At 63.5% G+C, this 115,343-nt stretch carries 80 protein-coding genes (1 of these 80 running past the window's edge); 38 read left to right on the plus strand and 42 right to left on the minus strand.

The annotated features are described in order from the left end of the window. Window positions 1-441: 441 nt before the first annotated feature. The 3 genes from VOI18_RS00005 to VOI18_RS00015 are packed head-to-tail and all read left to right on the plus strand — an operon-like array spanning window position 442 to window position 3,522. A complete protein-coding gene (locus VOI18_RS00005) occupies window positions 442-1,434 on the plus strand; it encodes a hypothetical protein (RefSeq protein ID WP_323760368.1) in 993 nt (330 codons plus the stop codon). Then, window positions 1,431-2,369, plus strand: a complete 939-nt coding sequence (metX, locus tag VOI18_RS00010; RefSeq protein WP_323760369.1) for a homoserine O-succinyltransferase MetX — start codon at window positions 1,431-1,433, stop codon at window positions 2,367-2,369. The genes VOI18_RS00005 and metX overlap by 4 nt, the downstream gene beginning before the upstream one ends. A 1-nt stretch (window position 2,370) precedes the next feature. Continuing rightward, entirely contained in the window at window positions 2,371-3,522 is a 1,152-nt protein-coding gene (locus VOI18_RS00015) for a trans-sulfuration enzyme family protein (protein ID WP_323760370.1), read from the plus strand. On the opposite strand, the gene glpK is transcribed toward VOI18_RS00015, so the two are convergent. Beyond that, a complete protein-coding gene (gene glpK / locus VOI18_RS00020) occupies window positions 3,519-5,015 on the minus strand; it encodes a glycerol kinase GlpK (protein ID WP_323760371.1) in 1,497 nt (498 codons plus the stop codon). The two genes, VOI18_RS00015 and glpK, sit on opposite strands and share 4 nt — an antisense overlap. Before the next feature lie 100 nt (window positions 5,016-5,115). Here glpK and VOI18_RS00025 point away from each other — a divergent pair, with 100 nt between their 5' ends. From VOI18_RS00025 to VOI18_RS00040, 4 genes are all read left to right on the plus strand, one after another. Continuing rightward, entirely contained in the window at window positions 5,116-6,054 is a 939-nt protein-coding gene (locus VOI18_RS00025) for an alpha/beta hydrolase (RefSeq protein ID WP_323760372.1), read from the plus strand. A gap of 3 nt (window positions 6,055-6,057) precedes the next feature. Continuing rightward, the gene (locus VOI18_RS00030; protein ID WP_323760373.1) at window positions 6,058-7,239 is read left to right on the plus strand and encodes an NAD(P)/FAD-dependent oxidoreductase; all 1,182 of its coding nucleotides are present in this window, start codon (window positions 6,058-6,060) and stop codon (window positions 7,237-7,239) included. Between the two features lie 146 nt (window positions 7,240-7,385). Beyond that, window positions 7,386-8,459 (plus strand): efflux RND transporter periplasmic adaptor subunit, encoded by a 1,074-nt coding sequence (locus VOI18_RS00035; protein WP_323760374.1) that lies wholly within the window; start codon window positions 7,386-7,388, stop codon window positions 8,457-8,459. Further along, window positions 8,456-11,653 (plus strand): efflux RND transporter permease subunit, encoded by a 3,198-nt coding sequence (locus VOI18_RS00040; protein ID WP_323760375.1) that lies wholly within the window; start codon window positions 8,456-8,458, stop codon window positions 11,651-11,653. The genes VOI18_RS00035 and VOI18_RS00040 overlap by 4 nt, the downstream gene beginning before the upstream one ends. On the opposite strand, the gene VOI18_RS00045 is transcribed toward VOI18_RS00040, so the two are convergent. Beyond that, window positions 11,654-12,763 (minus strand): PQQ-dependent sugar dehydrogenase, encoded by a 1,110-nt coding sequence (locus VOI18_RS00045; RefSeq protein ID WP_323760376.1) that lies wholly within the window; start codon window positions 12,761-12,763, stop codon window positions 11,654-11,656. 80 nt (window positions 12,764-12,843) lie between these two features. Here VOI18_RS00045 and VOI18_RS00050 point away from each other — a divergent pair, with 80 nt between their 5' ends. Together VOI18_RS00050 and VOI18_RS00055 are read left to right on the plus strand one after the other, a co-directional pair. Then, window positions 12,844-13,302 carry a hypothetical protein gene (locus VOI18_RS00050; protein WP_323760377.1) on the plus strand — a complete coding sequence of 153 codons (459 nt, stop codon included), beginning with the start codon at window positions 12,844-12,846 and terminating at the stop codon, window positions 13,300-13,302. A 111-nt stretch (window positions 13,303-13,413) separates the two neighbouring features. Continuing rightward, the gene (locus VOI18_RS00055; RefSeq protein ID WP_323760378.1) at window positions 13,414-14,544 is read left to right on the plus strand and encodes a hypothetical protein; all 1,131 of its coding nucleotides are present in this window, start codon (window positions 13,414-13,416) and stop codon (window positions 14,542-14,544) included. Window positions 14,545-14,626: 82 nt separating this feature from the next. On the opposite strand, the gene VOI18_RS00060 is transcribed toward VOI18_RS00055, so the two are convergent. Continuing rightward, complete coding sequence (locus VOI18_RS00060; RefSeq protein WP_323760379.1) at window positions 14,627-18,214, minus strand: ABC transporter permease/M1 family aminopeptidase; 3,588 nt, start codon at window positions 18,212-18,214, stop codon at window positions 14,627-14,629. 28 nt (window positions 18,215-18,242) lie between these two features. Next, complete coding sequence (locus VOI18_RS00065) at window positions 18,243-19,130, minus strand: ABC transporter ATP-binding protein (protein WP_323760380.1); 888 nt, start codon at window positions 19,128-19,130, stop codon at window positions 18,243-18,245. Between the two features lie 207 nt (window positions 19,131-19,337). Between VOI18_RS00065 and VOI18_RS00070 the strand changes: the two genes are divergently transcribed. After that, window positions 19,338-21,146 (plus strand): ABC-F family ATP-binding cassette domain-containing protein, encoded by a 1,809-nt coding sequence (locus tag VOI18_RS00070; protein ID WP_323760381.1) that lies wholly within the window; start codon window positions 19,338-19,340, stop codon window positions 21,144-21,146. An 18-nt stretch (window positions 21,147-21,164) separates the two neighbouring features. Here the strand turns inward: VOI18_RS00070 and VOI18_RS00075 are convergent, their stop codons facing one another. After that, window positions 21,165-23,828 carry a M14 family metallopeptidase gene (locus VOI18_RS00075; protein WP_323760382.1) on the minus strand — a complete coding sequence of 888 codons (2,664 nt, stop codon included), beginning with the start codon at window positions 23,826-23,828 and terminating at the stop codon, window positions 21,165-21,167. A 75-nt stretch (window positions 23,829-23,903) separates the two neighbouring features. Further along, complete coding sequence (locus VOI18_RS00080; protein ID WP_323760383.1) at window positions 23,904-25,883, minus strand: alkyl/aryl-sulfatase; 1,980 nt, start codon at window positions 25,881-25,883, stop codon at window positions 23,904-23,906. Window positions 25,884-26,062: 179 nt separating this feature from the next. Between VOI18_RS00080 and VOI18_RS00085 the strand changes: the two genes are divergently transcribed. Beyond that, the gene (locus VOI18_RS00085; protein ID WP_323760384.1) at window positions 26,063-26,749 is read left to right on the plus strand and encodes a Crp/Fnr family transcriptional regulator; all 687 of its coding nucleotides are present in this window, start codon (window positions 26,063-26,065) and stop codon (window positions 26,747-26,749) included. Here the strand turns inward: VOI18_RS00085 and VOI18_RS00090 are convergent. The 7 genes from VOI18_RS00090 to zwf all read right to left on the minus strand — a co-directional run bounded on the left by VOI18_RS00090 (window position 26,732) and on the right by zwf (window position 36,704). Further along, the gene (locus VOI18_RS00090; protein WP_323760385.1) at window positions 26,732-28,558 is read right to left on the minus strand and encodes an adenylate/guanylate cyclase domain-containing protein; all 1,827 of its coding nucleotides are present in this window, start codon (window positions 28,556-28,558) and stop codon (window positions 26,732-26,734) included. The genes VOI18_RS00085 and VOI18_RS00090 overlap by 18 nt on opposite strands. Before the next feature lie 47 nt (window positions 28,559-28,605). Continuing rightward, window positions 28,606-29,214: a hypothetical protein gene (locus VOI18_RS00095; RefSeq protein ID WP_323760386.1), complete on the minus strand. Its 609-nt coding sequence runs from the start codon at window positions 29,212-29,214 to the stop codon at window positions 28,606-28,608. A 55-nt stretch (window positions 29,215-29,269) separates the two neighbouring features. Continuing rightward, complete coding sequence (locus VOI18_RS00100) at window positions 29,270-31,315, minus strand: toll/interleukin-1 receptor domain-containing protein (protein WP_323760387.1); 2,046 nt, start codon at window positions 31,313-31,315, stop codon at window positions 29,270-29,272. 402 nt (window positions 31,316-31,717) lie between these two features. Then, window positions 31,718-32,566, minus strand: a complete 849-nt coding sequence (locus VOI18_RS00105; protein WP_323760388.1) for a DUF3108 domain-containing protein — start codon at window positions 32,564-32,566, stop codon at window positions 31,718-31,720. Between the two features lie 65 nt (window positions 32,567-32,631). Continuing rightward, window positions 32,632-34,491: a phosphogluconate dehydratase gene (gene edd / locus VOI18_RS00110; RefSeq protein ID WP_323760389.1), complete on the minus strand. Its 1,860-nt coding sequence runs from the start codon at window positions 34,489-34,491 to the stop codon at window positions 32,632-32,634. 25 nt (window positions 34,492-34,516) lie between these two features. Further along, on the minus strand, window positions 34,517-35,245 hold the full coding sequence (pgl, locus tag VOI18_RS00115) for a 6-phosphogluconolactonase (protein WP_323760390.1): 729 nt from the start codon (window positions 35,243-35,245) through the stop codon (window positions 34,517-34,519). Beyond that, window positions 35,229-36,704, minus strand: coding sequence for a glucose-6-phosphate dehydrogenase (gene zwf / locus VOI18_RS00120; protein ID WP_323760391.1), 1,476 nt, complete (start codon window positions 36,702-36,704; stop codon window positions 35,229-35,231). Before zwf ends, pgl begins: the two co-directional genes overlap by 17 nt. A 224-nt stretch (window positions 36,705-36,928) precedes the next feature. Between zwf and hemN the strand changes: the two genes are divergently transcribed. The 5 genes from hemN to VOI18_RS00145 all read left to right on the plus strand — a co-directional run bounded on the left by hemN (window position 36,929) and on the right by VOI18_RS00145 (window position 46,173). Beyond that, on the plus strand, window positions 36,929-38,254 hold the full coding sequence (hemN, locus tag VOI18_RS00125; protein WP_323760392.1) for an oxygen-independent coproporphyrinogen III oxidase: 1,326 nt from the start codon (window positions 36,929-36,931) through the stop codon (window positions 38,252-38,254). A gap of 72 nt (window positions 38,255-38,326) precedes the next feature. After that, window positions 38,327-40,042 carry an autotransporter assembly complex protein TamA gene (locus VOI18_RS00130; RefSeq protein WP_323760393.1) on the plus strand — a complete coding sequence of 572 codons (1,716 nt, stop codon included), beginning with the start codon at window positions 38,327-38,329 and terminating at the stop codon, window positions 40,040-40,042. Window positions 40,043-40,044: 2 nt separating this feature from the next. Further along, the gene (locus VOI18_RS00135) at window positions 40,045-44,133 is read left to right on the plus strand and encodes a translocation/assembly module TamB domain-containing protein (RefSeq protein ID WP_323760394.1); all 4,089 of its coding nucleotides are present in this window, start codon (window positions 40,045-40,047) and stop codon (window positions 44,131-44,133) included. Between the two features lie 92 nt (window positions 44,134-44,225). Then, complete coding sequence (locus tag VOI18_RS00140; protein WP_323760395.1) at window positions 44,226-45,194, plus strand: mechanosensitive ion channel family protein; 969 nt, start codon at window positions 44,226-44,228, stop codon at window positions 45,192-45,194. Window position 45,195: 1 nt separating this feature from the next. After that, entirely contained in the window at window positions 45,196-46,173 is a 978-nt protein-coding gene (locus tag VOI18_RS00145) for a zinc transporter ZntB (RefSeq protein WP_323760396.1), read from the plus strand. Window positions 46,174-46,195: 22 nt separating this feature from the next. Here VOI18_RS00145 and VOI18_RS00150 read toward each other — a convergent pair whose 3' ends face one another. From VOI18_RS00150 to VOI18_RS00160, 3 genes are all read right to left on the minus strand, one after another. Beyond that, window positions 46,196-47,800, minus strand: coding sequence for a BCCT family transporter (locus VOI18_RS00150; RefSeq protein ID WP_323760397.1), 1,605 nt, complete (start codon window positions 47,798-47,800; stop codon window positions 46,196-46,198). Further along, window positions 47,797-49,806: a tetratricopeptide repeat-containing sulfotransferase family protein gene (locus tag VOI18_RS00155; RefSeq protein ID WP_323760398.1), complete on the minus strand. Its 2,010-nt coding sequence runs from the start codon at window positions 49,804-49,806 to the stop codon at window positions 47,797-47,799. The genes VOI18_RS00150 and VOI18_RS00155 overlap by 4 nt, the downstream gene beginning before the upstream one ends. 92 nt (window positions 49,807-49,898) lie before the next feature. After that, window positions 49,899-52,439: a TonB-dependent receptor gene (locus VOI18_RS00160; protein WP_323760399.1), complete on the minus strand. Its 2,541-nt coding sequence runs from the start codon at window positions 52,437-52,439 to the stop codon at window positions 49,899-49,901. Window positions 52,440-52,781: 342 nt separating this feature from the next. Here VOI18_RS00160 and VOI18_RS00165 point away from each other — a divergent pair, with 342 nt between their 5' ends. Then, window positions 52,782-53,252, plus strand: coding sequence for a MarR family transcriptional regulator (locus VOI18_RS00165; RefSeq protein WP_323760400.1), 471 nt, complete (start codon window positions 52,782-52,784; stop codon window positions 53,250-53,252). Further along, entirely contained in the window at window positions 53,249-54,421 is a 1,173-nt protein-coding gene (locus tag VOI18_RS00170; RefSeq protein ID WP_323760401.1) for a CaiB/BaiF CoA-transferase family protein, read from the plus strand. Before VOI18_RS00165 ends, VOI18_RS00170 begins: the two co-directional genes overlap by 4 nt. Window positions 54,422-54,467: 46 nt before the next feature. Here VOI18_RS00170 and VOI18_RS00175 read toward each other — a convergent pair whose 3' ends face one another. The 4 genes from VOI18_RS00175 to VOI18_RS00190 form a co-directional block, all read right to left on the minus strand. Further along, entirely contained in the window at window positions 54,468-56,507 is a 2,040-nt protein-coding gene (locus tag VOI18_RS00175; protein WP_323760402.1) for a 3-hydroxyacyl-CoA dehydrogenase NAD-binding domain-containing protein, read from the minus strand. Window positions 56,508-56,793: 286 nt separating this feature from the next. Continuing rightward, window positions 56,794-57,576, minus strand: coding sequence for a thioesterase family protein (locus tag VOI18_RS00180; protein WP_323760403.1), 783 nt, complete (start codon window positions 57,574-57,576; stop codon window positions 56,794-56,796). Further along, window positions 57,576-58,400 carry an SDR family NAD(P)-dependent oxidoreductase gene (locus VOI18_RS00185; protein WP_416374846.1) on the minus strand — a complete coding sequence of 275 codons (825 nt, stop codon included), beginning with the start codon at window positions 58,398-58,400 and terminating at the stop codon, window positions 57,576-57,578. The genes VOI18_RS00180 and VOI18_RS00185 overlap by 1 nt, the downstream gene beginning before the upstream one ends. Window positions 58,401-58,451: 51 nt before the next feature. Beyond that, on the minus strand, window positions 58,452-59,498 hold the full coding sequence (locus VOI18_RS00190; protein WP_323760405.1) for a phosphotransferase family protein: 1,047 nt from the start codon (window positions 59,496-59,498) through the stop codon (window positions 58,452-58,454). Window positions 59,499-59,758: 260 nt separating this feature from the next. Between VOI18_RS00190 and VOI18_RS00195 the strand changes: the two genes are divergently transcribed. Then, window positions 59,759-61,015 (plus strand): TetR/AcrR family transcriptional regulator, encoded by a 1,257-nt coding sequence (locus tag VOI18_RS00195; protein ID WP_323760406.1) that lies wholly within the window; start codon window positions 59,759-59,761, stop codon window positions 61,013-61,015. On the opposite strand, the gene VOI18_RS00200 is transcribed toward VOI18_RS00195, so the two are convergent. Genes VOI18_RS00200 through VOI18_RS00210 form a run of 3 tightly spaced genes read right to left on the minus strand, consistent with a single transcriptional unit; the run spans window position 60,986 to window position 64,065 of the window. Next, window positions 60,986-61,417 carry a Zn-ribbon domain-containing OB-fold protein gene (locus VOI18_RS00200; protein ID WP_323760407.1) on the minus strand — a complete coding sequence of 144 codons (432 nt, stop codon included), beginning with the start codon at window positions 61,415-61,417 and terminating at the stop codon, window positions 60,986-60,988. The genes VOI18_RS00195 and VOI18_RS00200 overlap by 30 nt on opposite strands. Then, window positions 61,414-62,571 (minus strand): thiolase domain-containing protein, encoded by a 1,158-nt coding sequence (locus VOI18_RS00205; protein ID WP_323760408.1) that lies wholly within the window; start codon window positions 62,569-62,571, stop codon window positions 61,414-61,416. Before VOI18_RS00205 ends, VOI18_RS00200 begins: the two co-directional genes overlap by 4 nt. A gap of 27 nt (window positions 62,572-62,598) precedes the next feature. After that, a complete protein-coding gene (locus tag VOI18_RS00210; protein WP_323760409.1) occupies window positions 62,599-64,065 on the minus strand; it encodes an MFS transporter in 1,467 nt (488 codons plus the stop codon). A 460-nt stretch (window positions 64,066-64,525) separates the two neighbouring features. Here VOI18_RS00210 and VOI18_RS00215 point away from each other — a divergent pair, with 460 nt between their 5' ends. Further along, on the plus strand, window positions 64,526-65,698 hold the full coding sequence (locus tag VOI18_RS00215) for an acetyl-CoA C-acyltransferase (protein ID WP_323760410.1): 1,173 nt from the start codon (window positions 64,526-64,528) through the stop codon (window positions 65,696-65,698). A gap of 92 nt (window positions 65,699-65,790) precedes the next feature. Here the strand turns inward: VOI18_RS00215 and VOI18_RS00220 are convergent, their stop codons facing one another. Beyond that, entirely contained in the window at window positions 65,791-66,708 is a 918-nt protein-coding gene (locus VOI18_RS00220; RefSeq protein ID WP_323760411.1) for an acyl-CoA thioesterase II, read from the minus strand. A 94-nt stretch (window positions 66,709-66,802) separates the two neighbouring features. After that, complete coding sequence (gene proB / locus VOI18_RS00225; protein ID WP_323760412.1) at window positions 66,803-67,960, minus strand: glutamate 5-kinase; 1,158 nt, start codon at window positions 67,958-67,960, stop codon at window positions 66,803-66,805. Between the two features lie 321 nt (window positions 67,961-68,281). Here proB and VOI18_RS00230 point away from each other — a divergent pair, with 321 nt between their 5' ends. The 3 genes from VOI18_RS00230 (at window position 68,282) to VOI18_RS00240 (ending at window position 72,072) form a co-directional block, all read left to right on the plus strand. Further along, window positions 68,282-69,061 (plus strand): pyrroline-5-carboxylate reductase, encoded by a 780-nt coding sequence (locus tag VOI18_RS00230; protein WP_323760413.1) that lies wholly within the window; start codon window positions 68,282-68,284, stop codon window positions 69,059-69,061. Window positions 69,062-69,106: 45 nt separating this feature from the next. Further along, window positions 69,107-70,363, plus strand: a complete 1,257-nt coding sequence (locus VOI18_RS00235; protein WP_323760414.1) for a glutamate-5-semialdehyde dehydrogenase — start codon at window positions 69,107-69,109, stop codon at window positions 70,361-70,363. Between the two features lie 83 nt (window positions 70,364-70,446). Then, window positions 70,447-72,072: a sodium:solute symporter family transporter gene (locus VOI18_RS00240; protein ID WP_323760415.1), complete on the plus strand. Its 1,626-nt coding sequence runs from the start codon at window positions 70,447-70,449 to the stop codon at window positions 72,070-72,072. Between the two features lie 80 nt (window positions 72,073-72,152). Here VOI18_RS00240 and eda read toward each other — a convergent pair whose 3' ends face one another. Beyond that, complete coding sequence (eda, locus tag VOI18_RS00245; protein ID WP_323760416.1) at window positions 72,153-72,782, minus strand: bifunctional 4-hydroxy-2-oxoglutarate aldolase/2-dehydro-3-deoxy-phosphogluconate aldolase; 630 nt, start codon at window positions 72,780-72,782, stop codon at window positions 72,153-72,155. A 267-nt stretch (window positions 72,783-73,049) separates the two neighbouring features. Here eda and VOI18_RS00250 point away from each other — a divergent pair, with 267 nt between their 5' ends. Beyond that, window positions 73,050-73,811 carry an SDR family NAD(P)-dependent oxidoreductase gene (locus tag VOI18_RS00250; protein ID WP_323760417.1) on the plus strand — a complete coding sequence of 254 codons (762 nt, stop codon included), beginning with the start codon at window positions 73,050-73,052 and terminating at the stop codon, window positions 73,809-73,811. 21 nt (window positions 73,812-73,832) lie between these two features. Here VOI18_RS00250 and VOI18_RS00255 read toward each other — a convergent pair whose 3' ends face one another. Then, window positions 73,833-75,911: an amidohydrolase family protein gene (locus VOI18_RS00255; protein ID WP_323760418.1), complete on the minus strand. Its 2,079-nt coding sequence runs from the start codon at window positions 75,909-75,911 to the stop codon at window positions 73,833-73,835. A 209-nt stretch (window positions 75,912-76,120) separates the two neighbouring features. On the opposite strand from VOI18_RS00255, the gene VOI18_RS00260 reads away from it, so the two are divergent. The 5 genes from VOI18_RS00260 to katG all read left to right on the plus strand — a co-directional run bounded on the left by VOI18_RS00260 (window position 76,121) and on the right by katG (window position 84,122). Next, window positions 76,121-76,612, plus strand: a complete 492-nt coding sequence (locus VOI18_RS00260; protein WP_323760419.1) for an NAD(P)H-dependent oxidoreductase subunit E — start codon at window positions 76,121-76,123, stop codon at window positions 76,610-76,612. Further along, the gene (locus VOI18_RS00265) at window positions 76,609-78,147 is read left to right on the plus strand and encodes an NADH-ubiquinone oxidoreductase-F iron-sulfur binding region domain-containing protein (protein WP_323760420.1); all 1,539 of its coding nucleotides are present in this window, start codon (window positions 76,609-76,611) and stop codon (window positions 78,145-78,147) included. The genes VOI18_RS00260 and VOI18_RS00265 overlap by 4 nt, the downstream gene beginning before the upstream one ends. 9 nt (window positions 78,148-78,156) lie before the next feature. Beyond that, window positions 78,157-81,012 carry a formate dehydrogenase subunit alpha gene (gene fdhF, locus VOI18_RS00270; protein WP_323760421.1) on the plus strand — a complete coding sequence of 952 codons (2,856 nt, stop codon included), beginning with the start codon at window positions 78,157-78,159 and terminating at the stop codon, window positions 81,010-81,012. Next, entirely contained in the window at window positions 80,993-81,802 is an 810-nt protein-coding gene (fdhD, locus tag VOI18_RS00275) for a formate dehydrogenase accessory sulfurtransferase FdhD (RefSeq protein WP_323760422.1), read from the plus strand. Before fdhF ends, fdhD begins: the two co-directional genes overlap by 20 nt. Before the next feature lie 145 nt (window positions 81,803-81,947). Next, entirely contained in the window at window positions 81,948-84,122 is a 2,175-nt protein-coding gene (katG, locus tag VOI18_RS00280) for a catalase/peroxidase HPI (RefSeq protein WP_323760423.1), read from the plus strand. Between the two features lie 80 nt (window positions 84,123-84,202). Here katG and VOI18_RS00285 read toward each other — a convergent pair whose 3' ends face one another. From VOI18_RS00285 to VOI18_RS00330, 10 genes are all read right to left on the minus strand, one after another. After that, window positions 84,203-86,437, minus strand: coding sequence for a hypothetical protein (locus VOI18_RS00285; protein WP_323760424.1), 2,235 nt, complete (start codon window positions 86,435-86,437; stop codon window positions 84,203-84,205). A gap of 120 nt (window positions 86,438-86,557) precedes the next feature. Beyond that, window positions 86,558-88,165 carry an AMP-binding protein gene (locus tag VOI18_RS00290; RefSeq protein ID WP_323760425.1) on the minus strand — a complete coding sequence of 536 codons (1,608 nt, stop codon included), beginning with the start codon at window positions 88,163-88,165 and terminating at the stop codon, window positions 86,558-86,560. A 62-nt stretch (window positions 88,166-88,227) separates the two neighbouring features. After that, entirely contained in the window at window positions 88,228-88,620 is a 393-nt protein-coding gene (locus VOI18_RS00295; protein ID WP_323760426.1) for a RidA family protein, read from the minus strand. Then, on the minus strand, window positions 88,620-89,033 hold the full coding sequence (locus VOI18_RS00300; protein ID WP_323760427.1) for a thioesterase family protein: 414 nt from the start codon (window positions 89,031-89,033) through the stop codon (window positions 88,620-88,622). The genes VOI18_RS00295 and VOI18_RS00300 overlap by 1 nt, the downstream gene beginning before the upstream one ends. Next, window positions 89,030-90,205 (minus strand): acyl-CoA dehydrogenase family protein, encoded by a 1,176-nt coding sequence (locus VOI18_RS00305; RefSeq protein WP_323760428.1) that lies wholly within the window; start codon window positions 90,203-90,205, stop codon window positions 89,030-89,032. Before VOI18_RS00305 ends, VOI18_RS00300 begins: the two co-directional genes overlap by 4 nt. Then, window positions 90,206-91,018, minus strand: a complete 813-nt coding sequence (locus VOI18_RS00310; RefSeq protein WP_323760429.1) for an enoyl-CoA hydratase family protein — start codon at window positions 91,016-91,018, stop codon at window positions 90,206-90,208. A gap of 3 nt (window positions 91,019-91,021) precedes the next feature. Further along, on the minus strand, window positions 91,022-91,495 hold the full coding sequence (locus VOI18_RS00315; RefSeq protein ID WP_323760430.1) for a MarR family winged helix-turn-helix transcriptional regulator: 474 nt from the start codon (window positions 91,493-91,495) through the stop codon (window positions 91,022-91,024). Between the two features lies 1 nt (window position 91,496). After that, window positions 91,497-92,246, minus strand: a complete 750-nt coding sequence (locus VOI18_RS00320) for an SDR family oxidoreductase (RefSeq protein WP_323760431.1) — start codon at window positions 92,244-92,246, stop codon at window positions 91,497-91,499. Continuing rightward, window positions 92,243-94,528 (minus strand): bifunctional salicylyl-CoA 5-hydroxylase/oxidoreductase, encoded by a 2,286-nt coding sequence (locus VOI18_RS00325; protein WP_323760432.1) that lies wholly within the window; start codon window positions 94,526-94,528, stop codon window positions 92,243-92,245. Before VOI18_RS00325 ends, VOI18_RS00320 begins: the two co-directional genes overlap by 4 nt. 178 nt (window positions 94,529-94,706) lie before the next feature. Beyond that, on the minus strand, window positions 94,707-101,501 hold the full coding sequence (locus tag VOI18_RS00330; protein ID WP_323760433.1) for an Ig-like domain-containing protein: 6,795 nt from the start codon (window positions 101,499-101,501) through the stop codon (window positions 94,707-94,709). 321 nt (window positions 101,502-101,822) lie between these two features. Here VOI18_RS00330 and VOI18_RS00335 point away from each other — a divergent pair, with 321 nt between their 5' ends. Beyond that, window positions 101,823-103,220: an MFS transporter gene (locus VOI18_RS00335; protein WP_323760434.1), complete on the plus strand. Its 1,398-nt coding sequence runs from the start codon at window positions 101,823-101,825 to the stop codon at window positions 103,218-103,220. Window positions 103,221-103,319: 99 nt separating this feature from the next. Next, window positions 103,320-105,107 (plus strand): hybrid sensor histidine kinase/response regulator, encoded by a 1,788-nt coding sequence (locus VOI18_RS00340; protein ID WP_323760435.1) that lies wholly within the window; start codon window positions 103,320-103,322, stop codon window positions 105,105-105,107. On the opposite strand, the gene VOI18_RS00345 is transcribed toward VOI18_RS00340, so the two are convergent. Next, window positions 105,104-105,748, minus strand: coding sequence for a response regulator transcription factor (locus tag VOI18_RS00345; protein WP_323760436.1), 645 nt, complete (start codon window positions 105,746-105,748; stop codon window positions 105,104-105,106). The genes VOI18_RS00340 and VOI18_RS00345 overlap by 4 nt on opposite strands. Before the next feature lie 275 nt (window positions 105,749-106,023). Here VOI18_RS00345 and moaA point away from each other — a divergent pair, with 275 nt between their 5' ends. From moaA to VOI18_RS00380, 7 genes are read left to right on the plus strand one after another with little or no spacing between them, the layout of a single operon-like run. Beyond that, window positions 106,024-107,043: a GTP 3',8-cyclase MoaA gene (gene moaA, locus VOI18_RS00350; RefSeq protein ID WP_323760437.1), complete on the plus strand. Its 1,020-nt coding sequence runs from the start codon at window positions 106,024-106,026 to the stop codon at window positions 107,041-107,043. A 5-nt stretch (window positions 107,044-107,048) separates the two neighbouring features. Continuing rightward, window positions 107,049-107,306 (plus strand): MoaD/ThiS family protein, encoded by a 258-nt coding sequence (locus VOI18_RS00355; protein WP_323760438.1) that lies wholly within the window; start codon window positions 107,049-107,051, stop codon window positions 107,304-107,306. A 2-nt stretch (window positions 107,307-107,308) separates the two neighbouring features. Beyond that, window positions 107,309-107,764 (plus strand): molybdenum cofactor biosynthesis protein MoaE, encoded by a 456-nt coding sequence (locus tag VOI18_RS00360; RefSeq protein WP_323760439.1) that lies wholly within the window; start codon window positions 107,309-107,311, stop codon window positions 107,762-107,764. Continuing rightward, complete coding sequence (moaB, locus tag VOI18_RS00365) at window positions 107,761-108,276, plus strand: molybdenum cofactor biosynthesis protein B (RefSeq protein ID WP_323760440.1); 516 nt, start codon at window positions 107,761-107,763, stop codon at window positions 108,274-108,276. Before VOI18_RS00360 ends, moaB begins: the two co-directional genes overlap by 4 nt. A gap of 1 nt (window position 108,277) precedes the next feature. Further along, window positions 108,278-108,769 (plus strand): cyclic pyranopterin monophosphate synthase MoaC, encoded by a 492-nt coding sequence (gene moaC, locus VOI18_RS00370; RefSeq protein WP_323760441.1) that lies wholly within the window; start codon window positions 108,278-108,280, stop codon window positions 108,767-108,769. Then, window positions 108,766-109,956: a gephyrin-like molybdotransferase Glp gene (gene glp / locus VOI18_RS00375; protein WP_323760442.1), complete on the plus strand. Its 1,191-nt coding sequence runs from the start codon at window positions 108,766-108,768 to the stop codon at window positions 109,954-109,956. The genes moaC and glp overlap by 4 nt, the downstream gene beginning before the upstream one ends. Further along, on the plus strand, window positions 109,953-110,711 hold the full coding sequence (locus VOI18_RS00380; RefSeq protein ID WP_323760443.1) for a sulfite exporter TauE/SafE family protein: 759 nt from the start codon (window positions 109,953-109,955) through the stop codon (window positions 110,709-110,711). The genes glp and VOI18_RS00380 overlap by 4 nt, the downstream gene beginning before the upstream one ends. Before the next feature lie 70 nt (window positions 110,712-110,781). On the opposite strand, the gene gabT is transcribed toward VOI18_RS00380, so the two are convergent. The 4 genes from gabT to VOI18_RS00400 all read right to left on the minus strand — a co-directional run. Beyond that, window positions 110,782-112,053: a 4-aminobutyrate--2-oxoglutarate transaminase gene (gene gabT, locus VOI18_RS00385; protein ID WP_323760444.1), complete on the minus strand. Its 1,272-nt coding sequence runs from the start codon at window positions 112,051-112,053 to the stop codon at window positions 110,782-110,784. Window positions 112,054-112,072: 19 nt separating this feature from the next. Next, complete coding sequence (locus tag VOI18_RS00390; RefSeq protein ID WP_323760445.1) at window positions 112,073-113,530, minus strand: NAD-dependent succinate-semialdehyde dehydrogenase; 1,458 nt, start codon at window positions 113,528-113,530, stop codon at window positions 112,073-112,075. A gap of 68 nt (window positions 113,531-113,598) precedes the next feature. Beyond that, window positions 113,599-114,804, minus strand: coding sequence for a hypothetical protein (locus VOI18_RS00395; protein ID WP_323760446.1), 1,206 nt, complete (start codon window positions 114,802-114,804; stop codon window positions 113,599-113,601). Then, window positions 114,801-115,343, minus strand: the 3' portion of a protein-coding gene (locus VOI18_RS00400) for a serine hydrolase domain-containing protein (RefSeq protein WP_323760447.1). It continues 1,587 nt past the right edge of the window; 543 of the gene's 2,130 nt are visible here — the last part of the coding sequence; its start codon lies beyond the right edge, outside the window — the gene reads right to left on this strand; its stop codon occupies window positions 114,801-114,803. Before VOI18_RS00400 ends, VOI18_RS00395 begins: the two co-directional genes overlap by 4 nt.

The following is a 115,343-nucleotide window of genomic DNA, read 5'->3' on the forward strand; positions in this document are numbered from 1 at the left end:
GGCAGGGCGTGCGACCAGGTCGCGGGGCACTAAACGACCGACCCCATCTACCTGACGCATTGGAATCGGGGTGGAGACAGCCCGGGAAATCTCCCACCTTTTTTTCAACAAAGATTTGGCGGGATGCTTGTCGAAGCCTACCGTTATCAAATGAGCGCTTTATCGGCTCCGGCCGACATCCCGCTCCCTCCTATCCCTCCGGCGCGAAAGCGTGCGGAGCCGGCCGCGTGTCTTGCACAGCGCCGGACTCTATCGCTTGACACATATAAACATATCTTTATATGTGAAGTCGCGCCGATTTGAGATCTAGCTTGCGGGCGCGGAAAAAGTGCGGCTAAAGCGGATTGATCGAGGCTCCCGGCAATCGCCACGCATTCCTTGGCCTCATCAGCATCCCGCATTCGGCGTGTCGCGCTTTCCGCAAAGACGGAATGTGGAACGATGTCCCTGGTTGCGGCGCTTGATTATCCCCTTGATACGGTCCCGACGGCGGCTTTGACGCCGCGTCTGCGGGTCGTCCTGCTGGGCTGCGGCACGGTGAATGCCGGAGTCCTGGCGGGTCTGGAAGCCATGCCGGCCCAGGTCGAGATCGCCGCCATAGTCACCCGCAAACCACGGCGCAAGCCCGACGACCGATACGCTTGGTTGACCGATCTCAATGCCGCTTTCGACACCGGGCCGGACCTGGTCATCGACGCCCTGCCCGACTGTGCAGCTGCGGAAAAGGCTCTGGCGCTGGCGGTCGAGCGCGGCGTTCATGTGATCTCGGCCAACAAGGCTGTCATCGCCCGGCGTCCGGATCTGGAAGCCCGTGCCCGCCGGGCCGGCACCGGCTTCGCCTATTCGGCCGCCGTTGGTGGCGGCGTTCCGGTGCTGGAAACGGTGGCCCGGCTCAAAGCGTCCGGCGAGACCATCACCCGGGTGCGCGGCGTGCTCAACGGCACCTCGAACTTCGTGTTAGGCCTGCTGGAAAACGGGGTCAGCTTTGACAAGGCCATCACCGCCGCACAGGCCGCCGGCTTCGCCGAAGAGGACCCCAGCGCCGATCTCGACGGGCTGGACGCCGCGTTCAAGCTGGCCCTGATTGCTCGCGCCGCCTTCGATATCGCCCCCGACCCCTACGGCATACCCGCCGACAGCCTGTTCGACCGGTCGGTCGGCCAGATCCTGGGTGCCCGGGAGAACGGCTTGCGCTACCGGCAGGTCGCCGAGCTGTCAGCCGGCGCAGACGGTGTGCTGGCCTCGGTCAGACTGCAGGCGCTGCCGGAAGATCACGCCCTGGCCCGGGTCGAGAATGAGGACAATGCGATCGAGATCATCTGTGCCAGTGGCACAACCCTCACTCTCCACGGCAAGGGTGCCGGCCAAGCCCCGACCGCCGGGTCGGTATTGTCGGATGTGCGGGCCCTGCTTGCCAAGGGTAGCGTCCGATGAGCGTCACCCTGCAGCATCCGCCCGCCCTTCGATGTCGCGACATCTCGACAATCACCCTGACGGCGACCGGCTCTCCGGTGACCGTGACAGGCCGCATCGCCGGACCGGAGGGCGCGCCCGCCATTCTCGTGCTTGGGGGCATTTCCTTTGGTCGCGACGTGACCGACACGGTCGACGGCAAGGGCTGGTGGCGCCAGCAGGCGGGACCGGGCAAGGCCCTCGACACCAACCGGCACCGCATCCTGTCGTTTGATTTCATTGGCGCTGACATCCATCCTTTTCCGACAACACAGGACCAGGCTCGCGCCATTCTTGCTCTGGCCGACGCCGCCGACATCCGCGACCTGGCCATTGTCGGCTCCTCCTATGGCGGCATGATCGGATTGGCCCTGGCCGCCCTGGCGCCGGAGCGAGTGCGCCAGCTGGTGATCATTTCCGCCGCCGACCGGGCCAGCGAGATGGCGCGGGCCTGGCGTTCCATTCAGCGGGACACGGTCGAGCTGGCCTTGCGCCTGGGCGACGGGAGGGCCGGACTCGACCTGGCCCGACGACTGGCCCTGACCACCTATCGCACGCCGGCCGAATTCGAAGCCCGCTTTGCCGACCCGGACCCGGACAGTCGCGATGCCGGCGGTGTGACCGGTTACCTCACGGAGAACGGCCAGCGCTATGCCGACCGGACCGACCCGCGTCGTTTCCTGGCGCTGTCGCGGTCAATGGACGAGCACCGCGTCGATGTCGCCACCATTCCCTGCCCGGTCAGCTGGGTGGCGGTGCTCGAGGACCGTCTCGTCCCGGTCGAGCAAATTGCCGACGCCGCGTCGCGGACCCCGGACGGTCGTCTGACCACCATAAGTTCGCTGTTCGGCCACGATGCCTTCCTCAAGGAGGACGCCGTCATCTCCAACACTCTGGACGGGATTTTCGGGAGCTGACATGTCAAGCGATCAACGCACCAAGGCCATCCGGGCCGGACTGAACACCGACCGCAGCTGGAACGCCGTCATCCCGCCCTTGTCGCTGTCGACCGCCTACCGGCGCGAGGATCCGGCCATCCAGCCGGCCTTTGACTATGCCCGTACCGGCAATCCGGGCCGGTCGCTGCTGGCCGACGCCATCGCTGAACTGGAAAACGCCGCCGGGGCCATCGTCACCGGCTCCGGCATGTCGGCGATCGATCTCTTGCTGCACGGCATTCCGCACGGCGCCCGGGTGCTGTGCTCGCACGATGCCTATGGCGGCACACGGCGGCTGCTTGATGCCCGGGGCCGCGGTGGCCGGTTGATCCCGGTCTATGTCGACACCACTGATCTTGGCAAAGTCGCCGACGCGCTCAATGAAGACGCGGCCCTGATCATCGCCGAGACCCCGTCCAATCCGCGCCTGAGAATCTCCGATATCAGGGGCCTCGCCCGCCTTGCCAAGGACGCCGGTACCGAGCTGGCCATAGACAACACGGTGATGTCACCGGTCCTGCAACGACCGCTCGATTGGGGGGCGGACTATTCCGTCCAGTCGGTCACCAAACTCCTCAACGGACATTCCGACATGGTCGGCGGCGTGGCCTGCTGCGCCGATCCGGAACGGGTCGCCGAGCTCACCTGGTGGGCCAATTGCGTCGGTGTCGGCGCTGCCGCCTTCGACAGCTATCTCGCCCTGCGTGGCCTGCGCACCCTGCCCCTGCGGGCCAAGGCCCAGTGCGAGAGCGCGCTGGAAGTGGCCCGGTGGCTGGAGGCCGATCCGCGTGTGGCCCGGGTCGACTATCCGGGCCTTGAAAGCCATCCCGGCCATCAACTCGCCGCGCGACAGCAGGACGGGTTCGGTCAGCTGATCAGCCTGGAGCTGGCCGGGACCGCACCGCCGCCACGAGATGTGGTGTCGGTGCTGGAGATCTTCACCCTGGCGCAATCGCTGGGCGGCGTGGAAAGCCTGTGCTGCATTCCGGCCCTGATGACCCATGCCTCGATGTCCCCGGACGCCCGGGCCGAGGCCGGTATCGCCGACAGCCTGATCCGGCTCTCGATCGGACTGGAAAGCGCAAGCGACCAGATCGCCGATCTCGATCGGGCCCTGTCAGCAAGTGCTTAGACGGCGTCCGAACGGACCCGCGCCACAGCGTCGTGCCAGCCTTTGCGGTCAGTCTCGCGCCGTTCCGCGTCGGCCATTGGCGCAAAGCTGCGATCGGCGACCCAGAGCGCGCGACCGTCTTCGAGGCTCTTGAACATCCCGCAGCCCAGGCCCGCGAGAAAGGCCGCGCCCCAGGCGGTCGCCTCGATACTGACCGGGCGCACGACCTCGATCCCGGTCAGGTCGGCCAGACGCTGCAGGAAGGCATCATTGGCAGCCATGCCGCCATCGACCCGAAGGCTCAGGGCTTTAACCCCGTCGGCGGCCATCGCGTCCAGCAGGTCACAGGTCTGGTGAACCGAACTGTCGAGCGCGGCCCGGGCGATCTCGGCCCGGCCGGCGCCGCGGGTCAGGCCGACCAACGCACCGCGTGCCTCGGCATCCCAATAGGGTGCGCCAAGACCGGTGAAAGCGGGCACGAGATAGACCCCGCTGTCGGGATCGGCGCTATTGGCCAGGGCCTCGATCTCCGACGCCTTGGCGATCAGGCCGAGCCCGTCGCGCAGCCACTGCACGGTCGCTCCAGCCGACAGCACCGAGCCTTCCAGCGCGTAGGTCGTCACCCCGTCAATCCGGTAAGCGATGGTGGCGAGCAGCTTCTTGCTCGAGCGGACCGGCCTGTCGCCGGTATTGATCAGGACGAAGGCGCCGGTGCCATAGGTCGATTTCATCTCGCCGGGCGCCAGGCAGACCTGGCCGATGGCCGCGGCCTGCTGGTCGCCGGCGACACCGGTGATCGGAATTTCGCGGCCCAGGACCGACTTGTCGGCAACGCCGAAATCGCCGGCACTGTCGCGCACCTCGGGCAGCAGGGCCGCAGGCACGCCGAACAGGTCTAGCAGGGCTTCATCCCAGCGATTGGTGGTGATGTCGTAGAGCGCCGTGCGGCTGGCATTGGTCGCGTCAGTGGCATGGACGGCGCCGCCGGTCAGCTTCCAGATCAGCCAGGTATCAACCGTTCCAAAGGCCAGCTCGCCCGCTTCGGCCCGAGCCCTGGCGCCGTCCACATGGTCGAGTATCCAGGCGATCTTGGTGGCCGAGAAATAGGGATCGAGCACAAGGCCGGTCTTGTCCGTGACCATCGCTTCATGGCCTTCAGCCCGCAGCGTGGCACATCGCTCGGCAGTGCGGCGGTCCTGCCAGACGATGGCATTGTGGATCGCCTCGCCGGTGGCGCGATCCCAGACCAGCGTCGTCTCGCGCTGATTGGTGATGCCGATCGCCTCGGCTCGCCAACCGCCCTTCTCGGCGGTCGCCAGGGCTTCCCGGGCCGTGGCCCGGACGGTCGCCCAGATCACATCGGGATCATGCTCGACCCAGCCCGGCTGGGGATAGATCTGCTGGAATTCGCGCTGGGCGGAGGCAACCAGATCATCATCGGGCTTGAAAACCACTGCCCGCGAGCTGGTCGTGCCCTGGTCAATCGCCAGCAGCGCCTTGCGTTTGGAAAACATCGCCATCCTCCCCGATCACGGGCCGTCCCGCCCGGTGTGTGACTATAGCCATGACGGCGGATGAGAAAACGCGTTAGGTTCAGCGCAAACGGGAGGATGCATGAGCGACGCGACATTCAGGCTTGAGCGCCTGGCAAGCCCCAGCGGTGCCGATCTGGCGATCTATACCCAGGACGCCAACGACACGCCGCGCGGCATCATCCACATCAATCACGGCCTCGCCGAACATGCCGGTCGCTATGCCCGCATGGCGGCCCAACTGGCGGGGCGCGGCTATCATGTCATTGCCCACGACCATCGCGGTCACGGAGCCACAGAAGCCGCCGACGGCGGTCCACGGCGCTTTGCCGACCAGGGTGGCTGGGACAAGCTGATGCAGGATGTCGCCGCGGTTCACGCCGAGGCTCGCCGCCGCTGGCCCGGACTGCCGCTGGTGATTTTCGGCCATTCGATGGGCTCGGTCATCGCCTTCAACCATATCCTGCGCGCTCCGGACAGCGTCACGGCGGCGGCGATCTGGAACGGAAACATGGCCCTGGGCGGACTGAAGGGGGTGATGCGTTTCGTGCTCTTCTTCGAAGCCCTGTTCGGTGGCGGCAAGCTGGCGACCAGCCACACACTCGACACTCTCACCTTCAAGGCCTGGAACAAGCGTTTCCCGGAAGGCCGCAGCGATGCCGACTGGCTGTCGCGCGATACCGATGAGGTCGATGCCTATGTCAATGATCCGGTCTGCGGCTGGCCATCGACCGTTTCGCTCTGGCGCGACTTCCTGTCCGGTGTCGCCTATGCCGAGGAGGACGGCCACCTCGCCGCCCTGCCCAAGGCGTTGCCGATGCATCTGATCGCCGGATCGAAAGACCCGGCGACCGAGGGCGGCAAGTCGATGCAGGCCTTGGCCAAGCGCCTGAAGAAAGCGGGTCTCACCGATGTCCGTCTGGAAGTGCTCAAGGACTTCCGCCACGAGACCATGAACGAGATCGGCCGTGATGCGCAGATCGAGGCCTTTGCCGACTGGCTCGACCGGGTCACCGGCTGAGCCATGGCCCAGCGCGATGTCGTCATCATCGGCGCCGGCGCCGCTGGCCTGATGTGTGCCATCGAGGCGGCGAGGCGCGGGCGTTCGGTCACGCTGATCGAGCACGGCAAGGCACCGGGCGAGAAGATCCGCATCTCCGGCGGGGGGCGCTGCAACTTTACCAACATGCACACGACGGCCGAGAATTTCCTGTCCGGCAACCGCCATTTCGCCAAGTCGGCACTGAAGCGCTACACCCAGTGGGACTTCGTCGACTGGATCAATGGCCACTCCATTCCCTGGCACGAAAAGACGCTGGGACAGCTGTTCTGCGACCACTCGGCCAAGGACATCATCGCCGCACTCCTGTCGGACCTGAAAACCGCTGGTGGCGAGCTGCGCCTGTCCACCTCCGTCACGAAAGTCGCCCGCGAGGGAGATGGTTTCCGTCTCACGCTTTCTGACGGTTCGACACTGGGCTGCCAGTCCCTGGTCATCGCCTCGGGCGGAAAGTCGATCCCGAAAATGGGTGCGACCGGCTTTGGCTATGACGTCGCCCGCCAGTTCGGCCTCGACATTGTCGAGACCCGGCCCGGCCTGGTGCCGCTGACCTTTGACCCCGACACGCTGACCCGCTTCAAGCCGCTCGCCGGCGTCGCCGTTGACGGCGTCGCCTGTCATGGCAAGGCCCGGTTTGCCGAGGCCATGCTGTTCACCCATCGCGGTCTGTCCGGGCCGGCCATCCTGCAGATCTCGTCCTACTGGCGGGAGGGCGAGACGCTGCAGGTCCACATCCGGCCCGATCTCGATGTGTTCGAAGTTCTGCGCGCCGCGCGGCAAGCGAATGGCCGTCAGGCGGTGCAGACCGCCCTCGGCGAACACCTTCCCAAACGACTGGCCGCGATGCTGGTCGAGGAGTTCGGACTGAACGGCAATCTGGCCGACCAGTCGGACAAGAAGCTGCGCGCTTTCGCCGACCATCTCGCGGCCTGGCCGATCACCCCGACAGGATCGGAAGGATACCGCACCGCCGAAGTCACACTCGGCGGTGTCGACACGGACGGGCTGGACAGCCGGACCATGCAGGCGCGAGCGGTGCCCGGGCTGTTTTTCATTGGAGAAGTTGTTGACGTAACGGGTTGGCTTGGCGGATACAACTTTCAATGGGCCTGGTCGTCCGGCTGGTGTGCCGGACAGGTCGCCTGACAAAAAACGAGACCGGGACAGGCGCGACAAATCGGGTCGCGGATTGTTCTCGCCACGAAACGGTATGGGGGGTATCTCTGAGGGAATGAACGGCGTTCGCCGGGCTGGCGAGACGTCGATTGCAGACCGACGAGAGCAGTTTGGCCATGAAGTTGAATACGTCATACCTGTCCGCGGCCGGCATCTTTGTCGCGGTCGTTCTGCTCTTCACCCTCGGCACCGTGTTTCGCAGCGATGCCGGTGTTCAGCCCGACACGCAGAGCTCCGAGCACGCGCTGTTTGAAGTCGTCACCCGGACCGTGACAGCCTCGCCCCGTCCCGCCGAACTGCGACTGCGCGGCCGGACCGAAGCGATCCGGGCCGTTACTGTCCGCGCCGAGACCGGTGGTCGCGTTGTTGAAGCGCCCGTCCTGGAAGGCTCGCCGGTATCGACCGGCGAGGTGATCTGTCGACTGGAAGTGGATGCCCGCGCCGCCGCGGTCGACCAGGCCGAAGCCGACCTGCGCTCCCGCCAGCTCGAGTTTGAGGCCGCCGCCGAGCTACAGGCCCGGGGGCACCGGTCAGCCAACAGCGTTGCCGCCCTCGAGGCCGCCCGGGATGGTGCCCGCGCACAGCTGCGCGCCGCCCGCGAAGAACTGGCCAATATCGATCTGCGTGTCCCGTTCGACGGATACTTCGACGGACGCGATGCCGAGATCGGCGACTTTCTGCGCACCGGCGACCCGTGCGGCACAGTGCTCCAGCTGGACCCGATCCTGGTTGTCGCCGAAGTGGCCGAGCGCGATGTCGGCTCCCTGCAGCCCGGCATGCCCGGCGAGGCCCGCCTGCTGAGCGGTGAGCGCGTCGATGGCAGCATCCGCTTTGTCGAACGGCGCGCCAATCCGGCAACCCGCACCTTCCGCGTCGAGCTGGAAGTCCCCAACCCCGATGGCATGATCCGGTCCGGGCTGACGGCCGAGATACGGCTCAACCTGCCGCCGGAACCGGCCCATCGCGTCCCGGCGTCGATTCTGGCCCTCGATTCCAACGGCGAGCTGGGTGTGCGCATCATCGAACAGGGCGACACGGTCCGCTTCCTGCCGATTCAATTGCTGAGTGATGATGGCGAACAGGTCTGGGTCAGCGGCCTGCCGGAAACGGCGGAAGTGATCGTTCTCGGACAGGATTTCGTCTCTGACGGCACCCGGGTCGAGGTCCGCCCGGAGGGAGCCAGCCGTTGACCGGCATCGTCGACTTTGCCATCGGCCGGGCCCGGATGATCCTGGCCATTTTCGTGTGTGCGCTGATCGCCGGCCTGATCGCTTTCGCGACCCTTCCGCGCGAGGCCGATCCGGACATCCCCTTCCCCTTCGTGATCGTCGTGGTGCCACTGGACGGCATCTCGCCGGAAGACGCCGAACGCCTGATCGTGCGGCCGACCGAAACCGAAATGCGGGCGATCGAGGGGCTGGAAGAGCTGAACGGTACGGCCTCACTCGGCGCCGGAACGCTGGTCGCGGAATTCGACGTGCCGTTTGACGCCGACCAGTCGGTCCTGGATGTTCGCGAAGCCGTCGACATGGCCCGGCGCGAATATCCCGAACACGTTCGCGAACCAGTAATCCAGGAATTCAACTCGGCACTGGCCCCGACGATCGCCGTGCAGATCTATGGTGAAGCCCCCGAACGCGCTCTGTTCCGCACTGCCCGCGCGCTGGAAGACGAGCTGGAAGCCCTGCCGCAAATCCTGCAGGTCGACATTCAGGGGCTGCGCGAGGAAGTGCTGGAAATCGTTATCGATCCGGCCCGGCTGGAGACGTATGGCGTCACCTACGCCCAGCTGTTCAACGCCGTACAATCCAACAACCGGCTGATCGCCGCCGGCTCGCTCGACAGCGGCGAAGCGCGCTTTCAGGTCAAGGTGCCCGGCCTGTTCGAAGAAGCCGATGACGCGCTGAACCTGCCGCTGACCCGCTCGGGTGACACGGTCGTCACCCTGCAGGACGTCGCCTCCGTGCGCCGCACTTTCAAGGATGCCGACAGCTTCGCCCGCTATAATGGCGCGCCCGCCTATACGCTGCAGGTCGTCCGTCGCTCCGGCGAGAACATCATGGAGACCGCGGCGGCTGTGCGGGCCGTGACCAATGCGGTCGCGGCCAACTGGCCGGAAACCATCCGTCACGACTTCTCGCTCGACCTGTCGACCTATGTCCGCGACAGCCTGCAAAGCCTGACCTCATCGATCATGCTGGCGATCATCCTGGTGTTGATCATCGTGGTCGCAGCGCTGGGTCTGCGCTCGGCCCTTTTGGTCGGCATCGCCATCCCGTCGAGCTTCCTGTTCTCTTTCCTGTTGCTCGACCTGTACGGGCTGACCGTCAACTTCATGGTGATGTTCGCCATGGTCCTGGCGGTCGGGCTGCTGGTCGATGGCGCCATCGTGGTGGTCGAGTATGCCGACCGCAAACTGGCCGAAGGCGAGACCCGCAAGCAGGCCTATGCCAGCGCCGGCAAGCGGATGTTCTGGCCGATCGTCTCCTCGACCGGCACCACGCTGGCGGCCTTCATACCTTTCCTGTTCTGGAACTCCATTCCGGGCCAGTACATGGCCTTTCTGCCGCTGACCCTGATTTTCGTGCTGACCTCGGCCCTGGTCATGGCGCTGATCTTCCTGCCGACACTGGGATCGGTCTTCGGGCGCAAGGGCGGCGTCGTCGACACCAACAGCGCGGTCGCTCATCTCAACGCCCAGGAAGACAGCGACCCGACCGACCTGCCGGGTCTGACGGGCATCTATGCCCGCACCATCGCCCGCCTTGTGAAACGGCCGGTCATGGTGTCGCTGGGCGCCCTCGTCATCGTGGTCGGCGTGGTGTTCAGCTTTGGTGCCACCGCCTCGAACATGCGCACCGAATTCTTCCTCGATGCCGAGCCGGAGCAGCTCTACGTCTTCGTCCGGGCACGCGGCAACATGTCACCGGCCGAGCAGTACGGATTGGCGCTGGAAGCGGAAACCCGGCTGCAGGGCATCGATGGCATCAAGGGATATTACACCGTCGCCGGCACGCCGCCCGGGCGCTCACCCTTCGACGGCGTTGGCGCCGCTCCGGCGGACACGGTCGCGCGCATCTTCGTCGAGTTCGAACCCTTCGGGCAGCGCCCCAATGGCCGTCTCATCGAGCGTGAAATCCGCGAGGCCATGGTTGGCATTCCCGGCGTTATCATCGAGGTCCGCCCCTTCCAGCAGGGTCCGCCCGTTGGCAAGGACATCCAGGTCGAATTACGCTCGGACGATGCCACGGCACTGGAAGCGGCAACGCGACTGGTGCGTGGTTTCATCGACCAGATGGACGGCGTCACCGACATTGACGACACCCTGCCCCTGCCCGGCGTCGAATGGCGTCTCGATGTTGATCGCGAGGAAGCCGGTCGCTACGGCGCCGATGTCACCCAGCTGGGAGCGGCCGTACAACTGGTGACCACCGGCACGCTGGTGGGTCGCTACCGCCCCGACGATGCCGAGGAAGAAGTCGACATCCGGGTCCGGTTCCCGGCCGCCGACCGTGATATTTCCCGCCTCGACGATCTGCGGGTGAACACCTCCACCGGCGCGGTTCCGATCTCCAATTTCGTCACCCGCGAAGCCCGTCAGCGGGTCGACTCGATCAGCCGCCGCGACGGCAAGCGTGTCCTGATCGTCCGCGCCAATGCCGATGAGGGATATGCCGGCAATCTGCTGCTGACCGAGTTGCGAGACTGGATCGACGCGCGGGTCGCTGACGGCACCCTCCCGCGCAGTGTCGAAATCAACTATCTCGGCGCCGACGAGGAGAACGCCGAGGCGGGCGCCTTCTTTGGCGGTGCCATGCTCGCCTCGCTTTTCATGATGGCGGTGATCCTGCTCTGGCAGTTCAACAATTTCTGGCATGTCGTGCTGACCCTGCAGGCCGTGGTCCTGTCCGTGGTCGGCGTCCTTTTGGGCGTGATGCTGACCTTTCCCTACATCTCCATCCTCTTCCTCGGGACAGGCGTGGTGACGCTGGCAGGGATCGTGGTGAACAATAATATCGTCCTGATCGACACCTTCCAGCGCCTGCGCGGGTTGGGCATGCCGGTCGACGAAGCCATCGTCCGCACAGCTTCCCAGCGATTGCGGCCGGTCATGCTGACCACGATCACCACGATTTTCGGCCTGCTGCCGATGGTCTTCCAGCTCAATGCCGACTTCGCCCACGGCACCCTGTCGATCGGCGGACCGGCCAGCGAATGGTGGGTGCAATTGTCGGCGGCGGTGGTCTGGGGTCTGGGCTTCTCGACCCTGTTGACCCTGCTCTTGACGCCGGTCCTGCTGGGGGCGCCGTCGAGACTGGCCGGGCTGGTGCGACGCCTGATCGGTCGGCCAAAACAGGCCGACGCCGCCCTGCCCGCCGAGTGATCAGTCGCGACTGATCCGGATCAACCGGCCCTCGGCCTCATCGGTCAGCAACCAGACGGCCCCGTCCGGCCCGACCCGGACATCGCGAATGCGGGCACCGATCTCGCCGAACAGGATCTCCTCGCCGACGACCCGGCCGTCTTCCAGGTCAACCCGGCGGACATGCCCGGAGGGGACATCGGCATCGCCCGGAATAAGAGCCGCGACCAACAGGTCCCCCTCCCATTCGGGAAACATCCCGCCGCGATAGAGCGCCATCCCGGACGGCGCGATCGAGGGGACCCAGACATGCAAGGGCTCGGTCATGCCGTCATAGGTCTGGAACGGTGTCACCAGGGCACCGGTATAGTCGATGCCATGACTGGTGATCGGCCAGCCGTAATTCTGCCCCGCCACCAGGACATTGATCTCGTCACCGCCGCGGGGGCCGTGCTCATGGGCATAGAGCGTACCGGTTTGATGATCGTGGACGACCGCCTGCGGGTTGCGATGCCCGATTGTCGTTACGCCGGGCGCGGCCTCTGCCATGACTGACCGGGCCGGCTGCCCGTCCGGCAGGAGATGGACAAAACTGCCGAAATGACTGTCCGGGTTCTGCGCTTCCTCCCGATAGTCGAAGCCGTCACCAACGCCCAGGTGCAAGCTGGCCGGCACACCGGGTTCGGCCGGGATCAAGGCGATGCGGCCGCCGTAATGGACATCAGTCTGACGGTGAGGCATGGCCTCGAACAGGACGCTGAAGTCGACAAGTCTGTCGCCCTGCAGCCGCCCGCGACCCAGGTAGAGGGTGTTGTCAGCCGTGCTGCCCGCACTCCAGCTCAGATAAATCAGCCGGTCGGTCTGAAAATCGGGCGACACCGCCACATCCAGCAAACCGCCCTGGCCGGAATACAGCACGTCCGGGACACCGCTGACGGGCATTCCGATGAGGCCGGTTTCATCAATAATCCTGAGACGTCCCGGCTTTTCGGTCACCAGCATCCGGCCGTCGGGCAGGAAGGCCAGGCTCCACGGATACTCGAGACCGGTGACGCGTGTTTCGACGGCCTGTGCCGATGCCGGTGCCGAAAGGAGCAAACCCGCCAAAACCAGAACCGTGATCGCCCGCATCTTCCACTCCCGAATTGTCGTTGTGGCCGCCACCCTATAGGCTCTCGCCCGACCTGTAGAGTACCAGCGAGGCATCCCCGATGACGACAGTGCGAACAGTGGCGGTCTTTCTCTTCGCGGTCGCTGTCGGGACGATGCTGGTCAGCTTGGCCAATACCCATGTCGACCTTCAGGCGCTTGCCCGGATCGGCGCGGAGATACCACTCGCCGTGCGCATCGACGCCAGCTGGCGCGACCTTCAGGGCTTCGCCCCGACGCTGCTGGTCCTGAACCTGATCGGTTTCACGATCGCCTTCCCGGTCGCCGGTTGGGTCGCCCGCTGGCTGGGTCCGAACTGGCGGCTGCCCGGATTCGCACTGGCCGGCGGCTTGGCCGTGACCGTCATGATCACCAGCATCACCCTGGTCTATCGCGAGCTGCTCGGCTCGACGATCACGCCCGTTGCTGCCAGCCGTGAACTGTCAGGACTTTTGGCCCTGGCCTTGGGCGGCGTGATCGCCGGTCTGGTATTTGCCCGACTCAAGCCGTCCGCTGATTGAAAGCCTGCAGGGCCGGGCAGTGGTGCATAACAAATAACCGGCGAAGCCGGAAAAGATTACCAATCCTACAGGTTTGCCCTTCATCCTACCCGCCTGAGGGCGAGTAGGGTCATGGATTCCAATCTGAAGCGCATTGTCCAAGGCGGGACGACCACACGCATCTTTGACCTGTACTCGATCACCCGCGCCCATGCGGATGATCTGGAGTTCGAGCGCGGCCCTGTGTTCCAGAACCGCAAACTGAACCATGCCTTTCTCATCAAGCACACGGTCAGGCCCCACGAACGGGCGATGCTGACGGTCGATGCGGCGGTTGTGACCAAGGTCATCATTCCTGTCAGCATTGATGATCTGGGCATGGGCGGGCACACACTCTTCGTGGAAGAGCGGCGGGGGCTCGCCAAGTTGCGACGCTTTCTCGACGTCACCGTCGACGGTGGCGAGAACCTGGATGACGACCTCGCCCGGCTTCGCGAACTGTCCAAGCTGCCATCCTTCGACCCCTTCCTGCTCTCCGACCGTTTCTTGCGCCATGAACGGCCGATTGATGCCCGGTATTTCCAGATCGCGCCGAAAGAGCGCAAGGCCATGCAAGCCTATGTGGCCAAGCAGATCGCCGGCGTGGTGGCCCTTGCCTTCGGGCACGAGAACCTGGCCGATGACGACGCCCGAGCCCTCAAATTCGCGGTCGAGATCATCGAGGGCGAGGACACGCCAAAAATGAACGCCCTGCGGCAGACCCTCGGCATGACCAAGGAGGAGTTTGTTGACGGCATGTTCGGCTGGAAGGGCGTGCTCTACTATCGCTGGAAGCTGAACGAAGCGACCGAGCGCCTGCGACGCTTCGTCATCGAGATGGATGATGTGATCATCCGCGGCGTCACCGCCCAGGAACGCAACCAGATCAACGAAATCCGCAAGCTGATCCTCAAGGAAACCCGGCAACGCTGGGCTGCGCTGGTCTCGGTTCTCGACGGGTTCCAGGAAGAGTTCGAGCGTTTCTGCCGCAGCGGCGACCCGGTCACCATCCGCAATTTCTTGCTCAAGGCCGACGGGTATTTCTACCATTTCGGGAGCGACCTCTCGGCCCTGACCCATGTCACATCCTATTGGGAATACTGGTGGCGCGGGCGCGAACTCGGCTCGCTTTCGGCGCGTGACGCGATGGAGGTCTTTCCGGCCTTCCTGCGCAGCCTCATCCGCGACAAGGGGCAAGGCGTGCCCAAGGCGCTGATCGGCTGATTGCCGCTTCGCCGGTCACAAGAAAGCCGGACCCGAAGGCCCGGCTTTCCCGTCAGACTGTGACAGCCCTATTCGATCGTGCCTACTCGATTGTGACCGGCATCAGATTGTCATCCGAATTGCGGTCGATCAGCTTGTTGTAGGGGTCGATGCCGGCATACAGCGGCTCTTCATCCACAATCAGCTCGATCCGCATCGTGGTCTCGTTGATGCGGTGCTTGTCCATGTAGAGCACATGGTCCGAGCCCTCATAGGCATCGTCGAGATTTTCCGTGAAGACGCCGATATCGATCATGTAGTCGATGGCCTCCTCGGTCTGCTCGCCGGCCCCGTCGGCCTCGAACTTGTGGGCCTCGATTTCCAGCACCAGATCCCAGCGACCATCGTCACGTTCGCTCGCCGTGGCCGAGGTCACATTGAGATCGAACAGGACGATGCGCTCGAAGAAGTCATGGATCATGGCCTCATGCTCTGGCCCGGCCTCCTCGCGCAGCAGGCGCAGGAAGTCGAGCGTCGTCGCATAGGGCTCGGACGAAAAGCCCCGCTCGGCGATCAGGCGCTGCATGGCCCGGTTCACCACGTCCTCACCGACATAGTCCTGCAGCGCATACATGATCACCGCGCCCTTGCGGTAATGGATGTATTGCTGGTTTTCGACCCGGTAGAGCGGCTGCTCCTCGATCGCTTCCGAACCCCGACCCGACAGATAGCTGTCGAGTTCGTACTTCAGGAAGCGACGCATGTGATCCTCGCCATACTCCTGGCGCATGATCATCAGGGCCGAGTACTGGGCGAAGGTCTCGACCAGCATCGTGCTGCCCTGGACATTCGCCGCCATGACCTGGTGCGCCCACCATTGGTGAGCCGCTTCGTGGGCGGTCACGTAGTAGACATAGTCAATGTCGGACGGGTCCGAGAGATCGGCAATGAAACCGATCGCTTCCGAATACGGAATGGTGTTCGGAAAGGACTGGGCGAAACTCGCATAGGCCGGGAATTCCAGGATGCGATACTGGCGATACTGGTAGGGCGAGAGATGTTCGGAGAAATATCCGATCGAGTCTTCACCCGCCTCCAGCATGCGCTCCACATTCCAGGCATGATCCGGATGATGGAAGACCTGGTAGAGCACACCATCGGTCTCCCGCTCCGCCACCTCATACTCGGCCGAGAGCCAGGAGTAGAAGTTCAGGATCGGCCGATCCATGACGTATTCAAAATGCGGGCGACCGTCCTCTTCCCACTCCCGCGCCAGATAACCCGGCGCGACAGCGATCTGGCCCGGAGCCGTCGAGACGGTCGTCCGGAAGGTCACATAGTCCGCATTGGTGATCCCGTTCTCATACCAGCGGCTTTCATCCTCGAGCGGATAGGCCCGCTCGATCGGATCCAGACCTTCGCGGCGACGTTGTTGCCGGTCGGTCAGGCGCCAATTGCTGTTGAAGCCGATATTGGGCATCGACTCCGAATTGTTGAAGAAGGTGCCGTTGTGATTGACGGTCCCGACATTGCCGGAATTGCGGAAGCCCGGATTGTTGCGCTCAACCGTGAAGTCGAAACGCCGGGTTTCACCGGGCTCGAGCGGCGTGCCGAGATCGAAGGAGTAGAAGTAGAAGCCTTCATCCGAGGTCGCCAGTGAACCGCCTTCGATCTCCTGCGAGACGATGGTCGTTCCCTGACCGTAGGAAATCCACAGCGTGTCGATCGCCGTGTCTTCCTTGTTCTCCAGCACATAGTGACCGGTCGCCGCATAGCGGCGGTCTTGCGGATAGATGTCGACGTCATAGGCCGTCTCGATGATGGTCGGCTGCGGCAGGTCCTGCAGGTGCAGATACTGACGCTCATACTCCGCCGCCAGGCCCCGCTGGTCGGGCCCCGAGATATAGGTGTTGAGGATGTTGGTATTGTAGAAAATCCAGCCACCCGTCGCACCGGCGCCGATGACAGCGATGAGGGCGACCATGCCGGTTGCGGGCGAGTAACCCGACACCATCCGGCCAATCCGCTGACGGATCGGGCTGAGCGAACCACGGCTCCACAACTGATAGGCCAGAACCATCAGCAGCAGGGCCCAGAACGCCCAATAGGCAGTGTACCAGAGCGATATCCCGAGGAAGTGGCCATAGCCATTCATGTCGGAATAGGGCGCACCCGGTCCGCCGCCATACTGGTAGAGATTGTGATCGAAACCGATCTGGCTCATCACCAGCGTGGCGATGAAATAGACGAGCATCGCCGCCATGCCGAGCCAGCGATTGTTGAACACAACCTGGAAGAAAATCGCCAGCGCCGCGAGGATGACGAAGGGAACAATGAGTTCCATCACGCCGCGGATCAGATACTGGTCAATCTCAAGCCCGCCAAAGCCCAACGCGAGCTGTGACAGCATGCCGGCGATGATCGCAACAGCCGCAAGCGCGGTGATAACCACACCCATCGCCACAAACTTCGCGGTGATGAAGACCCAGCTCTCGGTTGGCGTGGAGTCGGTGATCTCGTTGAAGCCGAAGCGGCGCTCGCGCCACATCAGTTCAGCGGCATAATAGATCACGATGACCAGCGGGATGATCGAATAGGCCCCGTTGATCGTGTTCATGATCACGCGCGTGACCGGGAAGTTGTCGGTCCCGTAGATCCCGTTGGCAAAGAAGAAGCCCGGAATTGTGTTGAACAGGCCCAGCGCCAGGATGATCCAGAAGGCGATGTTGAACACCACGCCCTTGACCTCGAAGCCAACGCGGGCCGCGAACTGCTGGCGCGAAGCTGCGCCATCAAGCGTCGGCGTCGCGCGCGGCAGCTCGATATCGGTGATCGCGTGCTTGGCACCCGCGGTTGCGACGGCGGATTTGCGCTTGGCACCGCCACCCGCATTGCCCTGCCGGAACCGGAAGGTCACCAGATTGACCACAAGCAGCGCGGCACCGATCCCGATCCACATCAAGCGGTTGATCAACAGCGTGCCTTCGAAGGGAACCACCTGGCTGTTCTGCTCGAACGCCGTCCAGTACCGCGTGGCCTCACCAAAGGTGTTAAAGCCGAACGGGTCGATCAGGGCGAGCGTCTCGCGCAAGGCCGGCTCTTGGCCGGCAATGGCGGAACCGATGAAGTAGAGCACCAGCAAACCAACAAAACCGGCCCAGACCATCATGGTCGAGCGGGTGAAGTTGGCGACGGTGAAGAGGATGGTTCCCACAACCCACATATTGACCAGGCCGAACGCCAGATAGACGTATAGGTACCAGTCCAACCGGGTCGGTCCGATCAATTCCTGGTCGAGCCAGGGCATGACCGAACCAATCAGGAAGGCCAGCGGAACCGTTGCGAAACACAGGGCTGTGGCCACAAAGCCGCCGATGAAGCGACCGAGAACAAAGTCCATTTCCCGGATCGGACGCGAGAAGAACAGTTCCTCCGTCTTGAAACTGCGGTCGCGGATGACACCGGACGACAGGAAGGCGACCGGGATCAAGCCGCCGAACAGCGAGAAGATCAGCGTGTTGACGGTCAGCGCGTTCGGCGAATTGATATTGGTCGCGCCGCCGCCGCCGACCTGGATCTGGTCAATGGTGACCCCGCCGAAGACGAGGAGGAAGAAGATCGCGAAAACCGCGATGAAAACGGGTGAGAAGATCTGATATCGGATCTCGAACCCTGCGATCTTGGAGAGCATGATGTGCTCCTTTCTGCCGGGTTGAGACTTAAGCCGCAGCCGCGTCGGACTGGCCGCCGCGGATGGTCGAGAAATACACGTCTTCCAGATCGGCGGCCGCCGACACGAAATCATCGCCCGGCTGACTGTCGGCCAGGACGCGGATCATCACCTGGCCCATGGTCAGGCGTTCCGAGATCACGTTGTGACGGGTGCGCAGTTCGGCCAGGTCGGTCTTGGCGGCCGTCTTCGACCACACCTTGCCGTCCAGCGCCTTGACCAGATTGGCCGGCACGCCCTGGGCGACAATCTTGCCCTGGTTCATGATCGCCATCTTCGGGCACAGGTCGGAGACATCCTCGACGATATGGGTCGACAGGATGACGACGACATTCTCGCCGATCTCGGACAGGAGGTTGTGGAAGCGGTTGCGCTCTTCCGGGTCGAGGCCGGCGGTCGGCTCGTCGACGATGATCAGCTGCGGATCGCCCAGCAATGCCTGGGCAATGCCGAAACGCTGGCGCATGCCGCCGGAATAGGAGGCAACGGATTTCTTGGCGTGCTGGGTCAGATTGGTCTGCTCCAGCAGGGCTTCGACGACCTGCTTGCGTTCCTTGGCATTGGTCAGGCCCTTGAGGACCGCGAGATGGTCCAGCATGGCCCGCGCCGACATGCGCGGATAGACACCGAAATCCTGGGGCAGATAGCCCAGCGTGGCGCGCAGCGCCTTGGGGTCCTTGACGATATTGATCTCACCGAAGATCGCCTCACCACTGTCCGGCGCCTGCAAGGTCGCCAAGGTGCGCATCAGCGTCGACTTCCCGGCACCGTTCGGGCCGAGCAGGCCGAACATGCCCTTGGGGATGTCCAGCGTGACCCCGTCCATGGCGCGCACGCCATTGCCATAGGTTTTCGTGAGATTCTTGATCGTCAGCATGATTGTAACACGCCGGCCCTCGCCCGCGTCCCTCTCCTGTCCCTGGGCGCCAACCTAGGCCGCGCCCCATTATGGCGCAAATGAGGCTTTGTTCAGGATTGGCGCCAGAGGGACGCGCGACCCCCATTGTCCCCCCCAAGCGCTTTCCGGCGTGCTTTCTGCCGGAACAGGGTGACCGAAGGCCCGCACAATTGTATGCGATGGCACATGGCTCCACCCCTCCTCACCCTCCAGAACATCCACCTCACCTTCGGCGTCACGCCACTGCTCGCGGGCGCCGACCTGCAGGTCGATGAGGGTGAACGCCTGTGTCTGGTCGGACGCAATGGGTCGGGCAAGTCGACCCTGCTCAAAGTCGCCGCCGGCCTGGTCGAATACGATGAGGGTGACCGTTTCGTCCACCCGTCGGCCACGGTGCGCTATCTGGAACAGGATCCGGACCTGTCGGCCCACGCCACGATCCGCGACTATGTGATGTCGGGCCTCGCGCCCGGCGATGCCGACTACCGGGCCGACTATCTGCTCGAACGCCTCGGCCTGACCGGCGACGAGACCCCGGCGCAGGTTTCCGGTGGTGAGGCCCGACGCGCCGCGCTGGTCCGCGCCCTGGCGCCGGACCCCGACATCCTGCTGCTCGACGAACCGACCAACCATCTCGACCTGCCGGCGATTGAATGGCTGGAAGAGGAGCTGCGCCATTGCCGCTCGGCCCTGGTCCTGATCAGCCATGACCGTCGCTTCCTGGAAAACCTGACCCGCAAGACCGTCTGGCTGGATCGCGGCCAGACCCGACAGCTCGACCAGGGCTTTGGCGGATTCGAGGCCTGGCGCGACACGGTGCTGGAACAGGAGCAGGACGAGCTGCACAAGCTCGACCGCAAGATCGTGCGCGAGGAAGACTGGCTGCGCTATGGCGTCACCGCCCGGCGCAAGCGCAATGTCCGCCGCCTGGGTGATCTGCACGCCCTCAAGCAACAACGCCGCGACCATCGCGGACCGCAAGGGCAGGTCAAGCTGGAAGTCTCCGAGGCCAATGAAAGCGGCAAGCTGGTCGCCGAGGCCAAGGGCGTCTCGCTGAGCTATGGCGAGCGCGCCATTGTCAGCGATTTCTCGACCAAGATCGCCCGCAATGCCCGCATTGGCCTGGTCGGCCCCAACGGTGCCGGCAAGACCACCTTGCTCAACATCCTGACCGGACAGCTGGCGCCGGACAGCGGCACGGTCCGCCTCGGCACCAAGCTGGAGATCGCCTCGCTCGACCAGAAGCGCGTTGCCCTGAAGGACGACTGGACACTGTCGGAAGCCCTGACCCAGGGCAGCGGCAACCAGGTCGAGGTCGGCGGCAAGACCAAGCATGTCGTCGCCTACATGAAGGACTTCCTCTTCCCGCCCGAGCAGGCCAACACCCCGGTCTATGTATTGTCGGGCGGCGAGCGGGCGCGGATCATGCTGGCCCGCGCCCTGGCCCTGCCGTCCAACCTGCTGGTGCTGGACGAGCCAACCAATGATCTCGACCTGGAAACGCTCGACCTGTTGCAGGGCCTGATCGCGGATTATGCCGGCACCGTCTTCCTGGTCTCGCACGACCGCGACTTCCTCGACCGTTGCTGCACCTCGGTGATCATCGCCGAGGGCGACGGCATCTGGCAGGAATATGCCGGCGGCTATGCCGACATGGTCGCCCAGCGCGGCGCCGGCGTCAGTGCCCTCGACAAGTCAGTCGGCAAGTCCGGCAAGCCCGCCGACAAGCCGGCCGCCAGCGCCGAGGTGAAGCCGGAACGCCGCCGCATGGCCAACAAGGACCGCTACGCCCTCAAACTCCTGCCCGACGAGATCGAAAAACTCAGCCAGGAAATCACCCGCCTGGAAGCCGACATGGCCGACCCCAAGCTGTTCGCCGACAGCGCCCGCTTCGCCGCCGTCTCCAAACGCCTCGGCGAAGCCATGCAGGACCGCGCCGACAAGGAAGACCGCTGGCTCGAACTGGAAGCCCTGCGCGAGGAGATTGAGGGTTAGTTCCTCGCCCCGCTCTCCCTACCGCAGCGCCCGCGAATGGGCCGGGCCAAGCAGGACAGCGTTCAGGAGCAAGAGGTCGAGGCCTTCCAGATAGGCGCGTGTGGTCGGCGACTGGGTGATGGCGACGACCTGTCCGGCGCCCTGACGGGTCGACAGGACGAAGGGCTTCAGGGCCAGTTGGTCGGCATATTCCTCCCACAGATACCCGCCGGCGAGGAGCGTATCGCGGGCCTCGAAACGCAGGGCCGTCGTCGCATCATCCATCGCCACGGGGGCGTAGATGTCGGATCCGGTGACCAGCGCCGCAGCGCCGCTGCTGTATCCGGCGGCCATCCAGGCATTGGGATTGGCGACCACATTGACCAGCGCCCCCGGCGAGGATTCCGGCAGGGATCCGGCCGCGGCTTCCAGGACCCGAAGCTCGGCCTCATTGGCCAGGACTGTGCCGTCAATGACCTGGCCCGAAGCCGAAACGCCGTCACGCGGCGTATCGGCGGCGCGCTCGCGCTGGGCCGGGATCAGGCCGACATCGGCGGAGGCCAACCAACGTGTGGCGTCGCCAAGCCCGACAAGAATGCCGCCTTCGCGCACAAATTCACTGATCGCGCTCGCCCCTGAGGAACCCAGGGCCGAAGACAATCCGCCATACCCCTGCTCGGGCAGGATCAGCACGTCGTAATCACCCAGCTGGGCCCGGCCGGCCGAACCGGCCCGGATCACCGACACCGGAATGTCATAGCGGCGCTCCAGCACATAGCGGGTGGCGCCAGCCGAAGTCGGATCGGTGCCGGCATCCCACAGCATCGCAACCCGCGGCGCGCGCATCGCCAGGAAATTGGAGCTGCCCGGATTGGGGCCCTCATCGACCCAGCTGGTCGCCATGCCCTCGAAACGGGCCCCGCTCTCTGCCGCGAGGCGGTTCATCAGTGCGTCCAGATCGTCGGGCGCGCCGTGGCGCGGCACGACCACCGAGCCGCGCGGGAAACGACGCTCACCGATACGGAAGGGCACGTCGGTCGTGCGCATCGGCACGCCGGCGCGTGCCAAGGCGGCGACGAAGCGCGCCTGACCGGCATCGGTCCACCCAATCACATAGCCCCACTCGGCACTGTGCTGCGTGGTGACGCGTTCGATCGGCACTTCCGGGTCCACCGCCTCGGTCGCCAGGCTCGGCGAGCGTCGGCAGGTGGTGGCTTCGACATTGTTCATCAAAGGCAGCGACCAGGCCGTCACGTCGTAAAGCTCGTGACCCAGGCCGTCGGCCCGGCGGCGTTCCTGCTCGACCATGAAGTCGGCGGGAAGGTCAGTAGTGTCTTCCAGCAAGGTCCGGGCGAGCCGGCCCGCCGGCTGGTCAAAACGAACCAGAAAGCCGCCATCGTCCAGCCGCGTGCCGCATGCAGACGTGCCCGGCGCGACGCGCCCGACCTCAATACCCTGGGCCGCAAGGTTGCGGGCTGTTCGCTCGGCGCCCCAGCGATTGCCCGACAACGACAACAGCATGGCCTGGGGATCGTCGGCACTGGTCGAGGAGGTGGCGCGGAATTCGACGAAATCGGTCAGGAAACGTTCGCGGTTCTCGGCCACGACCTGAGCGGTCGACAGAGAGGCGACGAAATGGTGATTGACGCCATCGGCATAGGTCAGGGTCGACCCGTCACGACGGCGCCAGGCCAGGCCTCGGGCCGAGGCCTGCTCATAGGTCATGGCGACCGAGCCCTGCAGCGTCGGCCACATGTCGCCATAGCCCGGATAGAAGGCGTCATAGACTTCACGCGTGAAGAAGGCATAGCCGAGGCGGTCGAACCAGGTCCCGTGATTGCGACCGATCAGGGCCTGGGCATCACGCTGCGACTGAACGATCTCGGGATTGAAGGGTTCCGCCGACGGGGCGAAGAAATAGGTGCTGTCGCCGCTCATTTCATGGGCATCAACCACAACGACCGGGCGCCATTCCAGGATGGCGTCGGTGCGACCGCGCGTTTCCGGCTGGGTGCGGGCAAACCAGTCACGGTTCAGGTCGAAAAGATAGTGGTTGTAGCGTCCGCCCGGCCATGGCTCGTCGTGCTCGGCGGTGTAACGGTCGCCGCTGAATTCAAGACCACGCGCCGAGCGGAAAGACTGGAGGAAGCGGTTGCGACCGTCCGGATTCTGGGTCGGATCGACCACGACAATGGTGTTTTCAAAGATGGAGTCGACGACCGGGTCGTCCTGCGCGGCAAGCAGATGATAGGCTGTGCGCAAGCCTGCATCGGTCGAGGAGATTTCATTGCCGTGCACGCCATAGGATAGCCAGACCACAGCCGGCAGATCGGCAATCAGCGCCGCCCGGCTGGCGGCATCAAGGCCGCGCGGATCGGCCAGGCTGGCCAATCCGGCGCGGATATCATCAAGACGGGTCATCACATCGGGGTTGGCAATCACCGCATAGGCCAGTGGCCTGCCTTCCCAGCTGCGCGCGTATTCGACCACATCAACCCGGTCAGGTGCCGCGGCTTCAAGCGTGTAGAGATAGTCGATGGCGTCCTCGGGCGGGGTAATTTCCTCACCGAAGGCATAGCCAAAGGTCGCCCGTGCATCGGGGATGGCCGGATCGTAGCGCGCCTCGAAAGGCGATGGCTGGGCCAAGGCACCTCCGGCACCGGAGATCAGGACAGCACTGGCAGCAAGGATGGCGCGAAACATGGAAACCCCCGGGGACGATTGAACACCCACTAAACCAGCTTTTGCCTCGCGTGGAAAAGCCCCCAGTCCAGCGTCCTACGGCGTGACGATCGGAAAGCCGGCTTGGGGCTGCTCCAACATGGCGAAAAACCCGAGCAGGGCGAGACGGTCACCCTCGATCGCGAAGTCTTCCGAGCCGATCATGTCCACCAGGCCCGCCTCCTGTTGCAACAGGCGCAACCAGAAGCTCCGGGTCAGCGTGACCGTCGCGTCGGCATCGTCCACCGAAGGGGCCTGGCGATGATGCATGACGCCATTGGACAGGCTGACGACATGGGTCTCACCCACGTCTGAAAAGATGAAGTTGAAGCTTCGGTCCCGACCCTCTGCCCGGGCGCTGTCCAGGCGCGTCGCCATCGCCGCGAAAAACATGTCGAGCGGGATTTCGCTGAGGATCGCGGACCCGGCCGCGGTGGCGTCCAGGGCCGCAACACCATTGCGAAGCTCATGGGCACCGGTCAGGTAGACGTCGCGCCAGGGTGCCGACTCCGCGACATATCCCAATTGCTCATAGGCCCGGGCAAGGATGTCGCGCGCCGCGGCGTCATCCGGCGCCGCAAAGACGGCGTGCTGTGCCAGCTCGGCAGCCCAGCGGTCATCGCCCTGCCCGTGCGCCTCAAGGGCCATGCCCACAACAGCATCGACGCCGCCCATCGCCTCGACATAGCGCTGCGCTGCAACGGTGCGCGGCAGCGGGTCCAGATGCGCGGGAACAGCATCATACCAGCCGAAATAGCGTTGATAGACGGCCCGCGCATTGTGCTTGAGCGTGCCGTAATAGCCCTGGACCGCGAACACGTCCTCCAGACCCGCGGGCAGGGCAATCGTCTCGGCAATCTCGTCCGGACCCAGGCCCTGCGCGGCCAGCCGAAGCGTCTGGTCGTGGATGAATTTGTAGACGTCACGCTGGGCAATCAGGAAATCCGCTGCCTCGTCCTGTCCCCATACGGGCCAGTGGTGGGAGTTGAAGATGACCTGCGTGCGCGGCCCGAAACGACGCCGCGCATCGTCGATCGCCGCCGACCAGGCCAGCGCGTCACGCACCTGGGCACCGCGCAGGGTGTAGAGATTGTGCATCGTGCGCGACACGAGCTCGGCGCCGCACCAGGCCTGCAGATCAGGAAAAAAAACCGTCAGCTCCGCCGGTGCTTCCGTGTCCGGGGCGTATTGGAACTCCATCCGCACACCATCGATCTCCAGGGTCTGACCGGTCGCATCGATCACATGGGTGGGGCGGGCAATGGTATGCGTACCGAGCGCCGGATGCTTGCCCAGCCCCGATCCGACATGGCCCCGGGGCGAGCGGGGCAACTGCGTGCCATACATGTAGCCCGCGCGTCGCCCCATCACGATACCTGCCATGACATTCTCGCTGACCGATGCATCCAGGAAGCCGGCCGGGGCAATGACCGGCGTATCCGGCCCCGCCACGGCTCCGACGCCGCCGAAATGATCAATGTGAGAGTGGGTCAGGATGACAGCGCTGACCGGTCGCTCGCCCAGTTCGCGATTGACCAGCTCCATGGCCGCTTGCGCCGTTTCCACCGAGGTCAGAGGATCGATGATGATGCGACCCGTTTCGCCTTCGATCACGGACATGTTGGCGAGGTCGTATCCACGCACCTGATAGATGCCCGGGACCACCTCGAACAAGCCATGATGCGTGTTCAGGCGGGCCTGCCGCCACAGGCCCGGATGCACGCTCGCCGCCGGCGCCTCCGACAGGAAATGATAATCGGCGGCGCGCCAGATGATGGCGCCCTCCGCGTCACGAATGGCGAGGTTTTCATCCCGACCGACAAACCCCCTTGTGACCAGGGCGTCATCGTTCGACGGGAGACCATGGATACGCGCCGCATGTCGGGCATTCGATGCCGCTGCCGAGGGCGAGGCGGGGTTGAAACCCGCCGCGTCAGGACCCGCTGCCCCGGCGGCCAGCCCGATGGGCGTTTCGTCGCGGCCACAGGCCGACAACGCCAGGCCAAGTAACGCCAACACAGCCATCATGCGCCGCATGTGTCCCTCCTCGATACGGTCTGGCGGAGAGCCTAGCCCGGCTTTCGCGTCTTGACGATGGAGCTCCTGTATGGCGGGACCACAAGCAACCGAATTTGCTGGCATTTTTGTTCAAGCCGATTCATTTTGGCGGCCTGTTGCGATGATCGTTCCCTTAGATTGCCGAGCCGGGGGTAGGCATGAAACTCGACACGTCCTGGACCGCTGCCCTTGCAAGCCTCGATATCCGTGAGGACGGTGCCCGCCGCGATCTGGTCGCAGAGGCCGAGCGTGTCCGCGTTGGGGCCGGGACCGTTATCATCGCCCAGGATGAAGCCGACGACCGGGTTTTCCTGCTGCTGGGAGGCCGGGCCCGCGTGGTCTTGTTGTCCGAGAATGGTCAGGAAATCTGGCTGGATGCGTTCGGATCGGGAGCCGTTTTCGGAGAGTTGGCGGCCCTGACCGGCGCACCACGGATATCCGGCATCATTGCGGAAAGCGATTGTGACCTCGCAATCTATGACGGCACGGAATTCTTCGGATTGGTGCGCCGGCATGGCGAGATCGGGCTGGCATTGGCCAAGCTGCTCGCGCGCCGGGTCCAGCACACCACACAGCGCATGTTCGAACTTTCGGCCCTGTCGGCACCCGGCCGCATATATGCCGAACTCCTGCGCATGTCGCGCCCGGTCGGCTCGGACGGGACCGCCCGCGTGATCGAGCCGGCGCCATCGATGAAAGAGCTGGCCATGCGTGTCAATTCGACCCGCGAGACCGCATCCCGCACGATCAACAACCTCCAGCGCAAGGGCCTGCTCGAGAAACTCAACGGGCGGATCGAGCTGGTCGATCCTGACCAGCTAGATCGCCTACGCGGCTCCAGCTGAGCCGCTCATCTGCAAGCCGACGACGGCATTGCTCGCGGTCGCCCGCAAGGCATACAGCCGTTGCTCCGGCATCAGCGCGTCGATCCGGATCTGGCCCACATACTCGCTTCGGAACCCGGTCGATGACATGGCCAGGGCCGCCGCGAACGCCTCGCTGACGAAGATCGACCCCGGAACGGTCACCGACTCGATCCTGGCAGCGACCGCGACCTGGCCGCCAAACAGGGACGGGCGTTTCTGCAGCGGGTCCTCACCCTCATGGACCGGGCCGAAATGGCCGGCAATCCTCAGCCCGATCGTGGCCGGCAGGTCGTGCTCGCCCATGTCGATGGCCGCGAATGCCTGGCGCAGCGCATCCGCCGCCAGGGCGGCTTTCTTGACCGAATCAAAGGCCAGGAACATGCCGTCCCCCCAGCTGTCTGCGTGCACGGCGGGGGCGGCCAACCCGTCGCAGCAATCGGCCAGCGGCTTGAGCACCGCCTGGACGAAATGCGGGACCCGGTCGTCGGGCACCGATGATGACCCGGCGATGTCGAGAAAGAGCATGGCCCGCATGACCGCCTGAAAACCCGGCTCGAGAACCGGCGCGCTCCGGGTTACCGGGGCGCCGGCACACCGCGTGCCGGGATAGGCGATCCGCACCTGGTCGAGGCCGCAGGCTGTCCAGACGTCGCCATCATGATGGGTGCCGAACGTCGACGCCGCACACGCCTCGGCATTGTCGGCCACGAGTATCTGAACGGGTGTCGTGGCCAGCACATTGGCCCGCATACGTGCCAGTCCCATGGCGACAATACTCGAGAAATTGAGCGCCTGAGGGGATGCAATGCGCCGGTCCGTCGTCAGCTCGACGACTTTCTCGGCCTGATCGAGACAGGCCTGGAAACGCAAGACCCATGAGTCGCCAAACGGGCGCACCGACGCGTCCAGAAACACAGGCACCGGAACCGGCAGCACAAGATTGAGTTCGCATCCCCGCGCCAGCGCCGCCTCCGCGATCACGATATCCGAGCCGGCTGCCAGGGCACCATGAACAGGGCCGACATGGTGGCGCGCGAGCAACAGGTCGACCGTATCGCGCAGGCGATTCTCCTCGCTTGTCCCCAGCTGTCCGACCCCCTCTCCGGCACCGAAAATATGGCCGGCAAAGTGGGCCGGGCGTGGCGGCTCCAGCGGCGAAAGCCAGTCGGCGTCGAGGCCGAGCACCGCAACCAGCAATCGCAACTGGCGCAGGGTGGTCGCGTGAGCCAGATGATTGCCCGGATCCTGGCGGAAGGCGTCCCGCAAGGTCGACCGGGCCGCGGCCAGGTCGCCGATCAACAGATAGGCCTCGGCCTGGGAGGCGTGCCGGTAGTAGGCTTGTTCCCGGGACGGCAAAGCGGTCTCGAAGGCGCCGAAAAGGACGCGCTTCGCGTAGGTTTCAGCCTGTTTCGACCGACCGGCGAGCATATACATGCTGGCGGCATTGATCGCCGGATAGTGGCCGCCTGTGCGGGCATGGACATCAGCGTATTTGTCGGCGCTTTCCAGCGCCAGACGGGCAAAGGCCTGACCGGACGATTCCAGCGCGAGCGCCTTCAGCAGGCGGGCCCCGACCGCGAGACAGTCCTCGTCATCGCGGACTTCGGACAGCCTGTAATCCTGATAGACGGCAGCGGCCCGCTCGAGTGCACCGGATCGGATCAGGCAAAGCACCGCCCGGTGCTTGAGCCAGTGGTCATCCGGACACTCCCGCAGCCCGTCCTGACACAGATCATAGGCGCGCGCGAGATCGCCCTGGTTGAAACGGTCGATGATCCGCTCACGCATCCCCGGGCGCCCCACCGCAGGAGCTGTAGGGCGCGCGCCTGGTCCGGTCAGGGCGGCGTGAGACGAACCCCCGGATCGATGATGACCCGTGTCGCCTGGTTGCCGGCATCCTGGGACGCATTGATGAAAAGCGCGAATTCATAGTCGACAGGGGCCTCGACCGGCTGGGTCTGTATCTGGAAGCTGTAGGGCTTGCAGTTTTCACCATTCAGGGTGAGCCAGTCCAGCCCGCAGAACTGGCCGGTCGGGTCCTTGCCCTTGAACTTGATGCGGGCCTCTTCAAATCCCCAACCCGGGACGTGGAGATTGAAAATCATCCGGGTTCGACCGTGAACATGTTGATCAAACGGACAGGGCGTTACCGCACCACAAGGCGTCCACATTCCGGCGAGCGCGGCGCCCACTGCCGTGCGCAGGGTCGATGCGTCAGCATCGTCGAAGGCATTCACGGTTTCAGCGAAAACGACGAAAATGTCCGCGATCTCGGTTTCATCGAACATTTCACGACCGGCATCACTGCCGTTCATGACGGTGAAGCCATCACGAGCCCGCGCAATCAGGCTGATCTGGGTCTGCGTGGGCAACAGGCCGCAGTCCACCAACAACTCTTCCTGGATAATGGACCCGTTGAACGCGTCCTTGTCGATCACTGCCATGTGGTTGTCCCCTTCTGGCGCCTTGCCACCAGCCCTGCATCAGGGCCGACCGGACTTACTCGGTGGTCTGCAGCTCGCTTTCGAGGGACTCCCGCGCATAGCGCAGCTCGGCAGCGGAGTCGCTGCGGATTCGGTCCTGTACGGGATCCAGCCGACGGACAATCTCCTCACGGATTTGCCGCGCCGCGGCTGGCTGACCCTGAGTTTCAAGCACGTCGGCAAGCGTGTTGGCGCCCGCCGCATAATAGTAAGGTGCATGATCGACCGCGCCCGACCAATCATCGACCTGGCCAAGGGCGCTCAACATGTGCTCGATCGAAGCCTGGGCGGCCGGCAGGTCGCCGCGGGCGGCGAATATGCGGCCCTCGATCAGGCTGGCATGAAGTCGGCTGACGGCGAAGCGTGCCCCTTCGGCCGCAGCCCACGCCTCATGCGCCATGAAGCCGGTCGCCGCGACATAGGCATCGCGGGCCGATTCCACCCGGCCGGCATGCAGCTCGGCCTGGGCCAGCCAAAGGCGCTGCCGCACTCCGATCAGGCGCCACTCCAGGTTTTCCGGCTCGTGTGCGATCAGGGCGGCCGCCTCGAGAGACGCCGGCTCGAGTATTTCCAGGGCCATCTGCAGATCGGCGGGCGGTGTGTGGCTGCCCGGTGCAATCAGCAGCCGCGCCAAGGCATATTCGGCCGCAATCACCGACCGGCGCACACGCCAGTCATCTGTCGGATTGACCCGACCGCTTTCATAAAGATCAAGCTGCTCCCGAAGGACCCCCATCGCGACTTCACGACCGTCCGTGATTTCCGATATCGATGCGACCCAGGCCAGGGTTTCCGATACTTCCAGCCAGGCCGGATCATTGTCGGGCCGGTCGGCGGCGATCGCGCGAAACTGTTCCAAGGCGGCCGTCGCGGCAACCCGCGCGTCATCCCAGCGACGCTGGGCAACAAACAACGCGCCCATGTTCGAATGCGCGAACGCCACCTCGGTCTGCCATTCGGGATTGTCGGGATTTATCTCGATCAACCGGTAGGCGAGGTCACGATACTCGCCAAATCTCTGTTCGGCGGTAACGAGATCTCCACGGCGCCAGGCGAAATAGCCGACATAATAGCTGCTTTGTGCATGCTCATAGACCCGCTCACCCATCATCGGCTCCACTGCCAGGATCCGGCTGGTGGACTGGTAGGCAATGCGGAAATGCTCGTAGGCATGCTCCAGATCACCCTGGGCACTGTCAATGACCCCGAGAAGATGAAAGGCCCTTGCCCGCCGACCAAGCTCGTCGGTCGTCATCGCGCCGCCGGCCTGGCCATCGTAGTATTCAATGACCTTTGCGCCCACTGCATCCAGGACGTCGAGGCGCCCGACCGGCTCAAGATTGTCTCGCAAATCATTCAGCATGAATTCTATGAGGTCCTCGGCCTCGGCCTTGCGCCGCTCCGCCTCGGACCGGGCCGAGATGGCAAACAGCGTCAGAGTGGCCATGATTACAGAAAGGACAACTGACGCGCCCGTGATGGCCGTCACGCGTCGTTGGCGGCGCTGGATGTCGCGCTGGATCAACTGATCGAGGCTGACCCCGATCAGTCCCGCCACCAGCTTCAGCAACGCCATCCGCCGTCCGTCCGCCTGCGGCCGCATGTCAGCGGCTACCGGTTCGGACCGTACTCCATCGACCCCCGGCTCCAGCAGCGCCGGCGGAAAGCAGCCATCGTCCGGCCCGGCGTCCGGGTCGGCATCGGGATTGCCGGCCACGATGGCGGCCAGCACCGTACCGAGAGGATTGAGCTGGCGGTAGGTCCGGATCTCCTCGTTCACCCAACGCGATGCCACCGCATCCGGCGAACAGATCACGATCAATGCGTCAGAGTTCGCAAGGGCGTCGCGGACGGACGCCGTCAGGTCACGGGTCGCCGCAAGATCTTCACGATCCCGGAAAATTGGTGTCAGACGACGCGGAACGGCACCGTTCCCGGTATCACGCCCGACCAACCTCGACGGGATGTTGTAGGTCTCCAGCTGGCGATGCAACCGGCGCGCAAACACCTGATCCTTGTGGCTGTAACTGATGAACGCCTTGTAGCGCGTACCCACACCCATCACCTGTCCCCAAACTCGAGACGGCCATCATTGGTGTTTCGTCGACGCTGTGCAACCGCAAGCAGCCAAGGATGCCGCAGCCAACCCGGCTTTCAACACTTTTCTGTTCCAGGCACGGTCATCGCCCATGCCCAGCGGGCTTCGGGCTCACCTCCGCACAACGCCGCCGCGGCAGACTTGCGACAGACGCCCTGTTTTGCGGTGGTGATGGCTCGCGATTCCGAAATGCGGCGGGGCACAAGGCGAAGTTGGGGCTTCGCATGGGCAAGGTCTCGTGCCCCGCCGTTCCCGGTACAGCAAGCTGGCTCGGGGTTTGGGGCCGCTCAATGAGCGGTAGCGGCAATCTACTCCGCGATTGCCGCTCGACATGTGATGGCAGTCACACTCGCCGATGTTTCGCTGTCATTGCACGCCCGCGCCGGTCACATCCAGCCTCATGAGCTCGATCGTCACACCGCCGAAGCCCGCTCGCGTATGCAGACGCACCGGAAAATGGCCATTCTCGCCAACCAGCGGGGCGAGCCAGAGGACCAGCGGGTGTCGCAACTCGCCGGCGCTGGGATAGTCCTCGGGATCATAGCCGGAGATCGGTTCGTACCAGGCATGGCAGACCAGGGCCTCACCGCGCCAGCCACGCGTCCTGACACGCTCCATGCCAACGGTTTCAAGACGCAGGTCATAACGGGCCTTGCCGTCAAAGACCGGGAGCCGGCCCTCGCATCCATCGCCACGTTCGAGACGCCGCGACAACTCAAAAAAGGCGGTCATCGGATCAATCACCCCCGTGCGGTCGCTGGCACTGGCAGGCGGAACGCCCCAGGATCCGAACGGGGGCTCGACCTCAGACCGGGCAACAGCGTCCGCGAAATCGACCCGGACATGGCGAACCTTCGTACCCGTTCGCTCGGTATGGGCGTAGACCAATGGTTCCCGGCCGCCACTCCCGCCGCGGCCACTGACCTCCGCCCGGATGTCAAAGTCCGTAAAGAGTGTGGCCAGCCCGGCCGCTTCAATGACGCTGTCGGCCTGATACCCATCCTCATCGAACCGGGCATTGAGCGTGATTTCCCCGACCTTGAATATCAGGACCGACGAGGCATAGCGCGCGGTGACGCCAATCCCGTTCGCCGCGTCCCACGCCAGGCCCGAGGTGGATGCTTCCGCACCGGGCAACAGGTTGCGACCATCTGCAAGGCCGAAGCAGGTCACGAGACCCAGAGCCAGACCCAGCACCAAACCACGTCCACGCATGTGTCATTCCCATCCGAACAATCGGTCGCCAGACTGGCGATAATCTACGGCAGGATGATGGCGGGTCAGGCCGGAATCAAGGCGCTGTCAGCGAGCGAGGCTGTCACCAGACCTGGAACCGAGAGCGCCCCTTCCTCGGCCGGTCCCGCAAGCTGACGGAAGCCGGAAAACAATTCCCGCCCCATGCCGGCAGCCATCATGTCCGGCGCTGCCGCCAGGGGACGATCGGCAAACCCGTCGGCGGCAATGGACAGCTCACCCGTCCGGGCATCGAGACGGATCAGGTCTCCGTCCCGCACGCGGGCGATCGGCCCGCCCAACGCCGCCTCCGGACTGAGATGAATGGCCGCGGGCACCTTTCCGGAGGCACCGGACATGCGACCGTCCGTAACCAGTGCGACCTTGAACCCCCGGTCCTGCAGCGCACCCAGAGCGGGGGTCAGCTTGTGGAGTTCCGGCATGCCGTTCGCACGCGGACCCTGGAACCGCAGCACCGCGATGAAGTCGCGATCCAGTTCACCAGCCCGGAAACGATCCAGGAAGCTGTCCTGGCTCTCAAACACGACCGCCTGAGCCTCGACGGTTCGATATTCCTCCTTGACGGCCGAGACCTTGATCACGGCGCGCCCCAGCGGGCCATCGAGCAGTTTCAGTCCGCCGTCGGCCGAGAAGGGTTCGGCGACCGGCCGGACGATGGACAGGTCCGCGGACGGCCCGTCGACCGGCTTCCAGGTGAGGCCGTCACCCGCGTCGGGGAGAGCTTCACTGGCATAACGCCTCAACCCCCTCCCCATCACCGTGAGCACATCATCATGGAGCAGGCCGGCGTCCAGCAACTCGCGAATGACAAAGCCCAGACCGCCGGCAGCATGAAAATGGTTCACGTCGGCGGGGCCGTTCGGATAGACCCGGCAAAGGAGGGGCGTCACAGCCGCGAGCGCATCAAAATCTCGCCAGTCGATCACGATCCCCGCTGCCCGGGCGATGGCGATCAAATGGATGGTGTGGTTGGTCGAGCCGCCGGTTGCGTGCAGGCCGACGATGGCATTGACCAGCGCCTTTTCGTCGATGACCTTGCCCATCGGAACGTAGTCTGGCGTGTCGGCAGTAATCGCCACCGCGCGCTGGGCCGCGGCCCGGGTGAAGGCGGCCCGCATCGGGTCGGCCGGGTTGACGAAAGCCGAACCGGGAATGTGCAAACCCATGATTTCCATGAGCATCTGATTAGAGTTCGCCGTCCCGTAAAACGTGCAGGTGCCGGGCGAGTGATAGCTTTGGCTTTCGGCCTCCAGCAAGGCATCACGACCCAGCTTGCCCTCGGCATAGAGCTGCCTGACCTTCGCCTTTTCCGGATTGGGCAGGCCGGAGCGCATCGGGCCTGCGGGTACAAATATGACCGGCAATTGTCCAAAGCGCAGCGCGCCGATCATCATCCCCGGCACGATCTTGTCACAAACGCCGAGGCACAAGGCCGCATCAAACATGTTGTGGGACAGCGCGACGGCGGTCGACATGGCGATCACGTCGCGGCTGAACAACGACAGCTCCATGCCCGGTTGACCCTGGGTGACACCGTCACACATGGCGGGCACTCCACCGGCGACCTGCCCAACCGCCCCCACCTGGTTGAGGGCTTTCTTGATCTGCGCCGGATAGGGCCCGAAGGGTTGGTGCGCTGACAGCATGTCATTGTAGGCAGTGACGATCCCCACATTGGCCCACCCGCCATCCTTGAGGGCCCGCTTGTCATCACCACCGCACGCCGCGAAACCGTGAGCAAGATTGCCGCATGACAGGGTCGAGCGGTTGCGCCCTGCCTCCCTCGCGCCGGCAATCTGGGCGAGATAGGCAGCTCGGGTCGGAGCACTCCGGGCAATGATGCGGTCAGTGACGGCGGCGAGCGTTGCATTGATCGTCTGGGTCATCATCGTCTTCCGTTCGTTCAGGCGCTCATCGTGCCCAGTGAATGTCCGGCCGGTCGGTTTCCGAGCGCAGCACGGCACGGACCGGCATGTCGGCGACAGGGCCGTCTGCCAGCGCCGCCTCGAGCGCCGCCTTCTTGCTGTCGCCCGCAATCAGCAGGAGGCTCAAGCCCGCCCCTGCGAGAGCGGCGCGGGTCAGGGTGATGCGGTCGGTGAGACTTCCTGTGACCGCTGTCTGCTTTGCCCGGATCGCGCAAACCGGTGCACCGTTTTCGGCCAGGGCCGTTTCGAGTCCGTCGGCTCGCGGAAACCAGGAAGCCGTATGGCCATCCTCTCCCATGCCGAGAATGACGACGTCGGGGGGAAAACGAACGTCAGACAATCGTGTCGCCACTTCCTCCAACCCATCCAGCGGTGTCCCGCCCTGCGACTTCAAGCCGATCAGACGAGCGGCTGAGGCCCTGCCGGTCATCAGCGTCGAGCGCAAGAATGTCTCATTTGACCCGGGCTCGCCCGGCTCCACCCAGCGTTCGTCCACCAGCACCACCTGCACGCAGGCCCAGTCCACGTCCGTGCCGGCCAGGTGCCGGTACAGGGCGGCCGGCGTAGAACCGCCGGAAACTGCCAGCACGGCTGACCCGGTGCGCTCGATCGCTGTTTTCAAGGCGGCAGCAACCGGCCCGGCAAGCGCCGCGGCCATCGCGTCCCCGTCGGCATGGACGGTCAGTGCACTCGGCTGTTCACTCATCCGCGCCATCGAACCACTCCCTGTCCTCGCGGGCGAGCAACAAGGCCGACTGTGGCGGTCCGTCGGTTCCGGCCTGGTAGCTGTACAGTCGCGATTGGCTGTCGTCCCAGGACTGGATGATCCCGTCGACCCAACGCCAGGCGGCCTCGACTTCGTCCCGGCGCATGAACAGGCTGAGATTGCCGCGCACGACCGCCATCAGCAGACGCTCATAGGCATCCGGATAGTCGTGGTCGAAATGTTCGGCGTAGGCGAGATTGAGCGGAACATAACGCAGGCGCAGGCCGCCCGGCCCCGGATCCTTGGTCATCAGCATCAGCTTGACGCCTTCGTCGGGCTGCAGCCGGATCACCAGGCGATTGGGCCGCATCGTGCCGGCGGTTGCTCCAACCACATCATGCGGAATGGGCTTGAACTGGACGATGATCTCGGAGCGGCGGGCGGCCATGCGCTTGCCGGTCCGCAGATAGAAGGGGACCCCCGCCCAGCGCCAGTTGTCGACATGGGCCCGCACGCCAACAAACGTCTCGGTCTGCGTCGCATGGCCGACTTCATCGGCATAGCCAGGCACCGTCCCGCCGTTGACCGCACCCGCCTGGTACTGACCGCGAACCACATCCTGAGTCACATTGGCCGCGGTGATCGGCCTGAGAGCTTTGAGAACTTTCAGCTTCTCGGTCCGGACCGCGTCCGGATCGAGTGAGGCCGGCGGTTCCATGGCGACCAGACAGGCGAGCTGCAGCAGGTGGTTCTGGACCATGTCACGCAGCGCACCGGACCGGTCATAATAGCTGGCCCGTTTGCCCGCCCCCAGCGACTCCGCAACGGTGATCTGGACATGATCGATCCCGTTGGCATTCCAGAGCGGTTCGAACAGATAATTGGCAAACCGCAGGATCAACAGGTTCTGGACCGTTTCCTTGCCCAGATAGTGGTCGATACGGAATATGTTGTTCTCGAGGAACACCTCCCCGACCCTGTCATTGATCGCCCGGGCCGTGTGGTAGTTCGATCCGATGGGCTTTTCCAGAACGATGCGGGCATTGGGCGTGTTCAGCTTGTGCGCCGCCAGACCGGCACAGATCGAACCATATATCGAGGGCGGAAGGGCCAGATAGTACAGCCGGATCTTGCTTTCATCAGGGTCGAGCGCGTCGGCGAGGTCCTGCCATCCGGTGGTCTCGCTTGACGCATCAACGGAAACATATCTCAAGCGACCCGCAAACCCGGCCCAGGACGCCTTTCGCTCGGCCGATGTTGCGGCCGTGATCACATGGGTCGCGGCCAACTCCTGAAAGGCAGACGACTCCATGGCATCGCGAGACGCGCAGATGATCCGGCTGTCATCGGTAATCTGTCCATCACACCAGCGGTGAAACAGGGCCGGGATCAATTTGCGCAACGCCAGATCGCCTGTCGCTCCGAAAACAACGATATCAAACGGTTCAACGGGTACGAGTTTGGCCATTTCCGGCTTCCTGCTTGACGCTGCCCAGCCTGCGGGCGCGGACCTGCGAGCGTCGGCGGCTGGATTTATGTTACCCCTAACATGCCCACATCACATGGTCGACCTCGATCTCCATGGTCCACCGCCCGGACACCGGCCGTGACGGGCACCTGCGCGCTTTGGGCGCATGCCCGCCAACGCCGCTTCGTCCTATTCTCGCAATTTATTTATGGAGACGTTCTCGCATGCCCTCCACCGAACCGACCTTTATTGCCAAGTACGCACTCGAGACCGTGCCGCGCTATACCTCCTACCCGCCGGCAACGAAGTTTCGTGGCGGGACCGGGTTGGATCAGTGGCGACACTGGATGGGCCAGCAGGGCGATGCCCCGGCCCTGTCGGTCTATGTCCACATCCCGTTCTGCAAATCCATGTGCTGGTACTGTGGTTGCCACACCACCATTCCGAACGGCCATCAACGCGTGCGCAACTATCTCGCGGCACTCGATACCGACATCAAGCGTCGTGCGGAAATCGCGCCGGCAGACGCGCGGGTCTGCCATATCCATTTCGGTGGGGGTTCTCCGGACATGCTGAAAGCTGACGAATTCCGGACTGTGATGCGCCGCATCCGGAGCGCGTTCCATGTCATGCCGGACGCAGAAATAGCCGTTGAGCTCGACCCTCGCGAACTGGATCAGGAATTGTGCCAAGCGATGGCCGAGGCCGGCGTCAATCGCGTCAGTTTGGGCGTGCAGGACCTGTCCGAGGAGGTTCAAAAACTGATCCATCGGATCCAGCCGCGCGAAACAGTGCAGGCCGCCGTGGAGCAATTGCGGGAGGTCGGCATCACGGCCATCAACATGGACATGATGTACGGGCTGCCGGCCCAGACGGTCAGGCATGTGTGCGACACCGCTGAAGCCATCTCCGAGATGGGCGCCGACCGCGTGTCCGTGTTCGGCTATGCCCATGTACCGTGGTTCAAGAAGCATCAGCGCGCCATTCCGGAGGACCGGCTTCCGGCTGCCGCCGAGCGTTTCGACCAGATGCAGGCCGCCGGCCGGGCCCTCAGCAAAGTCGGCTATGACCGGATCGGACTGGACCATTTCGCCCGACCGGACGACCCGCTCGCCCAAGCCTCGCGCGGTGGCGGTTTGCGGCGCAATTTCCAGGGCTACACGACAGACCCGTCGACGATACTGGTCGGACTGGGCGCATCAGCCATCAGCGAATGCCCACAGGGCTATGTGCAAACAGAACCGAACCCGGTCCGCTATGCCACGGCCGTCACCGGAAACGCCGACATGCTGGTACGCGGCACCGAACGGTCCCCCGCCCAGCGGGCCGTCGCCACCCGGATTGCCGATTTGCTGTGCCACTTCGAAACCCGGCTCGAACCCGCCGATCGGCTCGACCGCATCGCGGACATGGTCGAGGACGGCCTCGCGCGAATTGACAGGGGGCGGATCATCCTGACCGAAGCCGGTCGCCCCTATGTCCGCAACCTTGCTGCGCGCCTCGATCCGGAATTCCGGTTCTCGACGGATCAACACAGCGTCGCAGTCTGACGCCACAATAGGGGAGGACAGGTCGCCGTCCGGGCCTTATAAACCTTGGATCGAGTTCCATGGTGACCCGGTTTGAGAACCGCCCTTCTTTCAGTCCTTGTCCTGTTGTCCGCTCCGGCAGCTTTCGCCGAGCCGTTGGCACAGGTCCAAGGCGTGCGCGACGCCGAGCTTCTGGCTGCCCTGGTCGCGGCCGTGGGAGAGCGTGACACGTCAGCGGACATCCCGGCGACAAGCGCCATGCGCGATGCGCGGACGGCGGCCGATCGGGCACGCCGCCTGTTGCGGTCGCGGGGTTACTACACGGCCCGTGTCGATACCTATGTCGATGAACGGCGCGGCGCGAGCCTGCGCGTGCTTCCCGGCCCGCAATTCACGGTCGGCCGTGTGGACGCCCAAACCAATGGGGACCGCGACGCCCGCGAGCGGGTTCTGGGTGTCATTGCCCTGCCGGCGGGCGCGCCCCTTCTTGCACAGCCGGTCATCGACGCCGAGGCGCGCGCTTTGAGGGCATTGCAGAATGGCGGCTGGCCCGACGCCGAATTGCTGGACCGTGAAGTAGTGATCGACCACGCCGGGCGGGACGGATTGATCACCTTCCGCTTCGAGCCCGGGCCCTTTTCGCGTTATGGCGAAGTCAGCCGCGAAACCGGTGGGTGGGACCCGCAGTTCATCGCCCGCATTTCACCGCTCCAACGCGGCGGACCGGCCAGTCGTGAAGAGATGCTGGCCTATCAAAGGCGACTTGATGGACTGGCCAGTGTCCGTTCGGCCCGGGTTGCACTGGGACCGCCCGTCCCTGGAACAGCCGAACGCCCGATCGATGTTTCGCTGACAGCCGCTGCAAGGCACACGATTGAAACCGGCCTGAGCTATTCGACCAGCGAAGGCGCCGGCGCCGACATTCGCTGGACCCGCCGCAACATGTTCGGGCGGGATGAAACCCTGACCCTGTCGACCACGCTGGCGACCCTGAACCAGTCGGCTTCGGCTCGGATCGAGCGCCCCCACTGGCGTCGCCATGCGCAGACACTTTTTCTCCATTCGGGCCTGACGCGAGAAACCACAGACGCCTATGACCAGGACGAGATCGAGGCCGGAATCGGCATCATTCGCCGGGATGGCCGGCGCACCTATGGCGCCGGCCTTGCGCTCGACACCTCGCGGGTCACGGATGTCGACGGCGAACGGGACATTGTCACGGCGGCCTTTGACCTGAGCGGAGCCTATGACAGCCGCAATGACCCGCTCGATCCGACGGCCGGAGTTCGCCTGTCGCTGCAGGGGACACCCGCGGTAACGTTCGGCGACGTGGACGGCCGCTATGTTCGCCTGGATGCGCGGGCGGCCGGCTATTTCCAGCTGGGTGACACTCTGGTTGCGGCAGGGCGGGCCCGCATCGGATCGGTTCTCGGCACCTCGGCTACCACGCTCGCGGCCGATCAGCGCTTTTTTGCCGGCGGCGGCGGATCCGCGCGCGGCTTCGAGTACCAGTCCCTCAGCCCCGTTGGCAGTGACGGGCAACCTTTCGGCGGCCTGTCAGTTGTCGAAATCAGCACCGAATTGCGGTGGCGGATCACCCCCGAATGGGGTGCCGTGGCCTTCGTCGACAATGCGATCGCCTCCGACCTCAACGCCCCGGAGTTCGGCGCCATGCGCAGCGCGATCGGTGTCGGCGCCCGCTACTATTTTGACTTCGCGCCTGTTCGCATAGACATCGCCACGCCACTCGACCGCCGCAGCGGCGAGCCGGCATTCCAGATATATTTCAGCCTCGGCCAGGCCTTCTGAGCATGACCCATCTGGCTCTCATCCGTCGCCTGGCGCTTTGGGCAGGACTGATCCTTCTGGGTGTGGCGCTCCTTGCGTCCGGTCTGCGCCTGGCCGCCGGGCAGGCTCCGGGGCGCTGGCTGGTCAGCAACCAGCTGGATGGTCGTTATGTCCCCGGCGTCGGACGCCTTTCGGTTTCCGGCGTGCGGGGCGACCCGCTGTCCCGTCTCCAAATCGACCAGCTGACCTTGAGCGATGATAACGGGGTCTGGCTGACAGCAGAGTCCATTTCGCTGGACTGGCAGGCCCGAAGTCTTCTTTCCGGGCCTATCCGGATCAACGAGGCCCTGATCGAACGGGTGACAATCATCCGCCGGCCGGTCCTCGACAGTGAGCCGGCGCGTCCGTCAGGCGGCCGCCCGGACGCAGGGCCGACCCTGCCGGCGATTGATCTCGTCCTTTTCAACCTGTCACGACTGGAACTGGCTGACGGCGTCGCCGGACCGCAGGCTTTGCTGACAGCAAGGGCCGGCGCCCGTTTGAGGGCCGGCGCCAGCAACCTGTCTGTCCAAATCGCGCGGCTCGATGCCGAGGGAGACCATCTCGAAGCGGACCTGCTTGTCGGAGAAACCGGTGTCACCGGCACGCTGAGCGCCCATGGCGAGGCCGGCGGAACGCTGGCGACCCTGATGCGCCTGCCTGATCAGGCCATTCGCATTGACGGATATATCGATGGAGACCTCACGGCCGGTCGCGGCGAGCTGACCCTGACCGCCGACACCCGTACCCGGGCGCAAGCTGGTGTGACGTGGAATGCCGACTCCTGGCAGGGAGACGCCACCGTCAATGTGGCGGCGTGGGACCTGGTGCCCGAGCCTCTTGCCCCGGAAGTCGAAGCCGTCCGCGTCCAGGCCGATGGACGCCGAAGCGGCCCTGTCACGGTCAATCGTGTGACGCTGGAGGCCAATGGCAGTCGGGTGGTGCTGCGGGATCTAACTGCACCACTCATCCAGGCCGAATTCACAATCAGCCCGGCCCTCGTCGCACGGCTGTCCGGCGACCGCGTCGTGACCCGGTCTGTCAGCGGTTCGGCGGACGTGGCACGTGGGGACGGCCTGGAGGTTCAATTGCGGCCTCAGATCGAGGGGTTGGAGCTTGCCGGTCTGTCGGTGCAGCGGCTCGACGGGTCGATGGGCGTCACACGGACCGACGGACGTCCCCGACTGACAGTCGACCTCAATCTGGACGGTGTTCAAACAGGCCGCGCCGACGTGGACCGGCTGGCGAACGGGCGGATCCGGGTGACCGGGAACATCGCCGATGCCGGTGGCGACACCGGATGGCAGATGGCCCCGGGTTTCACCGTCGCCTCAGAGCAGGTGACGGCCATCGCCAGCGGCCATCTGCCACCGGACGCCACCTGGCCGGTTGGCGAGGTGAGCATCAGCCTGACTGATGCCGCATTGGCCCAGCCGGACCTGTCGGGTCCGGCCCGGGCCGAAATTTCCATCGCGGCGGACCGGGCGATCGCGATCAACATCGACGGCAGCGCGCTGATCTGGCCCGAAACGGTCCGGGGTCTGCTCGACGGCATCACCGCTCGGGCGCGGATCAACCCGTCGGGGGCCGGCTGGACCGTATCGGATTTCAATGCCCGCAGTCCTGCCTTCGACCTGGCGCTGACCGGCGCTTTCGCGGACGCGCTCGACTGGAGCGCGACGGGCGATCTGGCACTGTCCGGCGCCATTCCGCTCGCCGCCGCTGAAATCGACGGCGGGCTGGCAACAGCATTCAGACTTGTGCGGGATCAGGACGCCTTGCGACTTCGCGCCGTGACCACCTCGCGCCAGCTCCACGTCGGTCCGGTGCACCTCCAATCGCCCCGGCTGGGTGTAAGGGGCCGGTTGGGTGGCGTGGTTGACGACGCCGCGACCACGCTGGAATGGGTTTTTTCGGCCGACCGCGAACTTGGAGATGTCGCCGCCAACGGCACGGCTCGCCACCAGACTGGCCGAACCGATCTGGTCGTGACCCAGGGCCGGTTCGACGATGTCACGCTCAGCGGGTCTGCCACCCTCGCCGGACAGGACATGACCGTGGCGCTCGAGGCTCAACGCGAGGATCTGATGTCACTCTCCGGCCGTTTCGTTGCGGCCCTTGATAACCTGCGCGCAGGGCAGCTGGATGCGGAACTCACCCTGGCGGCCCAACGGATCGGCGAGGCCGACCTCAATGCCGCCGGCCTGACCCTGTCCGGACCACTGACAGGCATAGCCGTGACCGCACAAGCGGACGGTCGGATCCGCAGCAATGTCGACCTGTCCGCAACAGGCGAAATTGCCCTGGGCGAGGATGGCGTATCGGTGTCCCTGTCGCCCTCCGGCAAGTGGGCTGCGCACAACTGGACCACCGTCGAACCGATCCGATTGGCCACCCGTCCCGATGGTGTGACCGCGTCGGCCGCGATCACCCTTGGAGGAGGCCGGGTGGACCTCACCCTCCAGACCGCCGGGATCAGCCCCATCGCCAGCCTGACGATTGACAGTGTGCCTGTTGGGGTCCTCGCCGACATCGCGGCCATGCCGGCCACCCAGGGCATGATTTCGGGAACGGCCGACCTGCGCGAAACCAGCGGCGTCTGGCGGGGAAACGCCGCGTTTGCTGCAACCGGCCTGCTGACCAATGACCTGCCAGACATGCCGGAGCTCGACCTGCAGCTCGAGGTCGCCCTGCAAGATGATGCGCGATCAGTCATCCGGCTGACCGGCGGCGGCCTTGAGGCTCGCGGCGAGATCGTTCGCGCCGGCGCGACCACCGACATTGCCCGCCCCCAGGGTGCGGCCGATGCGACGCTGACCGGGCAGATCGCAGCCAGTGGCGAGCTGATCGCCCTGGCGGCCCTTTTCCTGCCGTCCGATATCTTGTTGGAATCCGGGCAGGTTGATGCACAACTGGTGGTGTCCGGAACCGTTTCGGAGCCACATCTGGAAGGCGGGGTCTCCCTGACCGGCGGCCGGATCAATGCGACGACCGCCGGGAGCGTGGTTTCCGACCTCGAACTGGACCTCGCACTGGCCGGGACACGCCTGGAACTGACGCGGCTGTCGGCGAGCGATGCCCGAGAAGGCCAACTGACCGGGCAAGGTCAACTGGACCTCGGCGAAGACAGCCCCCCGACAGGTTCGGCGCGGTTCGAATTCCAGCGTTTCGTTGCGGTGCGTCGCCCCGAACTGACGGTTCAGGGCAGCGGCGATATTGTTCTCACACTCGATGAGGATGGCCTGCTGATCGGTGGGGAAAGCCGCGTCGACCAGTTACGGACCCAGCCAACGCTGAACGGCGCCGCATCGATCCCGCAATTGCAGGTCGTCGAGATCAACCAACCCAAGGACCATAGGGCGTCGACAGAATCCCGGCTGCCGGTGCGGATCGATTACCGGGTCCGCGCAAGCAATGGTCTGTATGTTTCCTCACGCGCCTTCACGTCCGAATGGGGTGTTGACCTGCATGTTACCGGGACCGAGAGCAAGCCGTCCCTGTTCGGGTCCGCGACACTGGTCGGTGGCTCCGCCTTTGTGTTCAACCGTCGCTTTACCCTCGCCGACGGCACGGTGACCTTCGACGGCTCTCCCAGCGATGCCCGGGTCGATCTGAGTGCCGTCCACAGCCGCACCGGATTCGAGGCCACCGCCCGCGTCACCGGGTCGGCCCAGGAACCGACCATCACGCTCACCAGTGACCCCGCCCTGCCGGAAGATGAAATCCTGTCCCGCTTATTGTTCGATCAATCGGTCAGCCAGCTCGGGGCCTTCGAGGCGGCCCAGCTCGCCGCGCAATTGTCGGGGCAGAGCCTGTTGGATGTGGTCGGTCAGCTGCGCGATCTCGCGGGCATCGATCGCCTCGACATTTCCACCAATGCGGACGGCAACCTGTCTGTGGTCGGCGGCCGGCGCTTTGGTGACAATGTCTATGTCGAGGTCGGCAGCAATGGCGCCTCGGCGATCAACGAGGCGTTGATCGAGTGGTCCTTGACGCCGGATCTCAGCATCCTGTCGCGGGTCTCAGCCGACACCGATGCGGCGGTCTCGATCCGCTGGCGCCGCGATTACTGAGGCGGGGCAAGCGCTTGCCTCCGGCTGGCACGCAGAGTACGGCTGGTTGCGACGGCGTGATCGCGCCGCGATGCAACAAGGGGCCCGCGGGCATGAAGACGTTCCTGCTGTCGCTGATAAAGCCGAACGGCGCCTGGGCCGGCATCCTGGTTTTTGCAACCCTTGTCGCCGTGGTGGCCGCGGGCATGTCCGGTCATCTCGATGCAGTGCGGGCCTATCTCGACGCCCCCATGCTGACCTTCACGGTCGGCAGCCTGGCCGTCAGTGCCTACGACGTATTGCGCGGCGTTCTGGTTCTGGCCCTGGTATTCTGGACCACGGCGATCATCGCCGCGCTGGTCGAGGGGCGCTTGAGCAAACTGACCAAGCTTCGGGCGACCACACGCATCCTGATCACCAAGGTTTTCCAGATCGCGCTTTATCTGGTGGCCTTCCTTGTGACCATGGACCTGATGGGGCTGGACCTGACCACGCTGACGGTTTTCTCCGGCGCGCTTGGCATCGGGCTGGGCTTCGGCCTGCAGAAAATCGCGTCCAACTTTATCTCGGGCATCATCCTCCTGCTGGAACGGTCGGTCGAACAGGATGACCTGATCGAGTTGCCCGACGGGGTGTCCGGTTTCGTGCGTAAATCGAGCGCCCGCTACACCCTGATAGAGACCCTTGATGGCAAGGAAATCCTGGTTCCCAACGAGGACCTGATCACCAATCGGGTTACCAATTGGACGCTGACCAATACCCGGGGCCGGATCGAAATCGGGATTGGCGTCTCCTATGGCGCCGATCTGGAGAAAGCCCAGGCGCTCATTCTGGAAGCCGCGCGCGAACATCCGTCCACGATCGAGGAACCGACCCCGCAATGTTTCCTGCGCAACTTTGGCGACAGCTCGGTCGACTTCACATTGCTGTTCTGGATCGGCGATGTGGTGAAAGGCCGGTGGGCACCACAGAGCGAGGTGATGTTTACGATCTGGCGCAAATTCCGCGATGCCGGCATTGAGATCCCCTTCCCGCAGCGTGACGTGCACATCAAGTCACCCGCATCTGTCCTGGAGGGCTGAGATGGACGATACAGCCGGAATTCTCTTCGCCGCTTCCATCACCGGAGACGGTCGTGGCCAGCGACTGAGTGGTGTGGCTGTTGCCCACGAGATCCAGGACGATGCCCTTGCCTGGGTCCACCTGGATGCCCTGCATCCGGCCAGTCGCGAATGGATCGAGAACGAGCTGGACTATCTCGATCCACTCATCATTGACGCCTTGCTGGCCGATGAAACACGGCCACGCCTGCTCGAATTCGAAAACGGGGCCATGATGATCCTGCGCGGGGTCAATCTGAATGCCGATTCCCAGCCCGAGGACATGATTTCGGTGCGCGTCTGGGTGGACCCGTCCCGCATCATTTCCGTCCAGCGCCGTCCGACCAAGGCCGTTCGCGACATCCAGGACAAGCTGGAAGCGGGCAACGGACCGAAGGATGCCGGTGAATTCATCGGCCAGCTTTCGGCCCGATTGTTCGAGCGCATGGAACCGGTGATGACCGAATTGCACGAGCGGCTTGATGAGGTCGAGGAACGGGTCATGGAAGAGCCGTCGATTGCCGAGCGCCAGGAAATCACAGCTTTGCGCAAGCAGGCCATCATCTTTCGTCGCTATTTTGCGCCCCAGCGCGACGTCATCGCCTATCTGCGCACGTCCGAGCTGGACTGGCTGAGCACCGCGCACCGTCGACGTCTCCAGGAAAATCTCGACCGCATCACCCGCTATCTTGAAGACTTGGATGCCATTCGCGAGCGGGCCCAGATCGTCAAGGACGAGCTGGCCAATGCGCTGGCCGACCGGATGAACAAGAATCTCTATGTCCTGTCACTGGTCGCCGCGATCTTCCTGCCGCTGGGCTTCCTGACCGGTCTGCTGGGCATCAATGTCGGCGGAATACCCGGCGCCGACCTGCCCAGCGCCTTCTGGATATTCCTCGCCATCCTGACAGCGGTCAGCGGGGTCCAGATCTGGGTGTTCCGGCTGTTGAAATGGCTTTGATCCAGCCTGCAGCGCTGCGCGCCTAGCTCTCCGCTTCCCTCGGCGTGTCGCGCCCGGCCTCGATCGCCCGTTGCGCCCGCAGATCGGACCACAGTCCTTTCCAGAGGCTGTAACAGCACACCAGCAAAACCACCATGAAAGGCAGACCGGCGGTGATGGCGCCGGCCTGCAGTCCCTGCAGGGCCTGGGCACCGCCGCCATAGAGCAGCACGGCCGCGACCAGGCCTTCGATCGATGCCCAGAAGATGCGCTGTGGAACCGGGGCGTGCAGTTTCCCGCCTGCGGTGATCGAATCGATCACCAACGATCCGGAGTCGGAAGACGTCACGAAGAACACAAACACCAGTACAATTGCGATACCGGAAGTGATCGCGGCGAACGGCAGATGTTCGAGCATCTGGAACAGGACCAGCGACACTTCGCCGACGCCGTCTGCGAGCTCACCGATGCCGTTCTCATACTGGAAAATCGCGGTCTCACCGAAGGTCGAGAACCAGGCGACCGTGATCAGCATGGGGACGAAGATCACGGCGACGAGGAATTCGCGGACCGTCCGCCCCTTGGACACCCGCGCAATGAACATGCCGACAAAGGGCGACCAGGACACCCACCACGCCCAATAGAAGACGGTCCAGCCGTGGAACCATTCCGTGTCGTCCCGGCCGAGCCAGTTGGCCAGAGGCAGGAAGTCGCGGACATAGTCGAGCGTATTCTCCCAGAACCCGTTGGCGATCAGCAGCGTCGGTCCGACGATGAAGATGAACAGCAGGAAGATGCCGGCCATGACCATGTTGATGTTCGACAGCACCTTCACGCCGCCATCCAGACCGCGCACGACAGAAATGATCGCGATCGCGGTAATGCAGCCGATGACAATCACCTGGGTCAGGATGCCAGGGTCGACGCCGAACAGGAAATCCAGACCGCTGGCGACCTGCTGAGCGCCCAGGCCCAGCGAAGTTGCCAGTCCGAACAGGGTTGCCACTACAGCGAGAAGGTCGATGAGATGCCCCGGCCAGCCCCAGATGCGCTCTCCCAGCAGCGGGTAGAAAGCCGAGCGCACCGTCAGTGGCAGCCCCTTGGAGAATGTAAAGTAGGCCAGCGCCAGTCCGAGCACCGCGTAGATCGACCACGCGTTCAGGCCCCAATGGAACATGGTGGCGCTCAGCGCCAGCCGGGCTGACGCGTCGGTACCGGGCTCAACACCTAGCGGCGTACCGAACCAGTCGGTGTGATAGGCCAGAGGCTCGGCCGCCCCCCAGAACATCAACCCGATGCCGATACCCGCGGAGAACAACATCGCCAGCCAGGACCGGGTCGAGAAATCGGGTTTGGCCGCACTGCCGCCAATGCGCAACTTGCCCAGCGGCGATACCATCACCACCAGGCAGAACAGGAAGACGAGATTGACCCCGAGCACGAAGAACCAGTCGAAGGTCGCCAGAACCCAGTCACGCGCGGCGAACAGGGCCGCCGACACGGCTTCCGGCATCAACACGGCCGCCGTCACGAAGCCGACCATGATGACGGCCGAGATGAAGAATACCGGGTTGTGAACATCGAGGCCGAATACGGAGACGTTGTTCTGCCCGATTTCATGGTCGGTCTTGTAGAGGCGTCTGGTCATGATGTCCCTCGTTCGGCACGGGTCAGTATGTCCTCACCCAGCGCCCGCTTGAGTGGGTCGAGATGGGGTTCGAATTTCTTCCATTGCGCCACACCCGCATCAAAGATTGGCTGGCGCACCTGTTCCGAACTGGCTGTCCGGACCGCACGCTCCGTCGCATGGAAATCAATGCAGGCCTGCTCGAAGGGCAGGTCGCAATAGTCGAGAATCCGGCGCACCTGTCCTTCGAGATCAGACACGACGTCCTCATAGTTCACGCGCAGGATCTGGCCGGGCAGGACCCGGTCCCAATGGTCCATCAACGCCACATAATTCCGGTAGTAGTGACCGATTTCCTCGAGCCCGTAGGTGAATTCCTGCCCCTCTGCGAACAATTGCTTGAAGCCGGAGAAGCAGCAGGCCATCGGGTGGCGCCTGGCATCAATGATGCGGGCATTGGGAAGGATCAGCTTGATCAGGCCGATATGCCGGAAATTGTTCGGCATCTTGTCGGTGAAACGAGGCGCCCCGGCCCGGTGAATTTGTGTGTTGTCGAGATAGTCCCGGCCCAGCGCCTGCAGCTGTTCGGCGTCCAGCTCGTGCAAAATCCGCGGATAGCGGGTCTTGTCGCTCAATCGCTGACGCCCGCGCAGGCGGTGTGACAGGGCGAGGATATTGGGCAATTCGAGCGTGCCGTCGACCTGGCTGTGCGACGCCAGGATCTGCTCAAGCAGGGTCGACCCGGCCCGCGGCAATCCGACAATGAAGATCGGATCCGGATCGGTGCACCCCTTGCCGGACTGGTTGTCGAACAACGCCGCGTCACAGATTTCAGCCTGGGCATCGAGCTCGGCCTTCATCTGCTCGGTGGTGTATCGGGTCTGAACCCGCTTGAGCGTGTTGCCCTTCTCATAGAAGGCGAACGCCTGCCCGATCTCGTCCCGATCCTCGAAGGCCTTCGCCAGCGAGAAACTGATATGGACCCGGTCCTGAAAGGCCAGCTCGCTGCTGGTTTCAAGGGCCTGCATGGCGGCGACTTCGTCGTCGGTGAAGCGGTAGGTCTTGAGGTTGGCCAGCCCGTACCAGGCATCGCCGTGGTCCGGTTTGGCTGCAAACGCGGCGCGATAGCTGGCGACCGCCTCTTCATGCTGACCGAGCGTCTTCAGGGCGTGACCGCGCGACGTCAGCGTCGCCGGATCGCCGGGCAAGGTTTCGAGGATTTCCCCGAACAGGGTCAGCGCCTCGTCATAACTGCCGGTCTGCATGCACTCGATGGCGTAGTGTGACTTGAAGACCGGATTGCCGCGATCGCCGTCCCAAAGCTGCCGGGCCTGGTCGAGCGCGGCAGTAAATTTCTGCCGCTTGCGCAAGATCTGGATGTAGTCGAGCCGGAGTTGGGTATTGTCCGGTTCAAAGCCGATGGCACTCTCGAGCAGGAAATCGGCATCTTCAAGCACGCCGAAACGCGACCCGATCTCGGCCAGCAACCGCATGGCCTCGACATGGTGCGGGGTCTTCTGGAGAAACGCCCGACACAGCTGCTCCGCCTTCAACAACTTGCCTTCGTGCAGCAGATGGGTGACCGAGACCAGGTCCCGCGGCAAGGCGTTGATCCGTTCGGCCTGGGCCGCCGCGCCACCGGCCTCTGCCGGACGACCGGCCGATTGCAGCAATTCCGACTGGGCCTGCCAGCTGGCGACAAGCGCCGGATTGAAACGGCAGGCGCGCTGATAGGCGATCAGGGCCCGGGCGTCCTCGCCCAGCGCCCGCAGGAGATGCCCTTCCTCCTGATAGGCGCGACCGAAATCGGGCGAAACGCGTTTGACATGTTCAAGCGCATCCCGGGCTTCGTCATGACGTTTGAGGTAACGGGCGCAGACGGCCTGCATGTAGAGCGCATCAGCATGGTCCGGCGACGCGTCGAGAACCGGCTGGAGCGCGTCCCGTGCCGCGTCGAACCGACCTTCATACATCTGCTGTTGCGCCGTCTTCAGCGCCTGGACGTGGATGTCCGTCTCTTCTGCCACGCAGCGGTCTCCACCTGTCTCTCGGAATACAGAAAGCGCCCCTTTCCAGGGACGCTTTCCATAGTGGCCTCGGGCCAGCGGCTTGTCAGGGCCTAGTACTGCACCCCGACGCGCACGCCGATTGTCCGCGGGCGGATGACCGTGACCCGCTCGCGATCATTGACGAAGTTGTTCGAGATCTCGCCGCGTTCATTGGTAAGATTGTTCGCGAACAATTCGACCGACCAGCTCTCGCCGGTCAGGCCTGTCGTGAAGTTCAGCGAGGCGTAGCCTTCAACCTCCGCCTTGTTGATCTCGATCACGTCGGAGAAGCTGTCATCAGTGATTGTGACTTGCGGCATCACGTGAGCCGTCATGCCGTTCTCAAGGAACCACTCATAACGAGCGCGGACATTGGCCTGGTAGCTCGGCGCAAACGCCAGCTCGGTTCCGGCGACAACATCGGTCGTCGGGGTCAGAACCTCGGTGATCTCGGTGTCGAGCAGCGAGAAGGCACCGACAACGGTCAGGCCTTCAATGTCGGCTGGCGCCCAGGTGACCTCACCCTCAAGCCCGCGGATCTCCGCATTGGCGGCGTTGTCCGAGAAGAACAGGTTGGTGATGGACGGGTCGAAAATCGTCGTCTGAAGGTTCTCGATCTCGACCAGGAAGGCGTTGCCGTTGAAACGGACCTGGTTGTCGAAGAGATCTGTTTTCCAGCCGAGCTCGTAATTGACGACTTCGTCCGTATCCAGCGCGAACGGCACGGTGTACCCACCGGGGCCCGCAGCACCGCCCGGACGGTTCAGAAGACCCGGACGGAAACCTTCCGAAATGGTCGCGTAGAACAGCGCACCATCGGTCGGACGCCATTCCAGCGTGCCCTTGAAGATCATGCCATCGGTCGCTGCGACATCCGGATTTCCGAACGGATTGTCCGGTGCGTACAGCGACGAGATATTGGTGCCGAAGACCTGCGCATCATCCGTCTGGCCGAAGTTGAAGAAGGAGCCGTTCGCGCTGCCGACCAAGTCGACTTCGATGTCGTAATAGCGAGCACCCAGCGTGACGGAGAACTGTTCGGTCAGGTCAAACGTGGCCTCACCGAAAATGCCATATTGCTCGTCCGTGCGCAGGACATCATTGCGGAAGATCACACCGGCCGGGAAAGGACCCGGATCGGAGAAATAGCCCGGTGCAGCTGCGCCGACGGCACCGGTGACCGCCGTATTGGTCAGCGGGTAGTTTGGAGCCCAGCCAGTGGTTACCCCGTCGAAAGAGATCGCATTGACCGAACCCGGATAGGTAAAGTCATTGCGCTCAGCCACTTCCATGTCGGAGTAGAAACCGCCGAAGGTCGCACGGATACGGCGATCTTCCGGCGTGTTGAAGCGGAGCTCCTGGGTAAACACCTTGGTGCGCGTGTCGGACTGCACAAACAGGTTTGGCGCCTGGCAGGTACCGGAGGGCGCTGCCGCACCCGGATAGCTAACCGAGGCATCACAGATGTAGTAAGGCAGATACTGACCGACAAAGAGGTAGTCGGAATAATCGACGCGCTGGTCGGTCTCGCGGTCGGTATAGGCGCCGGTGTAGACCATTTCCAGGGCGCCGAGACGGCCTTCCAGCGTCCAGCTGGTATTGTGGAAATAGTCGTCCATCTCGTCTTCCTCGAAACGCTGGATCTCCAGGTCGTCGAGGTTCGGATCCATGAAGAACACGCCTTCGGAGTCCAGCTGCTGCTGCATGTGCATGACGGTCAGCGACCAGTCCGCATTGAAGTCATACAGCGCGCTCAGACGGAAACCGGAATAGGTCGTGTCGTTGAAATCCTCTTCCACCAAGGTCGAATTGTCGGCGTCCAGGAAAGTCACACCCGTCAGGTCGGCCGTGGACTGGAAGCCGGCGCGCGTTGCGCTGACGGGCACACCATTGTCCCGCATCGTGCCGGCCGCCCGGAAACGCGCCGATTCCGAAGCGTTGCGCGTGCCCGGCACATTGTCGATATAGCCGCCCTGCTGGTCGACATAGACCACACCACGAATCGCAAAATTGTCAGCGATCGGGGCGTTGACGACGGCCTCGACCTTGTTCGACATCTCGCCGCCCTCGGTGAAGGAGACCGCGAAATTCGACGAAGCGTAGAATGCCGACGGATCCGGGCGGTTGGTAATCAGGCGGACCGTACCGGCCTGCGAAGAGGCACCATACAGTGTGCCCTGCGGCCCTGGCAGGACCTCGACCCGAGCGAGGTCGGCTGCGTAAACGTCTAGGTTACGACCCGGCTGCGACACTGGCTGCTCGTCGAGATAGAGGGCGACGTTCGGCGCCAGGCCGGCCACACCGGCCGTGGTCAGGTTCGGCGTGGTCGAAGCGAGACCGCGAATATAAATCGTGGCCTGGCCCGGACCGGAGCCGCCAGCGGTCACGCCCGGCAGCTGCTGCAAGTAGTCCGTGAAGACATCAACGCCGAGTTCGTCCAGCGTTTCCTCGTTCATCGCGTTCACGGCAAGAGGAATATCCTGGGTGCTTTGCTCGCGCTTCGTGGCGGTGACGGTGATGACGTCCACCTGGGCGGCTGCGAGTCCGGCCCCGGCGAGCGACAATGTCGCGGCGGTCAGAAAGGTCGTTGAAAGTGCCCGTTGTTTCATCATGACGTAGTGACAATCCCTTGTGGCGTTGCAATTCCAAGCCTGTGTAGAGTTTCCGGTACGGGCTGGCCACCATAGCTTTGAGTTGAAACTTTCAAGACGAAACAATCCGACGGGTCGAAACCCATCAATAAATTTCATAACTAATTGATATGTATGTAAATTATGCAAACCGTTACCTGAAAGTAACAGCCCGGCTTTGATTTCCGCGATCCGGAGCCGTCAATATTCTGATCTGGATTTCTTCGATATCAAACTAGAAAGCCGGAATCACCGCATCCAAATCGGTTGGATTTCGATGGCGCTGCGAGTAAATCCAAAGAGGACCTCAGACAGGCGGACCGAATGAGCGATCACGACGAAATTCTTGTGTCTTTGCGGCGGATAACGCGCGCTATCGATCTGCAGTCAAAACGCTTGGTCAAGGCAACAGGCCTGACCGCCCCGCAACTCGTCGTCATCGACACGCTGCGCAAGCGCGGCGACCTGTCCCCGAGTGCCATCGCGCGCGCCGTGTCGTTGAGCCAGGCGACGATCACCTCGATCCTTGATCGCCTGACCCAGGCGGGCCTCGTGGAGCGGGTGAAAAGCGACACCGACAAGCGGGTTGTCATGGCGCATCTGACCGAGACCGGCATAGAGGCCGGTGAAACCGCCCCCGAGCTTCTGCAAGCCGGCTTCCTTCGCTCCTTTCGCGAACTTCAACCCTGGGAGCAGAACATGTTGATCGCCTCGTTGCAGCGTATCGCCGAGCTCATGGATGCCGAGGATCTCGACGCATCGCCCTTCCTCGATACAGGCGAAATCACCCAATGAGCGAAACCACCGACCGCGCCCTTTCCGGCCTCAAGGTCGTCGAGCTGGCGCGGGTTCTGGCCGGACCGTGGGTCGGACAGACCCTCGCCGACCTTGGCGCCGATGTGGTCAAGGTCGAGAGTCCGGCCGGCGATGATACCCGGACCTGGGGGCCACCCTGGATTGACCATCAGAGCGGACGGTCGGCCGCCTATTACCACGCTTGCAATCGCGGCAAGCGCTCCGTGACAGCGGATTTCCGCAACCCGGACGATCTCGATTTTGTCCGCGCCCTGATTGCCGACGCCGACGTGGTGATCGAGAATTTCAAGGTCGGAGGGTTGGGCAAGTTCGGCCTCGACCATGCCAGCCTCGCCGCGGATCATCCGCGACTGATCTATTGTTCGATAACCGGCTTCGGCCAGACCGGCCCTTACGCCCACCGGGCCGGTTATGACCTGGCGATCCAGGCGATGAGTGGCGTGATGGACTTGACGGGGGAAGCCGAGGGTCCGCCACAAAGGCTTGGCGTCGCCTTCGCCGACATCTTCACCGGCCTGTACGCTACAATCGCAATCCAGGCCGCTTTGGTTCAGCGCGAACGGACCGGCGAAGGCCAGTACATCGACATGGCGTTGCTCGACTCGATGATCAGTGTTCTTGGCAATCAGGCAATGAATTACTTCGCAACAGGCACATCGCCCCGCCGGATCGGCAATGCGCACCCGTCCATTGTGCCCTACCAGGAATTCGGCTGTTCCGACGGTCACATCATCATCGCGTGTGGCAACGACGCGCAGTTCGAGCGCCTGGCCCGCGCCCTCGCACTCGACGAGGCCGTACTGTCAGCCAACCGAACCAACGCCCAACGTGTTGGCAACCGCGCTATGCTTGCCGCCTTGATGTCGGACAGGCTGGTGACAATGTCACGGGCGGAGGCCCTGGCGATGCTGGAGGACAATGGCGTTCCGGCGGGGCCGATTAATTCGGTGGCCGAAGCGTTCGACGACCCGCAGGTTCAACATCGCGGTCTCGCGATCGCGTCGGACGGCGTGCCGGGTCTGCGTTCGCCCATCCGGATGTCCGGTAGCGAGACAGGCGCCACGACCCGCGCGCCCGGACTGGGCGAACACACCGAAATGGTCAAAGCGGAGTTGCGCGAAAATGGATGGACCGGGCCCGGTCAATGACAGGCCCGATCCGGAACACCTGGCTCGGTTGACCGGCCCATCGCGCCTAGCTGTTGAAACGCTCGCCTTTGGCGGCCTTGTCAGCCAGATAGGGCGACACATCGTGCCCGAAGGCCTTTAGCCCCCCAACCACGACATCGAGCCCGATCGTGTCAGCCCAGAACATCGGCCCGCCGGTATAGGCCGGCCAGCCATAACCATTGATCCAGACGGTATCGATATCCGACGCGCGCTGCGCCATGCCTTCGTCGAGGATTCTCGCGCCCTCATTGATCATCGGGAACAAAAGCCGATTGCGGATGTCCTCGGCCGACAAGGACTGCGGCGCCTGCCCCGATTTCGCAACGAATGCGGCAATCACCGCCTCCACTTCCTGCGACGGTGAGCGTCGCCGGTTTTCGTCATAATCGTAGAAGCCCCTGCCCGTTTTCTGACCGCGGCGGTCACGTTCGCACAACACGTCTCGAATGGTTTCGCCATTGGAGGTTTCCTTGTTCCAGCCGAGGTCCAGGCCGGCCAGATCCGCCATCTGGAAAGGTCCCATCGGCAGACCGAAACCGGTCAGGGCATCATCGATATCCCACGGCTTGATACCCTGCATCAGCATGGCATTGGCGGCCTGTTGGCGCGGCGACAACATCCGATTGCCGATAAAGCCATGGCAGACCCCGGACACCACCGCCACCTTGGCGACCTTCTTGGCCAGGGCCATTGCCGTCTTGAGGACAGCCGGAGACGTCTTTCCGGCCCGCACCACTTCGAGCAATCGCATCACATTGGCGGGCGAAAAGAAGTGCAATCCGAGCACGAACTCCGGCCGTGTCGTCACCGCCGCCATTTCGTCGACATTGAGATAGGACGTGTTGGACGCCAAAATCGCGCCAGGTTTGACGATCGCGTCGAGTTTGGCGAAGACCTCCTTCTTGACGTCCATGTTTTCGAACACGGCCTCGATCACCAGGTCGCAATCGGCGAGGTCGTTCATGTCGAGCGTGGGTGTCAGGCGGCCCATGCACTGCTCGACCTGTTCGGCCGTGAATTTGCCACGTGATGCCGAGCGTTCGTAATTCTTGCGAATGATGGAAACGCCGCGGTCGAGCGGCACTTGCTCACGCTCAAGAATGGTGACCTCCATCCCGGCGGTCAGGAAGTTCATGGCAATTCCGCCGCCCATGGTGCCGGCACCCAGTATTCCGACCCGGGCGACAGGCAATACCGGCGTGTCGGCGGGGATCCCGTCAATCTTGCCGGCGGCGCGCTCGGCAAAAAACACATGGCGCAACGCGCGCGACTGGGTGCCGGCGACCAGCTTGCCGAACAGCGCTCGCTCTGTCTTCACACCCTTGGCGAACGGCTGGTCAATGGCGGCGCGGACCGCCTCGATGCACGCTTCCGGTGCCTCGAACCCTTTCAGCCGACGCAGCTCGGTTTTGCGGAAATTGTCGAAGAAGGCATCGTCCAGTCCCGAACCGAGCCGGTCCGTGCGGGCGCTTGAAACGGGGTGGGTCGCTGCCGACGCAACGCTGCGCGCGAAATCGACACCGCTCTCGGCGAGCTGGTCTTCGGCGACCAGCTTGTCGACCAGACCGATCCGCTCCGCGGCGGCCGCCGAGATCGGGTCGCCCTTGACGATCATGGGAAGCGCGGCCTCGACACCCACGACCCGCGGCAGGCGCTGAGTGCCACCAGCGCCAGGCAGGAGCCCCAGCTTGACCTCAGGCAGGCCCAGCTTGGCCGAGGCGACGGCAATCCGGTAATGGCACCCCAGTGCGACTTCCAGTCCGCCCCCCAGCGCCGTACCGTGAATGGCCGCGACAACAGGTTTGGTGCTCGCTTCAATGGAATTGATCACATCCGGCAATGATGGTCCGACCGGAGGCTTGCCGAATTCGGTGATATCGGCGCCCGCAAAGAATGTCCGTCCCTCGCAAGTGATGACGATCGCCTTGACAGCATCATCAGCCGCGGCCGCGGCGATGGCGTCTGCGAGGCCCTTGCGGACAGCTTGTCCAAGCGCATTCACCGGCGGGTTGTTCGAGGTAACAACCAGAACATCACCGTCCTTGCGCGTGCTGATAATCGACATCCGCAACTCCTTATCAGGCGCCCGGGGCGTCGCCACCAACAGGCACTTTTTATGGTTGGCCAAACCGGTAAACCGGTCCGGCCCCTACCCGGCTGACTGCATACCCTGAATTCAATCTTCTGAGCAACCGCGCCGCCCCGCCCTATCAGAACCGACCGACAGACGAGGCCGAACGTGGCGACCCGGTCGGGAGAGCATCAAGACGGTCACCAAACCCGATACAGGATCATGCCTGAGTACCGTCACAGTTGGTCGGCAAGGGCGGCGCGACAGCTCCGCAGCCGGGTCAGACGAAAATCGCGACGCTCTGCATGCCTGTGACCACAGGCTCGCGCGCCGCATTCCAGACTTGCATGGCCTGGCTCGACGATCCATGACGGGCCAGATCCGCGGTTGAGCGTGACAGCCACCATCCGTCCGAAGTCGCCGGTTCGGCCATCAGCAAATTGACCTGCCAAGTCATCGAACTGATCGGTCCTGGCCTGGAAAACAGTGCCATCGCGGCAGGCGGCAGGGCATCTCCAATGGCCATCAGTTCGACCATCGGATGCAGGCCGGTACGATCCTTCAATCGGACCCAGCGCATGAAGTCCGGGTCGTGTCGCGCCTCGATCGGAAGCCCGTGCCGGTATTCGAGATTGCTGGTGAAGAATTTGGGGTCGGGATTGGCTCGCGCGGGCGCGGCATCGCCAGGACCCGGCACGTCCGGTCGGGCGGTTACTGAATAGTCGATACTGGACTCAAGCCCTACCATGAACACAAACAGGGCCTTCATGCCCAGCTTGCCATCCGCATGAACACTGGCCTCGATGAAGGCCGCTGTCCGCCCCCGGCGAAGAAGCTCGGTGCTGACCGTCACAGTTCCGGCCAAGGGACCGACGAATGCGATCTGGGCGGAGCGCAGCGGCGGCAGATCCGGCGCAGATCGTATCGCCGCCTCGAGGGCAAGAGCGGCGGTCAACCCGCCATAGACCGTACGCCCCTGCATCCATGTATCCGGCACGCTTACGGTCAGGGTGGCTCCGGCAGCGTCGATTTCGGCGTCGGACAAAATCTGCGGTAGCGACATCAGTCATCCCTCAAGGCTTCGAGCGCCAGCCTTGTGGCCCTCAGCGTCGCCGGCGACACCGGGTGTGAAGACGACAGTCCGCCATCAACCGGGATGGCCTGTCCATTGACATAGCTGGATGCCGGCGATGCAAGGAAGAGCGCCATGGCGGCGATCTCTTCCGGCTCGCCACCGCGTTGAAGCGGGTTGAGCTGACCAATCCGGTTTTCCTTGCCCGCGGCCCGAACCTGATCATAAAGCGGCTTGGTCATGCCTGTTTCGGTCAGGCCGGGGCAGATCGCGTTGACCCGGACATTGGTGCCCAGCAGGCTTTGACAGGCATGCTGGACCAGATTGATCACACCGGCCTTCGACGCAGAGTAGGCGACCGGGCCCGCGCCATGACGCAAGCCCGCTACCGACGCCGTACAGATGATTGACCCGCCGCCCGCCTGAATGATCTGCGGAGCGGCATGCTTGATGGCCAGAAATGGCCCGATGAGGTTGACCCGGAGCACATCGGCCCAGGTCTGCTCTGTGGTTTCGAAGAATTCAGGCAGCCCGCCTGTGATCCCGGCATTCGCAAAGGCGATATCGAGACGCCCGAACGCATTCACGGCCTCCGCGACGGCCGCCTTCACATCCGCTTCCGAACCCGCGTCCATGACCAGCGACCTGGCATCGCCACCCTCGGCCCGGATCGTCTCGACGGTTTCCTCGACCGAATCTGATCGATCACAAACCATAACGCTGGCACCCGCCTGGGCGAACAGCACGGCCGACGCCCGACCGATCCCGGAAGCGCCACCTGTGATTATCGCGGACTTCCCCGCCAAACTGAACATGGACATCTTGGCTCTCCCGATTGAAATCCCGAATTTCACCGCGCCGCGGTGTCAGGCGCCCGCCTGTCGCGCGAACTCCCAGGCGCGTTTCGCCAAGGGGCGAAGGCGCGCCACGGTCGCTTGTGCCGTGTCGCTGGACGCATTGCCTTCAATGATCCGCTTCTTGATTCCCTGCACGATGCCGACCAGCCGGAACAGATTGTAGGCGAAGTACCAGTCCATGGCCGGCACACTGTCGCGGCCGGTCAGCGAACAATACAGAGCAACAGTGTCGTCGAGGGTTGGAATGCCGGTCGCGGCATAATCAACACCCTCCAGCCCCGCCCCGCCGGCTTCGGCCGGCATCACCCACTGCATGGCGTAATAGGTAAAGTCGGCTAGCGGATCGCCAAGGGTCGAGAGCTCCCAGTCAAGGACCGCCTTGATGCGAGTGCCATCCGGCTCGAACAGGGCGTTGTCGATGCGATAGTCACCGTGAATGATCGATGTCCGCGACTGCTCGGGCACAGTGCGGGGCAGGAATTCGATCAGCGCCTCCACTTCCGGCAGGTCGTCCGTCTGGGATGCACGGTACTGCTTGGTCCAGCGCCCCACCTGGCGCTCGAAATAATTTCCCGGGCGCCCGTAATCGGCCAATCCGGCCGCCACATGATCAACATTGTGAAGATCGGCCAGTGTCGTGGTCAGAGCCCGGTACATGGCTGCACGTGATGCCGGCGCTTCGCCCGGCAGGCTTCCATCGGCCAGCGAGCGCCCGTCGACCAGCTCCATGACATAGAACATCGAGCCAATAACGCTGTCATCGGTGCACAGCGCGTACGGGCGGGCGACGGGGAAACCGGCGGGGTGGAGCGCAGAAATCAGCCTGTACTCACGATCTACAGCATGCGCCGAGGGAAGGACCGGGCCAAAAGGTTTCCGCCGCAGCACATGGGATGTGGTGGCGGTTTCCAGACGGTAAGTCGGGTTCGACTGCCCGCCCGGAAATTTGCTCAGCCGGATAGGCCCGCTGAACCCGGGAATTCGGGACGCCAGCCACGCTTCAAGGCGAGGCAGGTCCATATCATCAGGCGCCGGCGCGCCAGTCACAGCTGTCATCGTCAATCCCGAGTGAAAGATACCAAGCAGGTTGTCCTGTATCGCTGAGGGATAGACCATACCGTTTCCTCGGTAAATGGCTGACCTTCGCAACTCGAGACCGCCTAGTGCGCACAAAATGCCCTTAAATGGGGGCACTAGATCAAACGTCCGAATGCGCTCGCACCATACCGATTCCGCTATCGAAAATGTGAACACGTCTGGATGGACGTGACGCCGGACCGCGTGACCGGATCACCAAACTCTGCTAAGCGGATGATATGAATGCGACTCCGAATACTGCGGACACGGCGAAGACCCGCCGTTTCCATCAAAAGCGCGAGCTCATCCTCGACGCCGCTGCCACCCTGATCAACCGGCATGGCGTGCGCGGCATGACATTCGTGGACGTCGCCCAGCTGGTCGACCTCAACACGACCAGCATAACCTACTATTTCAAACGCAAGGAATTGCTGGCCGCCGCTGTACTCGAGCGCGCGCTTGAGCGGATCGAGCACCTTGTGGACGAAGCCTCCTCGGAACGAACCCCAAGGGCCCGGGTCGAGCGATATATCCGGCTGAATTTTGACCTGCAGGCCCGGATCAATGCTGAAGTCGAGCGCCCCATCGCGGTCATCTCCGATATCCGGGCGCTCAACGAGCCCTTCGGCAGCGAGTTGACGAAGCGCTATGTGGGGGTGTTCCGCAAGCTGCGCACCTATTTTGATGCCCCCAAAACGCCCGAGGAAAAAATTCTCGGCACCATCCGTGCCCATGTCCTTGTGCAGAACATGTTCTGGGTCCCGGCCTGGCTGTCGCAGTATTCGACCGGCGATTATGACCGGGTGATCCACCGCATGGTGGAAATCTTCGAGCACGGCATCGCGCCGAAGGGTGCCGGCTGGACCCCGCACCTGCTGCCAATCGACGAGTCCGAGCTGAAAGTGGGGATCGAGGGCATGCCAGGTAATTTCGCCCGGGCCGCCACCTTCCTGATCAATGAGCGAGGCTATCGTGGCGCATCGGTCGAGCAGATCGCGTCGGAACTGAATGTCACCAAAGGCAGCTTCTACCACCACCTGGAAGCCAAGGACGAGCTGGTCCTTGAGTGCTTCCGGCGATCCTATGGCCGGGTGTCACTGGTGCAGAGAGCCGCAACCAAGGCTGGCGGCGATCAGTGGCAAAGGCTGTCTTCGTCGATGGCAACGCTGTTGAACGTTCAGCTCTACAGCGAATTTCCGTTACTGCGCACGACCGCCCTGCAGGCCCTGCCGACCGACTTGCGAAACGATGTTCTCGACCGGTCCAATCGCATGGCACGACGCTTCGCAGGCATGATGATCGACGGCATTACAGAGGGTTCCGTCCGACCAGTCGACCCTCTGGTCGCAAGCCAGGCGATCATGGGCGCGCTGAACTCGGCCTATGATCTGCGCGACTGGATCAAGGATGTCGATCCGGCTTCAGCCTTTTCCTATTACGCGTCGACGCTGGCCCATGGGCTGTTCTCACCGCCGCCGAAGCCCTTTCGCGGGTAGGCTTGGCGCGAAGCATGGAAGATTGGGCCCGCTCTCCGAGCCCCCGCCTTCGCTTGCTACCGGAGCCAGTTGGACCCGCTGGCCGATAGCCAGGCTGTCCAGGTCGTCGGCGACCAGATTGGTCAAGACGGCCACACCTTCATCGAGCGTCACATAAGCCACCGCAAACGGCGCGCCCTCGCCACGCCGCATGACCGACAGGCTGTAGATTTCGCCAAAGCCGGACGCATCCACCCAACGGGTGTCCGCCGAACCGCAATGCGGGCAGATGGCACGTGGATAGTAATGGGCCCGGTCACAGCTGTCGCAGATCTTGATGCGTAGCACGCCCGCGCCCAACCCGTCCCAGAACGGCCCGGTTTCCGAGTTTGGCTGCGGGGCGGAGAACGTGCGCGCGCTCATGACTGACGCTCCAGAATAAGGGTTGCTGCGCCATGACGGGCTCCCAATGACCCGCCGATGCCGGTCGCCAGCGCGAGGTCACAACCGGGCACCTGGACAGCTGGCGCCGCCTCACCGCGCAATTGCCGGACGGCTTCGATCACCTTGGTGATGCCGCCACGAAACATGGGGTGATTATTGCACAGGCCGCCGCCATCAGTATTGAATGGGAGCTTCCCCGTGCCGGAGATCAGATTGCCCTCCGCCACGAATTTTCCACCGTCGCCCTTGGCGCAGAACCCCAGGTCCTCCAGCTGGATCAAAACGGTGATGGTGAAGCTGTCATAGATCGACGCGTACCTGATATCGGCCGGTGTCACGCCCGCTTCCTCGAAGGCGCGGGGCCCAGACTTCGCGGCCGCCGAGACCGTCAGGTCTAGGCCGAGACCTCCCGAGGGACCCTTGGTCGCCTCGCCGGCCCCCAGCAGCGATATCACAGGCCGGTTCAATGTCTTCGCGATATCCGGCGACACAACAACCAGGGCACCGCCGCCATCCGTGGTCACGCAACAATCAAGACGGTGCAACGGGTCCGCGATCATCGGGCTTGCGAGGACATCCTCGACCGTCACGGTCTTCGGCAGCATGGCGTGAGGATTGTGCCGGGCATGATGGGAGGCGGCGACCTTGATCCAGGCCAGTTGCTCCGAGGTGGTCCCGAACTCATGCATGTGGCGCGCGGCGCACATGCCGTAGCTGGTGTGATTGGTCAGCCCGACCCATTGCTCAAATGCCGCTTCCGGGGCACCGGGTCGAAAACGCTGCACAGCCTCCGACCGCGGACGGCCGGCGAGCGTGATCAGCGCCACCGAGCATTGACCCATCGCGATCGCCTGCGCGGCATGGGCGACGTGCTGGATGTAGGTACAGCCCCCCATCTCGGTAGAGTCGGTGTGACGAATATCGAGCCCCAGATAGTCGATCATCGAGATGGGTCCGAACCCCGGCGCGTCCGTGGCGCAGAAATAGCCGTCGACATCGGCCAGTGAAAGTCCGGCATCGGCCAACGCGCCGGCAGCACATTCGGCATGCAGCTGCGGCGTCGTCATGTCCGGTGCGAGCCGGGTCGGGTGCTCAAAGGCACCGGCAATGCAGGCAGAGTTTCGTAACGACATGATGGGCCCTGTGTGTCTTTCGCTGACTTATTCCGCGGGACCGGACGCACCCGGCACTTCGCTGGCACGGATAGAAGCAAGATTGGCCTCGTGGCTGGCCCGGTCGATCCGGTAGAAATAGAGGAAACACGCCCCGCCGATATAAAGCACCGCCATCATCGGGATGTAGAGTTGGGCCAGCCCGGTCACCACGCTCATCTCGACACCGCTCGTACGGGCATCATCGGGCATCCCGACCATCGCGAGCATGATTGCCGCGACCATCGCCCCCAGCCCCGATGCGCATTTCTGCATGAAGGAGTTGGCGGCATAGAACAGACCTTCGGCGCGGCGCCCCGTCGCGACGGCGCTTGCGTCTGCCACATCGGCGATCATGGCATGGACCAGGATCGCAGATGAGATGGCGCAGGAGGCGTAAAGCGACGAGATTACGAACAAGACCGGCAACAACAAGGGATTGTCGTTCGCATAGAACACGCCGATCAACCGCAGAATATAGGGCGAGATGACAAACAGGACCCCGGTCACCGCGAGCAGGAATGCGGCGCCGCGCTTGCCCAGCCGCTTTGAGAGCCGCGGCGCGATGGCCAGAGCCAGGAAGGCGCCGAGGAAGCCGTCCAGCGACAGAATGGCCAGGCCGGGCCCGCCAAATCCCCAAAGCAGCGATCCGAAATAGAGGATCAGCGCGGAACTCATGCCGACAGCGGTGTATTTAAGGACACCAAAGGCCAAAACAGCGAGAAAACCCTTGTGGGAAAAGGTCTTGCGCATCATCCCCAGCGTCTGGAAGGGGTTGCGCGTCCGCGGCGGCGGCAATTGCCGCAGATACTTGATCCGGTGATGTGTTCCCGCGGTCGAGACCAGCACGGACACAATCATGATCACCGCTCCGGTCACGCCGAAGGCAACATACCCATCCGGATTGGTGATGCCAGAAGGGTGTTCCGGCGTCTCGGCGAGGAAAAAGGCGAGCGCGACGAAGGCCAGCCCGATGCCTCCAGCATAACCAAAGAAAAAGCGATAGCTCGCAATCGAGGTCCGCTCGTCATAGTCGGTGGCCAGTTCCGGGGCGAGCGCCGAGGATGGAATTTCATAAAGCGTGATGAAGGTTCGCACGCACGACGCCACGATCACGATATACCAGAACAAACCAACTCCACTGAGACCTGCCGGAGGAAACCAGAGCAGGAGAAAACTGCCAGCAGCCGGCAGGGCGGAGGCATACATCAGCGGGTGCCGGCGGCCCCATCGCGTTCTCAGACTGTCAGAAATCTGGCCGACAATCGGGTCCGAGATCGCATCGACGATCATGACCGTCAGGATCGCCGCTCCGACAAGCTCGGCCGGAGCCCCCATCACATAATTGTAGAAGTACAGGAGGAAGACCTTGAACGCCGCGTCCTTGACGCCATAGGCCATGGAACCAATGCCGTACAACATCTTGATCTGGAAATTCAGAGGCGGCGCACCCACCGGATGGGTCCGTTCAGTCATGCGCCCTCCAGAGACACGTGGCAGACTCTCCCGCGTAATCCCGTCATGGGCGCGGCCCTCCTCCCTCGAAACCAGGCGCTGTATTCAGCGTCCCGGCATGCCGCGGCGGCGCAGCCATCCAGCATGGGCACTTTCTCACGACCAAACGAGCATACCTGTAATTTGAAAAGCGACAAGAGCGACAGAATGGAGATGCGCATGCATGACCGTCATCCGGATTTGCGACCTCGCTGACCAAAATTGGCAAACCGGTCCGGTTTTTTCTTGCCCCGCTCCACTTCAGGCGACTAGAACGTGACCATAACCCATTGCAACAGGGGAGAGGCAAGGCGCAGGCAAAGTCGAACAGGCAGGCCCGATGTCCGGCAATCCCGGTCTTCGAAGTCGTCGACAACGACACGCTGAAACCCGGCGCCCCCCCTCCCGAACATCCTGTTTCCACAGTCAGAGAGATTCAATCATGCGTGATGCCGTCATCGTCTCCACAGCCCGCACCCCGATCGGCAAGGCCTATCGCGGCGCCTTCAATGCCACACCTTCGCCGACCCTGTGCGGCCACGCCATCAAGTCTGCCGTCGAGCGTTCCAAGGTCGACCCGGCCGAAATCCAGGATGTGATCATCGGTGCGGCCCTGCAGCAGGGCGTGCAGCACACGATTGGCCGCACCGCCGCGCTGCGGGCCGGACTTCCGGTCACCGTCGCCGGCCAGTCGATGGACCGCCAGTGCTCCTCCGGCCTGATGACAATCGCCACGGCGGCCAAGCAGGTCATCGTCGACCGCATGGATGTGGTTGTCGCCGGCGGCGTCGAGTCGATCTCGATGGTCCAGACCAAGGAAATGCGCGTCCAGCCGGACCCGGAACTTCTGGCCATGCACAAGGACATCTACATGCCCATGCTGCAGACAGCCGAGATCGTGGCCGAACGCTATGGCATCTCCCGCGAGCGCATGGACGAATACGGCCTGCAATCTCAGCAGCGCACCGCCGCCGCCCAGGACGCCGGCAAGTTCGATGACGAGATCGTGCCGATGAAGTCGACCAAGATTGTCGTCGACAAGGCCACAGGCGAAACCTCGCAGCAGGAGGTTTTCCTTGAAAAGGACGAAGGCAACCGCCCGGGCACCGAGCTAGCCGGCCTGCAGGGCCTGAACGCAGTCATCGAAGGCGGCACCATCACCGCCGGCAACGCCTCGCAACTCTCTGACGGCGCCTCGGCCTGCGTTGTAATGGAAGCCGGTCTGGCAGCAAAGCGTGGCCTGGCCCCGCTGGGTCGCTACATGGGCATGGCCGTCGCCGGCACCGAACCGGACGAGATGGGCATCGGCCCGGTCGTCGCGGTGCCGAAACTGCTCGAGCGGTTCGGCCTCAAGACGGATGATGTCGGCCTGTGGGAACTCAACGAAGCCTTCGCCGTTCAGGTCCTCTATTGCGCGGACAAGCTGGGCATCCCGGCCGACAGGCTGAACGTCAATGGCGGCGCCATCTCGATTGGCCACCCCTATGGCATGTCTGGCGCCCGCATGGTCGGACACGCCCTGATCGAGGGCAAGCGACAGGGCGCCAAATACGTTGTCGTCACCATGTGCGTCGGTGGCGGCATGGGCGCCGCCGGCCTGTTCGAGGTTCTGTAGTCCGGCTACGGACCGCATGAACACGAAGGGGCCGCACCGGATCATCCGGCGCGGCCCCTTTCGTCAGCAGTGTCCGGCTTCCAATGCCGGACCTATTCGTCGCGCAGACGGATCAGCCCTTCTTGCGCGGTCGACGCGACCAGCCTGCCCTGGCGGTCAAAGAGCTGCCCCCGATTGAAGCCCCGACCGGCGCCGGACCATGGGCTGTCCGTATCATAGAGCAGCCAATCCCCCATATCGACGTCCTCGTGAAACCAGATCGCGTGGTCGAGGCTGGCCGACTGCATTTTCCGGGTCATCCAGCTGACGCCATGTGGCTGCATGCAGGTACTCAACAGCGCCATGTCGGACGCAAAGGCAAGAATGGCGCGGTGCATGATCTGGTTGTCTGTTGCCAGATCGGTGGCGCGTATCCAGATCTGTCGCTTCGGTTCCCGCTTGCGCGGATCGAGCGGCGACCAAGGGTCGACCGGTCGCATCTCGATCGGGCGCGGCCGCGTCATGAAGCGGTAGAACGGCTCTGGAATCTGATCTTTCATCTTGCGCAGGAGCTCGACCTCGGTCGGCAACTCGTCAGGCGTGATGACATCCCCCAAATCGACCTGGTGCGTCAGCCCCGCCTCCGGCTTCTGAAAGGAAGCCGTCATGTTGAGGATGGGCTTGCCCCGCTGCATCGCGATGACACGACGGTTTGAGAAACTCCCCCCATCGTAGTCACGCTCGACCCGATAGATGATCGGGAAGTCCTCATCGCCCGGACGCATGAAATAGGCGTGCAGGGAATGGACATGCCGCTCCGGATCAACCGAACCGACCGCAGACGTCAGCGCCTGGGCAATAACCTGCCCACCAAAGACCCGGCCACGACCGCCGGGATTGCGGCGCCCACGGTACAGGTCGACATCGATCTCCTCGACATCAAGCAGATGGACCAGACCCGCCGCCAGCTCGGCTGGCGTGCGACGATGCGCGTCGTCCCTGTCAATGTCTGACTTGTCAGCTTCAGCCATGCTGCTGCCCTCAACCGGATCTTCGTTTCAGCGCCAAGTCTGGACCGCGCGCGTGCGAATTTCCAGCTTCGGGTACGGCGATCAGCCGATCAGGTCAGGACGCGACCACACGCAGCGACTTCGTGGGCGCATCCCAGGGCAAATGCTGGGAATCGAGAATAACCATGTTGTCGCGGTTCACGATTTCCGGTCGGGCGTTATAACCCAGCAACTCCTTGACCGAATGATCGGTGTGCCGCGCCAGCATCATTGTTTCGTCGGACGAGAAATTGGTTAGCCCGCGAGCGACCTCATCACCGCTCTCCGAATAGATGTGCAGGACATCGCCCTTGGTGAACGCGCCATGGATCTTCACCACATCCTCGTGACTGACGCCGGTCGCGCTGGTCTTCAACGCCGCCGCGGCGGAATCCGTAAGAACGAGACCGCCAGCGCGATGCAGCCGGTTGGTCAGCCAGACAGCCCAGGACGACGCGGGGGTGCCCTTGGCGACGCACTTGGTGTGGCGGCGCTCTCCGCTCAGGACAGCGGAAACGGGGCGATCGATCGTGCCCTCCGCAATCAGGGTGGTACAGCCGGCATTCTGGGCCAGATTGGCCGCTTGAATCTTGGTCAGCATGCCGCCCGAGCCCAGCGAACTCGTCCCGGAAGTGACTTCAAGATACTCGGTAACGTCCTCGATCGTGTCGACAAACTGCGCCTCCGGGTCCGACGGGTCGCGATCATACAGCCCGTCGATGCTGGTCAGGATGATGAGATGATCAGCCTGGATCATCTGCGCGACACTGGCGGCAAGACGGTCATTGTCGCCAACCCGGATCTCTTCGGTGGTCACCGTGTCATTCTCGTTGACGATCGGCATGATGCCGCGCTCGAACAGGCGCTGGATCGTGTTCTTGGTGTTGAGGAATCGTCGACGTTCCTCCAGATCATCCAGCGTCACGAGAATTTGCGCGATATCAAAACCGTGCTCCTGTGCCACCTGCCGGTAGGCGTGAAGCAGTAGCGGTTGCCCGCACGCCGCAGCTGCCTGCTTGTCCAGCACGCCTGCCTCCTCTGGCGAGGTCTTGATCGCATTGAGCCCCAGGGCCACAGCTCCGGACGACGCCAGCACGACATCATGACCCTGATCGCGGAGCCGGGCGATATCCGCCAGCAACTCGTTCATGAAGGCATAGCGAAGTGTCAGTCGGCGATCATTGGCCAAAAGGCTAGATCCGATCTTGACGACGATGCGTTGACGCTGGCTCACACGGTTCTCCTGAATAACACGCCGAATAGCATCCCGGCGCCAATAGTTCGCGCAAACTATTTAGCATTCGAAATTTTTCAACCCCAAAACATGTCCAAAAGCTCGCCGGTCGCCGAAACAAGCGTGGTATATGGCGTAATTTCTTATGCCCCGAGGGCTGGAACGCGGAGATGCTGCAACCGCATATATAATTTGAATTCGAAATTGTTTTTGCTATATAGCCCTCCACATCGTGCTCGACCTGCCCCGGCGGATCGGGCATTTTCATGTGAGCAGGCCGCTTCCGCCCGGGAGTGGCATCACGGACGGAGCGGACTTGGCATGGAAATTCTGTTGGTGGGATGCGGAAAAATGGGCGGCGCCATGCTGCGACGCTGGCTTGATGCCATGCCCGCGCGTTTCACCACCGTGAACCGGAGCGGCCGCGCCCTGCCGCCCGGCACCGAGCACGTCGCCGGCCACGAGGCCCTTGCCGGTCGCCGGTTTGATGCCATCATCATCGCGGTCAAACCTCAGCAAATTCCCGAAGTGATGCCCGACTACGCTGACTTGCTGGCAGACGGCGGCTGTTATGTCTCGATCGCCGCCGGGTATTCGACCGGTTCACTGGCCAACCTCCTCAACAACGCGCCGGTGATCCGCCTCATGCCGAACCTCCCGGCCCTGATCGGACGCAGCGTCAATGGCCTGTTCGCGGGTCCGGCTTGCGCCGACCTTCACCGTGAGCTTGCCGATCAACTGGCCCGTACAACCGGAATGGCGGTCTGGCTGGACGACGAGGATGAACTGGACCGTCTCACGGCCGTCGCCGGCAGCGGGCCGGGCTATGTCTTCGAAATCGCCCGCAGCTATATCGCGGCAGCAGAGGCCTTGGGCTTTACTGCGGAGACAGCCCGCTCGCTCGTTCTGGAAACCATGGGCGGCGCCATCGAAATGGCAGCCCGCTCGGACCAGGACGTCGCGGAACTGCGCAATTCCGTGATGAGCAAGAAGGGCACGACAGAAGCCGGGATCAATGTGCTGCGCCGGGATGGCCAGCTGGACGACCTGCTGCGCGACACCACGCGTGCAGCCTACGACCGGGCGGTCGAACTGCGCTAGTTGCCCGACACGCCCTTCTCAATAACACTGCACCCCAAGGAAGCCATGTCAGACCGTATGCAAGCCTATATCGAACAACTCGGCCGCCAGGCCCGTGCCGCCTCCCGCACTCTCGCGACGGCGTCCACGGAGCGAAAGAATGCGGCCCTCATTGCCGCAGCGGCGGCCCTGCGACTACGGGCCAACGATCTGCTCGAGGCCAATCGCATCGACGTTGAGGGCGTGCGCAAGGCCGGCAAGCCGGATGCCTTCATTGACCGTTTGATGCTGGATGGTGACAGGATTGAAGGGGTGGCCAGTGCGGTCGAGGCGATCGCGACCCTGCCCGACCCGGTGGGGCGCATCCTGGCCGAAATTGATCGACCCAATGGCTTGCGGATCGAACGCGTCGCGGTGCCGTTGGGCGTAATCGGCATGATCTACGAGTCGCGCCCGAATGTCGGCGCTGACGCCGGCGCATTGTGCCTGAAATCCGGCAATGCCGTGATCCTGCGCGGTGGCTCGGAAAGCCTCAACTCGACCCGCATCATTGTTGAATGCATGAAGGAAGGCCTGCGTGAGGCCGACCTGCCGGACGATGCGATCCAGATGATCGACACCGCCAATCGCGACGCCGTGAAGCATCTGCTCCAGTGCACCCAATTCGTCGACCTCGTCATCCCGCGCGGCGGCAAGGGCCTGGTCTCGCTGGTCCGCGATCAGGCGCGCGTGCCAACGCTGCTTCACCTCGACGGCAACTGTCACACCTATGTTCATGCCGGTGCCGATCTCGACAAGGCTGTCGCCATCGTCGAGAACGCCAAGCTGCGCCGGACCGGGATCTGCGGTGCCACCGAAAGCCTTGTGGTGGATGAGCGCGTCGCCACGGACCTGCTGCCGCGCCTGGTCGACCGGATGACCGCCTGTGAGTTTCGGGGCGACCCGGCAGCCGTCACCATCGATCCGCGCATCAAGGCAGCCGATGACGCAGACTGGGATACCGAGTATCTCGACGCCTGCCTGTCGGTAAGGATTGTGGACGGGCTGGAGGCCGGCATCAATCATGTCGCGGCCCATTCGTCCGGCCATACCGACGCCATTGTGACGGAAGACGCAGACGCCGCGGCATGCTTCCTGGCGATGATCGACAGTGCCGTCGTCATGCACAACGCGTCGACGCAATTCTCGGATGGCGGGGAATTCGGAATGGGCGCCGAAATCGGTATTGCCACCGGCAAGATGCACGCCCGTGGCCCGGTCGGTCTCGAGCAACTCACGTCATTCAAGTACCTGGTGCACGGCGAAGGACAGACCCGTCCTTGACGGCCGGGCGTCCACTGGCCTTGAGCCAAAGGGCAAATTCCTCAATCTTCCACCTTCCGTTTCGCTGAACCCAAGGCAAGTCCATGGATATTGAAGCTCTTATTTCGCTGGCGCTCTACTTCATCCTGATGATGGCGATCGGGCTGTACGCCTATCGCAAGTCCACGGATGACGTGTCCGGCTACATGCTGGGCGGGCGCCAGTTGCACCCGGCCGTGGCAGCATTGTCCGCCGGCGCGTCCGACATGTCGGGCTGGATGCTGATGGGCCTGCCGGGTGCCATCCTGTTGACCGGGATGTCGGAAAGCTGGATCGCCATTGGCCTCATGATCGGCGCCTATTTCAACTACAAGCTCGTCGCGCCGAGGCTGCGGGTCTATACCGAGGTTGCCGACGACGCGATCACCATCCCTGACTATTTCGAAAAGCGGTTCGCCGACAATTCGCGGCTTCTTCGTGTGATCTCCGCCATCGTCATCGTGCTGTTCTTCACCATTTATACGTCGGCCGGCGTGGTCGCAGGCGGCAAGCTGTTCGAAGCGTCCTTTGGTCTCAACTACCAGATCGGCCTGTTTGTGACCGCCGGTGTTGTGGTCGCCTATACGCTGTTCGGCGGTTTTCTGGCGGTCAGCCTGACCGACTTCGTGCAAGGCGTGATCATGTTCCTCGCCCTCGTCCTCGTTCCGGTCGTGACCATAATGCAGCTCGGCGGCTTCGGACCGACCATCGATGCCTTGAGCACCCTCAGCGTCGATGTCGGGGGGTGGGACAAACCCTATCTCTCGATGATCCCGCAGGAGAGCCTCGGCCTCGCGGCGATCGGCATCATCTCGACCATGGCCTGGGGTCTGGGCTATTTCGGCCAGCCGCACATCATCGTGCGCTTCATGGCGGTGAAGTCGCTCAAGGACGTCGCCACCATGCGCCGCATCGGCATGAGCTGGATGCTGATCACCGTGATCGGTGCCGTGCTGACCGGTGCCGCCGGTCTCGCCTATGTGAAAAGCCAGGGCATCCAGACCGCCGAAGGTCTCAATGTCGCCCGGGTCGTGGAAGCACCCAGTGATGCCACCACCACTATGGGTGATCTGGAAAACATCGACACCACTGGCGCCTTCGCCGATGGTGAGGTGATGTTGCAGGATCAGGAAACCATCTTCATCCTGCTCTCCCAGGTCATTTTCCACCCCTATATCGCCGGCTTCCTGCTGGCGGCGATCCTGGCCGCGATCATGAGTACGATCTCGTCCCAGCTTCTGGTCTCGTCGAGTTCATTGACCGAGGATTTCTACAAGATCTTCCTGCGGCGCGGCGCCAGCCAGAAGGAGCTGGTTCTGGTCGGCCGCCTGTCCGTGCTGGCCGTGTCGCTGGTGGCGATCGGGCTGGCCTTCAATCCGGACAGCAACATCCTTGGCCTCGTGTCCAACGCCTGGGCCGGCTTCGGGGCCGCCTTCGGCCCGGTCATCCTGGTCAGCCTGTTCTGGCGCGGCATGACCCGACTGGGTGCCATCGCCGGCATGATTGCCGGTGCGGTCACAGTGCTGGTGTGGATCTACGGCCTGCAGCTGTCGGGCGTGATGTATGAGATCGTACCGGGCTTCATCGCCTGCCTGGTGACGCTCTACTTCGTCTCCAAGGCAACCGCCAAGCCGGGACCGGAAGTGACCGACTATTTCGACGAGATGCACACGCGCATCAAGGCCGGATAGTCACGAACACGTCCACAAACAAGAAAGCGGCGGCCCATCGGGTCGCCGCTTTTTTCTTGCCTTGAGACAGGGCTGGAGGATCAGGTCTTCATCGCCGCGGCCGCTGCCGCATTCGCCGTGATCGTGTCCCAGTCACCGGCCTCGATCATCGCGCCTGTGGCAATCCACGACCCGCCGACGCAGACCACATTCGGCAGCGCCAGATAGTCCGGCGCCATCTCGCGGGTGATCGAACCGGTCGGGCAGAAACGGATGTCCGGCAAGGGGCCGGCGATGGATTTGAGATAGGGACGGCCACCGGCCTGCTCGGCCGGGAAGAATTTCAGAATCTCGAACCCGGCCTCGACCGCGGCCATCGCTTCGCCTGCCGTCGCGACGCCTGGCAGGACCGGAAGGCCCGACGCCAGCAGCGCCGGTATGAGTTGCGGCGACAGTCCCGGCGATACCAGAAAGTCGGCGCCAGCGGCCATACTGTCGGCAACCTGCTCGGGCGTGCGGATGGTCCCCATGCCGATAATCATGTCCGGCTCGGCGGCCTTCATCGCGGACAGGACGTCCAGCGCCACCGGCGTCCGCAGGGTCATTTCCACCACACTCAATCCGCCCGACTTGAGGGCGCGAGCCAGCGGGGCTGCCTTTTCTACATCACTGACCGTCAGGACCGGTATGACAGTGGCTGCGCGGGCGAGTGCTTCAAGTGTGACCGTCATCGGTGGAAATTGCCCTGTTCTGCCTGTGCCGTTGCGCCACAAGAGGCCATCTCCGCGGCTTGTTTTGGCGGCGTTGAAGCCCCGGAGTGATCAACCTGCCCGCCCTTCGGATCAGCGAAGCGCAGCAGCGTTATTTGGCTGCCTGAACTCTATACGCCGAATGTTACCCCTAACATAGTCTCGACATCAAGCCGGTCCAAACCATGCCTTCCCTGCCGGGGCGGAACAGTCCAGACAGGTCCGATATCGACGCTAGGGAGACGCGACATGAACGAACTGGCCGGCAAGACCATCGCTATCACCGGTGCATCCAGCGGGCTGGGCCAGCATTTCGCCCGCCTCCTCGCCAACCGCGGCGCAAAGCTGGCGCTGATGGCGCGGCGCACCGACCGGCTGGATGCCGAGGTCGACGCCATCCGTGCGACCGGCGGGCAGGCGATGGCGATTGCCCTCGACGTCAGCAACGCCGAAGCCATCGGGCCGGCTCTGGACCGGGCCGAAGCGGAACTCGGTCCCCTCAATGTGATGATCAACAATGCCGGTGTCGGTGGCGAAGGCCTGGCACTGGACATCACGCCGGAGCAATTCGACCAGACCTTTGCCGTCAACACCCGCGCCGTCTATTTCGGCGCCCGCGAAGCGGCCAAGCGCATGCTCGCTTCAGGCATTGCGGAAGCCGGCGAGGCCCGGATCATCAACATCGCCTCGATCGCAGGCCTGACCGTTCTGCCCGGCCTCACCGCCTACTGCGCGTCCAAGGCTGCGGTCATATCGATGACCAAGGGGCTGGCGCGCGAATGGGCTCGCCAGCACATCGCCGTCAATGCGATCTGCCCCGGCTACATCGAGACCGAGATCAACGCCCACTGGTTCGCCACCGACGGCGGAAAGAAGGCCATCTCGCGCCTGCCCCGCAAACGCTTGATGGATATAACCGCGCTGGATGACGCACTGCTGATGCTCGCCGGCCCGGCGGCCGGTTCGATCACCGGCACCGCCATCACCATTGATGACGGTCAGGTGCTCTAGCGCCGGCTCGAGGACGGCCGGTCAGCGCGGCTGGCTGACCGCAGGCACGTCGGTGAATGGCAGGATACCGAACTCCGGGTAGATCTCTGTCGGATAGTAGAAAGTGCCGTTGGCCGACACCAGGGCGATTGTTTTCAGATCCTTGAAATCAGCCGTCGGGTCGCCCGGCACCAGGAAAAAGTCCGCCAGCATGCCGGGAGCAATCGAGCCCAGCTCGTCGTCCACGCCGAGATACTCGGCCATGCCATGGCTGCCCCAGGCGATGATCTCGGCCGGGGTCATGCCGATATTCTGGTACAGCTCGAGCTCGCGATGATGGGCAAAGGACCCGCCCAGGTCGGTACCCGGGACGATGAACACCCCGGCCTCATGCATCATCCGCAGGGTCTGCGTGATCTGGTCAAAGGCGCCGCGATAATTGGCATCATCCTCATCTGTTGCAATATCGGCCCAGGCACTGCGTGCGCTGCGCTGGGTCTCGACCGGCATGTGGTCGATATAGTCGACCACGCCCGGTGACACCTGGCCATTGCGCGACAGGAGCAAGGCCTCATGGATGGCGTAGGTCGGATCGATAGCGACCCCATTGGCCACCATCGCGTCGATCGTGGCTCGGACCGCGTCACTCTCCAGATCAAAGGCCGGCAGGCGGCGAAGCGCTGTCAGCCGCAGCAGGGAGCGCGTATCCTCTCCCTCTTCCAGCACCCAGCCCAGCATCACCTGGTTGATATGGGTCATCTCGTCATACCCGGCGGCAATCATGGCGTCGGCATTGGTGAAGGCCGGCACATGACCGGCGACGCGCAGACCATTGGCGTGCGCCGCCTCGATGACGGCCGGGATCCAGTCGGGATTCATCGAGTTGTAGACCTTGACCTGGATGTAATCGCCACTGGCCGCGTAAGTCTCGACGGCGGCGACCGCTTCGGCCTCGGTTTCCACCAGGATGCCATTATTGGAGCTGAACGGGCTGCGCCCCTCGATGAAACCGCTGCGATGGACGCGCGGACCGGCGACCTCCCCGGCCTCGATTCGGGCAATCAGCTCGCCCAGCACGGCGTTGTTGTTGCCCATGTCGCGGACACTGGTCACGCCCGCCGCTATATTGAGGAAGGCGCTGGTCTCGCCCATGTGGGCGTGCATTTCGAACAGGCCCGGGATCAGTGAACCGCCCGCGCCGTCAATCTCGGTTTCGCCCGGCTGTGTCGCGACATCAAGCGCATCGATCGCCGAAATCCGGTCACCATCAACAACAACCGATACCGGCTCACCCAGGGCAAGCGTCTCCGGATCGAAAACCCGGACATTCCGGATCCGTACCGGCCCGTCATAATCGTGCGCAACACGCGACTGGATTTCCGCGAAACGGCGGGCACCATAGCTGGCCGCGATAGCGCGCAGGCGCTCGTCTTCAGCCTCGTAGCCGGCTTCAAGGATGGCAAAACCGGGTGTGATCAAGCCGAAGAACGCCGAACCGTCCATCAGGAAATAGGTCGGATTCTCACTGGTACCGGACAGGCCGTAGGCGATCACCTCGCGGCTCGCCTCGCCATTGCTTACGCTCAACCGGTCGACCTCGGACAGGCGCAGCTCGCCCCCGGGCAGGGCGGCCATCGACATGCCGTCTCGATCCATCAGGGCGCGGGCGGCAATGGCCAACCAATAAGGGCTGGCATCCTGAGGTACATAAAATGCGTCGCCGTCCGGAATAGCCTGATCGCTGCCGGTCGCATCGCGCCAGCGGGCCTCACTGTCGACGTACTCAAAACTCTCATCGATCGGATTGCCGAATGTCGAGGCGCCCGAAATCGTCCAGTCGGTGGGCAGGCCGTTCTCATCCAGCGTGACGCTCTCGGTGATGGTCGGGCCACGTCCGTTATTGCGATACTCGAACTCAATGCCGTAGCCATCATCGGTTGGCCGGATATCCATTCCGCCGATCTCGGTTCCGCCAACCAGGACCGTAAACCGGGTGGCTTCGGCCGCCGATCCGGCCATGGACGCCGCTTCGTCCGTGGTCCCGGTTTCAACGGGCGCGCTGCAGGCAGCCAGAGCGGCCACGGCCATTCCGGCCCAGATCGATTTCATGGTCATGGACATCCGTGTCTCCCCCGAGGCAATTCTTGGTGAAGACGGTTAACACCCTTTCCCGGGCCTGTCTTCCGGATCGGCCACGGCGGCCATGCTGCCAGCCGGTCCGGCCCGCGCCCTTGCGATCTGCCGATGCAACGAAGATTTGGGTACCAGGCACGGACACGTCATAATGGCGGGCAATTGAAGGCGGCAATCGGGGAGGTCGGCGCCACACCATGCCCATGTTGATTGATACAATCGACGATCTGGATGCCCGCGCCGCATGCGCGCGACATTCAAACCGGCCCGACACCCTGATCGAGGTTCTGCACCAGGTGCAGGCCGAGGCCGGCCATGTCTCGGACGCGGCCATCGCCACCATTGCTGACGCACTCAATCTCAGCCGTGCCGAAGTGCTGGGCGTGGTCAGTTTCTATCATGATTTCCAGCGCCAGCCCGGCGGCGCCCATACGCTCAAACTCTGCCGCGCCGAGGCTTGTCAGGCCGTCGGGGCCGATGCGGTGGCCGCAGCCATCGAAACGCAACTGCAGGCGCGGGCTGGAAACCACGATCACCCGGACATCGACTTGCGCTCCGTCTATTGCCTGGGCAATTGCGCACTGGGTCCGGCCGCCATGCTGGATGAGCGCCCGATCGGTCGACTGACCCCGGAACGGGCGCTGGCCATCCTCGCCGGGCTCGAAACACACGCCGGGGGCAGCGAATGAGCAACCTGCCCCAGCGTATCCTTGTACCGGGCGATTCCGCGTCACGGTCAGTCGGCGCGGATGACGTCGCCGACCGTTTGACCAACGCCCTTCCTGCCGGCACCACCATTGTCCGCAACGGATCCCGCGGCCTGTTCTGGCTGGAGCCACTGGTCGAGGTCGAGCGCGACGGCAAGCGCCTCGGCTTCGGCCCTGTGACGGTCGATGATGTGGACGATCTCGTCGCTGCCGGCTTCCCGGAGGACGGGCATCCGCTCGCCCTGGGGCCGGTCGACACGATACCGCAACTCGCAAGACAGCAGCGCCTGATTTTCGCCCGCTGCGGGCAGGACGCCCCGTTGGACCTTCCGGCGTACGAAGCGGCCGGCGGCCTTGCCGGCCTGGCCCGGGCGCGGGCCCAATCGCCCGATGCCATCATCGAGGCTGTGAAAACCTCCGGCCTCAGAGGACGCGGCGGCGCCGGCTTTCCGGCCGGGATCAAATGGGAGACCGCCAGCAAGGCGACAGGCAGCGAGACCTATTTGTGTTGCAATGCCGACGAGGGTGACAGCGGGACCTATGCTGATCGCCTGTTGATGGAAGGCGACCCCTTCACATTGATAGAGGGCATGTGCATCGCTGCCCGCGCCATCAGCGCCACGCACGGGCTTGTCTATTTGCGGTCGGAGTACCCGGACGCCATCCGAACCCTCAAAGCCGCCATCGACGTCTGGCGCGACGCCGGGCATTTCAAGGGCCTGTCGGCGGGTGACAGCTTTGACATCGAGGTTCGGACCGGAGCGGGCGCCTATATCTGTGGCGAAGAAAGCTCGATGCTCAACAGCCTGGAGGGCAAGCGGGGCGAAGTGCGGGCCAAGCCGCCCATCCCGGCAATATCCGGCCTGTTCGGACAACCGACCATCGTCAACAACGTGCTGACACTGGCCAGTGTTCCCTGGATCCTCGCCCATGGCGGCGATGCCTATCGGGAGTTCGGGACCGGCCGGTCGCGCGGCACGCAGGCCTTCCAGCTAGCCGGCGACATCCGGCAAGGCGCGCTGATCGAACTGGCCTTCGGAGCGAGTCTGCGTACGCTGATTGAGGACTTTGGCGGCGGGACCCGGTCCGGGCGACCGCTGAGGGCCGTTCAGGTCGGGGGCCCGCTTGGCGCCTATCTGGCCGAGAGCGACCTCGATGTCGCCCTTGAATACGAGGCGCTCGCGGCAATTGGCGGGATGCTGGGCCATGGCGGAATTGTCGTGTTCAATGACACGGTCAACATGGCCCGGCAGGCCCGCTTCGCCATGGAGTTCTGCGCCATCGAGAGCTGCGGCAAATGCACCCCGTGCCGGGTCGGCGCCACACGCGGGCGCGAGACACTCGACAAGATCATCAACGGTGAGGATGTCACCGGCAATCTGGCCCTGATCGAAGACCTCTGTGAGCTGATGACCGACGGATCATTGTGCGCGATGGGCGGCCTGACCCCGATGCCGGTCCGCAGCGCGATCAAACGCTTTCCGGAAGACTTCACCCGTCCGCTGGCCGCCGAGTAGGAGACCGTCATGCCGCTCGACAAGGATACTGATTTCGGAACGCCGGCACCGCGTGGCCCGGCCGGCACCGTCTCGCTGGAAATTGACGGATTCGCGGTCACGGTGCCAGAGGGCACAAGCGTAATGCGCGCCGCTTCGACGCTCGGCACACAAATTCCCAAGCTGTGCGCGACGGACAGCCTCAAGGCCTTTGGCTCCTGCCGCCTGTGCCTGGTGGAAATTGACGGCAAGCGCGGCACGCCGGCTTCGTGCACCACGCCCGTCGAGCCCGGCATGAAGGTAACCACCCAGTCCGACCGCCTGGCACGGCTGCGCCGCGGCGTGATGGAGCTCTATATCTCCGATCACCCGCTCGACTGCCTGACCTGCTCGGACAATGGCGATTGCGAGCTGCAGGACATGGCTGGCGCGGTCGGTCTGCGCGATGTCCGCTATGGCCTCGCCGGCGAGAACCATGGTGGTCAGGCGAAAGACGTCTCGAATCCCTATTTCGACTTTGAACCATCCAAGTGCATTGTGTGCTCGCGATGTGTCCGAGCCTGCGACGAAGTCCAGGGCACGCTGGCGCTGACGGTCGAAGGACGCGGTTTCGACTCGCACATCTCGGTCGGCGGCCCGGACTTCTTCAACTCGGAATGCGTTTCCTGCGGTGCTTGCGTGCAAGCCTGCCCGACCGCGACCCTGCAGGAAAAGACCGTCGTCGAGCACGGTGTGCCGGACCGGACGGTCAAGACGACCTGCGCCTATTGCGGGGTCGGTTGCTCGTTCAAGGCTGAACTAAAGGGCAATCAGGTTATCCGGATGGTGCCGGACAAGGACGGCAAGGCCAATCACGGCCATTCCTGCGTCAAGGGCCGCTTCGCCTGGGGCTATGCCTCGCACGCTGATCGAATAACCAAGCCCATGATCCGCGATCATATTGACGATTCCTGGCGGGAAGTTTCCTGGGATGAGGCCATCGGCTTTGCCGCAAACCGGCTCATGGCGACCCAGGCCGAGCACGGCCGCAAGTCCATCGGTGCCATTTCGTCCTCACGCTGTACGATCGAAGAAGTCTGGCTGGTCCAGAAAATGGTCCGGACCGCCTTCTCCAACAACAATATCGATACCTGCGCCCGGGTCTGCCACTCGCCGACCGGCTATGGCCTGAAACAGACTTATGGCACCTCCGCCGGCACCCAGGATTTCGATAGTGTGGAGGAAGCCGATGTCATCCTGCTGATCGGGGCCAATCCCACCGACGCGCATCCGGTCTTTGCCTCGCAGATGAAACGTCGCCTGCGCGAGGGCGCCAGACTGATCATCGCCGATCCGCGCGCTATCGATCTGGTCCGAACCCCTCATATCGAGGCCGCCCATCACCTGGCGTTGCAGCCAGGCACAAATGTGGCCCTGGTCAATGCCTTGGCCCATGTCGCCGCAACAGAAGGCCTGCTGGATGACGACTTTGTCGCCGCGCGTTGCGAGGCGGACAGCTTTGCCGATTGGCTCGACTTTATCCACGACCCGGCCAACTCACCGGAAGCCGCCGCCGCGATCACCGGTGTCGCCGCCGAAGACATCCGCGCCGCCGCCCGGCTTTATGCGAGTGGAGGCAGGGCCGCGATCTATTACGGGCTGGGTGTCACGGAACACAGCCAGGGCTCGACCATGGTCATGGGCATGGCCAACCTCGCGATGGCGACCGGCAATATTGGCCGGCGCGGCGTTGGCGTGAACCCGTTGCGCGGTCAGAACAATGTGCAGGGCTCGTGCGACATGGGGTCCTTCCCGCACGAATTCCCCGGCTACCGTCATGTCAGTGACGCGGTGACCCGGAAAACCTTCGAGGCGGCATGGAAGCGTCCTCAGGATGGAGAACCGGGCCTGCGTATTCCCAACATGTTCGACGAGGCCTGCGGCGGAACATTCAAGGGCCTGTATGTGCAGGGCGAGGACATTGCCCAGTCCGATCCCAACACCCTGCACGTCGAGGCCGCCCTGCGTGCGCTCGACATCCTCATCGTACAGGACCTGTTCCTGAACGAGACCGCACGCTTTGCCCATGTTTTCCTGCCCGGCACCTCGTTCCTCGAGAAGGATGGCTGCTTCATCAATGCCGAGCGACGGATCAACCGGGTTCGCCCGGCGATCCCGGTAAAGACAGGGATGGCCGAATGGGAGGTCACACAGGCCCTGACACAGGCGATGGGATACAATGAAACCTCCTTCGCCAGCAGTGCGGACATCATGGACGAAATCGCCGCCTTGACGCCGACCTTCGCTGATGTCTCCCACGCGCGACTGGACCGGGACGGCAGTGTGCAATGGCCGTGCAACGAGACCGCGCCGCAGGGTACGCCGATCATGCATGTTGACGGCTTTGTGCGCGGCAAGGGCCATTTCGTGGTCACGGAATTCGTCCCGACCACCGAACGGACCAATCGCAAGTTCCCGCTCATTCTGACCACCGGGCGTATCCTCAGCCAGTACAATGTCGGGGCCCAGTCTCGCCGGACCGAGAATGCCCGGTGGCACGACGAGGACGTGTTGGAACTTCATCCCAGCGATGCCGAAGCCCGGGGCATCCGCGACGGGGACTGGGTCTCGGTCCGCAGTCGAAAAGGCGAGACCACTTTGCGCGCCCGCCATTCCGGGCGCATGGCACCGGGCGTCGTCTATACGACCTTCCACCACCCCGAGACCGGCGCCAATGTAGTCACCACCGAAAACTCGGACTGGGCGACCAGTTGCCCGGAATACAAGGTCACTGCGGTCGAGGTCGCGCCAGCCAACCACCGCTCGCCCTGGCAAGAAGAGCACACAGGCTCAGCCAGTGACGCACGCCGGATCAATCGGGATACCCATGTCGAACCGGCGGAATGACCCCCCGCAGGTCACAGAACGTGGCAGCGCGGAAGCGAGTTCCATCACGGCGAGACTGGTGGGTGGCACCTCCTGGTCAGTGCCTGAAGAACTGCCCGTCGCGATCATCTACAACCGCCACAATTACGCGGTCATGCTTGCTACACCGACCGACATCGCGGACTTCGCCATCGGCTTTTCCCTGTCGGAAGGAATCGTGACCACGCTGGAAGATCTGGAGGCCATCGAAATCGTCCATCAGCGCGCCGGCATCGATCTCCACATCCGCCTGTCGCCAGAGCGCCTCGAACGCTTGGAGCTTGTCCGCCGGCGGCGAAACCTGCCAGGCCGCGCCGGTTGCGGCCTGTGCGGACTGGAAAATGCCGACTCCCTGATTTCACCCCTGCCCGAGGTGGCAGCCGAACCGGTCGACATCTCTCGCGGCGCTTTGGGCAAGGCGATGGCGTCCCTCTCCGACTGGCAACCGCTCAACAGGGCCACGCGTTCGGTGCATGCCGCGGCCTGGTGCAACGCAGCTGGCGACATCCTCGCGGCCCGCGAGGATGTCGGCCGCCACAATGCGCTGGACAAGCTCATTGGTGCCAATGCGCGCGCCGGGCTCGATCACGCGGCTGGATTTCTGGTGATGTCCAGCCGGTGTTCCTACGAACTGATCGAAAAGGCCGCCCGCGCCGGCATACCGGCGCTGGCCAGCCTGTCGGCACCGACGGCCTTTGCCATCCGAAAAGCCGCTGAAGCCAATATTCGCCTCTACGCCCGGAACGGGTCCGACTTTATCGCCCTGGACTGACAATCCGGCGGGATACATTAGTGACCGGCTCTATGGTTGGGCGAAATAAAATCGATTGGATCAATCGGTCATGGTTTGAGACTATGAGTCGACTCAAGCCCAGTCGGGCGCGGGGCGAACCAGCAATCCAGATTGGAGCGGGCACATGGACGACACTACACCGAACTCTCAAGGCACCTGTCCGGTGATGCACGGCGGGAACACGGCGTCCGGACGCGATGTGATGGACTGGTGGCCGCGCGCGCTCAATCTGGACATCCTGCATCAAAAAGACACCAAGCCGGACCCCATGAGTGGCGTCCCGCCCTATCACGAAGCGCTCAAATCCCTCGATTTTGACGCCCTGAAGGCCGACATGCACGCCCTGCTGACCGAGAGCCAGGATTGGTGGCCTGCCGACTATGGTCATTATGGCGGCTTGATGATCCGTCTCGCCTGGCACTCGGCCGGCTCCTACCGCCTCGCCGATGGTCGCGGCGGTGGCGGCAGCGGAAATATCCGCTTCGCGCCCCTCAACTCCTGGCCAGACAACGGCAATCTGGACAAGGCGCGCCGCCTGCTTTGGCCGCTGAAGAAGAAGTACGGCAACAAGATATCCTGGGCCGACCTGATGCTGCTGGCCGGCACAATCGCCTATGAAAACATGGGCCTGAAAACCTTCGGCTTCGGCTTCGGTCGGGAAGATGTCTGGGGACCGGAAATCGACACTTATTGGGGTGCCGAAAAGGAATGGCTGGCCCCGTCCGACAGCCGCTACCAGGACGTTTCCAAGCCGGACACCATGGAAAACCCGCTGGCTGCGGTCCAGATGGGCCTGATCTACGTCAATCCGGAAGGTGTGAACGGCAAGCCCGACCCGCTGAAGACGGCCGAACAGGTCCGCACGACCTTCGCCCGCATGGCGATGAATGATGAGGAAACCGCGGCCCTGACCGCCGGTGGCCACACGGTCGGCAAGACACACGGAAATGGTGATGCCGGCGCATTGGGTGCTGAACCGGAAGGTGCGGAGCTGGAATACCAGGGCTTTGGCTGGATCAACCCCAATTTAGGCGGCAAGGCCAGCAATGCGGTCACCTCCGGCCTCGAAGGCGCGTGGACGACCAATCCGACACAATTCGACATGGGCTATTTCGAACTCCTGTTCGGCTATGAGTGGGAATTGAAGAAGAGCCCTGCCGGCGCTCACCAGTGGGAACCGGTCGATATCAAGCCGGAACACATGCCGGTTGATGCGAGCGATCCCACGCAGCGCCGCATGCCGATCATGACCGATGCCGACATGGCGATGAAGATGGACCCGGCCTATCGCGCCATTTGCGAGAAATTCATGGCCGATCCGGCCTATTTCAAGGACACGTTCGCCCGCGCCTGGTTCAAGTTGACCCATCGCGACATGGGTCCGAGGGACTGCTATTTCGGTCCGGACGTTCCGTCCGAAGACCTGATCTGGCAGGACCCGGTGCCGGCCGGCCCGACTGGTTATGACGTCGCCACGGTGAAGGCCGAGATCGCGGCCAGTGGCTTGTCGATCGGCGAAATGGTTGCGACCGCTTGGGACAGCGCCCGAACTTTCCGAGGCTCTGACAAGCGCGGCGGAGCTAACGGCGCGCGCATTCGCCTGGCGCCGCAGAAAGACTGGGAGGGCAATGAGCCCGACCGCTTGTCGAAGGTCCTTGGCGTCCTCGAACCGATTGCGCGCAACGCCGGCGCCAGCCTGGCCGACGTGATCGTCCTCGCGGGCAATCTCGGCATCGAGCAGGCCGCCCGCGCAGCCGGCCATGACATTTCCGTACCGTTTGCGCCGGGGCGTGGCGACGCCACCGACGCGATGACAGACGCCGGATCGTTCGACGCGCTGGAGCCCTTGGCCGATGGATACCGCAACTGGCAGAAGGCAGACTATGCTGTAAGCGTCGAGGAAATGCTGCTGGACCGCACGCAATTGCTTGGACTGACAGCCCCGGAAATGACGGTCCTGATTGGCGGCATGCGTGTGCTGGGCACCAATTATGGCGGCACCAAGCACGGCGTGTTCACCGACCGTGAGGGCACTCTGACGACCGACTTCTTTGTCAACCTGACCGACATGGCCTATTCGTGGGTGCCAGTGGACCGCCGTACCTACGAGATCCGCGACCGCAAGACCGGCAAGGCCCGTTGGACCGCAACCCGCGCCGACCTGGTGTTCGGGTCCAACTCGATCCTGCGCGCCTATGCCGAGGTTTACGCCCAGGACGACAATGCCGGAAAATTCGTCACAGACTTTGTTGCGGCCTGGTCCAAGGTCATGAATGCGGACCGGTTCGACCTCGCCTGATCGAACGGGCTCCGAGCAAAAAAGAGGGGGCGGCTCGCACCGAGCCGCCCCCTCCTTCTTTGGCTTTGGAGCCGGGCGTCCTATTTCGACGATGCAAAATGCTCGGCGCTGAAACTGTACGCGGCCGAAGCCGAGGGCTCGCTGGATGGAGTCGCGTCGACGGTATATCCGACATCACTGCAGACGCCCGGCGCTTCCGGCATGCTGCGATTGAAAACCATCAGGGCCAGACCGGTATAATCTGACGTATCGATGGTATCACCGCGGCCCAGCGGGACGGCTTCGACGCGGTCTCCGCGCTGGCCCAGCGCCAGCAGCTCCAAACCGTCATCACCGGCAAGGCTGAACCGGTAACGACCGTCGAGACCCACCATGATGTAGTTGGCGCCCAATTGCTCAAGCCCGCCCTTGGAGTTCACGCCAGCCTCACCATCAAGCGTATGATGAACCCGGACCGTAGCGTTGAAAGCCGGCGCGAGATCATAGGCGAGCGCATAGTTCTGGGCGCGCCAACGCTGGATCACATCGGGGATTGTGGTGCCAACCGTGGCCAGCGTCGCCGACATCGTCTCGAATCCGTCCAGGTCGACACTGTTCTCCCACATGTCCACGACGATACCCTCGCCATAGCTGTCAGCCATGGATTGCAGCAAGGTCCACTGGGAGTAGTCGAACCCGCTTTCACTGGTCGTCCAGCACATTTCCGGCGCGTTGAAATCCGTTTCTACATAATCGGTAGCGTCCTGGTCGCTGCCGACCGTCGTGGTTTCGGTCCACGACGCCGTCGCCTCGTAGAGCCAGTCGAGGCCTTCCTCGGAATCGTAACCAAACTGGACCACATGATTGAATTCATGCGTCGCGGTGGCCCGCATCAGGCTGTGAACCGGCGCTTCCTTGCCCATCCCGACGAAATCATTGTCGACCACGAACACCGTTCGTGCAGCGGAGGTTTCACGCACGTCGCTCGTGTTCGAGTTGTCGAACATGATCTGTACCGGATAGGTCACGCCCATCGATCCGTCGGCATCGGCGACGTAGGCTGTGTAACGACCATCATCATCCCGTATCGGCTCGGCCCAACCGATACGGGAAATCTGCACGTCGAGCATATCCTGCAACGCGTCAGACACCGATTGCGCATATTCGGTCGACGATGCGTCGACCCCTTCCAGTGTGTAATGGACCCGAAAATCCGGTGACGTGATCGTCAGTTCTGGACCGCTCAGCGAGACCCGGTTTTCGAGCAAGTCCTGCAGCGTATCGACAACCGACGCATCGACCCAGGACAGATCCAGCTGGAAGTCTCCAGTGCTCTCGCCGCTGCGAAAACGGCGCATCTCCAGCGTGAACTCCCCGCTCGCGGGCGCTGTAAACGCAATGGCGGAATTGAGCGAACCATCTCCGCGGTCATCATTCAACGCGACGGGGAAGCCGTCAGGGCCAACCAGGCGCAGGACCGGGTCCAGATCACCGCTTGTCGCGTCCGCTACAGCGAGGACCGTCTGACCGGCTTCCAGTTGAAGCAGATAGTCAAACTCGGTCCGGCCCGCGCCGACCGTACCGGTGTGGCGCGCGAAACGCTCACCCTCGATCGTGGTGAAGTCGAACGGCACTTCCGCATTGGGATCGGTCGCCAGGGAGAAAATCAGCTCGCCCGCGCCTTCGCCGCCATAGCTGCTGACCTCAACCCGGAATCGACCGGACTCCTCCGCCTGGAACACGATCTGGGAGTTGAGGCTGCCATCTCCGCGATCATCATTCTGGGCCAGGATATTGCCCGCGGCATCGAGCAGGGCGAGCGTTGTGTCGAGCCCCTCGGTCACGGCGAATGTCGAGGCGACCAGAATGTCGCCTGCCGCCAGCTCTACCGACTGGCTGACGGTGGCCTGGTTGTCATTGAGAGCGACAACGCGCTCGTCGATGACCGTCGCGTCACCCGACAGGCCGACATCGACCCCGTCGGCAATTGCGAGCGTATAGCTGCCAGTCGCGTCACCATATCCGCTGACCACGGCGGAATACTGACCGCTGACGGTCGGCATGTGGATGATCTGCGAGGTCAGATCACCGGATGCACGATCGTCATTTTCGGCCAACACCTGACCATCCGGCCCCAGCAAGGTGAGAATTGTGTCCAGGCCATCCGTGGTCGCCGTCGTCAAGGTGACCACCTGGCCGGCATCCAGGGACAGTTCAATGGTCGAGTTCGGGGATTGGGCGGTGACCTCGCCGGCCACTTCCCGCGCATCTCCGGCTTGCGCATGTGCGCCGCCAGCCAAACAGACAAAAGCACTCACAACAGAAAAGACGCGCACTGACACCCCCAACGCCTAGCCGCCGGACAGATCCGAAGCGGCTTTCCCGGTTCAGGTTTAGCGGTATCTCCACACCACCACAAGCAATCGGCCGACACGCCGCACCAGGGAGCCGGCCGGTCACCGCAACTTGAAGCGCTGCACCTTGCCGGTCCGGGTTTTGGGCAAAGCGTCCAGAAAATCGATGGCGCGAGGATATTTGTAAGGCGCGATCATCGCCTTGACGTGATCCTGCAGGGCTACAACCATCGTTTCGGCGGCGAAATGACCGTCGGCGAGGACAATATGAGCCTTGACGATGGTGCCGCGTTCCGGGTCCGGCGCGCCAACCACGGCACACTCGGCCACCGCCGGATGTGTCAGCAGCGCCTGCTCTACTTCCGGCCCCGCAATATTATAGCCCGCCGAGACAATCAAATCGTCCGCGCGCGAGAAATACCAGTAGAACCCGTCCTGATCGCGGCGGAACAGGTCGCCGGTCAGATTCCAGCCATCAACGACATAGCTCGCCTGGCGATCATCATCGAGATACAGGCAGCCGGTTGGCCCCCGGACCGCCAGACGCCCCACCTCACCATCCCGGACCTCCGCGCCATCATCATCGATCAGCTTGGCCTGATACCCCGCGACGACCCGCCCGGTCGAACCGACCCGGACGGGTTCACCGGTTGCGGCGATGAAGATGTGGATCAGTTCGGTTGCGCCAATCCCGTCGACGAGACGCAGGCCTGAACACGCGTGGAAAGCGTCCGAAATGGCCGCTGGCAGATGCTCACCGGCCGACACGCCCTTGCGCAAGGAGGACAGGTCATGCGTGTCCCAATTGGCCATCAGCGCACGATACCCCATGGGTGCCGTGAACAGCGTGGTCGCCCTGAAGGTCTCGATACACTCGCAGAGCGCGTCAAAGCCCGGCCGGTCCGGCAAGGCGACCGCGATCCCGGCCCGGGCCGGGAAAACGACAAAGGCGCCCAGCCCGAAGGTGAAAGCGAATGGCGGCGTACCGGTATAGATTTCGTCGGCTTCGGGCCTCAGTCCATGACGATCGAATGTATCGGCCATGGCCAGCACGCTGGAATGAAAATGGGCACAGGCCTTGGGCTGACCGGTGGTGCCCGATGTGAAGGCCAGCAGGGCGACATCATCGCGGGCGGTGTCGGCATTGTCGAAATCCGCCGGCTTGCCGGGCAGCGCCGCCGCGAGTTCGCTCCCCTCACCCCAGCACTCGATCCGGCCCAGGACCGGCTCACTTTCGACGGCTTCCCGGACAGCCTCGACCAGCACCGGGTCGCAAAGCGCGAAACCGACCTGCCCTTTGGCGATAACCTTGGCCAGTTCACCGGCCCGCAACATCGGCATGGTGGTTACTGCCACACCACCAACCTTCATCACGGCGTACCAAGCGACCATGAGATCAACACCGTTGGGCCCGTGCAGCAGCACCCGGTTTCCGGGCACGACACCCATCTCGTCGACCAGGTAGTGGGCTAGCCGGTTGGCCTCGGCGAGCAGCTCGGCATAGGTCAGCGAGCGGGCCGAAGAATAGACCGCCATCCGATCACCGAGACCTTTTTCAACCGTCCGGTCGAGCAGTTCGGCACCGCAGTTGAGCCGGTCCGGATAGGCCAGCTCCGGCAGGTCAAAGCGGAAGTCCGGCCATTGCTCCCGCGGCGGCAGATTCAGGCGAGTGAAGCGGTCTGCATGACCGCTGGGCTGAAGCTGTGTCATCACGTCCTCCCCGACGCGTCGACCGGCTGTCATGTCGTGCAAGGCCTCTGACGGGCCCGCTGTCACGATGGAATGACGGCCGTGGTCTCGATTTCGACTTTGGCGCGCGCCTCGATCAATCCGTCGACAACCAGAAAGGCCATCACGGGATAGTTGCGCCCCATCAATTCCTTCCAGATCGCGCCGAGCTGCGGCCCGGCCGCCAGGTATTCGTCGCGATCACTGACATAACCGGTCATGCGGACCACATGTTCGGGACCGGCTCCGCCTTCCTTGAGGACCGCCAGCGTGTTGGCCAGCACCTGCCGGAATTGCTCGGCGAAGTCGTCAGAGACGATTGTTTCGGTCTCGTCCCAGCCGATCTGACCAGCGACGAAGACCATCCGGCCGGACACGGCGATGCCGTTGGAATAGCCCTTTGGGCGCGGCCAGCCTGGGGGTTGCAATCGCTCCATCACTCCGCCTCCTCAAAATCCAGCATTCGGCCCCGCAATTCCGGCAGGATCGAGATCGGTGTGTTGCCGGCCTGGTCGATGAAGACCAGCGTCGGACGGGCGATCATCCGCACCTCGTCCCCGCATCGGGCGGTGATTGTGAGCTTGATGGAGGACCGCCCCAGCTCACGCACGACCAGCGAGAAAACCAGCGTGTCGTCGAGTCGGCTGGGCGCCTTGAATTCGGCCTCCATGCGCGCCAGCGGTACGCCGTGCGGCCCGTTCACGATCATCGCGTCGAAGCCATAGCCGACGCCTTGCTCGAACCAGTCCTCGATGGTGGCGTTGATCATCTCGAAATAGCGCGGGTAGAAGACGATCCCGGCCGGGTCGACATCGGCAAAACGAATGCGGCGGGTGACGTCAAAGCTCATGGCGCGGCCTCCGCCAGATGGGCGCGGGCAATGACAAGCTTCTGGACCTCGGAGGCCCCCTCATAAATGCGCAGCGCCCGGATTTCCCGATAGAGCGCCTCGGGCACACTGCCCTTGGTGACACCCAGACCGCCGAAAATCTGCACGGCGGCGTCGATGGCACGCTGGGCCGCTTCGGTGGCATAAAGCTTGGCCATGGCCGCCTCGCGTGTGACCCGCGCCGCGCCCTGGTCCTTGGTCCAGGCGGCACGATAGATCAGCAGGGCGGCGGCATCGATATCGACTGCCATTTCAGCCAGTTGAGTTTGCACGCCAGGCAGGTCGGCCAGCGGCGCCCCGAACAGGTTGCGGCCGCGGGCGCGCGCCGTGGCTTCGTCCAGCGCCCGACGGGCAAAGCCCAGCGCCGCGGCACCGACCGTCGAGCGGAAAACATCCAGCGTCCCCATGGCAATCCGGAAACCGGCTCCGCCCTCGCCGATGCGATTTGCGACCGGGACCCGGCACTGATCGAACCGGAGCCGCGCCAGAGGGTGCGGTGCGATGGTCTCGATCCGTTCGACCACCTCAAGACCTGGCGTCGTCGCCGGCACAATGATCGCACTGAGACCGCGCGCGCCGTCGGCTTCGCCGGTGCGGGCAAAGACGACATAGAAGTCGGCGATGCCGCCATTGGAGATGAAGGTCTTCTCGCCGCTGATGACATAGTGGCCGCCATCGAGGTCGGCCCGCGTCGAGATTGCCGCCACGTCCGATCCGGCCTCTGGTTCCGTCAGCGCAAAGGCGGCGCAGAGCTCGCCTGTCCCGGTCCCCGGCAACCACGCCTGCTGCTGATCGGGCGACCCGAACAGGGAGATGGCGCCAGAGCCAAGCCCCTGCATGGCAAAGACAAAGTCAGCCAAGCCGGAGCGATAGGCCAAGTGCTCGCGGATCAGACACAAGGAGCGGACATCCAGTTTCTCGCTCATGCCACCAAAGGCGGCCGGCACTGCATGGCGCGTGATCCCGACATTGCCCAATGCCGCACGGATCCCGGTGCAATCGGCATCGACATCGGCGTGATCGTGAAAGCCGTCAGAATCAAACTGCGCCTCCGCCCAATCCGACACCTCGCGGGCAAGCTTGCGATGACGGTCCTCAAGAAAGGGCCAGGCGAGATAGGACTGGTCAGACATCTAGTCGCCCTCGAAGACCGGCGTCTCGCGGGCGGCGAAGGCCCGGTAGGCGCGTTCAAAGTCCTTGGTCTGCATGCAGATCGCCTGGGCCTGGGCCTCTGCCTCGATGGCCGTGTGCAGACCCATGTCCCATTCGGTGTTGAGCTGGTTCTTGGTCATCGCATTGGCGAAGTTTGGTCCTGCCGCAATCCGGACCGCCCAATCCTTCGCCGCCGGCATCAGGTCATCAGGCTCGACGAGTCGGTTGTAGAAGCCCCAGCGCTCGCCTTCTTCGGCCGACATCGAGCGACCGAGAAACAAAAGTTCGCTCGCCCGTCCCTGACCGATGAGGCGGGGCAGGATGGCGCAGGCTCCCATGTCACACCCGGCCAGCCCGACCCGATTGAACAGGAAGGCCGTCTTGGCAGCCGGCGTCGCAATGCGCAGATCCGACGCCATCGCCATGATCGCCCCGGCACCAACGCAGATGCCATCAACCGCTGCGATGACCGGCTGCGGGCAATCACGCATGGCTTTCACCAGATCACCGGTCATGCGGGTGAAATCGAGCAGGCCCGGCATTTCCATTTCGACGAGCGGGCCAATGATTTCATGCACATCGCCGCCGGAACAGAAGTTACCGCCGGCACCTGTCACGATGACGGCCTGGACGGAGCGCGCATAGACGAGACCGCGGAACAGGTCGCGCAGCTCGGCATAGCTTTCGAAGGTCAGCGGGTTTTTCCGGTCCGGACGGTTGAGCGTGATCGTCGCCACGCCGTCTTCGAAGGACCAGAGGAAGTGTTCGGGGGCATAGGTTTCGGGATCCAGCATGATCTATCCGTCCTGTTCGGTTCGCAGGGAGCGCAAGAGGTGTTCGGTCTGGTCGGTCAGGCTTGCAGCCGCCTCGCCGGGCAGGTCGGCGAAAATGTCGGCCAGCCAGTCTGCATGGGCCTTGGCCATGATTGTGAATGTCGCGCGCCCGGCATCGGTCAGGTCGACGCGAAACCGGCGACGGTCCTGCTCCGACGCGGTCCGGGTGACCAGCCCGTCCGCGACCATCCGGCTGATCAACCCCGTGACATTGCCATTGGTGACCAGAAGGCGTTCGGACAACTCGCCCATCAACAGGCCGGCTTCGGCCCGGTCGAGGGCGGCCAAGGCATCAAAGCGCGACAGGCTGACACCAAACTCACGCTGGAAACGTGTTCTCAATTCCCGTTCGACCAGGGCGGTCGGTCGATACAGCCTCAGCCACAACTTGACCGCCGCACGCCCGTCGATCGCTGTCGTTTGGGCAGGCCGTGCCATGTCAGACGGCTCCGCCCGAAATCGCGATGGCCTGGCCGGATACCGAGCCGGACAGGGGCGAACACAGCCAGGCGACAGCCTCGGCGACTTCATCACCCTGGATCAAGCGGCCTTGCGGATTGGTCTTGGTCAACTCCGCCAGCGCCTGCTCACGGGTCCGGCCGGTCTTTTCCATGATGTTGGCGACGGAATTCTCGACTATCTCGGTCTCGACATAGCCGGGACAAACAGCGTTCACGGTGATCCGGGTTTGCGCGTATTCGAGCGAAAGTGACTTCGTCAGGCCGACAACAGCGTGCTTGGACGCAACATAGGGGGCGACGTAGGCACCGCCGCGCAAGCCGGCGATCGAGGCAATATTGATGATGCGGGCATAGTCAGCGCGCATCATCGAACCGACCACGGCCTGGCTGCAGCGAACAAGCCCCTCGACATTGACTGCCTGGATACGCTGCCAATCGGCCATCGACGTCCGGTGAAAGGCCGCGGCCGACACGATTCCGGCATTATTGACCAGGATATCGACCGCGCCCGCGGCCTCGAAGGCCAACCGGACGCTGTCCTCATCGGTGACATCGCAACGGATCGCGCTGGCTCCTCCAATGCCGCCTGCCGCCTCTCGCAGACGGTCCAGGTCCCGCCCCATCAAAACTGTCTCGACACCCTCCGCCGCCAGACGGCGCGCACAGGCCAGACCGATACCTGTTCCGCCCCCGGTAATGACGGCCCTTCGTCCTGCCAATGCGCTCATGCCCGAAACTCCGTCTCGTTGGCGCGCTGGAGGTTGCGCGCGAGTTGGTCAAAGCCGGCTTGGTATTGCGGCGGCACGGCGGCTCCGCGATAGCCCAGCTCGGCAGCAGCACGCAGGGTCCAGTTGGGATCGAGCAGGTGCGGTCTCGCCAGAGCGACGAGATCGGCGCGGCCGGCGGCAAGGATCGAATTGACATGGTCCGGCTCGTAGATATTGCCGACGGCCATGGTCGCGGATCCCAGCGAATTGCGGATCTGGTCGGAATAGGGCGTCTGGAACATGCGACCATAGACCGGGCGCCCCTTGGGGGTGGTCTGACCGGCGGAGACGTCGATCAGGTCAGCCCCGGCATCGATGAAGGCCTGGGCGACGGCAACACTGTCATCGCCATCAATGCCCTGCCCCGCGACCCAGTCGGTCGCTGAGATCCGGACCGCCATCGGTTTTTCAGCCGGCCAGACATCCCGCATGGCGCGGAAGACTTCCAGCGGGAAGCGGAGACGGTTTTCCAGACTGCCACCATAGGCGTCGGTGCGGTGATTGGAGATCGGCGTGATAAAGCTGGACAGGAGATATCCGTGGGCGCAGTGCAGCTCGACCATGTCGAAGCCCGCCTCAACGGCCCGCCCGGTGGCCCTGACAAAATCGGCCAGGACGCGGTCCATGTCGTCACGGGTCATCTCAATGGGCGCCTGGTTTCCCTCATCCCACGGTATCGGAGACGGCCCGTAGACAGGCCAATTACCCTCCGGCAATGGCACGTCATAGCCCTCCCAGCCGATCCGCGTGGATCCCTTGCGGCCGGCATGGGACAGCTGGATGGCCATTTTCGCGTGGCTGTTCTGGTGTGCGAAATCGGTGATCCGGCGCCAGGCCTCGACATGTTGATCCGTGTACAGCCCGGTGCAGCCTGGCGTGATGCGGGCATCGGCGCTGACATTGGTCATCTCGCTATAGACGAGACCGGCTCCGCCCAGACAGCGAGCGCCGTAGTGAACCTGATGGAAGGCACCGGGCACACCGTTACGGGCCGAATACTGGCACATGGGTGAGACGACGACGCGGTTTTCCAGTTGCATGTCGCGCAGGGTGAACGGCGCGAACATGGGCGGCTTCGCACCGGCCTCCCCGCCCGCCCCGGCAAACCAGCTCTCCACGCCAGCCAGCCACTCCGGGTCCCGCAAGCGCAGGCTTTCATGGCTGATCCGTTGCGAGCGGGTCAGCAGGGAATAGGCGAACTGTTTGGGCTCGAAACCGAGGTACCGATCGAGATTTTCAAACCATTCGGTGGAGTTGCGGGCGGCGCTTTGAAGCTTGAGCACTTCAACCTTGCGCGCCTCCTGATAGTCAACCAGCCCCTCGGCAATCGGCTTGGTCGTACTGGTCAGGACATCTGCCAGCATGATCGCATCCTCGAAGGCCAGCTTGGTGCCCGAGCCGATCGAGAAATGGGCGGTGTGGGCGGCATCCCCGAGCAGGACGACATTGTCATGCACCCAGGCGTCACACAGAACCCGCGGGAAATTGAGCCAGGCCGAACCGCGCTTGTGCGCGGCATTCGACATCAACGCCTCGCCATCCAGCCAGGACGCGAATATCTGCTCGCAGACCCGACAGGTTTCCGCCTGATCCATGTTACCGAAACCCCAGGCCTCCCAGGTTTCGGGCGCGCACTCAACGATGAAGGTCGAGGTCTCGTCATCAAACCGGTAGGCATGGGCCCAGACCCAGCCATGCTCGGTCTCGGTAAAGATGAAGGTGAAGGCCTCGAACACCTTGTGCGTGCCCAGCCAGACGAAGCGGTTGCGGCGGGTCTCGACATCCGGCTTGAAACGGGTCTCGAAACGCGTCCGTATCTTCGAATTGAGCCCGTCAGACGCGACGATCATGTCGGCATCGGCAAAGGCCGACAGATCGCCATCGATCTCGGATTCAAAGTGCAAACCGACACCCAGTTCGCGGGCCCGGTCCTGCAGGATGTTCAGAAGATGCTTGCGACCGATGCCGCAAAACCCGTGACCCGTCGAGGTTTCGACAGTACCGCGGAAATGGACATCGATATCATCCCAGTGAGCGAGACTGTCCGCGATGGTCCGCGCGCTGTCCGGATCATTGCCGGCAAGATTCTCCATCGTCTGATCAGAGAACACCACACCCCAGCCGAAGGTATCGCCGGGCTTGTTGCGTTCATGGACATCAATCTCGCAAGCGGGGTCGCGCAGCTTCATGGAAATGGCGAAGTACAGACCGGCAGGTCCGCCACCAAGACAGGCAATCTTCATCCCGGGCCATCTCCCCTCGAGAGCGCCCAATTACTTTAGAACTAAAATATTTGGATACAAGTCCCGAACGGACCGCGATGTCGGCACAGTCGTTGCGGGTGTGAAGCCCCCGCTTCACACCCGCTCCGACGCCCGGCGCTCACCCCTGAAACCGGCGAAACCGGCTTTCGCCAAGGCGTCAGTTGAAGCTGAACCGCAACTCCACCCGCGCTCCTCGCGCTTCGAAGTCAGCCTCACCCAGCCCGTCGACATCCATTTCAAGATGGATGGATGCACCGGGTGCCAGCTGACCATGAAGGCCAAGTTTCGCGTCCGCCCGCAGGCCACCGGTCCCGACCAGTCGGCCATCAACATCAAGCAGTTCGGCGGGGTTGTAGTCCCACACTCCGGTGAGGGTGAGGCTCGGCTCCCACCAACCACCGCTCGCAGTATTGTAGCGATAGGCGATCTCCGGACCGGCGCGCAGACGGCCAATCGCGATGGTCTGCTCCGGGATGCTGATACCGAGCGAGTCGGTATAGGCGTCCTGGGTTTCCTGGAAGTGAGCAAGACTAGCACCCGGTCGGATCCGCCAGTCACCCGACCGCCACTCACCGGACAGATTCATGCGGAGCATGTAACGGTCCGTCTCGAACGTGTCCTCGTACAAGCCCAGCGGATCGACGGTGTTGTCCGACTGGCCGTAGAGCGCCAGGGCATCAAACCAGACACCCTCGCGGATCTCACGGACCACATAGGGACCCGCCATCCAGCCAGAACCACTGACCCGGGCGCCGCGGACGGCTCCGGCCCGTATGGCGATCTCGTCCGTCGTCTCATCGGCCCAGTCATGTTGCAGCATCACACCGGCAACCGTCCGGTCATCGACCGCCCAGTCAACGCCCAGCTGGACAACACCGAACGCGCTGTCAGCGGCATCACCGGACCGGTCATCGGACACCGACGCGTAGTTGGCAGCCAACCAGACATCAGCCTGCCCGCCATCGACCGATCGAGCCACATCCCCACCGGGCATTTGAGGCGTACTGGCCGCAGCGTAATTGCGCATTCCGGCCAGACTGGCACCCATCGAAACCATGCGATTGCCGCCATTGATGTCGGCCGAGAACTGGCCGGCAGACGTCGAGTTCCGGTCACGGGCCCGACGGGTCAGATCCGGAGCCGCGTTCAGCAGGCTGTCGGCGCGGCGGACCATGAAGTTGCGGATTGCGCGCTGGGTGGCCAACCGGACCTCCGCTTCGTCACGCGTATTGGCGAAGGTGCAGACAATGTCCTCATTGGCATCCAGGTCTATGTCGACACGGCCAGCTGCCAGATCAATTACGCTCCCATTGTCGGTATCGCCGACGCAGGAAATCGAGTCGATGCGCCACCCCTCAGGCAGGGACTGCGTCACGTCATAACTGCCCAGCAGCTTGCGGACCGGTGCACTGGCCGCATGCCCGCCCCGGGTGGTCAGGCTGATGGCGTCGAGATCGGTGTCAGACGAGGCAAAGTCAAAGGTCGCATCACGCTGCACACCGCCCGGCGTCGTCGAGACCAGCTGGATTGAACCGCGGCGCTCCGCGATTGTCACTGTCAGCGGAATGGCCACCACGGTCGTGTTCCCGCTTGCCATCGCATGGGCATTCGGCGTTTTCGCCGCCGCACCGCCGCCACTCAGATTGATCACGGTCACCGTGCCGGTATAGGTGCCGGCTTCGAGTCCATTGGCGAGTTCATTGACCGAAATCGTCAACACCAAGTCTCCCAAAGACGGTATCGTTCCGGTGCGCGGATCGACATCCAGCCAGGGCACGTCCACCTGGACCAGGAAATCAACCGCCTGACTGCCCGGATTGGTAACCCGCGCGGTCGCTGTGATCTCGGTCGGATCTGCAACATCTTCGGCCACCACGACGGCGACCTCGATCGGCTCGGCGACAGCCTCAAGGCTCGCCTCGCCGGCCAGGTTACCATTCCCGGCGGCATCCTCGGCGGCGCCGGCGGCGACGCCGAGCGTGATGGTGCCGAGCGTCTGCGGCGTCACGGTCACAGACCAGCTGGTCTCGTCGATGGCCGCGAACTCAGACAGGTCGCCATTGCTGACGACGATGTCGTCCACAGCAAAACCGGTGACCGCTTCAGAGAAGGTGAAAACGGCGGAGAACACGCCTTGCGTTTCCTCACCGGGCACCGTGATTTCCAGGCTCGGCGGCGTGTTGTCGGTGACAAGCGAATAGGTAGCCGCCGCGGTATTGCCATTGCCGGCCGCGTCAACAGCGCTGTCGGCCGCGACATCCACGGTCACCGGGCTGCCGCCAGAAGGCGTCAGGACCACGGTATAAACGGCGCCGGCGCCCGCAAAATCCGACAGGACCGCATTGGTCACAATGACATCTCCCAGCTCGAAGCCGGTGACATCTTCGTCGAACGTGATCGTCAGGGTGAACGCATCAACGACCGGTTCGGTCGCATCGGAACCGAGAACCACGCCGGGCGCCGACTGGTCATTCTCGATGACCAGGCTTGCAGCGGCGACATTGCCGTTGCCGGCATCGTCGGTTGCCGATCCCGCCGCAAGGTCAATCGTCACATCGCCATCTGCGGACGGCGTCACCGTCACCGACCAGGACGCGCCTGACCCGGTCAGGTCAGAGGCGACACCGTTATCAACACCAAGGTCACTCAGTTCAAACCCGCTGACATCCTCGGAAAATTCCACGGTTACCTCGAACGGGCCGGCGACCGGCCCAGCAACCGCACTGGCCAGCACCACGGTTGGCGCGCTGGCATCGGACGTGATCGAAAACTGGCTCGCGGCTTCATTGCCATTGCCAGCCGCATCGGATGCCGCATCAGCGGCAAGGTCTACCGTCACCGTACCGTCCGCCGCCGCGGTCACTGTGGCCGTGTAAACAGCGCCGGAACCGGCGAGGTTTGAGGCGACGCCATTGCCGATTGACAGATCGCCCAGCTCAAAACCGGTGACATCTTCCGAGAACGTGACGACCAGCGTGAACACGCCTGATACCGGATCGCTCGCAGCGCTCGACAGCACGACCGTGGGAGCAATCACGTCATTTTCCAGAATGAAGGTGTTCTCATTGGTGCCGGTTGGCGTCGTGTTCGCCAGAACCGTCCCTGCGGAATCGGCAATGTCGGTGCCGCCGGACAGCGACAAGGTCACCGTACCGTTGAGCGTCGGCAGATCTCCGCCCCGGGCCGTTACCAGATATTGGAAACTCCCTCTGCCCGGGCCACGGTCGTCGGCACTGGCCCGACTGCCCGAGCCCTCTGCACCATCGCCCCGGACACCGCTGACCACCAGTTCGGCGGTGGTGCCCGCAATCCGGAAATCGCTTGCATCGACATTGTTGACCGTCTCGGAGAAATCGACACCCCAGACCACAGAGTCAGAGCTGGTTGTTTCGTCGGTCGGGTAAGCCCGCGCGATCGTTGTGAGCGTTGGAGCGACCGGGTCATGCAACAGATAGATTGGACCGGCCTGGTCATTGCCGTTGCCCGCCGCATCCGTCAGCTGATCGGCGGCAAGGCTGACAATGATCTGCCCGGCTGCCACCGGTGCAATGGTGGCGACAAATCCGTCACCATCCGGATTGAGCGCTGTTACCGTCCCGTTGGTCACTGCGAGATCATCACCCGTAAATCCGGTGACGGGCTCGCTGAAACCGATGTCCAGGTCAAAACTGCCGGCAACATAGAAATTGTCATAGCTGAGCGAAGCAACCGGACCGGTATTGTCCAATGTCACGGCACGTTCATCGGCACCGCCGGTGACCGTGAGGCCCGACAGGCGGTTGCCACCCAGATCCGCGATATCGAGGCTGCCGACGGTCAACGTCACCAGCCCGTCTTTCCCGGCGAGGTCTCCGCCAGACGCCTCGACCACAAGCAGGGTCGGCTGCGGTTGGGTGACCGACGAAATACTGGCGGTCGAATTGACAAGCGCAAAATCGCTGCCATCGGCGTTCTCAACCTCTTCCGACAGGCTGATGGCCCACTGCAAGGTATCGGAACGCGTCGGCGAACCGCCCGTGGTGACGAATTCGACATTGGTCACGTAAGGCGCGGTATTGTCGATATATTCCGACCAGGTTTCGGCCGCCACATTGTCATTGCCAGCGCCATCCTGCGCGGCACCGGCCGCGACATCGAGCGACACCAGACCTTCGGCCGTCGGGGTCAGCGTGAATGTGAAGAATCGGCCGGCAAGCGTTTCCACGATATCGGACGCGGTCGCGTTGACGATTTGCAGATCGGCGGCATCAAACCCGCTGACGACTTCGGAAAACACGATGGTGACCTCGAACGGGTCAGAGCTGCCACCCGGCCCGTCTGTCGAGATCAGCGCCGTCGGCGCGGTGTTGTCGAGCCAGAACGTGTTCTCGTTGGCGCCGGTTGGATCGGTGTCGCCATTGAGCTCGTTGCCATACTCATCGGCATAGAAGTCGCTGTTCAATCGCACGCGGACTTCGCCGTCGGCATCCGCCAGATCACCGCCGGAAGCGGTCAGATAGAATCCGATCGAATACCGGGTCACAGCCAGGTCGGCCGTCGTACCGGTCAAGATGAAGTCATCCGCATCAAGCGAAAAGAGGGCTGAAATCGAGGAAAACTGCAGGTCCCAGGTGACACTGTCCGCATTGGTGTATTCATCGGTCGGGGACTGCCGCACAAGACTGGCAATGACCGGGACGGCATGGGAGACGAAATAGGTGTCCTCATTGGCGCCGCTGGGATTGGTATCCACAAGTGCCAGGCCATTCACGTCGGTGATCGATACGCCCGGCGCAAAGGACAGCACGACCGATCCGGCCATCGTCGACAGGTCGCCACCGGCGACCAATACCTCATAGGCGTTGCCGCCCACGCTCCCGACGGACAACACGGACGCCGTCGTGCCCGCGACCGCGAAATCTGCCGTCCCGACGCCCTGCACGGCTTCGGAGAACGTCACCAACCAGGTCAGGTTGCTGGCATTGGTGTACTCATCCGCCGGCGTGTCGCGCACGATCGACAGCACCGTCGGAGCGGTCTCGTCATAGGCAATCGAAAACTCTGTCGCCGCCGAACTTGTATTGCCTGCCTCGTCCTGCGCGGCGCCGGCCGCGACATTGATCGTGATCGGCGTGCCCCCGGACGCAGTGGCGTCGGCTGTGTACACGGCGCCGGACCCCGACAGATTGTCGAGCGTCACATTGGTCGCAACGACATCGGCCAGCGAGAAACCGGTCACGTCCTCGTCGAAGGTGAAAGTGACAGTGAAATCAGACGTACCGAGCGCCGGGCCGCTGATCACCAGTCCCGGCTGCCGGTTGTCGACCTCATAGTATTCTTGTGTGGTCTGGGCGGACGTGCCGTTCAGCGCCCGGCCCGCGACGTCCAGAACGGTTGCGGAAGACTGGGCAAACACGGACACAGACTCGCTGCCGCCGGTACTGTAATTGCCGCCGATTGTCGCCAGATTGCCGCCGCTGACAGTGACTTCGTATCGACTGGCCGAACGCGCCACGATCTGGGTAACAGAGGCGGTGGTCTGTGAATCGCTCTGATCGCTCTGGATCCGAAGGTCTCCCGCATCAAGACCGGTGACATCCTCGGTGAACGTAAGCCCGAAGGTCAGGCTGTCGGCATTGGTGACCTGATCGACAGGGTTCAGGCGTTCGATGATATCAATCTGCGGGGATTTCAGGTCGTAGGCGACCGAAAACGGCGTTGCCGCGGCGTTGTCATTGCCCGCCGGGTCTGGGGCGGCGCCAGCCTCCAGCGCAACAGTAACAATACCCTCGGTGTTGGCGGTCGGACGGATCGTGACGGAATAATCAGTGCCTGAGCCGGAAATATTGGTCGCCCGCCCATTGGTGACCGTGAGATAGCTCGTTTGGAAATGAACGCTTTCCGAGACACTGATATCCAGGGTGAAATTGTCGATCGCCGGGGCAACAACATCGCTGCTGAACGTATAGACCGGGGCGTCGGTATCATAGACGCCCGCAAACTGGGCCGAAGCGGTGTTCGCGAACCCGTCCGTATCGACCGCTACGCCGGCAGGAACATCCACCGTGAACGCACCTTGGGCGGTCGGCGTGACAGTGATGGTGAAGGAGCGCGTGCCCGAACTCAGCACAGCGACAGTGGCATTCGAAAGAATGAGATCGGTTGCCGGGTCGAACCCGGTCACACTTTCGGAAAAGGTTATGCCCAACGTGAGGGGCCCTGAGTATGGCGACAGGGACCATGGGTTCATCGTGACTGTCGGAACGGTGACGTCCGATGAAATTGAGAACTGCGTCGACGCCGTATTGGTATTGCTCGCATCGTCGTAGAGGCTGTCGGCGGGCAGGTCGACCGTGATGGTGCCGGCGTCGAGCGGTCGCAGCACAAAGCTGCCCGCATAGGTCCCGGAGGTGAAGGAAAAGCTTTCCAGGCTGGCGTTGGACAGAACGAGATCGCTGGAATTGAAGCCGACAATCACATCGGCAAAACCGTCTTGCGGCGTACAGGTCACATCGACTGTGAAGGTCGAGGTGACGGGCGCTGACGCGGCCGTCGTGAACGCGCAATTGGGTCGCGTATTGTTGACCGTGGTGCCTTCCGGAAACTGTGTCGCAAGGTTGGTCAGCGGAACGCCGCCCAGGCTTTCGATGTCCTGGCCAGCAACAAGTGCAAGATCAACAAGGCCGTTCAGGTCTGCCAGATCGCCTCCCGCGACTGTCGCCTGGTAGTAGCGGGCATCGCTGCCTGTGCTGACGAGATTGGTGATGGTGGCGGTCGAACCGGTGACCTCAAAGTCAGTCGCATCAACATTGCGCACCTCGATATCGAAGGAGATGTTGAAGGTCAGCGTGTCGGCGTTGGTGTAGGTCGACCCACTCACCGACTCCAACCGGGGGGCTGGCGCCGGAATCGCCTGCGACGCGCCTGGCGCGAGCAGCGCCGTAGTGGCGACAACGCCCACGAGCGCAGCCATGCGCGGTGCCCGGTCCGTGACGGCGCGCACGGCGCGCCGGCCCGCCCGAATGACTGAACGCATTGCCCGTGAAACGATCGACACCATGACTGAACTCCCCTTGGCGCAGCGAACTCCCGGCGGGCTTCCCAGAAGCCGATGCCTGACGGCGCCTTGCGCAACCTCAAATCAAAAACCCTCCATCCAATCGCAGGCACACGCCCGCCAACCGGATAAAGGTTTGATTTCAATTTGATTGGGCCGGAAATTACCGATAGCAACAATCACCCAAATGGGTGGTCCTTCCGACCGTTCACACGGCCGGCCAAGAGACACAGACCCATGAAACAAACCGACAGTGTTCCTTCCGACAGATCGGCACCTGGCCGCGCCTTGGGCATGGGGACGCGAATTGGCTATGGAATAGGTGATTTCGGCTTTGTGGCTGCTTGGCAGGGCGCCGCGCTGTTCCTGCTCTATTTCTATACCGACGTGCTCCACCTCTCACCCTGGACAGCGGGCGCGATTTATCTGACCGGGATGATCTGGGACGCGGTTTCTGATCCGTTGATCGCCAGTCAGGCCGAGCGATTTGCGGCCCGCACAGGCAATTATGGGGCCCTCATGCGGCGTGCTGCCCTGCCACTGGGACTGAGTTACGTCCTGATGTTCTCAATGCCTGACATGGGCACGGCGTTGACGACCGTGGCTGCGCTGATCGGGCACCTCATTTTCCGCACCGCCTACACCTATGCCAGCATGCCCTACAATACGCTGCCGCTACGACTGACCACGGACGGCGACGAACGCAGCAGCCTGTCTGCCCTGCGTGTCATCGGAGCCGCCCTGGGCGGCCTGACGGTCGCCATCGCCACGCCATTGCTGGTCGACGCCATGTCGGTGACCGGTGAGCGGGCCGGCTATTTGCTGGCCGCGACGGTGATGGGTGGCCTTGTGGTCGGGATATTGCTGGTCTCCAGCCTGGCGACGCGGGAGCCATCGAGGCATCGCACCGTCGCCGCCAATGCCGATACCGGGCGCGACCTGGCGGAACTCTGGTCCGCCACCCGGCGCAACGGACCGCTGCAGCGACTGTTGGTGATGATGATGCTGGCGACCATCGGCTTTGCGCTTTTCACACAAAGCCAACTCTATTTTCTCAACCATGTGTTGGACTCTCCAGGGATCACCGCGCCGGTCCTCGCCGGCCCGGCGCTGGCCATGATCGTGACGGCCCCGCTCTGGATGCTGCTTGCCGCCCGCACGTCCAAACGCAACGCGATGATCGCCGGGCTGCTTGTGGCGACCGCCGGCTACGCCCTCATGGGATTGGCCCCGGTCAGCGGCACAACAGTGGCCCTGGGTGCCGTGTGCCTGATCGGGGCTGGCAGTGCCGCGATTCCGGTGATGTTCTGGTCGATGCTCCCCGACGCGATCGATCATGGCGAGTTGCTCACCGGGATGCGGATCGAGGCGAGAACCTTCGGCCTGACAACCTTCGTGCAGAAGTGTTCGGCCGGGCTGGCGGCCTTGTTGACCGGCGGGTTACTGGCACTTGCCGGCTACACGCCGGACGCGGCGATAGGCGCGGGCGCTGCCTCCGTCATAACCGCCATGGTGTCATGGATTCCCGCGGCTTTCATGATGGCCATGGTGATGGTGATACACCGCTACCCGATCAGCCGGGACACGCACAGCGCCGTCATCGAGGAACTGGCACGTCGCACAGACAGGAGTTGAGCACCATGCTCACCCGTTCGGGTGGTTGAGTGGGCGGATACACGATGGCAATCTCCCTGTTCCACGCCGGCGCCCGCTGACGTGACCCGAGGGCCATTGATGACCGAAACTGCCCAAGCCCCTCTCGAGCCTCCACCTCCCATCCATGCCGAACTCGATCAACGACGCCTCGATCAAGCCAGACTGCTGCACGCGCGCACACGCACCTCATGCATCATTGTCGAGTGTGTCGTCCTGTACCTCGCCGCGCTGGTCGTCCTGAATGGTGATCTGCGCTTTGCCGGCCTTTGGCTGGCCGGCACCAGCACCATGGTCGGGATTGTCTATCTGGCCTCGAAACTTTTGGCACCGGAGGGCGTTACCGCCGAGAACTACAAGCGCTATCTGACGGTTCACACCGCAATTTCCGGCCTGACGGGTCTGGTCTGGGGCGGACTGGCGATTGCGTATCTTGACGCTGACGACCTGTTCAACCTGTTCATCGCCATCAACATGGTGTTCTCGATCACGGTTGGCGGCATGATGCCCAGCGCCGAATACCGACCGACCTATATCAGCCTCGCCACCTGCACCCTTTTCCCGTTTTCCGCCTATTGGCTTTTGACGGTTGAAGGGCCGTTGCGAATGATCGGGATGGGGCTGCTGATCTACTATGCCTTCGGGTTGATGGTGAGTGCACGCGCCGAGGTCCAGACCATCGCGACGCTGGCTGCAGAACGTACGGCGGAGTTGACCCGCAAGCTGCAAAAACAGAACCGCGTGATCGAACAGGCCAGCGCCAGCAAGTCTCGCTTCCTCGCCGCGACCAGTCACGACATGTCGCAGCCTCTGCAGGCGCAAAGCTTCTTCATTACTGCCATGCGCCGCACGCTGGATCGGCCTGACCAGGTTGAATTGCTCGACAAGATTGAAGGTTGCTGGCGCAGTCAGCAGAATCTGCTGCAAGCGCTGGTGGAAACAGCCCGGCTGGACAGCGGCGCCGTGATCGCTCGCAAATGTGTGTTCGATCTGTCCGTCGAACTGGCCGCGCTGAGAGCCGAGTTTGCCGGAACAGCGCTGGAAGGTGGAATAGAGTTGCACATCAGCGATGCGCCGGTCTGGGTCGCCAGCGACCCACTGCTGGTCACCCGAATCCTGCGGAATCTGCTGGCCAATGCGCTGCGCTACACGCCCGCCGGAGGGCGTGTCGAACTGCAATGGCAACGCGAGGGACAATCTGTTTTCGTCGAGATCGCGGATACAGGGCCAGGGATAAAGGCGGCTGACCGGGAGCGGGTTTTCGAGGAATATGTCCAGCTGGGCTCACCCGCAGGCGGCACCCAGCAGGGCCTCGGACTGGGCCTGACCATCGTCAGCCAACTGGCCCGCAAGCTTGACCTGGAACTACGGTTTGACACTGAGCCGGGGGCTGGAACCCGGGCCGGCATTGTCCTGCCCTACCGCGATCCGCAGCCTGAAAAATCAGTTGAAACCTCCACCATGACAAGCCTTGCAGGCTCGCCCCTCGTGGTCCTGGTCGAGGACGAGGCCGCATTGCGCGAAGGCCTGACCATGCTCCTGACCGACTGGGGGTGCCGCGTGATCTCGGCAGCATCCGGCGCCGAAGCTATGGAACTCCTGTCCTGGGCCGACGCCGAGCCTGCCCTGCTGATCATCGACAAGCGCCTGGGCGAAGGAGAGGATGGTCTCGACACTATTCTGGCGCTTCGCGCTGAAGTCCTGGACGATGTCCCGGCCGTCCTTCTGACCGGCGACATCTACCAGTTCGAGCGCGTCGAAAGCATCGACAACATTACCGTTCTGGCCAAGCCGGCCGATACCACCCAATTGCACGCAATCCTGATGGAGCATGTCTCGACGGCAGCGTCGCACGCCCCGACGGGCTAAATTAGCCCAAGGGCCTGGGCCTTGCGCACACAGGCGGTGCGGGTATGCACATCCAGCGCCTCGAAGATTGCCCGCATGTGCGACTTCACCGTGTTTTCGCTGATGTTGAGCGTGGCAGCGACTTCCTTGTTGGTCGCCCCGCGCGCCATCCAGTGGACGATTTCCAGCTGGCGCTGACCGAGGCGCGGCAGGGGGCGATCGCCGCGGGGCTGCCAGTCGTCATCCTCGTCCAGTGCAGTGTCCGGTGCGCCAAAAAAACGGGTCTGTCCGGCCAGGATGCCATCGACGGCCTCGAAAAGCGCATCGGTGTCGGCCGACTTGTGGACGAAGCCGCGCGCGCCCAGCTTCTTCATTTCAGCGAGCGGCGGTTCGGCACCGATACCGGACAGCATCAGCACCGGGCAACGCGACTTGCGCTCACGTATGGCGGCCAGCAGGGCCAGGCCGTTCATGGTCCGCATGACCAGATCCAGGATGATCAGATCATAGCCGGAATCGGCCTCAAAGGATTTGAGAAAATCGACCGGATCATCGAAAACTTCGACGGTATGACCTTCGCGCAATTGCATCAGCAATGCGCTGAAACCGTCGGAAAACATGCGATGGTCATCGACCAAGGCAATCCGTCGTGTGGCTCTCATTTTTCGAGCGGCTCCGACATCCCCGTCCCCCGTCTGCGCTTGCCACAAATGGTCGCTGGCACGCGAAAAGGCAAGGCTTGGAAACGGTCTATCGTGCCGCGGTCAACTCGGCAAATGGCTGGCGGTGGATTCGGGTCGGTGTGGTGACTTTATCAATCTGAATGCGCCGTCGGACCTTGCGTCTTTGGGCAAGCGGGTCTGACATGCGACGAGACGTCACTTGCGGCGGCGTCACGGCATGATAATTGTCAAGCCAGAGTGACCAGGAGGCCCGGATGGACCGGCCCGACATGACCTTCCAGCGCGCGCCGCTCGTCGATACGTTCGGCCGGCAGATCACCTATCTGCGCCTGTCGGTCACCGATCGCTGCGACCTGCGGTGTGTCTACTGCATGAAGGCCAAGCCGACCTTCCTGCCCAAGGCGGACCTGTTGTCGCTCGAGGAGCTGACGTCGGTGTGCGACAGCTTCATCGCCCGCGGTGTGACCAAGATCCGCCTGACCGGCGGGGAACCCCTGGTCCGCAAGGACATCTTGAGCCTGATCGACACGCTTGGCGCCCGCATCGGCAGGTCCGGGCTGGAAGAGCTCTGCCTGACCACCAATGCGACCCAGTTGCCACGCTATGCCCCGGCCCTGGCCGATGCCGGCATCCGGCGGGTCAACATCTCCCTGGACACGCTTGATCCGCAGACCTTCTCCACCCTCACCCGCGGCGGCCGGCTGGAACAGACACTGGCCGGCATCCGGGCCGCCAAGGACGCCGGCCTCAAGGTCAAGCTCAACGCGGTCGCCATGCAGGGCGTCAATGACCGGCAACTCCCCGCGCTGATCGAATGGGCACATGGTGAAGGTCATGACGTCACCCTGATCGAGGTGATGCCGATCGGCGAGGTCGGGGTCGACCGGGCCGACCAGTTCCTGTCCCTGGCCCGGCTTCGCGAGACCTTCGAGACGCGGTGGACGCTCACCGACCTGCCCGACAATACCGGCGGCCCGGCCCGCTATGTCCGGGTCGGGCAGACCGGCGGACGGCTCGGCTTCATCTCACCCCTGACCGGAAACTTCTGTGACACCTGCAACCGCGTCCGGCTGACCTGCACCGGCAAGCTCTACATGTGTCTGGGTCGCAACGGCGCCGTCGACCTGCGCGAGGCCCTGCGCAGCGGCGGACCGGATGCGCTCGACGCCATGCTCGACACGGCCATGCGGCAAAAGGCCCACGGTCATGACTTCGACGTGTCCCGCGGCGCACAGGCCGCCGTGCCGCGCGACATGGCAACAACCGGAGGCTGACCGCGATGCAGCTCGAACTCGAATTCTTCGGTCCGCTGCAGGACCAGATGGGCAGCCGGGCCGTCCGCATCCAGGCCGAGCACGCGCCCCACACCGTCGACCAGCTGATCGACCTCATCGCCGCAACACATCAGGGCAGCGACGCCCTGCGCGCCTGCCATGTCCGCCTCGCACTCAACGACCGGATGATAAAGCCCAACGCCCCGCTCAAACTCAACAATGGCGACCGAATCGCCTTCATGTCTCCCTTCTCCGGAGGTTGATCGTGAAACCCATTGTTTTGCTCACAGGCGATACGCTCGACCCGAACGCCTTGGTCCCGGCTGGCGGCCACGATCCCGCTTGCGGAGCTGTCGCCAGCTTTGCCGGCCATGTCCGTGCCAATGACGGCCTGACGGCACTTGAGCTGATTCACCATCCGGTACTGACCGAACGCGCCCTCGAGCAGATTGGCGAACATGCGATGGCCCAGTTCGGCCTGCAGACACTGGTGATTGCGCATCGGCATGGCCGCATGGCGGTCGGCGAGATGATCGTCTACATCAGCGCCGGCGCCGCCCACCGGCGCGCCGCGCTCGATGCAGTCAGCTACACAATTGACGTATTGAAAACCCAGGCCCCCTTCTGGAAACGCGAATGGCGTGGCACCAAGTCCGACTGGATCGAGCCCACCACAGCCGACCATACCGCCTCAGACCAATGGATGGAGACCAACTCTTGACGCAGACCCCCGTAACCATCGGCTTCGCTGTCATGACCGTCTCCGACACGCGCGACAGCCGGACCGACAAGACCGGCCCCTGGCTGCGTGAGCAGATCATGGCCGCCGGCCATGCCGTTATCGACCACGCCATCATCGCCGATGATGTGACATCGATCCGCGAGAAGGCGCGTGACTGGATCGTCGACCCCGCCATCCAGGCCATCATTGCGACCGGTGGCACGGGGCTGACCGGCCGGGATGTCACGCCGGAAGCGCTCCGCCCCCTGTTCGACAAGGAGATGGACGGATTCGCGGCCGTTTATCACCAGATCAGCTTCAAATCGGTCGGCGTCTCGACCATCCAGTCCCGCGCCGTCGCCGGAATATCGAACGGGACCTACGTCTTCGCGATTCCCGGGTCGTCCGGGGGATGCAAGGATGCCTGGAATCACATTCTGCGCGACGAGTTCGACGAAGCCCATCGACCGTGCAATCTCATCGATCTCCTGCCGCGCCTCACGGAACGCTGAGATGACTGAACGCCTCACCCACCAGGACGGATCCGGCCGGGTACGGATGGTCGCCATCGGCGACAAAGCCGCGAGCAGAAGACGCGCAGTTGCCGCCAGTCGCCTGTCCATGTCCCCGGCCGCGTTTGACGCGGTTCGCAATGGCCAGGGTCCGAAAGGCAATGCGCTTTACGCGGCCGAGTTGGCCGGGATCATGGCCGCCAAGCGGACATCGGATCTGATTCCGCTCTGCCATCCGCTGCCCCTGACATCGGTCAAGGTCAGCATCGAAGCCTCCCCGGATGACTGCGCGTTCGAAATCCGTGCCGATGTGACCTGTGACGGCAAGACCGGAGTTGAAATGGAGGCACTGACCGCCGCCTCTGTGGCGGCATTGACGCTGTATGACATGGCCAAGGCCCTCGACAAGTCGATGGTGATCGACGCCGTAAGACTGCTCGAGAAGCAAGGTGGAAAGTCCGGCGACTACCAACGCGCGGAGCCATCGGGATGATCAGCCTGGACACCGCTCTCGATATCCTGCGGGCCCGGCTGAGGCCGCTGGATGCCGAAACTGTTCCGCTGGCATCAGGCGCCGGACGGACGCTGGCGGAGAATGTCACCGCACACCGGACCCAACCGCCTTTCGACGCCTCCGCGATGGATGGGTACGCGGTGCGCGCATCCGACCTTTGCGGCGGCGAGACGCGCTTGACCCTGTCCGGAGAAGCGGCGGCCGGTCATGCCAGCAGCCGCGCCCTCCACGCCGGCGAAGCGATGCGTATCTCCACCGGCGCGCCGGTCCCCGCCGGCGCTGATCAAGTGGTGATCCAGGAAAACACCCGGGTGCTCGGCAATGAAGTCTGGCTCACCGACGTTACCAAGCCCGGCAAGAATATCCGGGTGGCGGGGACCGATTTCACGGCCGGAGCCGTGTTGCTGACCGCCGGAGACCGGATCACGCCGGCTGCGCTGTCACTGGCCGCCAGCTCCGGCGCGACCGATTTCAGTGTCACCCGACGCCCAAGGGTCGCGATCCTGTCGACCGGGGACGAGCTGGTCGAGCCGGGCGATGCCACCCGCCCCGACCAGATCATCAATTCGCTGGCGCCCGCGATCGCCGCCATGGCCAGCAGCTGGGGTGGCGATCCGGTCTATCTGGGGATTGCGCGCGATGATCCGGCTGATGTACGCGACAAGCTCGGCCGGCTTGGATCGGCCGACCTGCTCGTGACAATTGGTGGGGCCTCTGTCGGGGATCACGATCATCTCCGTGCGGTGTTCGGCGAAATGGGTGGACAGCTGGCATTCGAAAAAATCGCGGTGAAACCTGGCAAACCAACCTGGTTCGGCCAATTGGGTGACACATTCACGCTCGGCCTGCCAGGCAATCCGGTGTCAGCGATGGTTATGGCGCGACTGTGCCTGAAGACCGCCCTCACCTGCCTCTTGGGGGGGCAGGACGAATCCCTGTTTGCGCCCGCTCGCCTTGGCGTGGAGTTGCCGGCCAATGGCGCGCGTGAGACATTCGTCCGGGCCCGGCTGGACACCGCCTCGGGACGGGTTGCCCCGCTGACCAACCAGGACTCCTCGGCCGCGTCCGCCCTGGTCGCCTCGAACTGCCTTATCCGGCGACTGGCGAACGCGCCGGCCGCCGGTCGCGGCGACCGCACCCAAATACTTCTGCTCGATCATCCATGACGATGCTGGCGGGCCTCGCCGGCGCGTTCGCACTGACCGCGATGGCCTATGCCATGGTCGGCTTCGGGGGCGGGTCGACCTACACAGCGCTCCTGGTTCTGGCGGACACGGACTACCGGATACTTCCGGCGATATCTCTGGCCTGCAACATCACGGTCGTTGGCGGATCTGTCGTCCAGTATGCGCGGGCCCGACTGATCCCCTGGCAGCGACTCTGGCCGCTGATCGCCTGTTCCGTCCCGGCAGCCTGGCTGGGCGGGATGCTCGACATTCCGGAACGCCTGTTCGTCACACTGCTGGGTCTGGCGCTCCTGGCATCCGCCCTCGCGCTGATTGTCCGCCGGCCCGACCCCGCAGCCAGCCCGCCCCGTTTGATGCGTGGGCTGACGCCGGCGCTGGGCGGCGGCATCGGTCTCCTGGCCGGACTGGTCGGCATAGGCGGCGGCATTTTTCTGGCGCCGCTTCTGTATCTGCTCCGCTGGGACGGCGCCAAGGCCATCGCCGCCTCGGCCGCCACCTTCATTCTCGCCAATTCCCTGGCAGGCCTCGCCGGACAGGCGCAACGCATTGTCTCGAGTGGCGATCTGGCGCAACTCACAGCCTACTGGCCACTGCTACCGGCTGTCCTGATCGGCGGTCAGATCGGGGCTTGGTTCGGACGGACGCGTGCGTCCGACACCTGGCTGGTCAGACTGACCGCGGCTCTCGTTTTCGCTGTTGCCCTCCGATTGTTGTGGCGCGCCACCGCGGGCTGACAGCCTTGGTGGCCACGACACGTGGTGTTAGTGCGCCACGTCCTCCCGTGCAGCTGACGCAACCAACCCGCTACGCGGACTTGGTCGCGGCTTCGAAAATCGCCAGCCCCTCCTCAAGTTGCCCAAACGGGATGGTCAGTGGTGGCAGGAAGCGCACCACATTGCCGCGCACCCCGCACGAGAGCAGGAGCAATCCGTTCCGGCGAGCCTCACCGACAATCCGGGCTGTCCGGGCCGGGTCCGGCCGGGTTGCGTCGCCGTCGATGACGAACTCAACGGCACTCATCGCGCCAACCGTGCGCACATCACCCAGGCCCTTGTCGGCCTGCCGGATGGCTTCGCAGCGACGGACGATCCGGTCACCGATTTCATTGGCGCGCTCGCATAGCCCTTCAGCCTCGATGGTATCCAGCACGGCCAGCCCGGCGGCACAGCCCAGCGGCGAGCCCCCATAGGTACCGCCGAGACCACCGGGATTGGCGGCGTCCATGATATCCGCCTTGCCGATCACGCCCGAGATCGGAAACCCGCCGGCCATCGCCTTGGCCACGGTCATCAGGTCGGGCTCGATACCGGCGTGGTCGGTCGCGAACATGGCGCCGGTCCGGGCGAATCCGGACTGGATCTCGTCTACGATCAGCAACATTCCATTTTGATCACAGATATCTCGAAGCGCCCGCATGAACGCCGGGGAGGCGGCATAGAATCCGCCCTCGCCCTGTACGGGCTCGATGATCATGGCCGCAACCCTGGACGCATCAATATCGACCTTGAACAGGCGCTCCAGCGCCAGCAGGGACTCTGCTTCGGATATGCCCAGATAGGGTGCCGGGAATGGGACGTGGTGGATATCGCCCGGAAAGGGTCCGAATCCGGTCTTGTAGGGTGCCACTTTTCCGGTCAGAGCCATGCCCATCATGGTCCGCCCATGAAATCCACCGCCAAAAGCGATGATGCCTGGGCGTCCGGTCGCGGCGCGGGCAATCTTGATCGCATTTTCAACGGCCTCGGCGCCGGTGGTCAGGAAGATGGTCTTTTTCGGAGTGGTTCCCGGAGCGGCTGCATTGAGTCGCTCGGCCAGACGGACATAACTTTCATACGGCGTCACCTGCGCACAAACATGCGAGAAGTTGTCGAGCTGGGCCAGTACCGCTGCCTTGACGGCAGGATGATTGTGACCGGTGTTCGTTACCGCTATGCCCGCCGCGAAATCCAGAAAGCGACGGCCCTCTACGTCCCAGATTTCAGCGTTCTCGGCGCGTGCAGCGAAGACTTGGTGCATCATGCCAAGGCCGCGAGGAATGGCGGATTCCCGCCGGGACCAGAGTGTTGCGTTTTCCATTACATGTCCTCCCGCCGGCCTACGCCGACAGGCCTCCCATCAGCATGTATTTGACGTCAAGATAGTCATCGAGGCCGTAGCGCGAGCCTTCGCGCCCGAAGCCGGATTGTTTCACGCCACCGAACGGGGCGGCGGGCGAGGACAGGACCCCTTCATTGATCCCGACCATGCCATGGGCCAGCGCGTCACCGACCCGCCAGGCCCGGCCCAGATCACGCGTATAGACGTAGGCGGCAAGTCCGTACTCGGTTTCATTCGCCATCTGGATGGCCTCGGCTTCGGTAGCAAATCCCGCCACCGGCGCAACCGGTCCAAATATTTCGTCGCGCATCACATCCATATCCGCGGTGACACCATCGATCACGGTTGGCTGGTAGAAGAGTTCACCCGCCGGGTGTTTGGCGCCGCCGGTCAGCACACGCCCGCCCCGCGCCAGCGCGTCAGAGACCATGCGCTCAACCTTGGCGAAGGCAGCCTCACTGATCAGAGGACCGATTTCGGTCCCGCTCCGGTCCCCCGGCCCGACATTCAATGTCGCGACACGTTTTGCGAGCCGCTCGGCGAACTCGCCGATCACGCCGTCCTGGACATAGACCCGGTTGGCACAGACACAGGTCTGGCCGGCATTGCGGAACTTCGACGCCATGAGGCCGTCCAGCGCCGCGTCCAGATCGGCATCGTCGAACACGATGAAGGGCGCATTGCCGCCCAGCTCCATCGACAGCCGTTTCACCGTCGGCGCGCACTGTGCGATCAGCTTTCGACCGACCCCGGTAGACCCGGTGAACGACAGCTTGCGCACGATATCGCTGGAGGTGAGTACCCTGCCGATCTCGGCCGCATCGGTTCCAGGCACGACATTGAAAACGCCCGCCGGCAATCCGGCCTCCATGCCGATCCGGGCCGCCAGCAATGCTGACAGGGGTGTTTCCGCTGCCGGCTTGGCGACCAGGGTACAACCGGCCGCCAGCGCGGCGGCCGCCTTTCTGATCAACATGGCATTGGGGAAATTCCACGGCGTGATGGCGGCGCAAACGCCAACCGGCGACTTGGTCACGATGATGCGCCTGTCCGACCCCGGAGCCGGGATCACATCGCCATATACCCGCGTGGCTTCCTCGGAAAACCAATGCAGGTAGGACGCACCGTAGAGCACTTCGCCTCGGGCTTCTGCCAGCGGCTTGCCGTTCTCACGTGTCAGGGTCCACGCCAGTTCGTCCGCCCGTTCGATCATCTGGTCCGCCCAGCGGCGCAGAATCCTCGCCCGGCCGGAAGCCGGCTCGGCAGACCAGGCGGCCAAAGCCGCGTCAGCGGCCGCGATTGCGGCGAGGGTTTCAACTTCGCCACAATCGGAGACCGACGCGATCACATTGCCAGTGGCCGGGTCCCGGACATCAAAGCGACGGCCGGACTCGGCATTCAGCCACTCGCCACCGATCAACGCTTGCGTTGGAACAGTCGGCATCACATCCAGCATTTGGTTACCCCACACATTGCGATGGGGCCAGATTGGCCGATGCCATGCAGGAGCGGTAGGGCCAGTTTTCAGGTCTCGGTCGCGCCAGTTGCGTGACGCCGCCCGTCCAGCACCCGGGCCGGCCAGAGCATGAAGACCAGGCTCGCGCCAAGTCCTGCGATGGCGACCCAGATAAGCACGCCAAAACCAGCGCCCGCGCCCAGGATTGCCCCTGCAATCATGGGCCCCGACGCGAGACCCATTTTCGAAATGAAACCTGCGAAGGCCGACGCGCGTCCGGCGCTGTCAAACTCCGCCGACATGCCAAACAGGTAGGCAATGACAAAGCCCCAGGTGATGCCGGTGCCGCAATTGGCGACCAGATAGGCGACCGGATCGCCGCTCCATTGGAACATGGCCGTACCGGCAAAGGTCAGCATCATGGAAGCACCCAGAAGCCAGAACCGGCCAAACCGCAATCCACAGATCATGACGAGCAATGGCCCGAGCAAGGCCACCCAGGTCGCCAGTCCCAAAGCCGTCGACACATAATTTCGGTCGAGACCGAAATCGATGCCCAGCCGGATGATGTAGGCAAGCAGGCCCATATTGGCGGCCTGAAAGAGGAATATGGCGGCATAGGTGAGCAGCAGCGGCGGCCATTGTATGCCGGTCCCCTCTGCAGCGGCCGTATCGCGCGCGGGATAAGTGGCGAGGAAAGGCAGCATCAAGAGCGTCGCAAAGCTGAACAGGGCCAGCGCAATGAACAGGGCCTGTGTGCCGTAAACCGGTGCCAGCGGCGGCAGGACCATGACCGCCAGACCTCCCAGCCCGAACTGAACAAACAGCAGCATGCCAAAGCTACGATCAGGATTGGCCGTCCTGGCAATGACCGCAAACGCGGTGCCGGTCAGTACGCCGCCGACCACACCGTGGGCCAGGCGGACCGGTAACAGCACATCGAAACTTGGAATCCAGATCGAGCTGATATCGACCGCAATCAGTACCACCAGACAGACCAGCGCCGTGCGCCGCCAGGGCAGAGCCTTGATCAGGAAGACCGCCGCCAGCGCGCCCGCCGCGGCGCCGTAGATATTGGCGGATCCGATCTGACCGGCCTGGCTGTCCGTGAAACCAAGGCCGGTGACGAGCCCGTCAACGATGGCGGCCATTATGTTCACATAGAACAGGCCCGCCGTGGCGAGAAAGGCCAGCATGACCGCCGCGATCAATCCATCCGGCGCCGCCGTGGGCAGGGCACCTAGAGGGCGCGACTTGGGGGCATCAGGTGTCATGGTCTGACCTCACAGAAGGGTTCCAGGGCATTGGATTGTGCAGCGGCACGCCGCCAGGCGAACTGTCGGCCATCGCTGGCATAGGCGTAGACATGGCCGTTCGGGATCAGGGCGACGGTGATCCCGCCATACCCCGACATTGCCGGGATCCAGGCATCCCGCCCGCACCCCAGCGCCGGGCCGGCATTCCAGGCCCAGAACCCGTTCTGATAGCGTTGGGTCTCTCCACCGGCGGGAAGTCCGCGATCCTCCGGATCGCGCTGCAACGCCGCGTCCAGCATGCCCGGATCCAGCGTATCCGGCGCGCGCGGCCCAAGGAGATAGGCGGCCAGACGCACCACGTCATCGAAGTGCAGGGTCAGCCCCCAGCCCGCTACCGGTTGCTGTTCTGCGTCATAGGTCCGGCGGGTCCGGTCTGCGAGCGGCGACAGCCCGATTTCGTGCCAGATCGGCACCAGCAGGTCGTTGTAGAAATCGGAGTCGGCCCGGCCGGTTTGCTCTCGCCAGAACGCCTGCATGGCGGCACCAAGCACATAGGT

Source organism: Maricaulis sp., from assembly GCF_034670125.1.
In the GTDB taxonomy this organism is placed as follows: Bacteria; Pseudomonadota; Alphaproteobacteria; order Caulobacterales; family Maricaulaceae; genus Maricaulis.

What these genes read in the sequence shown, in the direction of transcription:
- VOI18_RS00030 (WP_323760373.1), top strand. Translation starts at nt 6,058, where the DNA reads ATGGCCCAGCGCGATGTCGTCATCATCGGCGCCGGCGCCGCTGGCCTG.
- VOI18_RS00025 (WP_323760372.1), top strand. Translation starts at nt 5,116, where the DNA reads ATGAGCGACGCGACATTCAGGCTTGAGCGCCTGGCAAGCCCCAGCGGT.
- VOI18_RS00070 (WP_323760381.1), top strand. Translation starts at nt 19,338, where the DNA reads ATGGCTCCACCCCTCCTCACCCTCCAGAACATCCACCTCACCTTCGGC.
- VOI18_RS00090 (WP_323760385.1), bottom strand. Translation starts at nt 28,558, where the DNA reads ATGCGTGAGCGGATCATCGACCGTTTCAACCAGGGCGATCTCGCGCGC.
- VOI18_RS00390 (WP_323760445.1), bottom strand. Translation starts at nt 113,530, where the DNA reads ATGCTGGATGTGATGCCGACTGTTCCAACGCAAGCGTTGATCGGTGGC.
- VOI18_RS00240 (WP_323760415.1), top strand. Translation starts at nt 70,447, where the DNA reads ATGGATATTGAAGCTCTTATTTCGCTGGCGCTCTACTTCATCCTGATG.
- VOI18_RS00175 (WP_323760402.1), bottom strand. Translation starts at nt 56,507, where the DNA reads ATGTCGATTATCAGCACGCGCAAGGACGGTGATGTTCTGGTTGTTACC.
- VOI18_RS00055 (WP_323760378.1), top strand. Translation starts at nt 13,414, where the DNA reads ATGGATTCCAATCTGAAGCGCATTGTCCAAGGCGGGACGACCACACGC.
- VOI18_RS00380 (WP_323760443.1), top strand. Translation starts at nt 109,953, where the DNA reads ATGACGATGCTGGCGGGCCTCGCCGGCGCGTTCGCACTGACCGCGATG.
- VOI18_RS00060 (WP_323760379.1), bottom strand. Translation starts at nt 18,214, where the DNA reads ATGCTCTCCAAGATCGCAGGGTTCGAGATCCGATATCAGATCTTCTCA.
- VOI18_RS00145 (WP_323760396.1), top strand. Translation starts at nt 45,196, where the DNA reads ATGGACGATACAGCCGGAATTCTCTTCGCCGCTTCCATCACCGGAGAC.
- VOI18_RS00105 (WP_323760388.1), bottom strand. Translation starts at nt 32,566, where the DNA reads ATGCGTGGACGTGGTTTGGTGCTGGGTCTGGCTCTGGGTCTCGTGACC.
- VOI18_RS00330 (WP_323760433.1), bottom strand. Translation starts at nt 101,501, where the DNA reads ATGGCTGCGCTCGTGGGCGTTGTCGCCACTACGGCGCTGCTCGCGCCA.
- VOI18_RS00095 (WP_323760386.1), bottom strand. Translation starts at nt 29,214, where the DNA reads ATGGCAGTGATCGACAAGGACGCGTTCAACGGGTCCATTATCCAGGAA.
- VOI18_RS00135 (WP_323760394.1), top strand. Translation starts at nt 40,045, where the DNA reads ATGACCCATCTGGCTCTCATCCGTCGCCTGGCGCTTTGGGCAGGACTG.
- fdhD (WP_323760422.1), top strand. Translation starts at nt 80,993, where the DNA reads ATGTCGAACCGGCGGAATGACCCCCCGCAGGTCACAGAACGTGGCAGC.
- VOI18_RS00340 (WP_323760435.1), top strand. Translation starts at nt 103,320, where the DNA reads ATGACCGAAACTGCCCAAGCCCCTCTCGAGCCTCCACCTCCCATCCAT.
- VOI18_RS00255 (WP_323760418.1), bottom strand. Translation starts at nt 75,911, where the DNA reads ATGTCCATGACCATGAAATCGATCTGGGCCGGAATGGCCGTGGCCGCT.
- VOI18_RS00325 (WP_323760432.1), bottom strand. Translation starts at nt 94,528, where the DNA reads ATGAAGATTGCCTGTCTTGGTGGCGGACCTGCCGGTCTGTACTTCGCC.
- VOI18_RS00015 (WP_323760370.1), top strand. Translation starts at nt 2,371, where the DNA reads ATGTCAAGCGATCAACGCACCAAGGCCATCCGGGCCGGACTGAACACC.
- VOI18_RS00315 (WP_323760430.1), bottom strand. Translation starts at nt 91,495, where the DNA reads ATGGCACGGCCTGCCCAAACGACAGCGATCGACGGGCGTGCGGCGGTC.
- VOI18_RS00190 (WP_323760405.1), bottom strand. Translation starts at nt 59,498, where the DNA reads ATGACAGCTGTGACTGGCGCGCCGGCGCCTGATGATATGGACCTGCCT.
- VOI18_RS00050 (WP_323760377.1), top strand. Translation starts at nt 12,844, where the DNA reads ATGACGACAGTGCGAACAGTGGCGGTCTTTCTCTTCGCGGTCGCTGTC.
- zwf (WP_323760391.1), bottom strand. Translation starts at nt 36,704, where the DNA reads ATGGCCAAACTCGTACCCGTTGAACCGTTTGATATCGTTGTTTTCGGA.
- katG (WP_323760423.1), top strand. Translation starts at nt 81,948, where the DNA reads ATGGACGACACTACACCGAACTCTCAAGGCACCTGTCCGGTGATGCAC.
- VOI18_RS00220 (WP_323760411.1), bottom strand. Translation starts at nt 66,708, where the DNA reads ATGGCTGAAGCTGACAAGTCAGACATTGACAGGGACGACGCGCATCGT.
- VOI18_RS00395 (WP_323760446.1), bottom strand. Translation starts at nt 114,804, where the DNA reads ATGACACCTGATGCCCCCAAGTCGCGCCCTCTAGGTGCCCTGCCCACG.
- VOI18_RS00355 (WP_323760438.1), top strand. Translation starts at nt 107,049, where the DNA reads ATGCAGCTCGAACTCGAATTCTTCGGTCCGCTGCAGGACCAGATGGGC.
- edd (WP_323760389.1), bottom strand. Translation starts at nt 34,491, where the DNA reads ATGACCCAGACGATCAATGCAACGCTCGCCGCCGTCACTGACCGCATC.
- VOI18_RS00210 (WP_323760409.1), bottom strand. Translation starts at nt 64,065, where the DNA reads ATGACTGAACGGACCCATCCGGTGGGTGCGCCGCCTCTGAATTTCCAG.
- VOI18_RS00230 (WP_323760413.1), top strand. Translation starts at nt 68,282, where the DNA reads ATGGAAATTCTGTTGGTGGGATGCGGAAAAATGGGCGGCGCCATGCTG.
- VOI18_RS00140 (WP_323760395.1), top strand. Translation starts at nt 44,226, where the DNA reads ATGAAGACGTTCCTGCTGTCGCTGATAAAGCCGAACGGCGCCTGGGCC.
- VOI18_RS00180 (WP_323760403.1), bottom strand. Translation starts at nt 57,576, where the DNA reads ATGTCGCTACCGCAGATTTTGTCCGACGCCGAAATCGACGCTGCCGGA.
- metX (WP_323760369.1), top strand. Translation starts at nt 1,431, where the DNA reads ATGAGCGTCACCCTGCAGCATCCGCCCGCCCTTCGATGTCGCGACATC.
- VOI18_RS00065 (WP_323760380.1), bottom strand. Translation starts at nt 19,130, where the DNA reads ATGCTGACGATCAAGAATCTCACGAAAACCTATGGCAATGGCGTGCGC.
- VOI18_RS00085 (WP_323760384.1), top strand. Translation starts at nt 26,063, where the DNA reads ATGAAACTCGACACGTCCTGGACCGCTGCCCTTGCAAGCCTCGATATC.
- VOI18_RS00290 (WP_323760425.1), bottom strand. Translation starts at nt 88,165, where the DNA reads ATGACACAGCTTCAGCCCAGCGGTCATGCAGACCGCTTCACTCGCCTG.
- eda (WP_323760416.1), bottom strand. Translation starts at nt 72,782, where the DNA reads ATGACGGTCACACTTGAAGCACTCGCCCGCGCAGCCACTGTCATACCG.
- VOI18_RS00305 (WP_323760428.1), bottom strand. Translation starts at nt 90,205, where the DNA reads ATGTCTGACCAGTCCTATCTCGCCTGGCCCTTTCTTGAGGACCGTCAT.
- fdhF (WP_323760421.1), top strand. Translation starts at nt 78,157, where the DNA reads ATGCCGCTCGACAAGGATACTGATTTCGGAACGCCGGCACCGCGTGGC.
- VOI18_RS00260 (WP_323760419.1), top strand. Translation starts at nt 76,121, where the DNA reads ATGCCCATGTTGATTGATACAATCGACGATCTGGATGCCCGCGCCGCA.
- VOI18_RS00150 (WP_323760397.1), bottom strand. Translation starts at nt 47,800, where the DNA reads ATGACCAGACGCCTCTACAAGACCGACCATGAAATCGGGCAGAACAAC.
- moaA (WP_323760437.1), top strand. Translation starts at nt 106,024, where the DNA reads ATGGACCGGCCCGACATGACCTTCCAGCGCGCGCCGCTCGTCGATACG.
- VOI18_RS00195 (WP_323760406.1), top strand. Translation starts at nt 59,759, where the DNA reads ATGAATGCGACTCCGAATACTGCGGACACGGCGAAGACCCGCCGTTTC.
- VOI18_RS00215 (WP_323760410.1), top strand. Translation starts at nt 64,526, where the DNA reads ATGCGTGATGCCGTCATCGTCTCCACAGCCCGCACCCCGATCGGCAAG.
- VOI18_RS00200 (WP_323760407.1), bottom strand. Translation starts at nt 61,417, where the DNA reads ATGAGCGCGCGCACGTTCTCCGCCCCGCAGCCAAACTCGGAAACCGGG.
- VOI18_RS00045 (WP_323760376.1), bottom strand. Translation starts at nt 12,763, where the DNA reads ATGCGGGCGATCACGGTTCTGGTTTTGGCGGGTTTGCTCCTTTCGGCA.
- VOI18_RS00165 (WP_323760400.1), top strand. Translation starts at nt 52,782, where the DNA reads ATGAGCGATCACGACGAAATTCTTGTGTCTTTGCGGCGGATAACGCGC.
- glpK (WP_323760371.1), bottom strand. Translation starts at nt 5,015, where the DNA reads ATGTTTTCCAAACGCAAGGCGCTGCTGGCGATTGACCAGGGCACGACC.
- VOI18_RS00005 (WP_323760368.1), top strand. Translation starts at nt 442, where the DNA reads ATGTCCCTGGTTGCGGCGCTTGATTATCCCCTTGATACGGTCCCGACG.
- VOI18_RS00345 (WP_323760436.1), bottom strand. Translation starts at nt 105,748, where the DNA reads ATGAGAGCCACACGACGGATTGCCTTGGTCGATGACCATCGCATGTTT.
- VOI18_RS00310 (WP_323760429.1), bottom strand. Translation starts at nt 91,018, where the DNA reads ATGCTGGATCCCGAAACCTATGCCCCCGAACACTTCCTCTGGTCCTTC.
- VOI18_RS00300 (WP_323760427.1), bottom strand. Translation starts at nt 89,033, where the DNA reads ATGAGCTTTGACGTCACCCGCCGCATTCGTTTTGCCGATGTCGACCCG.
- VOI18_RS00035 (WP_323760374.1), top strand. Translation starts at nt 7,386, where the DNA reads ATGAAGTTGAATACGTCATACCTGTCCGCGGCCGGCATCTTTGTCGCG.
- hemN (WP_323760392.1), top strand. Translation starts at nt 36,929, where the DNA reads ATGCCCTCCACCGAACCGACCTTTATTGCCAAGTACGCACTCGAGACC.
- VOI18_RS00075 (WP_323760382.1), bottom strand. Translation starts at nt 23,828, where the DNA reads ATGTTTCGCGCCATCCTTGCTGCCAGTGCTGTCCTGATCTCCGGTGCC.
- VOI18_RS00335 (WP_323760434.1), top strand. Translation starts at nt 101,823, where the DNA reads ATGAAACAAACCGACAGTGTTCCTTCCGACAGATCGGCACCTGGCCGC.
- VOI18_RS00080 (WP_323760383.1), bottom strand. Translation starts at nt 25,883, where the DNA reads ATGCGGCGCATGATGGCTGTGTTGGCGTTACTTGGCCTGGCGTTGTCG.
- VOI18_RS00205 (WP_323760408.1), bottom strand. Translation starts at nt 62,571, where the DNA reads ATGTCGTTACGAAACTCTGCCTGCATTGCCGGTGCCTTTGAGCACCCG.
- VOI18_RS00250 (WP_323760417.1), top strand. Translation starts at nt 73,050, where the DNA reads ATGAACGAACTGGCCGGCAAGACCATCGCTATCACCGGTGCATCCAGC.
- VOI18_RS00185 (WP_416374846.1), bottom strand. Translation starts at nt 58,400, where the DNA reads ATGTTCAGTTTGGCGGGGAAGTCCGCGATAATCACAGGTGGCGCTTCC.
- VOI18_RS00320 (WP_323760431.1), bottom strand. Translation starts at nt 92,246, where the DNA reads ATGAGCGCATTGGCAGGACGAAGGGCCGTCATTACCGGGGGCGGAACA.
- pgl (WP_323760390.1), bottom strand. Translation starts at nt 35,245, where the DNA reads ATGGCGCGGATGAGTGAACAGCCGAGTGCACTGACCGTCCATGCCGAC.
- VOI18_RS00170 (WP_323760401.1), top strand. Translation starts at nt 53,249, where the DNA reads ATGAGCGAAACCACCGACCGCGCCCTTTCCGGCCTCAAGGTCGTCGAG.
- gabT (WP_323760444.1), bottom strand. Translation starts at nt 112,053, where the DNA reads ATGGAAAACGCAACACTCTGGTCCCGGCGGGAATCCGCCATTCCTCGC.
- VOI18_RS00100 (WP_323760387.1), bottom strand. Translation starts at nt 31,315, where the DNA reads ATGGGTGTGGGTACGCGCTACAAGGCGTTCATCAGTTACAGCCACAAG.
- VOI18_RS00265 (WP_323760420.1), top strand. Translation starts at nt 76,609, where the DNA reads ATGAGCAACCTGCCCCAGCGTATCCTTGTACCGGGCGATTCCGCGTCA.
- VOI18_RS00160 (WP_323760399.1), bottom strand. Translation starts at nt 52,439, where the DNA reads ATGATGAAACAACGGGCACTTTCAACGACCTTTCTGACCGCCGCGACA.
- glp (WP_323760442.1), top strand. Translation starts at nt 108,766, where the DNA reads ATGATCAGCCTGGACACCGCTCTCGATATCCTGCGGGCCCGGCTGAGG.
- moaC (WP_323760441.1), top strand. Translation starts at nt 108,278, where the DNA reads ATGACTGAACGCCTCACCCACCAGGACGGATCCGGCCGGGTACGGATG.
- VOI18_RS00235 (WP_323760414.1), top strand. Translation starts at nt 69,107, where the DNA reads ATGTCAGACCGTATGCAAGCCTATATCGAACAACTCGGCCGCCAGGCC.
- VOI18_RS00295 (WP_323760426.1), bottom strand. Translation starts at nt 88,620, where the DNA reads ATGGAGCGATTGCAACCCCCAGGCTGGCCGCGCCCAAAGGGCTATTCC.